The sequence below is a fragment of the Promicromonospora sp. NPDC023805 genome, from assembly GCF_040639635.1.
In the GTDB taxonomy this organism is placed as follows: domain Bacteria; phylum Actinomycetota; class Actinomycetes; order Actinomycetales; family Cellulomonadaceae; genus Promicromonospora.
In genome coordinates this window covers 1-115,109 of record NZ_JBFAAH010000011.1, presented here as the reverse complement: position 1 = coordinate 115,109, position 115,109 = coordinate 1, and the positions used below count along the sequence as shown (strand labels likewise).

The following is a 115,109-nucleotide window of genomic DNA, read 5'->3' as shown; positions in this document are numbered from 1 at the left end:
TAGGAGTTCGGCTGCGTGGGCGTACAGCTTCATGCCGATGCCTAGGCCGACGTACGTTTTGACATCCACGAGGTCACCGCAGTCCGTGAAGCCGCAGCGGCACGGCTCGCCTGAGAAAGCTGCCTCCCGTGTATGTCGCATGGAGCCCCCGAGGCCGTCGAATCGTCGGCAGAGGACGGCTGGGAAGTCGACTGTTCCCCCGGGGAAGCCTCGGGACACCACGGAGACAGTGGCTGCCCTGCCCTCGTTGACAACGGCAGCCACTGCCCAGGGCTCAGACCGCGACTGGAGCAAATACCGGTAGCAGCCGCTCGCACCACGACCGAGAAACGGCTCGGAAGCACAGGTGCGGCCTGGGTACTGTCCAGGGCGTGCTCATCGCTGAGGCTGTTATCGAACTGACCGACCACGCTGGGTTCGCCGGCTGGCCGTCGACCCGAGCTGCGGGGTTCGGGCACTTGCCGCTGCACGCGGGCTTGACCGCCGAGGAGATCGGGTCAGTGGTGTGGTCTTTCCTAGAGGCGAATCACGTGTTCGACGATCCAGATGCGGATGGTGCGACTGTCCTCGGCGGGGTTCGGATCACTGACACGAAGTCGGGCGCTGTACTGGTGCCTGGGTGCTGCAGCGACCTGTCGGGCCGATTCGACCTCTTCGAGTCCGTAGCCGATGGCACGAGCGACCCGTGGTTGGGGCACAGTCCCTCGCCTGACGTGCGGATCAGCGGGAACAAGGTCCGCTTCGTCATCGACGCCGAACGAACCGAGGAGGTCGCGTTCGAGGCGACGCTCGACGAGTTCCGGACCGCGCTCGACTCGATCGAAGGCGATCTGCTGGGTTTCATCGCCACGCTCGAGCAGTGGGCTCCGGTCCATGTGCCGGCCCAGGCCGACGACGTCGTCGCCCGCTTTCGGCATGGGATCGGGACGCTGGACCTGGCCGACAGGCGCCGAGGGGACGCCTGACGTGCGCCCGACGTTGATCCTGCTGTCCGACGCCGCGACGAAGGCGGTGATCCTCAAACGTCTCACGGCGGCAGGCGAGTACCGGCAGGAGCCAGTCTTTGATCACCTGACCGCGGACGGCGCGTCCTTCGGCGTCGATCCGACCGACGCGGTCCTCGACGAGTACACCGCCGACGTGCTCGAGCGGGCATTGCCAGGTGTCTGGGCGCACGCGGTCATGATTGAGTACGGCGTGCGCGAAGAGGTTAGACCGCTCGTGCTGGCGGTGACCGACGGCCTCGACGGAGTCCTCGACACCAACCACGGACCGTACCTGCGGTTCGGTGACCTGCCCGCATCAGGATGGCTGGCGCGACTCGGGCAGCCTGGACGCGATGACATCACCGGGGATCCGCTCGCGGTCTTCGACGAGCCGCCCGAGGAGCCTGGCGACCCGGTGATCTGGCCCCGCTGGACTGGTTACGGCGAGTCAGACGAGGCAACTGAGCGCAGTCGCCGTGCTGTTCTGGACGAGTTGAGGCGCGAGCTGCTGCCGACGCACCCGCTGTTCGGCAGGATCGCAGGGATCGATGCCTTCCACGCGGCGTCCGACGACGTTCTGGCTCGCCTTGACGACGGCACGCTCGTCGTCGTGCACCCCACATGGAGCGGTAGGCCAGAACCCTACGAGCACTGCCCGTCGTTCGTAGTCCTGGGCGCGCATTCCGATGCCGCACGGCGTTTGCGCAAGTACGAAGGATGGACGAGGTGACGCGGAAGCCTGCCAGGAGTCCAAGTCGTCCGTGATGGATTCATCGGTGAGTCTCGCAGTAGGTGATGTGAAGCCTGGTGGGCGGATTGCGGCGGTCGTTTTCCCAGGTTCGTCCGATGTCGATCTCTGCGCAGCAGTGAGCATCGGGCGTTCGGGCAATGTGTGAGGGGCAGTCCTCGGCAAGCTCCTGCACCTGATTGGAAGCCAGCTCGAACGCGGGCTGACTCCCGATCACGAACAGCGTGTCTGCGGCCGTCTCCCACAGCAGATGGTCGCGGAACCCGTGGTGCCATCGGCGTTCATGATCTGACCGGGTGACCTCCGGGAATGGCTGCGCAGGCAGCCGCACCGTGTGCGGAGTCCATGAGGTGGCGCGGCCTCGAAGTTCTTTCCACTGCTTCACCGGGAACTGCATCCTGTGGTGCATCAGTACGAGATCGGAGGGCTGCCCTTCGATCCAAGACCCGCACTCGCCAGTGGCTTGGCGCAGTGGGAGGTGGATCAGGCTGTTCGGGGAGCGAGCGGCGAGCCACCATGCGCACGCGATCTCGAACGCGGAAGCTTTGTTTACGACAAGTTGTGCGGCTCCGCGCCCGGCGCCGTCGTACAGCGGAGCGTGAGCCTTCGGAGAGGCCGGCCGAAGCACACGGTACGACTGGCCGCCCAGTGTGACCGTGCTGACGAGGGTGCGCCATCTCTGTTCCGCGAGTTTCATGCCTCGCCTCGCAGCCCGGCCGCGAACGCGACGCGACTGTTGCGCCACGTCTCGGGCCACACCTGCGGTAGCAGGGTGATGAGTTGATCTCGCTGTGCCTCGGTGGGCTGGGCGAACTGTGGAATGGTCATGTTGCGGCCGAGCGCGGCGAGAACGGGGTCGTGGTCGAGCAGGATCTCCAGGTCCGCGATCGTCTGGTCCCAGCCGCTGCGGTTTCGCTTGAGCCACCACGCCCGACGTCGGAGTTCCGGGTCTGGAGACGACGTCAGCGGGAGCAGGTCGGCGTCCGACCACGCAGCAGGTATCTCAAGGAGAACCTCGGACGCGAGCCGCGCGACACGGTTGGTGCCGGTTCGCAGGGTCTCGAACAACAGCGGGGCGTCGGCAGGGGCCACGCAGCTGGTGAGGAGGCGGAGACCGGCCTTTTTCAGCGGCGGCTCGGTGCTGCGGACCAGGTCGAGCGTTGCCTCGTGCTCCACTGTGCCGCCGGCCTCGACCAGGCCACGGTAGGCACGGGCGCGCACCGCCACGGGTCCCGTGCCCTGGGCGACATCCTGATACACCGAAAGCGCGTCGCGGCCCTGTTCCTCGTAGCGCTGTCGTGCCCACAGCCGGACCAGGACGCCAGGATCGACCAGCAGCCGCTCCACGTCTGCGGGATCGAGCAGGTCAGCGGTCAGCCGGACGAGGCCGAGTACACGGCTCTCGGCCGATCTGTCGCTCAGGAGGGCTGAGGCCACGACGTCGGGGACAGCCCGGTCGGCGATGGCATGCGCCAGGAGGCTCTGGACGATGCGGTCGTGCTCTCGCGGTAGCGCGGCGACGGCGTCGCTGACGCTCAGCAGCTCGTTGGTCAGGCTGTGCCGGAAGGCCATTCGCCGGACCGCAGGTGTCGTCGAGCCGCGCAAGCGCGACCACAGCGCGGCTTCTCCGTGAACCCCAGCGAGCGCGTGCAGGTACAGGGGCAGGACTTCGGAGCCTCGCGTGCGTCCCTCGATGAGGTGCAGGACGGGCACGATCTGGTCCGCTTGGGTCAGCGCCGTCCTGCGAAGCACACCTGTGGTGGCTGCGTGTCGGACGGGCAAGACATGATCAGTGAGGCGGACGGCGAGCATGCGGTCGGCCAACGGGGCATCGGTCCGCGTGAGGATGCCAACGGCGGCTTCTCGGACTCGACCGTTGCCGTGCATGCTCGCGAGGGCTGCGCCAAGGTGGCCGGACGCGCTGAGTGTTCCGCCCTCCCAAAAGCTGTCCGTTCCCAGCGCGTCGCGGTGCCGCCAGAACCGCGCCGTACGGTCGATCCGAAGCAGCTCACGCGCCGACGCGAGCAGCAACCAGTCCTCGATCTCCGCAAGCGGACCCGGTGCACGTGAGAGCACAGCAGCGGCGCCGTCTGAGAGACGGTCGGCGATTTCGGCGGTGGCCAGCACGCCGCACATGATGTCAGCCGCCATAAGCGGGGACGAACGAATAACGACGCACCGAGGAGCATCGCGGGACGTGACGGGTGTGGCTACGGCTGGCTCGTGCGGTCCAAATAGTGCAGCGGACCACTGTCGACTCCGTCTGGAAAGAGATACAACCGATCGGCGGAATCGATCGACAACTGAATGTTCGCGTACGGGTAGGAATCACTGCCTTCGTCGACCCAGAGCATGATCGCGGACGTCTCGAGGTCCACCAGGTCCCACGTACCGGCAATGTTCGGCGTCTCGGCGCTGCCTGTCCCTTTGTCGTTGTCGAGTACACCCACCGGGATTCCTGACAACTCGTAGTTACCGCCATCGTGCAGAGTGAGCAGGCCGCCGTCGGAGTCCGTGAACGTGCCTGCGAAGTCCTGTGTCCGGTAGTTCGGGCTGGAGCATGCGGCGAGTACGGCTACGACGATCAGTGCCATGGGTAGTGATCGGCTTGCCAACATGAGCGTCAGCGTACGGCCAGCTCATAGGCACAGACGGTTCGGGAGACCTTTGGCGTTGAAGAGCCGCCAGGTAGGTGGCATCGCTGCGCTGCTAGGGATGCTCCCGGGAACCATGACGCTTGCGCCCTGTCACCGACCGCTGCGTCGGTGTCAGACGTACTGCTTCGATCAGGCCTTCTACGCTCATACTCAGTTCCTGGTCCCGAAGCGGAACCCGTGCCCGCTCCTGGATAGTCGGCCGGCCTTTTATCAGGCACGGAGCGCGCGGATATCGTCAGCTGTCATGCTTGGCCGGAGAGTGACGATGTCGTCGGCCCAGTTCATGACGACGATGGTGTCGTCGGGGATCGGCACGGTACGTGTGAGCAGTGCGAGGAACTCGGCGGCGAGACCGTCGTCACCCTCTACGTCGATCGCCTTGGCGCTCGTATGGAACTCCACGGTGGCAACCTGTTGCCCGTCGCTGATCGTGACCTGCGTGCTCATGAGTTGGGCGAGGTCCGCCAACTCCGGGCCGTCGACTGCGACGACGTCGGAGGAGGGCCACCGGCGCACGATCGCCGCGGCGACCTCGTCAGGGTCGAACCGCGCTTGTCCCTCGGCCACTGCTATCAGCAGGTCTGCCATGTTTCTCCGATCACTCCGGGACGATCCGCACGTAACCCCGGATACCGAGAACCTTCATCCGGGCCTCGATGAATTCCGCGGCCTTCGTGCTGTTGGTTGTCAGTTCGACGACGCCGTCGCCGTCCATCACCTTGTCCGCAGCATGCTGCAGCTTGGTCAGAGTCTTGTCCATCTTGCTGATCGCTGCTTCACGCAGCCCTTCCTTCGGAAGGGAGTCGGGGATGTAGAAGCTGCTCGACTCGTTGCCGATGTGTTTAGAGTCGCCGACGGCCCCGTACTGCGCGGTGAAGCCGTCCGGCTCCGAGCGAACGGTCTTGCCCTCGGCGTTCGTGCCGATGGGCACCACTCGTTCGTTCTCGCCGTAGACCTTGACCTGGTAGTCCTTGGCCGCGCCTGATCCCTTCACGGAGGTGGAAGCGTACGAGTCATAGCGGGCGGTGGCCATAGCTTCCTCCGTCTGCGACAGCGCCGGCTTCGTGGTGCCGTCGGCGAGCGGAACGGGTTCGCGTCGCAGGAAGTGGGCCATGTCGATCGCACCGGTCTCGTCGGCGAGGCCCTCGCGTGTGAACATCTCGCGGCGCGTGGTCCACCAGATGACGGGGTCGGCGATCAGGTCGTCTGCTGTGTTGCGCAGGATTCGTCCCGTCGCGGCACCGGCGAAATTGCCGGGCGCGAACGTCAGGGCGACGCCGAGGGTGTCGGCAGCGAGCTGGGCTGGAGTGGCGGTGGCGAAGTAGTCGCGGGTGGCCTGCCGCGGGTCGCGGATGAAGGTCGCGATGCCTGCTGACTTGTCCAGACCCCAGGTCAGGACGCCGGAGATGCCCAGGGCCAGTCCGAGGGACCCGCCGGAGAGCACGATCAGTGCGGCGATGCCGGCACCGATCGCGAGCTGGGCAAGCAGCGGCTGGTCATGCCACCAGTCGCCGAGCGCGTCGAGTACGCTGCCAGCCACTGGTCAGGGCTCGGCCCGGAGTCTGGACTGGCGTCGGGCGGCAGGCTGGGGAACTCGAAGTCCGGGTCCAGGGACGGGAAGTCGTCTGGGTCGAACGTGGGCAGGTCGCTCGGCAGTGCTGTCGATAGATCGCTCGGCGCAACGGTTGGGAGGCCGGTGGGCACCTGCGTGGGCAGATCGGGCAGAGCCGTCGGCAACCCGGACGGAAATCCGCTGGGCAGGTCGGTGGGTACGTCGGCCGGGTTCAGCCCCGGCAGCTGGTACTGGTCGTTGGTCGATGTGCCGATCTCACGCGCCGTGGCCGGCGCGGCAGCGAAGACCAGCCAGCCGAGTCCGGCCAGAACGGCGAGAGCAGCCAGGCGCCGCACCCACGGGTGAATGCGCGCTGAGGCGTGCTCGTAGGCCAGCTCGCGCAGGACACGCTGGCCGGAGACCAGCGACGAGCCCCGTGCGGCGGCGACCTGTCGAGGCTCGGCGGGCTCACCGCTGTCCGGCGGACGTCGCGCGTGCCCGGCGAGAGCTTGCGCGAGGTCGCGTCCGACGACCCAGAGCAGGCTGGTGATCGCACCAGCGACGGTGGTCACCACGGCAGGGGCGCCGAGGGCAGGGCGCGTGACCCAGGTGGGTGCGGGGTGCCCGGTGAGGTTGGCGGCAGGGCGGGCTGCGAGCCGGGCTGCGTCGGCCAGGAGACACACCAGCACCAGGAGCAGGAACACCGGAATGCGCCCGTGCCCGTGGCCAAGGAGCGACCAGGGAACGCGCAGCCACCAGGGGATGGTCGTGGAGTCCGGATCGAGCCAGGCGGGCGTGTCGCCGTCGCCGGGCAGTGCGCTGAACAGGTCCAGGCCGGCGTTGTACATCGCGTGGTCGGCGATCGTGGACCACAGCACCACCAGCGACATTGCGGCCAGGACGAGCCCGGTCAGGCGACGTCGTGCCTGCCAGGCTGCGACCGCGAGCCCGACCACTCCGGTGACCAGAGCGGTCATGATCGCGTGTCCGCCGAACTCGGCGATCGTGGTGGGGGCAAGCAGGGCGCCATCCGCGCTCATCGGGGTCGGGACCGGCGCGAGGCCGAACTGTACGTACCCCGGCGGCAGGACGGCGTCGGGCGTCAGACCGAGCAGGGAACCGAAGCCCACGTTGCCGGTCGCCAGGGCGGTGCGTCGTACCGACTCCTCGACGGCGAGGAATGCCGTACCGGATGCCAAGCCCAGCAGGAGCCAGTCGACGGTCGCGAAGCGGGCGGCCCGTCGGGGCGCGAGCAGGACCAGGATCACGACGGGGACGAGCTTGCCGGCCTCTTCGACGATGCCGGCGATGGCGACCTGGGCACCGGTCTCCGTGACGGCGAAGAGATCGAACCGTGCGACCTGGCCCGCCATGATCGTGGTGATCAGGCCGATGCCGATCGACCACGGAACGCACAGCGCGAAGAAGCCCAAGTACCCGGACCAGGTCAGCGTCTTGGTTCGTGCGAGGGCGAACCACGCGACCACGACCCACAGACAGCCGAGGTAGGCGCGCATCCCCAGACGCAGCTCGGGCAGGAACAGCCACAGCCCGAGCAACCACAGCAGCGACCCGGCCAGCACGACTGTCCTGGCCACCCTCCACACCCGTGCGGCACGCGGGTGTGCGCTGGACCAGCGGGAACGCCATACGGCCAGGTGCTGCCACCATTCGCGGGGCGCGGGACCGGTGCTCGTGAACGGCGCAGAGGCCGGCGCACGCGCGAGTGGTGTCGTGGTCATCTTCGCCCCCTGCCCGATAATCCGGGCAAACCGTACGGCGGGTGCAGGCGTGGAGGCAAGGAAGCCGCCAGGCGCTGAGACCTGTGGCCAGCGGCAGCCGCGAAGTGGCGACCCAGACGGCATGTCCGTGTGCTGTAAGCCACCGGATCGGGTGGCTCCTCCAAGGGATGCTGAAACCAGATTGATGAGGCTGATACGCCTCAGCGCCGCCTCGTTCAGGGTGCGGGTAGGTTGCTCGACGGCAGCAAGCCGTTCGCGCCGAGGGAGGTGATCTCGATGCCATCGATTCCGCGCGACGTGGGGCGTCTACTCGATCGGTCGAAAGAGGGTTCCATCACTCCGGCCGAGATGGAGGCCGTGGTTGCCGCGATCGAGAGCAGCGACGGTAAGGACCGGCTATATACGCTGATCCACATCATCGCGCGCACCCGGCCGCAAGGCGCCGAGGCTTTGCTCCTGCGGCACCTCGAGTATCGGGAGGACCCGCAGGTCGCGGCACTGGCACTGACGACGCTCGGGGTTCAGTGGAGCCGTTTCGATCAGGTACGAGGCTTCGCCATTGCGGCCCTGGACGGACTGACCTGGGATGCGTTCTCCGACGTGCAAGACGCTGCGATCGGTGTGGCAGGTGAGGCCCTGCGAGCCCGTCCCGACTGTGAGCTGCTGGAGCGCCTGCTGGCGCTGGCGATGAACTCCGACAAGTGGACGGCTGGTCATCGTTATGGTGCGCTTGCTCGGGCACTCGGTGCTTCGCAACAGGAGTTGTCTGGGGTCTCGCCAACGGCGAGCGAGTGGACGCGCGAAGCCACCGCGCGCCGCGCATGGGCGAGGCTCGATCGGGAATGCTCCTGAACGAGACGTCACGGTCTGACCACCATCGCCCGCTCGGGACGAGCCGCGTACGAGCGAGCGATGACCCCGACAGGTACGAGCGACCAGCTCTCTCGCCGCGGTGCTGATGGTCAGGAGCGATCGAGCGGGGACAGTTCGCGGTGTTCGCGCCAGTGGTTGTCGAGCCACTCGACCTGCTTGGTTCGGAGTTGGGTCGCGAGCGGTTGGTCGTGAAGTCCGGCGTACTGGGGATATTCGGCCAGTTCAGAAGCGACGTCGATCCGGAACTTGTTGGGATCTACCGCGAGCAGACCGTCGTCGAAGAGCCGGTGGATGTCCCTGCGTAGCATCAACCCACCGTGCTCGAAGTGCTCTCCGAGCTGGGCGTACCTGTACAGATGTCCTGCTTCAAGAACGCGCGGGGGAGCGGCGCCGGTAAAGGCGCAGTTGCTTCCCTGGCTGGCGAGGATGTGTTCCCGGAACTTCCGCTGTCCCCGGCGGACACGAACGACCGAGTGCTTAAAGCCGTGGACGAGTTCGATGTGCGGCTCGGTCGTCGTCGGCCACGACAGGTCTGGGACGCGCGCGATCATTCGGTCGAGGGCTCGGTGGGCGTTCTTGTTCGCCAGAGCCTGTTGGAAGGCGGGCCAGTCGATCTCCCGGACGGAGTTGAAGCTGCCGCTCTTGAGGATGAGCGGCCGGATCTCGCTCTCGTCGAGGAGCCCGTCCAGCGCCGTCCACGCAGCGTCGTAGCGAGCCGCGTACATCGTCACGTCGACCTTCTCGAGGTGCGGCGCGTCGAACTCCGACCTGCATGTGGTGTTCGAGCACCGGAACCGTGGCTTGGCCTTCGACGGCGGATTCGGGCGGGTCTTTCCGCACTCGGGGCACCGCTGCATCGTCTTCGTGCCAGGAGCTTCCTCGATCTGCTCGATCACCGAGATCCCGAGGAGCCTTTCACCGTCCCACAGCGCGATCGGGTCACCCACCTGCAGGCGCTTGTGGTTCTGGACCTTGCTGTCGTACAAATACTCGATGCCGAGCTGGTCGTCATAGAGCGACCCGCCGTCGGTGGTCATCAGCAACCAGGCGCGTCGGGGGCCAGGAGCGTCCATGCGCACAGCTTTGCACGAGCGGACTCGTTGTGGCCGTCAGGTGGGTTCGGGGATCGGGGAATCACCCGGGACCGCTGCACCTGCTGGTGTGCGGCGCGTACAACCAGGTCAGGGGCCCATACCTATTCGTCGTCGCGGGGCCGCTATCGTGCGGGCGTGACTGTTGCCCGCCCGCTGTTGTTCCTCGACGTCGACGGGGCCCTGCTGCCTTTCGGCGGGCCCGGGATGCTGCCTCAGCCTCGCGACGGCAAGCCGGAGAACCCGGACGCGCCGCGCCCGGAGTTCGACTTCATCGATCCAGCCCTCGGCCCGCTCCTGCTGGGCCTGGGTTGCGACCTGGTGTGGGCGACGGCGTGGATGGGTGACGCGAACGAGGTGATCGCACCGCGGGTCGGGCTTCCGGAGCTTCCGGTCGCGGACCTGCCGCCCTATGGCGAGTGGGACCCGAACACTCTGGGGTGGAAGACGCGCGCCCTGGTCCGGGTTGCGGCGGGCCGACCGTTCGTGTGGGTCGATGACGTCATCACGGAGGTGGACCGCTGGTTTGTCGAGCTGGAGCATCCGGGGCCCGCGCTGCTGTTCCAGGTCGAACCGTCTGTGGGGCTGACCGCCGATGGCGTCGCTGAGATCGCGACATGGCTGCTAGGTCTGTAGTCGTGACGGGCCGCGTTACGTCGCCGACCGGCCGAAAGATCCGCTGCTCCAGGGGCCGCCGCCGCGGCCAGCTACCTTCAGCGTGAGCTGGGGTTGGCGAGCCTGTTCAGCCGCTTTCCGAAGAGAGTCGAGACTGATGACGAGGACTTCGACCCGTGGCCGAAGCACCCGGACTTCGCCGCACATCTTCGGGACCCGCTCCACGACGATGCAGCCGACGACTTTGCGCCGTTCGGCAACGACGAGGGCTGGGCCCTGTGGCACGTGACCCTCAGTCCGAAGTGTCGGTCTAGCGCAAGTGACGCTGCGGCGGGTCGTCGCGTTCAGGCAGACCTGCAGCGATGCTGGACTGGCGGATGCCGATCAGGTGGGTGATCGCGGCAGTCCTGATTACAGGTACTAGGCGAAGATCTGTTCGCGGTGCCAGCTCAGATACTTGTCCGCAGGCGCGACCTCTGGCAGCGAGAGATCAATCCGCTGACGTAAGCCGTCACCGGTGAAGTGGAGTGCGGTCGCTAGGTTCCTATCGATCGCGGAAAGAAGACGCTGCGAGACGCGGACTGTCAGGTGATCAGAAGCAGTGTCCAGGGTCATCAGGCCAGTGTCGAAGGCGGCGTCATGGGTGGGGCATGCCGCAATCCCGTTTGCAACATCGAGGCGCTCCCGGCCGTTGGAGTCGCGCCAGGGCTTGATGTGCCCGGCCCGGAGGAGGCTAGGTCGTCGTCCGTCGCCGAGCGTGAACCCGCAGAATGCGCACGCGTCGCCGAAGTTACGAAGTACCTCACTGGCGAACGCGCTCTGCCCGATGCGAAGCATCTGCATCAGTGCTCGCTCGGTCGCGCTGTCAGTGTCGAGGGCTTCTAGTCGGCGTTGGCCGATTTCCTGTTCGACAGCAGTCTGAAGGTCAAGTTCGTCGACCTCGTCCTGTCCGAGCAGGACCATAAAGCCACCGTGCTCCAGGCCAAGAAAGTCGGGCAGGCGGTCGGTGCCGATGCCGACGTTTCGGGCTGCCGCGAGCACGACTCGGTAGGTGCTGGCCACTAGCTTGGCGTCGGATGCGAGGCGCCGACCGAGATCGATATCGCTGGTGGCGCCGCGGTTGCGGCCGGGGACGCCGGACAAGTTCTCAACCTTGGATGCGACACCGTTTGGCTTGCGTCGGAACAGCCGCGCGAGCTCGGGCACAGGGAAGGGGAACTTGCGACCGTCCCCGCCACCCGACCTAACGTTCGCTACGACGCGCACCGCGCCCGCGAGGAGCGTCTCAACCGGTGTGTGGTTGATTCGCCCGCGATTCTCCGTGGGCTCTTGGCGGGACTGGATCTCTAGCCACTGCTGCTCGGCCTGCGCGATAGTGATGTCGAGGTGGTCAGAAAGGCTCATAGGCACCCGCGATGATTTGCCTCGGTGGTAGATGGGGAGTTGCTCGCCTGGGGCCAGCCGCGGATCGTCGCGGATGGTTGTGCCGCCTTCCGGAGCATGGCGACGGCGACGAAAGAGCTCCGGAGTGCTGCGGACAGTCTGGACCGCCACGGGCGGGATCGTCGAGCATTTCGGAAAGATCTCCGGCTCCTGGTGGTGGCTCAACTGCGGTGACGTGCTGACCCCCGATGCGGCCGGATTGCCAGTGGATCAGACGCAATGAAGGCGGGCCCCGACCCCAGCCAGGACCCGCCTCCACCCGCCCTACCCCAGAATCAGGGCTTGATCGTAGGAACGAAGTTGTTCAGCAGGAACTTGCCCTTCTTCCCCGGCGGCAGCTCACCCATGAACCGAGTAACCACACCAGTCCGCTCCGACTCGACCCACAGCTGGAAGTCGATCGTCTTGACCGAAGAGTCGGCCCAGTGCTCGCTCTGCGCGGCCACGAGCACGGCCTCCGTTGCGCCCTCGACCTCGACGTACGAGGCGTAGTAGCCGAGCTTGTCCAGCTCGTCCGGGTCCGGCATCTCCTGGTCCACGAAGGGCGACTGGACGAGGATCCGCCAGTGCTGGTCGGACCCGTCGGAGATGGGCTTGAGGGAGCTCCACTCGTGGCCCTTGCCGCCGTCGCCCACGATCTTCTCGCCGGTCCACGGGGCCGGGACCTTGTAGCGGACGCCGTTGGTCTTGGCCTTCTGCCACTTGTCGGTCGCGCCCGGGGTGGGCTCACCGAGCTTGACCTCGGTCCCGACGGGAGGGCAGTCGGCGGCGGCCATGCAGGCCACCGACGTGGTGCCGGCGGTGGCGGTCGTCGTCGTGCCCGCCGTGAGGCCGACGACGAGGCCGGCCAGCAGAACCATCGAACCTATCTTTGCCTGTGTGTTTCGCATGACTCCTAAGACGCTTCGGCCGACCGGATGGTTGTGCCTGTTCTGAAAGTCGTGCGACGTACCGGCAGGTGGGACGCCCTTTCTGGCTGTTTCACAGGCCTCGGCGCCGATAGGGTCCCAGCATGACCGGTCCCCGGCGCTACCGTGACGTCCGCTCGGCCACGCTCACGGCTGCACCCGAGGTCGTGTGGCGCGCCGTCCTCGATCAGGTAGAGGTGCTCGGGATGCCGTCCTGGTACGTGCGCCTGATCGGTTGCCGCGACAGGCAGGCCGCAGGCCCGCGACCACTCGCGGCGGGTTCGGTGGTCCCGGGATTCAACGTGACGACGGCGGATCCGCCCGCCGAGCTCGTGCTCGACGGCGTCCACCGGTTCTCGGTCTACACGCTCACCTTCCGCGTCGTCCCGACGGATTCGGGCACGCGCCTGGAAGCACACAGCGACGCGACCTTCCCGGGCGTCCTCGGCGCGATCTACCGGCTGCTGGTGATCGACTCGCGCATCCACAAGCTCGCGACCCGGAGCATCGTGACGCGCATCCGTCGACGGGTAGAGCCCACACGGCCCTGACGGGAGCCGGCCGTAAAGTTGCTTCTCGACAAACGGGGGAGAGCGCCATGACCGGAGACCCGAACGCCGACCAGAGCCCGCGCTCGCCGTCCGACGAGGAACGGTTCGCCGCCCTGCGAGCGCACTCGCCACGCGCCGCACTGATGGACCGCCTGGATCTTCTCGAGGGCGGGATTCCCGGCGTTGCCGCCTACCAGGCCGCGCTACGCCTCCTGCCGAACGGTGCCCGGTCCTCGGGAATGAGGCCTCCGGCTGGAGCGCGCTGGAACAGGGCCGAAGGCGCGTGGGAGGTCGACCACGCGGTCGCGATGCGACTCTGGGAGCCACCGGGCGACGCCGGGCTGCCTCCTCGGGAGATGGTGGACGCGTTCCTCGCGGGCTACGTCGAGCGCACCGGGGACGACGAGGAACGCCGGCTGGTCGAGCAACTCTATGCCGAGGCGGAGCAGCGGTTGTCGGAACTGGGCGGCGCACGGGAGGTCTTTCCCGCGAACACCCAGGCCGAGGCGGATGCCGTCGCCGAACGGTACGGCTACGGCAAGCTCGTCCAGACGATCACTCTCGACGCCCCGTCCGGCTCGTACGTTTTTGCGTTCACGCTCGTGGTGGTATTCGCCCTTCTCGGCACCGTGCTCCTGTTCCAGTGGGGCGACGACACGTCCGCCCGGGTGGGCGGGATCGGGCTGTACCTGGCGGCGGCCGCGACCATCGTCCTGGGCTTCGTGCCCCTGCCCCGGGGCCGGCCGCGACGGCCGGCTCCTCAGCTGTTCGTGTTCCGGGGCGGCATCGTCTTCGGCGACGACGGGCTGCTGGACCCCTACGCCTGGCCGGACCTGGAGCTGCGCCAGAAGGTCGTCACCGCCACCGTCGGCTCGGATCAGCACGAGGTCCGCAGCAAGGTGCTCTGGATCAGTCCGCGCGGCCGGAGCAAGGAGTTCGTCGTCCCCTCGCTGCACCACAGGACCGTCACCGACCTGGCCAGGGCGGGCGGCGCGACGATCAGCTAGACCACGCCGAGCCACGGCGTCGGCCCGCTTCACCAAAACGGGTGGGTCGGCCAGTCGCTGTGCGCAAGGATGACGGGCGTGGACCCACGAGCTGACGCCGCCGCCCTGGTCGCAGACCGCTACCCGGACGCGCGCTGGGCGCTCCTGGCCGGCAGCGTGCTCGACCCGGGGTCCCGGACGGCGGGTTCGGACCTCGACATCGTGGTGTGCGTGCCCGACGACGCCGTCGGGCATCGCGACGCCACGCGGTGGCGGGGCTGGCCGGCCGAGCTGTTCGTGAACACCGAGGCCGGGCACCGCTGGTTCGTCGCGCAGGAGACAGCGCGGCGGAAGCCGACGCTGGCCCGGATGATCGCCACGGGTGTGCCGGTGGTGGGGGAGGCCCACCTCGCCGGGCTGAAGGCCGAGTGCCAGACACTGCTGGAGGCGGGCCCGGGACCGGCGTCGGACACCGCGCTGGAAGATGCCAGGTACGGCGTGACCGACCTGCTGGACGACCTCGCGTACGCACGCGACGGCGGCGAGGCGGACGTGGTGCGGTCGGTGCTGTGGGAGCGGGTCGGGCACCTGGCGCTCGCGGCGGCCGGGAGGTGGGACGGCGGCGGCAAGTGGCTGCTGCGCGAGCTCCGCGCCTGGGATCTCGGGTACGCCGCCCGCTGGGTGGCCGCCCGGCACGACGACCAGACGATGGTCGCCGTGGCTCACGCGACGCTCGACGCGGCGGGCGGGCCGTTGTTCGAGGGGTACCTGCGGCAGGCGCCCGTCGTCGACGAGATCGCCGCGACCTCGACCCCACCGTCGGCGGTGGTGCGGCGTGCGGCACGCGCGATCCTGCTGGACGAGGAGGGCCGGCTCGTGGTGATCAGGCGGACGGTCCGGGGGCGCGCCCCGTACTGGGTCACTCCTGGCGGAGGAGTCGAGCCGGAGGATGCCTCGGTGGAGGACGCGCTGCACCGCGAGCTGTTCGAGGAGCTCGGCGCGACGGCGCGCATCGTCCGGCAGGTGTTCCTGACGTCCCAGCCCAAGGACACCGGGATCAGCGTGCAGCACTACTTCCTCGCGCGGGTCGTCTCGATGGACCTGGCACTGCGGTCCGGTCCCGAGTTCCAGGAACCGGTACGCGGCACCTACGACGTCGAGCACGTCGACCTGCGCGACAACGCGGCGCTGGCCGGCATCGACCTGGTGCCCGCCGCGCTGAAGGCCTTCGTCCGGACCAACCGCGACGCGTTGCTCGCCGACGCCGGGGCCTCCTGAGCCGACGCTCGAGCACGTTCAACCCAAGCCCAGCCGGCTCTGGGTGAACTTGTCGACTTCACCCAGGTTTCTCCTACAATAGCCTCACACGGACGATAGGTCGTGTATACGATCTTGCTCGGCCATCGACAACGATGCGGTAGCCCCGAGGCCGCCTCATTGTTCCCCGGGACTACCCATGTCACGAGGGGATAGGTGGACTGCGGATGGACTCGCACGAGCATCTGAAGACTGTCGTCGAACTCCTGCGCCGACGCGCGCAGGAGGAGCCCAACCGGGTGGGGTACCGGTTCTTGACACCCGTCCGGGGCGCCGAGCCCGAGGACGTCGCAATGACCTACGGCGAGCTCGATGCTCGGGCACGAGCGGTCGCCGTCACACTCTCCGAGTCCGCGGATCCGGGGGACCGCGTGCTCCTGATGACCTCGCCGGGACTGGACTACGTCGCCTACTTCTACGGCTGTCTGTACGCCGGCCTCGTCGCGGTGCCGGCCTACCCGCCGACAGGTACGCGCCACGCGCACCGGATCGAGTTGATCGCCGCGGACTCGCAGGCGCGCATCCTCGTCACGGACGCCGACCTCCCCGACGGGACCGTCGGGGTGATGCCGGGCGTCACCGTGCTCGACGTCGGCACGGCTCCGGTCGACGGCAGGGAGCGCGGCTGGCGCCCGCCCGCGATCGCCCCGGACGACGTGGCGTTCCTGCAGTACACGTCGGGGTCGACGTCGGCCCCCAAGGGCGTGATGGTGACCCACGCGAACCTGCTGGCGAACTCCGAGACCGCCTGCGCGACGTTCGACATCGGCGCCGAGAGCGTGTGCGTCACTTGGGTCCCGCCGTACCACGACATGGGCCTCATCGGCGGGATCGTCTTCCCGCTCTACGGCCGCATGGAGTCGGTGCTCATGGCTCCCACGTCGTTCATCAGGGACCCCGCGGTGTGGCTCCAGGCCATCTCCCGGTACCGGGCCACGCACGGCTCCGGGCCCAGCTTCGCCTACGACCTGTGCGTGCACCGGGTGTCCGACGAGGTCCGCGCCCAGCTCGACCTGTCGTCCTGGACCCACGCGCTCAACGGCGCCGAGCCGGTCCGCGCCGACGTGCTCGACCGGTTCGCCGAGACCTTCGCGAGCGCAGGTTTCCGCAAGGAGTCGTTCCAGCCGTGCTACGGCCTCGCGGAGGGCACGCTCGTCGTCTCGGGCGTCCGGCCGAGCGGCGAGCCGGTGATCCGGGAGGTGTCAGAGCCCGGTCTGGGCGAGGGGCACATGCGGCCTCGATCGGGCGACGAGGCGACGCTCCGGCTCGTCAGCAGCGGCCAGGTCGGGCCCGGCGTCGAGGTGGTCGTGGTCGACGAGGCCACGCGGCTGCCGGTCGCCGTCGGCGGCGTCGGGCAGGTCTGGGTGCGCGGCGCGGCCGTCGCCGCGGGCTACTTCGACGACGTCGAGCGGACCGCGCTGACGTTCGCCAACCACCTCGCCACCGGCGACGGGCCGTACCTGGACACGGGCGACCTCGGCGCGCTCGTCGACGGCGAGCTGTTCGTCACCGGCCGTGCCAGCGACCTGATGATCTTCGCCGGCCGCAACGTCTACCCGCAGGACGTGGAGGCGACGAGCACGGAGAGCCACCCGGCCCTCGCGGCGCTGCGTTCCGCCGCGTTCTCGGTCGAGCACGACGGGCGCGAGGTCCTCGTCGTCGTCCAGGAGGTACCACCCGGACCGCAGAAGGACCCTGCCGCCAGGCAGGAGATCGCCACGACCGTACGCAGGGCCGTGCTGCGCGAGCACCAGATCCCGGTCCACGAGCTCGTCCTGGTGCCCCGCCGGAGCCTTCCGGTCACGTCGAGCGGCAAGATCCGCCGGCGCGACACCAAGGCGTCGTACCTGGCCGGCGAGCTGGGCGCTCCCGAGCCGATCGTCTCGGAGGAGCGCACCCCCGCCGCCGCCGAACCCTCGACCGGCACGCCCGCCGCAGCACCCGAGGAAGCTTTCCCACGGACGCTCCCGCGAACCGCCGGTGAGATCGAGAACCGGATGTGCCGTCTGGTCGCCCAGCACAGCGGGCTGGAGCTCGCCCAGGTCGACGCCGCGGCAGACCTCGCCGACCTCGGCCTGGACAGCGTGGGGGCGGTATCGATCGCCGGAGACCTGTCGGACTGGCTCGGGATCGAGGTTCCGGCCACGTTCGCGTGGGAGCACGGCTCGATCCGCGCCGTCGCCGCGGCACTGGCCGGAGAGTCCCCGCTCCCGGCCACGGCCACCACCCCAGCCCTGGCCACGACCACGCTCGCCGGGACCCCAGTCCTCGGACGCGCGCTGGCACCCGCCGGGACGGTCGACCCACGGACAGAGCCCATCGCCGTCGTCGGCATCGGCTGCCGCTTCCCCGGCGGCGTGCAGGGACCCGAGGCGTTCTGGGACCTGCTCGTCCAGGGGCGGTCCGGCGTCGTCGACGTGCCGGAGGACCGGTGGGACATCGACTCCGTCTACGACCCCGACCCGGGCGCGCCCGGCCGCACCTACTCCCGGCACCTCGGCGCCGTGGACGGGGTGCGCCGGTTCGACGCCGGCCTCTTCGGCATCCCCGACGCCGAGGCGGTCAAGATCGATCCGCAGCACCGCCTGCTGCTCGAGACCGCCTGGGAGTCGCTGGAGGACGCCGGCATCGCGCCCGACTCCCTCCGGGGCAGCCGGACCGGCGTGTTCGTCGGCATGAGCGGATCCGACTACGAGCGGCTGACCCTGCGCTCGGGCGACCCCGCGCAGATCGATGCGTACACGGCCACGGGCAGCGCCGGGAACTTCGGCGCCAACCGGATCTCCTACACCCTCGGGCTCACCGGGCCCAGCCTCGTCGTCGACACCGCCTGCTCGTCGTCGCTCGTCGCCGTGCACCTCGCGGTGCAGAGCCTGCGGTCCGGCGAGGTCGACGCTGCCCTGGTCGGCGGGGTCAACCTCGTGCTCACCCCCGACTCGACGGTGGCGCTCTCCCAGGGCCGGATGCTCTCCCCGGACGGGGCGTGCAAGGCGTTCGACGCCTCCGCCGACGGGTACGTCCGGGGTGACGGGTGTGGTGTCGTCGTGCTGCGCCGCCTGTCCGACGTCGGTCCCGCCGACCGCGTCGTGGGCGTGATCCGCGGCTCCGCCGTGAACCAGGACGGCCGGAGCAACGGGCTCACGGCACCGAGCGGCAACGCCCAGCAGGCAGTGGTCCGGGCGGCCCTCGACGCCGCGCAGGTCGCGCCGGAGGAGGTCGGGTACGTCGAGGCGCACGGGACCGGGACGCCGCTCGGCGACCCGATCGAGGTCCGGGCGCTCGCCGCGGCCCTCGGCACCGCCGAGCGCCCGCGACCCCTGCCCATCGGCTCGGTCAAGACCAACATCGGGCACCTAGAGGCCGCAGCGGGCATCGCGGGCCTGCTCAAGGTGCTGCTCGCCGTCGAACGCGGCACGATCCCCAGGCACCTCAACGTCACGACGCCCAGCCCGCACATCGCGTGGGACGAGCTCGGCGTGACGGTGCCGGGCAACAACGTCCGATGGGCCGACCCGGTCCGCGTGGCGGGCGTCTCGTCGTTCGGCTTCGGCGGGACGAACGCGCACGTCGTGGTCCAGAGCCCGCCGGTGCGGTCCGCGGTGGACGCCCCGGCTGCCGGCCCGGAGCCCGTGGTGGTCAAGCTCAGCGGGGCCGACGAGGCCGCAGTACGCGCGACCGCCGTCCGGCTCGCCGAGCGGGTCTCGGTGTCCCTCACCGACGGGACGTCCGACGCCGACCGGCTGCGCGGCTTCGCGTGGGCCGCGGGGGCGGGACGCGCCGACCTGGCCGTCCGGTCCGCAGTCGTCGCGGAGTCGGGCCCCGAGCTGCTCAGCGGGCTGCTCCGCGTCGCGGTCGGCGACGGCGACCTCGGTCGCGTCGTGGGCACGCCGCCGCGTGTCGCCTTCCTCGCCCCGGGGCACGGCCTGCCCGTCGCGGGATGCCTCGCCGGCATCTACGGCCGCGTCCCTGCGGTCACCGACGTGATCGACGCCCTCGGCGGGCCGGACGAGCTGCCGCTGTCCGTGCTCGTGACGAACGACCGGTCCGCCACGGAGGCCCTCGCCTCCACCCGCGTCACCCAGCCGGCCCTGTACGCGACCGCCGTCGCACTCGGCGCCTGGTGGCGCTCGGTCGGCGTGGAGCCCTCCATGGTGCTGGGACACAGCGTCGGCGCGTACGCGGCGGCGGCCCTCGCCGGCGTGTTCTCGCCCCTGGACGGCTACCGGCTCGTCACCGAGCGCGGCCGCCTCATGGCCGACGACGCGCCAGAGGGCGCCATGGTGCTGCTGCGCTGCCGCCCGGAGGACCTCGCGGACCTGCCGCCGCTGCGGGCCGGCGCCGTGGAGGTGGCGGTGCTCAACGGCCCGCAGGACACCGTCGTGTCGGGAGACCCCGACGGCATCGCCGAGGTGCTGGACACCATGGCGCGTCGCGGCGTGCGGGGCGTCCGGCTCGGGGTGAACCGCGCGTTCCACTCGCACCACATGGACCCGGTGCTCGACGGCCTGCGCAACGCTTTCGACGGGGTGCGGCTCCAGCCTCCCGCCGTCCCGCTGGTCTCCGACGCGACCGGCGAGCTCGCCGGCCCCGAGGTGGCCACCAGCGACTACTGGGTCCGGCACACGCGCGAGCCCGTGCGGTTCGGCCCGGCGCTCGACGCCGCCCGCGCCGCGGGTGCCCGCGTGGTCCTCGAGCTCGGCCCCGGCGGCCTGCTCCCGCTCCTCGAGCGGAACGCGGTCGACGGACGGGCCCTGCGCGGCCTGGCGTCGGTCTCGACGACGCGGCCGGAGTGGGCGTTGCGCGAGGCGCTCGCGCGGTACTGGCGGGAGGGCGGTCACGTGGACTGGAGCGCGGTGACCCCGCGTCCGGCGCACGTGCCGCAGCTTCCGACGTACCCCTTCCAGGGGCGGACCTACTGGCTGTCCGAGGCACCGGCACCGGCCGCCGTCAGCACGAGCCGGCCGGCGAGCCCGGCCCGGCCCGAGCCGGCCAACTCGTTCGACACCGGGTCTTGGTCTCCCGCGGCGTCGGCCGCGCACCCCATGGTCACGCTCGCGGAGGCGACCGACCCCGCGCTCTTGTTTTCGGCGGCGGGACAGTCGGCGGCGGGACAGCCGACGGCGGGCGAGACTCCCCTCACGAGCCCGGCCGAGGTGCTCGAGCTCCTCCGGGAGCGGCTCGCCCCGGCCCTCGGCCTCGACCGGCCCGACGAGCTCGATCCCGACGCGTCCCTCTTCGACCTCGGCCTGACGTCCTTCATGGTCGTCGAGCTGCGCGGCGAGCTGGAGCGACGGCTCGGGCGCGAGATCCCGGCCACCGTCGTCTTCGACCACCCGACCATCCGGCGGCTCGCCGACCACCTGTCCAGCGGGCTCCCGGACGGGCCGCCCGGCGACGATCTCGACCACGACCTCGACGCGTTCGCGACCCGCCGCGTCGCCGACCGCGCGATCGGCGGTGAGCGCAGATGATCCGCTCCCGCACACGCCGTCGGCTCACCTTCGTCTACAGCGGCTACGGGTCGCAGTGGCCGGGCATGGGCCGGACGCTCCTGGCCGAGCCGGGCGTATGGCCCACGCTGCACCGGTGCGAGGAAGCCGTACGCGAGCTCACCGGGTGGTCGCTGCTGGAGCACCTGAGCACCGACGCGCCACCGCCCGAGGTGGGCGACGCCGTCGCCGCCCAGACGGCGATCTTCACCGTCCAGGCCTGCCTCACCGACCTCTGGCGACGCCGCGGCGTCGTCCCCGACGAGGTCGTCGGCTACTCGCTCGGGGAGGTCGCGGCGGCGCACGCCGTCGGTGCGCTGAGCGTCGAGCAGGCGCTCACCATCGTCGTCCGCCGTGCCGAGGCGGTCCAGCGGTTCGACGGCACCGGAACCATGGCCGCCGTCGGCCTCGACCTGCGCACCGTCGACCGGATCCTGGACGCGCACGGCGGAGACGTCCACGTCGCCGCCGTGAACGCGCCCTCTGTCATCGTGGTCGCCGGGAGCGACGAGGCGGTCGACGCACTCAGCGGCGACGTCAGCGCAGCGGGCGGCTGGTGGCTCCCCCTCCGCGTCCAGCACGCGCTGCACTCGCCGCGGGCCGCGGCCATGCGGCGCCCGATCGTCGAGGCGCTCGCCGACGTCCCACCACCGCGGGGCGACGGACACATCGTGTCGAGCGCGGTCGGCGGGCGGGTGCCCGTCGCCGCGCTGGACGCCTCGTTCTGGGCCGACACGGTCATCCGGCCGGTCCGGTTCCGCGACGCGATCCGGACGGCGTCGGGCCGGAGGCACGACGTCCTGGTCGAGCTCGGGCCACAGGCCACGCTGTCGATGGTGGCCGAGCAGTCGCTCGAGGGATACGCCACGCGGGTCACCAGCCTCGTGTCGATGCGCCGCGGGACCAGCCTGAACGCCTCCCTCCTGCGCGTGTCGGACAAGCTGCGCGGGCTGGGTTACGGCGTGCTGCCGGACACTCCGGGCTACGGCGTCCTGCCGGACGCCCTGGGCGTCCGGGACGTCGTACCGCCGCGTCCGCGGCGCGAGTCCGAGCTCGTCGCGCCCGTCAGCCCGACGACGGAAGCGGCGGGATCATGAGCCTCAGCTACGCCGCGACCGTCGCACGAGAGCACGTGCACCGCAGGGCCGTCGCCGAGGTGTTCGTCACCGACACGTCCGGCACCAGTGAGTCCGGTACCAGTGAGTCCGGTACAGACGGGACCTACCGGGTGGCGGCCCAGCTCCCGCGCGGCCACCTCATGCAGGAGGGTCCGGTCCTCGACTTCTCCCTCCTCGTCGAGACCGTCCGGCAGGCGGCCGTCAGTGTCTCGCACCGTCACCTCGGGATCCCGCTGGGTCTCGCGTTCCTCTTCCGCGACCTGGACGTGGACGTCGACGACCCCGGCGCCCTGCGGGTCGGGGACCGGCCGGCACACCTGGAGGTCGGCACGACCCTCGAGGCGCAGCGGACGATCGGCGGCCGGGTCACCGGCATCCGGTTCTCCGGGCGGGTCTCGGTGGACGGCCGCCTGGCGCTCACGGGGCAGGGGTCGCTCATGGTCATGACCCCAGCGGAGTGGAAGAGCCTGCGTGAGCTCGGCCGTCGCGACACCGTGAGCGCCATCGGGCCACTCCTGCAGTCGGCACAGTCGCGGTCCGCGCAGCCACCGTCGCCCGCTCGTGCCCGGACCGTCGGGCGGCGGGACCCGCGCAACGTGGTGGTGAGCCGGCCGGTCCTGGTCGGCGAGCGGCGGGCGCAGTCGTGGCTCCACGTCGACACCCGGCATCCCTACCTGTTCGACCATCCCCTCGACCACGCACCGGGCAACCTCCTGCTCGAGGCCGCGCGCCAGTCGGCCGCGGCGGCCGTGTCGCTGTCCCACGGCCTGCAACCGTCCGACCTCGTCGTCCTCGCGTGCACTGGTTCGTTCGACGCCTTCGTCGAGCTGGACCTTCCCACGCAGGTCGTCACGGAGGTCGCCGAGCTGACCACGCGTGGCGCCGTCGTCGCGTGCTCGACCCGCACCTCGATCCTGCACGCCGGCAGGGTCGCAGCCCAGATCGACCTCACGATGGGAGTCACACCATGACCAGCGACCAGATCAGCGACCAGATCAGCGACCAGATCAGCGGCCGGACAAGCGGACAGAGGATCACCACGCTCGTGTTCGACTACGGCGGCGTGCTGACGAACCCGCTCGAGGAGACGTTCTACCTCTTCTGCAAGGCGGTGGGCATCTCGCCGCTGCAGCTGCGGGAGGCCATGGTCTCCTCCGCCCGCGAGCATCGGGCGGAGCCGATGGCCGAGCTCGAGGTGGCCGCCATCACCGAGGACGACATGATCAAGCGGCTCGCCGCCTACCTGCCAGAGGGCACGCTCGACCGCCTCGAGGGCAAGCCGTTCGGCGAGTGGTGGTTCAAGGGGCGGCGCACGGAGACCGCGGTGGTCGCGGCCATCGCCGGCTTCCGCGAGCGGGGGTACACCACGGCGCTGCTCACCAACAACGTGCGCGAGTGGGAGCCGCGCTGGCGCGCGCAGGTCGACACCGACGCCCTGTTCGACGTCGTCGTCGACTCCAGCCGTGAGCGCGTGCGCAAGCCGGCCCCGGAGATCTACCGCCGCCTCCTGGAGCGGCTCGGCAAGCCGGCGTCGGAGTGCCTGATGGTCGACGACCTGGAGGAGAACTGCGCGGCCGCCCGTGACCTCGGGTTCAGCGCGGTGCTGTGGACGAGCGCGGACGCCTCCCTGCCGGAGATCGAGGCGGTGCTCGTCGCGGGCGCCGCTCCGGCTCCGGTGACCGAGGGCGCGTCGTGAGCTCGCCGGAGGTGGTAGTCGTCGGCGCGGGGCCCGCGGGCCTCGTCGCGGCCTGCACGCTCGCGCTGCAGGGCGTGCCCGTGCGGGTGTACGACGCGCGGCAGGGACCCGACGGCCAGCCCCGCGCCCTCGTGCTGTGGGCCGGCTGCCTCGAGGTGCTCGACCGTCTAGGCGTCGGGGACGACGTCCTGGAGCACGGCCTGGTCCTGCAGCGGGCGCGCTACTCCTCCGTGACGCGCCCGCTGTTCACCGTCGGGTTCGGAGCGCTGGCAGGGACCCGCTTCACACGCCCCGTCTGCCTGCCGCAGCCCGTCGTGGTCGAGCTGCTCCTGGCCCGGGCGGCGACCCTGGGTGTGGACGTGCGGTGGAACCACCGGGTCACCGAGGTCAAGCTCGACGACGATCGCGCGGTGGTCCAGGTCGTCGACACGGCGGGGACGCCGACGGAGGTGACCGCCCGCTGGGTGGTCGGTGCCGACGGGTCGCGCAGCGTGGTCCGGGAGGCCGCCGGGGTCGAGATGGAGGGCCGGACGTTCACCCGGGAGTTCCTCCTGGTCGACGGCCGGGTCGTCAGCCCGGACCTGCCGGTCGACGAGGCGCGCTACGACCTCGGGCCGCACGGGGTGCTCGTCGTGGTGCCGCTGCCGGACGGGACGCACCGGGTCTTCGCGGACCGGGAGATCCCGCCGGAGGGCACGCCCGACACGGTCTTCGACGATGCGCTGGCGGCGCTGCGGCTGCGTCAGCCGTCGGCGACGATCAGCGACGTGCGCTGGGCGAGCCGGTTCCGGGTGCACTCGCGGGTCGCCCGCGGGTTCCGGCGCGGGCCGGTCCTGCTGGCGGGCGACGCGGCGCACGGCCACTCGCCGGCCGGTGGGCAGGGGCTCAACACCGCGGTCCAGGACGGCTTCGACCTCGCCTGGCGGATCGCCGCCGTCTCCGGGGGAGCGGACTCCGCCGTGGTCGACGGGTACGAGGCCGAGCGCCGGCCGGCCGCGCAGCGCGCGGTCCAGCAGGCCGACGCCCAGACCAAGCTGTGGCTCGTGGCGAACCCGGTGCGCCGCAGGCTGCGGGACGCGCTCCTGCGGACCCTCGGCAGCAGGGCGCGGTTCCAGCAGGCGGCAGTCGGCCGGCTCGCGCAGCTCGACCTCGGGCTGCGGAACAGCCCCGCACTGGTCGAGGGGCAGGTACCCGAGGGGACCGGCCTCCCGGCCGTGGGGCGCTGGAGCGGTCTGCCCGTGCCGCCGCGCGACGAGCTCGGCTGCGCCGTTCGGCACCGCCTGGTCGTCTCGGGCCTGACGGCGCAGCAGCGTGCCGCGCTGACCGGCGAGGCGCCCTCCGGCGTGCTCGTCGTCGACCCGCCCACCGCGGGTACGGCGGGCGCAGCCGGCACAGCCGGCGCAGCGGGCGCGACGGGACGGCCGTCGGTCGTCTGGGTGCGGCCGGACGGCGTCGTCGGCGGAGCGACGGACTGGGACGGGCGGGGCCAGATCCTCCGCCTGCTCGGCCGGCGACCGGCGGCGGGCCAGGAGGCGCGGCCGGTCCGGTCCGGTAGCGAGGTGGCGAAGGGCTGACGTGCCATCGGCCAGTCCGATGGCACGTCAGCCCGTCGGTCCGCGGGTGGGCGACTCAGCCCGCCCGCGGCACCGGTGCCAGACCCAGGAGGACGCCGACGGCCTCGAACAGGACCCGACGCTGGTCCGCGCTCAGCACGCCGAGGAACTCTTCCTCGGCTTCGACGACCGCGGCCTGGGCCTTCGTGAGTGCTGCCTTCCCCTTCGGAGTCACCACGACTATGTGGCGACGACGGTCGACAGGGCTTCGCTCACGTCGGGCGAAGCTCTGTCGCTCGAGCTCGTCGATGAGGTCGACCATCACGTTCGGGTCGATCCCCAGGGCCGTGCTCAGCTCGCGCTGAGACAGGGTCGCGTCGACCGAGAGCGTGGAGAGCACGTTGAAATGCCTCGGCTTGATCCCTGTCGGCGCCAGTACCTGCTCGGCTGTCTCCATGGCCATCTCGCCCACCTTGATCAGGCGGTATCCGATGGTCTGTGACAGCGGCGTTCGTTCTGAGATTCCCACTGCCAGCTCCTTTCTGATGGCGTCGATGACCGCAGCCGTGAACATTGCGGAAATCCATACGCCAGACCTATGATCGACTCATTCTACTGTAGGCGCCACGGAGGCCTTCAATGTTCAACCATATCGCTGCGCTAGCAACGCGGCGCCCACGCCTGCTCCTCGCCGTGGCGGGGGTCCTCATCGCCCTGTGCGGAGTCCTCGGCAGCGGCGTGGAGAGCCGGCTCGGCGCGGGCGGCGTGACCGACCCCTCCGCTGAGTCGTCGCTGGTCGCGGCCGCCGTCGAGGACCATGCCCCGCAGGCCGCTCCCGACGTCGTGCTGCTGGTCACCGCGCCGGAGGACGTGGCGTCGCCAGGCGTCGCCGCGCCCGGTCTCCGCCTGACCGAGCGGCTGGCCGAGACGCCGGGCGTCGAGGGCGTCTCGTCGTACTGGCGCACGCCGGTCAGTGCGCTGCGTTCCGAGGACGGCCGGCACGCGATAGTCGCGGCCCGCGTGGCAGGCGACGAGCAGGCGGTGAACGAAGCGGTGGCAGCCATCCAGGACCAGTTCGCCGGCGAGCGGGACGGCCTGGACGTGGCGGTCATCGGTCCGGGCGCCGTCTACGCGGAGCTCCAGGCGACGATCCGCGAGGACCTCGCCCGTGCCGAGCTGATCGTGCTGCCCATCACCCTCGTCATCCTGCTCGTCGTCTTCGGCGGCTTCCTCGCCGCGGGACTGCCGCTCGCTGTCGGGCTCGCCTCCGTCATGGGTACCAACGCGATCCTGATGGGCCTGACGCTGTTCACCGACGTCTCGGTCTTCTCGATCAACCTGACGACGGCCCTGGGCCTCGGCCTCGCCATCGACTACGCGCTGCTCGTGGTCCGGCGCTTCCGCGAGGAGCTGGTCGCCACCGACGACGTCGCGACGGCGGTGCACAACACCGTCGGCTCGGCCGGCCGGACCGTGCTGTACTCCGCGATCACCGTCGCGGCAGCGCTGTCGTCGCTCCTCATCTTCCCGCTCTACTTCCTCCGGTCGTTCGCCTACGCGGGCGTCGCGGTAGTGGCGCTGTCGGCGCTCGCCGCGCTGCTCGTGCTTCCCGCGGTGCTCACGCTCCTCGGTGACCGGCTCCGGCCCGGCCGCAGCTGGCTGTCGCGCCGCCGGAGGGCCACGGCACCGCCGACGACGCCCGCGACACCGCCGCCCGCGCCTGCGGCCGGCGGGGCGTCCGGCGGGCTGACCGTCGGCGCCTGGGCGTCGTGGACCCGTGGCGTCATGCGGCACCGATGGGTGGTCGCCCTCACCGTCGGCGCAGGCCTCCTGATCCTGGCCCTGCCGTTCCGGGGCGTCGCCTTCGGCGAGGCCGACTTCCGGCAGCTCGCCGAGGACTCGCCGGTACGCGCGGCGCAGCAGCTCCTGCGGGACGAGTTCACCTCCGGCGGCGAGTCCATGGCCACCCTGATGCTCCCGGCGGGCAGCGACACCGACGACATCGACGCGGTGCGTGACGCCGTCCTGCGCATCGACGGGATCGACGACGTCGAACCGGTGCCCGGCACCGGCGCCTCCGTCTCGACGGTCGTCGGCGACCTCGTGGTACCCGCCCCTGGCGACTACCCGGTCCTGCTCACCGTGACCGCGGACGCCGACATCCCGCTGGCCAGCGCCCGCGCCCAGGAGATGGCGCGCGAGATCCGGGCCCTCCCGGAGGCCGAGAACTTCTCCGTCGGCGGACAGCCCGCCACGCTCGTCGACAGCCAGGACTCGATCGGGAGCCTCCTGCCCATCGCGCTCGCCATCGCCATCGGCTCGGCGCTCATCATCGTCTTCCTCCTGACCGGCAGCGTCGTCCTGCCCCTGCAGGCGGTCCTCGCCAACGGGCTCAGCCTCACCGCGATGCTCGGCGCGATCGTGTGGGTGTTCCAGGACGGCAACCTCGCCGGCCTGCTCGGGTTCACCCCCACCGGTTATATCGACACGACAGTCCCGGTGCTCATGGCGTGCGTCGCGTTCGGACTCTCCATGGACTACGGCGTCTTCCTCCTCGCCCGGACCGTGGAGGAACACCGGCGCACGGGCGACCTCCAGGAGGCGGTCGCCACCGCCATGCAGCGCACCGGAGGCGTCATCACGGCCGCGGCGCTCATCCTCGCCACCGTGCTCATCGCCATCGGCTCCTCCCGGATCGCCAACACGCAGATGCTCGGCTTCGGTGTGGCGCTCGCGGTCCTCGTGGACGCCACCATCGTGCGCACCACCCTCGTCCCGGCCTTCATGGCACTCACCGGGCGGTGGACGTGGTGGGCGCCCGGCCCGCTGCGCCGGCTGCACGCCCGCATCGGGTGGCACGAGGAGGGACCCGCTCCCGTCGTGGCGCCCGCGACGGCGGCCGGCACCAGGCACGAGACCCCGTCGGACCGGGTACCGGTCCTCGCCACCACCGCGGAGGAAAGATGACCGACCCCGTTCTCGTCACCGGCGCCACCGGTCTCCTCGGCTCGTCGGTGGTGCGCCGGCTCGTCGAGCACGACCGGCCCGTCACCGTGCTCGCCCGGGACGCCGAGCGCGCCGCCCGGCTCCTGCCGCCCGAGGTACGGGTGGTGGTCGGCGACACCCTCGACCCGGACGTGTGGGACAAGGTCCTGCCCGACGTCGGCTCGGTGGTGCACGCCGCCGCGTACTTCCGGGAGTACTACCTGCCGGGCGCCGACCCGCAGCTCCTGTACGAGACCAACGTGGCGGCGCTGGGGCGCCTCCTGGCCGCGGCCGAGCGGCACGACATCCACACCGTCGTGCACGTGAGCTCCACCGCGGCGCTCGCCAGGGGCGACGTGTCCGCACCCGCCGACGAGCAGTCGCCCCCGCCCGCCGACGCCGTGAACGGGTATGCGGCGAGCAAGGTCGCGGCCGAGGCCGTCGTCCAGGCGCACGTGGCGCGCGGACGCCGCCCGTCGGTCCCGCTGGTCCTGCCCGGCTGGATGTGGGGCCCTGGCGACAGCGGCCCGACGTCGTCGGGCCGGCTCTTCCTGTCGATCGCCCGGGGTGAGGTGCCCGTCCTGCCCGACGTCGGCAACAGCATGGTCGACGCACGCGATGTCGCCGAGGTCTGCGTTCGCGTGCTCGACACGGGGGTCAGCGGACGGCGGTACGTCGCCGCCGGCAGGTGGGAACGTCTGCGCGACCTCGCCGCGGTGATCGCCGGCGAGACAGGGAGCCGTGCCCCGCGTGCCCTGCCGGGTGGGCTCACGCTCGCCCTGGCGAGCGGCCTCGGCGCCGTCAACCGGCTGACGGGCCGCGAGGACGTCACGAACAGGGCCGGGGCCGAGGTCCTCGTCCAGGGCGACAAGGCGCGCGTCAGCTCCGACCGCGTGCGGCGGGAGCTGGGCGTCGAGTTCCGGCCGGCGGCGGACACCCTCCGTGACGAGGCCGCCTGGTACCGGGCGGAGGGGCTCCTGTGAGCCGACCGAACCGCACCCGCACGACCCGCACCCGCACGACGATGCCGGCGGACCCGCCGGCAGACCGTACCCGAGAGGTGAAGGAACCAGCACTGATGAGCACACCACATCGCGGTAGAACCCTGGCGGTCGCCGTGCTCGGCGTCGCCGTCGTCGGCGCCGCCCTCGTCGGCCCGGCGGCGGCCGGCGCGCAGGTCGGAAAGCACGCGCCTGCCACCCCCGTGGCCGAGGTCGCGCTCCCCGCGGAGCCGTCGACCGCGGCGGACGAGCCCGAGCTGGACGTGCCCCCGGGCGTGGTCGACGAGGCGGTCTCCTTCTCTGTCGTCAACCGCAACACGTCAGCGCTCGCGTGCCCGTCCGACGGCAAGACCTACACGGTCCGCGGCCACCTCACCGGGCCGGCGACCATGCTCGGCAGCGGCGGGGCGGTGACGGTGTACGAGCACGGCATCGCCTCGGGGGAGTGGTACTGGCGGGTGCCCGTCGAGGGCTTCCACCACTCGTACGAGATGGCCGAACGAGGCCATGCGTCGCTCACCATCGACCGGCTCGGCTACGACTCGAGCGACCGGCCCGACGGGCGGCACATGTGCGTCGGCTCGCAGGCGGACATGCTGCACCAGGTCATCGAGGCGCTGCGGTCCGGCGAGTACGAGTGGGAGGGTGAGACGCCCTCGCCGGCGTTCACCCGCGTGACGACCCTCGGGCACTCCAACGGCGGGCAGGTCGCCCAGCTCGAGGCGATCTCGTACGGCGACGTGGACGGCGTCGTCGTCTCCGGCTGGGCCGACGGCGGGCTGACCGACGAGGCGACCGCCCGGTTCCAGGCGGCGCTCGGCTCGTGCATGTCCGGCGGGACGCCGTCCGAGGAGCCGGACGACCCGTCCGGCTACGCCCTGTACGACCTGGGCCGGCGCGAGTTCGTCGAGGGCAACTTCGCGGACACCGACCCGGAGGTCGTCGAGTACAGCGCGGGAAAGCAGAACAGGCACCCGTGCGGCGACATGGTCTCCCAGCTCTCTGGCGTGATGGTCGACGCGGAGCGGCTGCGCGAGATCGACGTGCCGGTCCTGTTCCTGTACGGGGAGTACGACGCGCGCGTCCAGCTCGGCGGCGTGCACAAGACCCTGTTCGTCGGCGCACCGTCGACGACCCTGGTCGAGGTGCCTGACGCCGGCCACTACTTCGACCTTGCCCGCCAGCACGAGGTGGCCCTTGACGGGCTGGCCTCCTGGCTCGATGGAGAGGGACTCTGATGAAAAGGGCACAGATGGAACCGGCACACACGGAACCGGTACGGACGGAACGGAACGACAGGCTCGGCAGGCTCGGCGAGGCCGTCACCCGGCGACCCAAGCGGGTCCTGCTCATCGGCGCCCTGGTCCTCGTGGTCGCGGGGGTCCTCGCCGCGGGCACGCTCCCGCAGCTCCAGCTCGCCCGCTTCGAGACCCCCGGGTCGCCCGCGGTGCTTGCCCAGGAGGAGCTCGCGGGCCTCGGTAGCGGCCCGCCCAACGTCACAGTGCTGGTCACGGCACGCGACGGCGACGTCGACCAGGCCGACGTCGCCGCGGCGGCCGGCGAGGTCGAGGCGGCGCTCGACGCCGAGCCGGGCATCGAGGACGTCTTCTCCTACTGGTCGTCCGACGACTGGGAGGTGCTCCGCAGCGGCGACGGGAGCCAGGCGCTGATCGTCGCGCGCGCCGCGGGCGAGGCAACCGAGGCGCGCGCCCTCGTTGGCGAGCTGTCCGCGGAGTGGTCCGGTGACCGCGGACCGGTCACCGTCGCGTTCGGCGGGCAGGAGGAGGTGTTCCGCCAGGTCTCGGACGAGGCACGACGGGGCTTCGGCCTCGCCGAGGCGATAGTGCTGCCCGGTGTGTTCCTGCTGCTGGTCCTCGTGTTCCGCCGGGTCGTCCCGGCGGCGCTGATCCTGGCCCTTGGCGTCGTCACGATCATCGGGTCGATGGGTGCGCTGCGGATAGTCGCCGCGCTGACGGACGTCTCGACGTTCGCGGCGAACCTCGTGCTCGTCATGGCGATAGCCCTGGGCGTCGACTACGGGCTGTTCATCATCGCCCGGCATGCGGAGGGACGAGCGGCGGGCCTCTCGCCCGCGCGGGCCGCGGCCGAGGCGGTGCGGGGCGCCGGCATGACGGTGCTCGTGAGCGGTGCGGCGGTGTCCGCCTCGCTGCTCGGCCTCCTGCTCCTCCCGTTCCCGTTCCTGCGGTCGTTCGCGTATGCCGGTGTGGCCGTCGTGCTGGTGGCGAGCCTGGGCGCCGTCGTCGTGCTGCCTGCAGTGCTGGCCCTGCTGGGGGAGCGGCTCGACCTGTCGCGCGCCGCCCTGCCGACCACACCGACCGGCTGGTTCGAGCGCGTGGCGCGGCGGACCATGCGGCGCCCCGTCGTCTATGTGGCGCTCGCCGGCGTTTTTGTCCTCGCCCTGGGCGCGCCCCTGCTCGGGCTGCGGGTCGGCCCGCCGGACGACCGGATCCTGCCCGCCGAGACGACCAGCCGCCAGGTCCAGGACGCCATCCGGGCCGACTTCGACAGCGAGGTGGCCGACAGCCTCTTCGCCCTCCCGAGCTCGGGCGGGGCCTGGACGGCGGAGCAGTCGGCCAGCCTTGCCCAGGCGTTCTCGACGGTAGACGGCGTCGCAGAGGTTCACGGTGGCGGCGAGCGGTACGTCGACGGCGCGTCGGTCGGCCCGTCGCCCGAGACGTTCGCGGCGCCGGTAGTCATCGTCCCGACGGCGGAGCGCCTGGATACCGACCCGTACGGGCTGGTCACCGACGTGCGCACCACCGCTGACACCTGGAACGCCGACAACGGGAACGCCGACAACGGGAACGCGGGTGCCGGCCAGGGCGCCCGGGCCGTCGTCGGCGGGTATCCCGCCGTGCTCGACGACTACCGCTCGGCGCTCGTCGAGCGGCTGCCGTGGGTGTTCCTCTTCGTCCTGGTGGTGAGCACGCTCGTGCTCATGGTGTCGGTGCGCAGTATCGTGCTGCCGCTCAAGGCGGCGGTGCTCAACCTGCTGAGCCTGTCGGTCCTCGGCGGGGTGCTCGTCTGGGTCTTCCAGGACGGAAACCTGAGCAACCTGCTCGGGTTCACCGCTACCGGAACCCTCGACCTGTCGATCCCGATCCTCATGTTCTGCGTGACGTTCGGGCTCTCCATGGACTACGAGGTGCTGCTGCTCTCACGGATCCTCCAGGAGCACGACTCCGGCCGCCGGCTCGAGGACGCCGTCGCGCGCGGCCTGCAGCTGTCGGCCCCGCTGGTCACGACGGCCGCGGGCATCCTCGCCCTGTCGTTCCTCGTGTACCTGTCGTCGGGGGTCGTCTACCTCAAGATGGTGGGCCTCGGTATGGCGCTCGTGGTGCTCGTCGACGCGACGCTCGTGCGGCTCGTGCTGCTCCCGGCGAGCGTGAAGCTCCTCGGCAAGGCGAACTGGTGGGCGCCCCGCTGGCTGCGGGCGCCCGAGGGACGCCAGGGTGCGCGCCCGCAGGTGGCACCCGCACCAGTGCGGGAGGAGACGACCGTCTAGTGCTGGTGCTCGTGGCTGCGGCCGGGGACCACCCGAGTGGCCCCCGGCCGTGTCCACTGCGGTACCGCCCGGCGAGTCTTTCCCCAAGTGGCGTTCCCGTCGGCGTCCGTCGCCCAGTACCAGCAGGAGGTCTGGCCCTCGGGCCAGCCCTCCGGCATGTCCTCCCAGGCCTCGCCACGGCCGTAGGGCGTCAGGTCGAGCAGCCCGAAGATCCCGGAGGCCGGCTCGTTGCCACGGCCGGTCGTCCGGTAGGTGAGGAATACGCGGTCGCCGTCGCGCAGGAAGCAGACGATGTGGCCCATGTCGACGCCGACCGGTGCATCGATGCCCCGCACCGAGTACCAGGGCTCGGTGTAGCCCATGAACTCCAGGTAGGGCGCGACCTCGTTCCACGGCCCCTCGGTCAGCATCGCGAACGACACCCCGCGCGCCGCGAGGTACGGGGCGGACTGCTGGATGTGCCACGTGTTGATCGTGCAGCCGGGGCACTGGCGCTCGAACGGCTCGCCGTCGTGCCACATGTGCTGGTAGACGACGAGCTCGTCGCGGCCCTGGAACAGGTCGATCAGCGGCACGGGCCCGTCGGCTCCCGTGACCTGCGTGGCCGCGTCGATCTCGACCATCGGCAGCCGGCGTCGGGCGGCGGCGAGGGCATCACCGGCACGGGTGTGCTCCTTCTCCCGGGCCAGGAGCTCGTCACGCGCCGACTGCCAGCGCTCCCAGTCGACGACGGGCGGGCGAGCGGGCCGGTCGGTCGTCGTGGATGTCTCGGTCACGGTGTCCTCCAACGTGTCGGGTACGGCGCGGCCGTAGCGCCCCGTACCTACCGACGACCAACCGGGCCCTTACTCATCGGCAACAGCCTCATCGGCGCTGCATGCTCAGCGCGGCCGCGTCATCCCACGGCGGTCCCTTCGAGCTCGACCAGCTGCCCCGGAATCGCCAGCCGGATCACCCCGAGCATCGTGGTCGACGGCGACACCTGGGCGGCGCCCAGGCGTGACGCCAGCACCCCGTAGTGCTGGAAGAGCAGGTCGACGTCGGTGGTGTAGACGTTGAGCCGGACGAGGTTCGCCAGGGACATCCCGGCCTCGCCGAGCACGGCTTCGAGGTTGGCGAGGCTCAGCGCGAGCTGTGCCGCCAGGTTCCCGTCGTGCTCGGGCCTGCCGTCGGCGCTCATCGCCGTCTGCCCCGAGCAGTACAGGGTCCGGGTGTGCCCGGAGACCAGCTCGCCCTGGTTGAACCCCATCGCCACCGACCACGTCACCGGGTTGACCGCAGTTCGTTCCATCGCCACATCAGCTCCATTCGATCTCTCTCTGATTCCTGGGGGAGTACGCACGTCCCTCGGCCCGGCAACCGCTGGTCGGTAGCCGCCGATCTGGGACGCCGGACACGAGCCTCTCCACAAATCACGACACCCTGTGTCAGGTATTCCGTAGGATCTTCGGATGCGCGCGGATCGTCTGGTCTCCCTGGTGCTGCTGCTGCGCCAACGCGGCCGGCTGTCCGCGGAGACTCTGGCCCGCGAGCTCGAGGTCTCTACCCGCACCGTGCTGCGAGACATCGAGGCGCTCTCGGCGGCAGGCGTCCCTGTCTACGCCGAACGCGGCCGCCACGGCGGGTTCGCCCTGCTGCCCGGGTTCCGGACCGAGCTCACCGGGCTGAACCACGACGAGGCCCTTGCCCTGCTGACCGCCGGCTCGGGCAGGGGCGAGCAGGTGTTCGGTCTCGCCTCGGCGCTCGCGTCTGCCATGCGCAAGGTCGTCGACGCACTGCCCGAGAGCCACCGGGCCACCACGAGCGACGCGGCCCAGCGGTTCCTCGTCGACCCGGAGACGGACCTCCTCTCCCGCAGGGCGCCCGCCGACGAGGTGCCCGGCACCGCGATGGTCGAGGTCCGGCGGGCGGTGCTGGCCGGACACAAGCTGCGCATCCACTACGCACCGGCGGACCGTCCGGCGAGCTGGCGCACCGTGGACCCGATCGGCCTGGTCACCGTGCGCGACAAGGGCTACCTGCTGGCCACGACGTCCGGCGCGGACCGCACCTACCGGCTGTCGCGGATCATCGCCGCCGAGGAGCTCGCGGAACCCGCCGAGCGACCGGACCAGGTAGACCTGGACCGGATCTGGCAGGAACGCAGCACCCGGTTCCGTAGCGGCGGGGACCAGGTCGCCGTGGTCGTCCGGATGGATCCGGCCCGGCGCGAGGAGCTCGTGGGCACGGCGCTCGCCGTCCTCATGGAAGCGGTGGACGACGACGGCCGGCTCCGGCTGGAGGTGACGTTCCAGGACCTCCGCCACGCCGTGTGGGCGCTCTGGCAGCTCGGCACGGACGCGGAGGCGCTGGCCCCGCCGTCGTTGCGCGCCGCCCTCCGGGACCGCGCCGCCGCGCTGGCCGCCCGCTACGCGGCGCCGTCCGCATCCCCGGTCGAAGGCCCGACCGAAGGCGCGACCTGAGCATCCGCCGGGCGCTGCCCTCAGCGGGCCGCGACCGCCTCGGCAACAGCCTCGGCGGCCGTCGCGAGCAGCGTGTACCCGCGCTCGTGCGCGATGGTGCCGGCGCGCTCGGCCGCGAGCCGTGCCTGCTCGTCGTCGCCCCTCAGGCGGAGGGAGCGGGCGAGCCCGAGCTGGGCTCTGGCCTCGGAGTAGGTGTAGGAGTGCTCCACGGCGATGTCGGCACTGGTCCGCAGGTGGTCGATCGAACCAGAGATGTCGCCGCAGTTCCGGAGCGCGTCCCCGAGCGTGCAGGCGGTCATGACGCGCGCACGGTTGTCGTTCACCCGGAGCGCGAGCTCGTAGGCCTGCCTGGCCAGGCTCAGCGCCTGCGCGTGGTCCTCGTGGTCGGTCGCGAGCAGGCTCAGCTCGTCGAGCGTCGAGAGCTCACCCCGCACGTCGCCACGGCGGCGGTAGCCCTGCAGCGCGACGTCGAGGTGCCGGGCCGCCTCGTCCAGGTCTCCGCGCCGGCGCAGCGCGCTCGCGAGGTTGCCGCGGTTGGCGAGGGCTGAGGCCTCCCTGCCCGCGGCCTCGTTGATCGCCAGGGCCGCCCCGAGGTGCTCGGCGGCCTTGTCGGGAGACCCCCTGTCGAGCTGCACCATGCCCGAGCCGTTCAGCGACGCGGCGCGCACGTGCCCCTCCGGATCGTCCGCGGTCAGCTCGAAGGCCTTGCTGAACCAGGTGTCGGCCTCAGCCGGCATACCGAACTCGAAGTACTGCCAGCCGACGTTGTGGGCGAGGTAGGCCGCCGCGGCACCCCAGGCGCAGCGTTCGGCCATTCCCTGGGCCTCGAGCATGACGTCGAGCGCCTCGGCGTCGCGGCCGGTCGCGCCCAGGGCCTGTCCCCGGCCGAGCAGGGCGGCGACCCGGACCCGTAGGTCGGGCGATCCGGCAGCGGCGCGCCACCCGGCCTCCGCCACCCGGATCCAGCCGTCGAGGTGGCGCCGGATGAGGAAATAACCCCGCAGCTGGTCGGACACCGTCCAGGCGAAGGACGCCCGGTGGACGTCCTCCGCCGCCTGCTCGACCAGGCGGATCAGGGTGCCGGACTCCATGTCGAGCCAGTCGAGGGCCTGTGGCTCGTTGTCGAACCACCGCTCGCGTTCGGGGTGGCCGCCGAGCCGGACCAGCTGCGGGTACACCCACTCCATCGCCGCGGTGACCCGCTCCGCGTACCACTCCATGAGGCGGTCCAGTGCTTCCTCCGCCTCGTTCCGCTCGTCACCGGCGCCGACCAGCCTGCGGGAGTACAGCCGGAGCAGGTCGTGGAAACGAAAGCGGTCGGGCGAGTACTGCAGGAGCACGTTCGCGTCGAGCAGCTCGTCGAGCAGACGTTCAGCGGCGGCCAGGTCGATGCCGAGGAGCGCGGCGGTCGCCGGGACCCCGAAGTCCTCGCCGGGGTGCACGGAGGCGAGCCGGAAGGCCCGCCGCGCGGCGTCGTCCAGCCGGTCGTAGCTGAGCTGGAAGCTCACGAGCACGCTCGACGTCCCGTCGTCGAGCTGGGCGAGTCGCCCGTTCTCGTCGCGCAGACGGTGCGCCAGGTCGCTGACGGCCCACGACGGCCTGCTGGCGAGCCGCCCCGCCGCGATGCGCAGCGCGAGCGGGAGGTGCCCGCAGGCCTCGCCGAGCTCGCTCGCGGCAGAGCCGTCGACGCCGGTCCGGTCCCTGCCCGTCACGAAAGCGATGAGGTCCACCGACTCAGTGGGCGACAGCGCACCGAGCCCGATCACCGCGGCGGCGTCCAGGCCCCGGATCAGGTGGCGGCTGGTCACCAGGACATCGCTCCGGCCGGTCCCAGGAATCAGGTGGCGCACCTGGTCCGCGTCCCGCGCGTTGTCGAGGACCACGAGCATCTGGCGGTCGGCCAGCTCGCTGCGGAAGTGGGACGCCGCTTCGTCGAGGTCGCGGCCCACCTGGTGCCCCGGAACGCCCAGCGTGCGGAGAAAACGGTCGAGCACCGTCATCGGCTCGACCGTCGTGCCGGACGAACCGCCGAGGTCGGCGTAGAGCTGGCCGTCCGGGTAGTGCGCCCGGAGCCGGGTCGACGCCGCGTGCGCGAACGCCGTCTTGCCGATGCCTGCCGGGCCGTGCACCAGGACGAGCCGGGACGAGGAGTCGTGTGCCTCCAGGTCCGGCCGGGCGAGGCTCGCGGCGATGCGGGCGAACTCGTCCGTCCGCCCGACGAACCCGGACGGCGCAGCGGGGACCTGCTGGATCACCGGGCGCACACGCGCCTCGGACAGGTGCCACCCCTGACGCAGGACACCGAGGTGCGTCTCGCGGAGCTCCTGCCCGGGGTCGAGGCCGAGCTGGTCGGCTAGGTCGGCCCTGATCCGTTCGTAGGCAGCCAACGCTTCGGCCTGTCGGCCGCTCGCGGCGAGCGTGATCATGAGCTCGGCGTGCAGCGGCTCGTTCAGCTCCAGTCGCGTGGCGAGCAGGCGGAGCGGCCCGAGCGCGCGTTCCGGACGCCCGACGTTGCGCGCGACCGCCGCGAACTGGCACAGGACGGTTACGTACTCGTCCGTGATCGCGGCCGCCGACGGCGTCTCGCGCAGCTCGTCGAGACCCGGCTCGCCCCGCCACAGACCGACGGCCTCCAGGAGGAGGGCGAAGGCCGCCTCGGGCGCGACGCTCTCGGCCTGCCGGGCGAGCGTCTGGAACTGCAGCAGGTCGAGCTGGTCGGGCGTGACCTCGAGCCGGTACCCGGTGTGCGTCGCGACGATCAGCTGTGTGCCGGAGGGACCCAGCAGACGGCGGAGGCGGGTGATGTGCGTGCGGAGGAGCTTGGTCGCCTCGTCGGGTGGCTCCTGCTTCCAGAGCAGGTCCACCAGCTCGTCCCTGCCGACGGGCTGGCCGGTGCTGATGGCCAGCCGGGCCAGCAGCAGATGCTGCATGGTGGACCCGAGGGCCGTGCGGGTGTCGCCGTGCCACAGCTCCACCGGTCCGAGGACCTTGATCCGGACCGGCTCGCCCACCACGGAGCTCCGGTTCGGCCGTTGCTCGGATGCGGTGTCGGCGAGCATCGCCCGGAGGGCCGCCAGCGCCGTCGGGCCGAGGTCGAGGGCCGTGGCCATCGCCTGGACGGAGCTCTGCCGGGGATGGCCGCTCCTGCCCTGCTCGATGTCCCGTACCGCACCCACACTGAGCTCGGCCCGGTCGGCAAGGTCCCGCTGGGTCAGCCCGATCCGGCGTCGGTAGGTGCTGAGCAGCTCACCGATCGACGTCGCCGTAGGGTCCTCGGAGCTGCCTGCCACATCTTGCTCACGATTGACCACCACAAAAGCGATCGTAGGTCAGGATCTGGTGCATTCTGGGGCCCACCCCGGTTTTCACCCACGGTTGGGCGCGCCTGACACCGGGCCGACAGGATGCCTGTCGGCCCGGCCAGGGGCGTGTGTCGGTCTGCGGCTAGCTCACGCCGGTGACGCGGTAGACGGCCGCGACGTCGGAAGTCAGCGACTGTGCGCGAACCCCCGCGGCGCGGTCCGGCGAGGAGGTGTCGTAGACATGACCCGGCGACCAGTAGAAGGCCACATGGTCGATGTGGTTGTCGTTCTCCCAGTCGTAGAAGATCAGGTCGCCCTGCTGGACGTCCGCGGCACTGACCTTGAGCGCATCCACCTTCGTCTGCCGCCCGTCGGTCGCCAGCGCCTCCAGCCAGGTCGTCTGTGATCGGGTATCGCGCGGTGTGGTCCCGAACCCTGAGAGCCCGGAGTAGGACCGCCGCACGAGGCAGGAGCGGTCGAGGAGGACGTACGGTTCACATCCCCCGAGCCGGTAGGCCGTGCCTTTCTGCAGCTGCGCCACCCGGAGCGCGTTCTGGCCCCAGTTCCAGATCTGCCTGCTGGCCGTGCACTTGTCGCCGGACTCGGGGTCCAGACCGTTCTTGAGCGTCACGGCCAGGTCGAGCACGTGGCCCACCTGGGAGGGGTTCCAGGAGCCGAAGCCGCCGGAATTGCTCGTGTCGGCCAGCGGCATGACCAGCCACCCGCTGCCGTCGAACTCGTAGGGCTGGGCCTGGCTCGTGTTGTGGGCGGTGAGCTGGATCTTCGGAGTGAGGCCGTCCGAGGTGCTGGTGTCGTTGATCGTGTAGCTCACCGAGACGGCCCCGGAGTCCCACCAGCGCACTGACACGTACGCCTCCGCGCCACCGCACTCCAGGTGCACGCCGCGGATGCTCGGGTCCGACGACGAGGCCTCCGCCTGGGCGGCGGGCGCGAGGGCGGACTGGGCGCCGAGCGAGCCGGCGAGCGAAGCGGCGGCCAGTGTGAGTGCTGCGAGTACCCGGCCGATTCTCTTGAGCTGCATCATGCACTTCTTCGTTGGGGGATGCGCCCAAGGTAGGAATCCGGACACTCCGGGGAATTCCCGTACTCCGCCCGTACTTCGTCCGTATCGGGTCCGTGCCCGCCGGTGACTCACCGGCAGGCGCACCGGACGCCCGGTCAGGTCACGCGCCCTGCCCCGCGGTAAGCGCCTCGGTCAGCACCGCCCGCACGTCGCGGGGCGTGCGGCCGAGGACCTGGCGGACGCCGTCGGCTGAGGAGGTCACCGTTCGGTCAATACCGCGCCCAGTTTGTGGCGGCCGTCACATGCCCGGAGGTACTGTCGCGAATCAGTACACGGATCAACCTCTGCCGGATCAACGATGATCGGAGACGGACATGAATCCCGCTGGACCCCGAAAGGTGGCCGCGCGCATCGCTGCGCTGGCCGGCCTCGGTCTCATCCTGGCCGCTTGTTCCTCGGGCGGCGGCGGCGACCCCGCCGCCTACCCCGAGGACGACATCGAGGTGATCGTGCCGTTCTCCGCCGGCGGCCCCACCGACACCGTGACGCGCATGGTCGCCGAGCCCATGTCGGAGGACCTGGGCGTGCAGCTGGTCGTCCAGAACATCGACGGGGCGGGCGGCACCGTCGGGGCGGGTCAGGCCGCCACGGCCGACCCGGACGGCTACACGGTGCTCATGCACCACATCGGCATGTCCACGGCGCCCGCGCTCTACGAAGACCTCGCCTACGACCCGGTGGCCGACTTCAAGCCGGTGGGCCTCGTCACCGAGGTGCCCATGACGATCATCGCGCGCTCCGACTTCGAGCCGGAGACGTTCGAGGAGTTCGTGACCTACGTCCAGGAGAACGCCGACACGGTGACGATGGCGCACGCCGGCGAGGGTTCGGCGTCCAACCTGTGCGGCCTGCTCCTGACGGACGCCCTCGGCGTCGAGGTGACGGCGGTGCCCTACGACGGCACGGGTCCCGCGATGACCGAGCTCGTCGGCGGCCAGGTCGACTTCATGTGCGACCAGACCACGAACACGACCGGCCAGATCACGGCGGGCGAGGTCAAGGCGTACGCGGTGACGACGCCGGAGCGCATCGAGGCGCTCCCGGACCTGCCCACGACCGCGGAGGGCGGCCAGCCCGACATCGAGGTCAGCGTGTGGCACGGCCTGTACGTCCCGGCCGAGACGCCCGACGAGGTCGTCACCAAGCTCACCGAGTCGCTCCAGGTGGCGCTGGCCGACCAGACGGTGATCGACCAGATGGCGGACCTCGGCACGGCGCCCGTGAGCGAGGACCAGGCAACCCCGGAGGCGCACGCGGCGCTGCTCGAGGAGCAGATCGCTACCTGGGGCGAGATCATCGGCGCCGGACAGGGAGGCTGACATCGGCGCGCTGCGGCCCCGCTCGACGGGCGACCTCGTCTCGGGGCTGATCTTCGTCGGGCTCGGTGCGGCCTTCGCGATCGGGGCGCTCGGGTACGAGCTCGGCTCCCTCCTCGAGATGGGGCCGGGGTACGTGCCGCTCGCCCTCGGCCTGGTGCTCGCCGCGCTCGGCGCCGTCATCGTCGCCAAGGCGTACGTCGCCCCCGACCTGGCGCCGGATCGCGCGGTGTCGGACGGCGAGGCGTCCACCACCTCGCCGTCCGACCGCGTGATACCCGACGCGGACCTCCCGGACCCCCGGCCGCTCGCCGGGATCCAGTGGCGCCCGACGGCGGCGATCTTCGCCGCCGTGGGATTCTTCGCGCTCACCGTCGACGGCCTCGGCCTGCTGCCCGCGACCTTCGGCACCGGCCTGCTCGCGGCCATGGCGCGGCCCGGCACCAGACCGCTGCGGGCCCTGGCCGTCGCCGTCGGCCTGGCGCTGGCGAGCTGGCTCATCTTCGTGGTCCTCCTGCAGCTGCGCCTCGCGCTGTTCGGCGACTGGCTCGGCGGGTAGGAGGCCCCGATGGACCTGCTGGACAACCTCGCGCTCGGGTTCTCCGAGGCGCTGCAGTGGCAGAACGTCCTGTTCTGCCTGCTCGGCGTCGCGCTCGGCACCGCCGTCGGCGTGCTGCCCGGCATCGGGCCGACGGCGACCATCGCCCTGCTGCTCCCGATCACGTTCGGGTTCGACGACCCGACGTCGGCCCTCATCATGCTCGCGGGCATCTACTACGGCGCCCAGTACGGCGGGTCGACGACGGCGATCCTGCTCAACCTGCCGGGCGAGTCGTCGGCCGCGGTGACGGCGATCGACGGGCACGAGATGGCGCGCGCCGGGCGGGCCGGCGTGGCGCTCGCCGTGGCTGCGATCGGGTCGTTCGTGGCCGGGACCGTCGCGACGGTGGTGCTCGCCGTCGCCGCCCCCGTGCTGGCCCGTGCCGCACTGTCGTTCGGCTCCGCCGAGTACTTCTCGCTGGTGGTCCTTGGCCTCATCGCGTCGATCGCGCTGGCGAGCGGGTCCACGCTCAAGGCGCTCGCGATGATCGTGTTCGGCATCCTGCTCGGCACGCTGGGACAGGACATGTACACCGGCACGCCGCGGTTCACGTTCGGCGTGCGCGAGCTGTACCAGGGCCTGAACTTCGTCGCGGTCGCCGTCGGCGTGTTCGGCATCGCGGAGATCCTGCGCAACCTGCACGACCCGAGGACCAGGACCCGCGTGGTGAGCCGCGTGGCGAACCTGTGGCCCAGCCGGACGGAGCTGCGGCAGATCGTCGGCCCGGTGCTCCGCGCGACCGGCCTCGGCTCCCTGCTCGGCGTGCTGCCGGGCGGCGGCCACATCCTCGCCTCGTACGCCTCCTACGCCGTGGAGAAGCGGGTCTCGCGGAACCCGGGCGAGTTCGGGCACGGGGCGATCGCGGGCGTGGCCGGGCCGGAGTCGGCGAACAACGCGGCGGCGCAGACGTCGTTCATCCCGCTGCTGACGCTCGGCCTGCCCGCCAACCCCGTCATGGCACTCATGGCCGGGGCGTTCATCATCCAGGGCATCACGCCAGGCCCCGACGTGATGACCGAGCAGCCCGCCCTCGTCTGGGGCCTCATCGCGTCGATGTGGATCGGCAACGTGCTGCTGGTGCTGCTCAACCTGCCGCTCGTCGGGCTGTGGGTGCGCATGCTCTCCGTGCCGTACTCGGTGCTGTTCCCCGCCATCGTGGTGTTCGCCTGCATCGGGACCTACTCGCTGAGCCAGAACCCGTACGACGTGCTCGCGGTCGCCGTCTTCGGCGTGCTCGGCTTCGTGCTGATCCGGTCCGGGTGCGAGCCGGCGCCCCTGCTGCTCGGGTTCGTGCTCGGACCCCTGCTGGAGGACAACCTGCGCCGGGCGCTGCTGCTCTCCCGCGGCGACCCCACCGTCTTCGTCACGCGACCCATCTCGGGGGTCCTGCTGGCGCTCGCGGTGGTCGCGCTGGTGGTCACGGTGCTGCCGATGATCCGACGCAAGCGGGATGTGGTCTTCGCCGAGGACGAGTAGGTCAGACGGTGAGGACGCCCCGGGTCAGGGCCGTCAGGGCGCCCGCAACGGCCACCGTCAGCGCGATCGCCGATGCGATCCGGGTGGGGATCCGGCGGGCCAGGAGGGCCCCGAGCCCCACGCCCGCGAGCACGCCGGCCAGCAGCAGCGGCCAGACCCACCACGCCGGGAGGTGGCCGGGCGGGATCGCGCCGAAGGCCAGCTTGGTGGCCACCGACATGGTGTTCATGACGACGAGCAGCGGCTGCAGGGTCGCGGCGAACGACTTGTGGTCCCAGCGGGTGGCCAGCGCGTAGGCGGTCCACGCGGGTGCGGCGACGCCCGACGTCGTGTTCATGAAGCCCGCCGCCAGGCCGGTCGCGACGGCCACGGACCGGCCCTTGATCCGCACCCGCCGGCGGAGGACCGCCGACGCCGCCAGCGCGAGCAGCACCGACCCACCGACGATGACGTCGAGCCACGCGGCGTCGGCCTCGCGCACGGTGAGCGCGCCGAGCACCGAACCGACGAGCATCAGCGGCAGGATCGTCACGACGCGTCGCCACTCGACCCGGTCGCGCAGCGCCCGCAGGATGAGCAGCGCCGTCACGATGGCAGCGACGTTGCTGACCAGGACGCCCACCGAGGCCCCGAGGAGCACGGTGAGCACCGGGGCGGCCACCATGCCGAGGCCCATCCCGGCGACCCGCTGCAGACCGGCCCCCAGTACGACGGCCACGCAGGCTGCGATCAGGGCCGTCGTCTCCACGCGGCCACGTTATCCCGCCGTTCGACGGCGGGATAACGTGGTTGCGTCAGGCGCTCACGTTGGTGTCGTACTCGACGTCCCGCGTCTCGCGCGTCATGAGCAGGGCGACCAGCGTGACCACCGCCATCGCGGACAGGTAGACGCCCACCAGGACGGGGGAGCCGTCGGCCTGGGCCCACAGCCACACCGCGATGAACGGGGCAACCGCCGCGCCGAGCACCGACGACAGGTTGTACGCGACGCCAGAGCCCGTGTACCGGACGTTGGACGGGAACAGCTCGGGCAGGACTGCCGCCATCGGGCCGAAGGTGAGGCCCATGAGCGTGAAGCCCAGGATCAGCAGCGTCTGCACGCCGACGTCGCCCGCCGCGAACAGCGGCACGAACGTCCCGCCGAACAGGATGATCGCCACGGTCACCCAGATCAGGTGCTTGCGGCGGCCGAACCGCTCGGCCAGCGGACCGGACACCAGCGTGAAGACGCCGAAGAACACGACACCGATGATCAGCATCCAGAGGAAGTCGATCTTCTCGTAGCCGAGGCCGGTCGGGGAACCGTCGGTCGGCGCCGTCGGGGCGACGCCGTAGTTCAGCGTGAACGTCGTCATCAGGTAGAACAGCACGTAGGTGGCCAGCATGATGAACGTGCCGGACACGATCTGCTTCCAGGACGTGCGGAACACGCGGGCCACGGGCACCTTGGTGACGGCCTCGGCCTCCAGCACCTTGCGGAACGCCGGCGTCTCCAGCAGCGAGAGCCGCACCCACAGGCCGACGATCACCAGGATCGCGGACGCGAGGAACGGGATGCGCCAGCCCCAGTCGGCGAACTGCTCGGGCGTGAGCGAGGTCGACAGCGCGATGAACACCGTGTTGGCCAGGATGAAGCCGATGGGTGCGCCCAGCTGCGGGAACGTGCCGTAGATGGCGCGCTTGCCCTGCGGGGCGTTCTCCGTGGCGAGCAGCGCGGCACCGCTCCACTCACCGCCGAGGCCGAGGCCCTGGCAGAACCGGAGCACCACGAGCACGGCAGGGGCCGCGAAGGCCCAGCCAGGCGTCGACGCCGCAGGGATGAGGCCGATCAGGATCGTCGCGATACCCATCGTGAGCAGCGAGGCCACGAGGGTCGTCTTGCGGCCTATCCGGTCACCGAAGTGGCCGAACACCACCGAGCCGAGCGGCCGCGCGACGAACGCGACGCCGAACACGGCGAAGGACGACAGGAGCTGCGTCGTCGGGTCCGCGGCGTTCGGGAAGAACAGCGCCGGGAACACCAGCGACGCCGCGGTCGCGTAGATGTAGAAGTCGTAGAACTCGATGGAGGTGCCGATGAGGGACGCGACGACGACGCGGCCTCTGGGGTTGCCGGCCGGAGGCTCGCCCTGCCCGCCGGAGGCGGTCCCGGCGGTCGAAGATGCGGAGGTGCTCATGCCTGGGACATTAGGAGGAGGTCCGCGATCCGGGAAGGGCGTCTCACTGTGTGGATGCCCCCTTGACGTAGGCTGCCGACCGCGACCTCGCGCGCGTGCGTGCACCTGGCGTGTCGTGATGCGGCAGCGTGCGTCGCGAGTGAAGGTGTAGTGAACGGTGAATACTCCCGACCGTGCCCGTGTTGGCACGACCGGCGGTGGGGGACAAGGATCAGGACCGACCGGACGCCCTCAGCCACTGAGAGTCCGACCCCACCATCGGAAATCCATCATCGGTACAACGAGATGACGACGAGGATATGAACGATCTGCTGTATGTGAACGGCGGCACCCCGTTGAACGGGACCATCACCGTTCGAGGCGCAAAGAACTTCGTGTCGAAGTCCATGGTGGCTTCCCTGCTGGGGGAGACCCCCAGCGTGCTGCGGAACGTGCCGCAGATCCGTGACGTCAAGGTCGTCTCGGGGCTCCTGGACCTGCACGGTGTGAACGTCAAGTACGACACCGACGCGGGCATCCTCGACCTCGACCCGTCCAACGTGGAGTCGGCGCACGTGGCCGACATCGACGCCCACGCGGGTTCCAGCCGCATCCCGATCCTGTTCTGCGGGCCGCTGCTGCACCGGCTCGGCGAGGCATTCATCCCTGACCTGGGCGGCTGCCGCATCGGCGACCGCCCGATCGACTACCACCTCGACATCCTGCGCCAGTTCGGCGCCGTCGTCGACAAGCGACCCAACGGCATCCACCTGCGGGCGCCGCGGCGCCTCCAGGGCACCAAGATCTCCCTGCCGTACCCGTCCGTTGGCGCCACCGAGCAGACGCTGCTCACCGCCGTCCGCGCCGACGGCATCACCGAGCTCTCGGGCGCCGCGATCGAGCCGGAGATCATGGATCTCATCGCGGTGCTGCAGAAGATGGGCGCCATCATCTCGGTCGACACCGACCGCGTGATCCGCATCGAGGGCGTCGACCGCCTCGAGGGCTACAGCCACACCGCCCTGAACGACCGGATCGAGACCGCTTCCTGGGCCGCGGCGGCCCTCGCCACGGGCGGCGACATCACCGTCAAGGGCGCCACCCAGCCCGAGATGATGACGTTCCTCAACACGTTCCGGAAGGTCGGCGGCCGGTTCGAGGTGCAGGACGACGGCATCCGCTTCTGGCACGCCGGCGGCGACCTGAAGTCCATCGTGCTCGAGACCGACGTGCACCCCGGCTTCATGACCGACTGGCAGCAGCCGCTCGTCGTCGCGCTCACGCAGGCCACCGGCCTGTCGATCGTGCACGAGACCGTCTACGAGAACCGCTTCGGCTTCACGGACGCGCTGCGCAAGATGGGCGCGACCATCCAGGTCTACAAGGAGTGCCTGGGCGGGCGCGACTGCCGGTTCGGCCAGCGCAACTTCCACCACTCCGCCGTCATCTCCGGGCCGACGCCGCTCTCCGCGGCCGACATCGTGGTGCCTGACCTGCGCGGCGGGTTCAGCCACCTCATCGCGGCCCTGGCCGCCAAGGGACAGTCCACGGTGCGCGGCATCGGTCTGATCGACCGCGGCTACGAGAACTTCCAGGACAAGCTGCTCGCCCTCGGCGCCGACGTCACCCGCGGCTGACCAGCTTGGCGTGAGAGGTCTGTCGCTCTACTTCGACAGACCTCTCACGGCCACTCGGCGCGGCAGGGCCGAGTATCCTTTCCGACCGTGTCCATCCCACGCCCTGAGTCACGCATGTACCGCTTCATCGCGTTCATCGTGCGGAACCTCATGTTCTCGTTGTGCAAGTACGAGTGGAAGGGTGGGGAGAACTTCCCGGCCAAGGGCGGATTCATCGCCGCGGCCAACCACGTCACCGAGCTCGACGCACTGACGCTGGCGCACTACCTCTTCGACATGGGCCGCGAGCCGCGCATCCTGGCCAAGCGCGGCCTGTTCGACTCGCCCCTGACGGGCTGGGCCCTGCGGGGTACCAACATGATCCCGGTGGACCGGGAGTCGGCCAAGGCCACCGAGTCCCTCAAGGACGCGGCGGACCAGCTCGGCGACGGCGCCTGCGTGGCGATCCTCCCCGAGGGGACGCTGACGCGGGACCCCGAGTACTGGCCCATGGAGGGCAAGACCGGCGTGGCCCGGATCGCCCTGACGACCCGCCTGCCGGTGCTCCCGGTGGCGCAGTGGGGCGTCACGGCGATCATGCCGCGGTACGGCATGCTGCGCTGGCCGTGGCCGCGCAAGAAGGTGACCATCCAGACCGGCCCGCCCGTCGACCTGAGCGACCTGTACGACCGTCCGCAGGACACCGCGACGCTGCGCGAGGCCACCAGCCGCATCATGGACGCCATCACCGCCGAGCTGGAGCAGGTCCGCGGCGAGGTGGCGCCCAAGCCGAGGTTCGACCTGCGCAAGCACCCCGACTACGAGGCCAAGATGACTACCTACCCCCCGGTGGAGCGCCCGTGAGCGCCGCCCCGCCCGTCAGCCTGCCCCACCCGACAAAGGTCGCCGTGCTCGGCGCCGGCTCGATGGGCACCACCTTCGCCATGGTCCTGGCCGACGCCGGGTGCGACGTCACCCTGTGGGGTCGCGACGCCGTGGTGCTGGACGCCGTGGACCAGACGCACCGCAACGAGAAGTACCTGCCGGGCGTGCAGCTGCCCGCGATGCACGGCACGACCGACCCGGCAGTCGCCCTCAAGGGCGCGTCGATAGTCGTGGTCTCGGTGCCGTCCCAGGTCGCCCGCGCCACCCTGTCGTCGATGAAGGACCTGGTCGAGCCGGACGCCGTCGTCGTCTCCCTGATGAAGGGTGTCGAGCTCGGCACGGACAGGCGCATGAGCCAGGTCATGGCCGAGGTGCTCGACCTGCCCGACGAGCGGGTCGCCGTCGTCTCCGGGCCCAACCTGGCGCCCGAGATCGCCGAGCGCCAGCCGACGGCGACCGTGGTCGCCTCGCGCAGCGAGGCCACCGCCCAGCTCGTGGCGGACGCCTGCTCGACCAGGTACTTCCGTCCCTACACGAACACCGACGTGGTCGGCGTGGAGCTGTGCGGCGCGGTGAAGAACATCATCGCGCTCGCGGCCGGGATGGCCCAGGGCCAGGGCCTCGGCTGGAACACGCTGGCGACGCTCATCACGCGCGGCCTCGTGGAGATCACACGCCTCGGCCTCGCGCTGGGGGCCGAGCCCGCCACGTTCTCCGGGCTGGCCGGCATGGGTGACCTGACGGCGACTTGCGCTTCACCACTGTCGCGTAACCACCGGCTCGGCAAGCACATCGGCGAGGGGCTCACGCTCGCCGAGGCGATCAAGGTGACCGGCGGCACGGCCGAGGGCGTGAAGTCGTCGGAGTCGGTGCTGGAGCTGGCCCGGGCGCACGACGTCGAGATGCCGATCACCGCGGGCGTCGTCGAGGTGCTGGCCGGCAAGCTGCCGCTGGCCGACCTGGCGGCCACGCTGCTGGCGCGGCCCAAGAAGTCGGAGGTCGCGGGCTGACGGCGTCCGGTGTCCGTGTCAGAAGCTCAGGTCACTCCGGTGACCTGAGCTTCTGACACGTCGCAGGGCGGACGGTCAGTGCTGGACGTCGACCACCACGCGCGTCGGGTTCTCCAGGAGGAACACCCGGAACGGCCGCTTGCCCTCGTCGATCCCGAGGAACGCCGTCGTATACCCCTCGAACCAGTAGCGGTACACGATCTCGTTCACCGACTCCGTGTCGTCTGGCTCTATGCGGTCGCCCGGGAACTCCTCGACGCCGCTGTCCATCGGGTTCGCCGTGCCGGAGAGCGACACCCGCAGGATCGCTTCGCCGTCGACCTGGACGGCGTGCCCGGAGCCGTCGTCGGTCGCCTCGTCCACGTACTCCACACGCCAGCCGGGCAGGCCGCTGCCCGTGCCGTCGAGGTCGAAGACCACGCGGTCGTAGCGGTCGTGCTCGGCGACGCGGACGTTCGTGACGGACAGGAAGGTCTCGCCCTCGCCCGTCGGCTCGGCGGTGTCCGGCTTGGTGTTCGCCGCGAAGGGCGGGCCCGCGGCCGTCTCGGTGGCGGTGACGGCCGGCTCGGGTGCGTCGTCGCCCGTCCCCGGATCCTCGGTGGCCTTGGTGTCCGACGGCGTCGGCTCGGCCGGCTCCGAGACGACCGGCGCGGGGGTGGGATCGCCGGGCAGCCCGTCGTTGGCGTGCTCGTCGCCGCCTAGGGTGCAGCCGGCCAGGAGCAGCGCGCCGAACAGCACGCCGGCCTGCATGAACGCGGTGGCTCTCCGTCGTGTCCCCATGGAGCGAGGCTAGTGCGATCCGGGGCCGCACGGGCAGGTGAGACCGCCGACGGCGCCGAACCGCAACCTACGCGGTCAGGCCGCCCCGTGGAACGTCCGGCGGTAGGCCGTCGGCGTCACGCCGAGGGTCGCCTGCATGTGCGCTCGTAAGGACTGCGCGGTGCCGAAACCGCACCGGCGCGCGACCTGCTCGACCGGTAGGTCGGTGGACTCCAGCAGCGTCCGTGCGTGCTCGACCCGCTGCCGGAGGAGCCACTGCCCGGGGCTCTCGCCGGTCTCCTCGCGGAACCGGCGGGTGAACGTCCGCACCGACATCGCGGCGTGCCGGGCCATGGCGGCCAGCGTCACGGGCTCGGCCAGCCGCTCGGCCGCCCAGGCGCGGGTCGCGGCGGTGCCGGGCCCGTCGGCGTCGGGCATGGGCCGGGCGATGTACTGCGCCTGGCCACCGTCCCGGTGTGGTGGCACCACCGTGCGGCGGGCGACGTCGAGCGCGACGGCGGCGCCGTGGTCGCGCCGCACGACGTGCAGGCACAGGTCGATCCCGGACGCGACGCCCGCCGCGGTGAGCACGTCGCCGTCGTCCGTGTACAGCACGCCGGGATCCATCTTGACCTGGGGAAACAGGTTCTGGAAGTGCTCGGCCGAGCTCCAGTGCGTGGTGGCGGGGCGGCCGTCGAGGATCCCGGCGGCGGCGAGCGCGAACGCGCCGATGCAGATCGACATGAGCCGGGTGCCCGGCCGGATGCGCCGGAAGGCGTCCTCGAGCTCGGGCGTGAGGCGGCCCTCGTCGTACACCGGCCCGAACTCGTACGACGCGGGGACGACCACGGTGTCCGCCGTCTCCAGCGCCTCGGGGCCGTGTGCCACCTGCACCACCACGTCCGAGTCGGACTGCACCGGGCCGGGCGCGCCTGCCGTGCAGGTCACCACCTCGTAGAGGGGCCTGTGCTCGCCGTCGCGCGCGATGCCGAAGATCCGGTGCGCGATCCCGAGCTCGAACGGGATGAACCCGTCGACGATCAGCACGGCGACCCGGTGCGGGGCGGTCATGGCCCGATCCTATTGGATGGTGACCTTCCGGTCACTGTCCCGGGTCGCCTCGCCCCAGCAGACTGAGGCCCGTGACCCAGACCAGCACGCCAGTGCCCGACGCCGATGGCGCGTCGGCCCCGCCGTCGGCTCCCCGCCCTCGGGCGGCCCGGATCCATCCCGCCTGGTGGGTCGCCGCGGTCAGCTTCGTGACCGTCATGAGCGCCGCCGCGTTCACTGCCGCACCCGGCCTGTTCGTGGAGCCGCTGAACGCGGAGCTCGGCTGGTCGCGGGCGACCATCGGCTTCGGCGTCGGCCTGCAGGTCATCCTGTACGGGCTGACGGCGCCGTTCGCCGCGGCGCTCATGGACCGGTTCGGCATGCGTCCGGTGGTCACGGCAGCGCTGGTCGTCATCACCGTGGGCGCGCTGTCGACCGTGTGGATGTCGGAGCCGTGGCAGTTCATCCTCGGCTGGGGGCTCCTGGTCGGGGTGGGCAGCGGCAGCATGGCGCTCGCGTTCACCGCTACCGTGACCGGGCGCTGGTTCGTGGCCCGGCGCGGCCTGGTCAGCGGCGTGCTGACGGCGGCGACGGCGTCGGGCCAGCTGGTGTTCCTGCCGCTGCTCGCGTGGATCGTCGAGAACCAGGGCTGGCGCCCGGCGTCGGTCACGGTGGCCATCGCCGCGCTCGTGGCGATCCCGCTCGTGCTGTTCCTGCTGCGCGACCACCCGGCAGACCTGGGCCTCGCGCCCTACGGCGGCGAGTACGTGCCGAAGCCCGCGCCCGCCCGTGGGTCCGCGAAGCGCGCGGTCACCGCACTGTTCGACGCCGCCCGCACCGGCCCGTTCTGGCTGCTCGCCGGCGCGTTCGCGATCTGCGGTGCGACGACGAACGGGCTGGTCCGGACGCACTTCATCCCCGGCGCGCACGATCACGGCATGCCGATCACTGTCGCCGCGAGCCTGCTCGCGGTCATCGGGGTCGTCGACGTGATCGGCACCATCGGGTCGGGCTGGCTGACCGACCGCTACTCGCCGCGTGTCCTGCTGGGCGTCTACTACACGCTGCGCGGCATCGCGCTGCTCTTCCTGCCGTCGCTCATGGCGCCCTCCGTGGAGCTGCCGATGGTGTTCTTCATCGTGTTCTACGGGCTGGACTGGGTGGCTACCGTGCCGCCCACCCTCGCCCTGTGTCGCGAGTTCTACGGCGAGGACGCACCCATCGTGTTCGGCTGGGTGCTCGCCTCGCACCAGATCGGCGCCGGCGTCGTGGCGTTCGCGGGCGGCCTGGTGCGCGACCTGACCGGCTCGTACGACGCCGTCTGGTACGGCGCGGGCGTCCTGTGCGCGGGCGCGGCGCTCATGTCCCTGGTGATCCGGAGCCGGCGAGCGGACGCGACGTCCGTCTGACGGCCGTCGGGGTGCGGACGGGTCCACGCCCCGGGACCGGCCCGTCGTATTCTCGCCGCCATGAGCACCACCCCTGAGCACCCCGAGCAGTCCGCGTTCGCGCCCGCAACGATCGTCGTCTCCGCCGGGCGTCCCGCCCGGGTCCAGGGCGGGCACATCAACTCGTCCGTCCCGATGAACTCCACGTACGTCTCGCGCGGCGTGGTCACGCCCGACGAGCTGTCGTACGCGCGCGGCGACAACGACGCCTGGCACCCGTTCGAGGAGGCGCTGGCGGCCCTCGAGTGCGGCGGGGGAGAGGCGGGCGAGGCGCTCGTGTTCTCGTCCGGGATGGCGGCGGTCGCCGCCGTCTTCGCCCTGGTGCCCGACGGCGGCACGCTCGTGCTGCCGAGGCACGCCTACCAGGCAGGCATGGTGCTCGCGCGCCAGGTCTCGGAGCGGCACGGCGTGACCCTGCGGTACGTCGACATCGCCGACACCGACGCCGTGGTGGCGGCCCTCGACGGCGCCGACCTGCTGCTCGTGGAGTCGCCCACCAACCCGATGCTGGAGGTCGCCGACCTGCCCGCCGTGCTCGGCGCGGCGCGCGCCGCGGGCGTCCGCTCGGTGGTCGACAACACCTTCGCGACGCCGCTGGGCCAGCGCCCGCTGGAGCACGGCGCCGACGTGGTGCTGCACTCGGTGACGAAGTACCTCGCGGGCCACTCCGACGTCGTGCTGGGCGCGCTCGTGACGCGCGACGCGGAGCTCGCCGCGACCCTGCGCGAGCACCGCACGCTGCACGGCGCGATCGCCGGACCGTTCGAGGTGTGGCTGGCGCTGCGCGGCCTGCGCACGCTGGCGCTGCGTTTCGAGCGCGCCCAGGCGAGCGCGGCCGAGCTGGCCCGGCGTCTCGCGGAGCACCCAGAGGTCGCCGAGGTGCGGCACCCCTCGCTGTCCGGCGATCCGGGGCACGAGCGGGCCAAGGCCCAGATGAACGGGTTCGGCGCGATCATCGGCGTCCGCCCGAAGGCACGGGCGGGGGCAGCGGACCCGGTCGGCCGGGCCGACGCCGTCGTCGACGCCGTGCGCCTCTGGCTCCCCGCGACGTCGCTCGGCGGGGTGGAGTCCATGCTGGAACGCCGCCGCCGCTGGGGTACCGAGGCCGAGACGGTGCCAGAGGACCTGCTGCGCCTGTCGGTGGGCATCGAGGACGTGGAAGACCTCTGGTCGGACCTGGACCGGGCCCTCCGGGCGTGATCGAACAGAAGTCCGCCGGACGTTTCTGGGCGACCTGGGCCGCAGCTACTCCAGAGGGCCCAGGAGGGACTGCGCCACCGTGGCGTGGGCGGAGTCGTCGCTGGACGGGTGGAAGATCCCCGCGAGCACGTCGCGGTAGAGGCGGCCCAGCTCGGACCCGTTGAAGTAGGTGGAGCCGCCGGACACCCGGACGGCCTGGTCGACGACCTCGCGCGCCGTCTCGGTGACGCGCACCTTCAGCCCGGCGGTCGCCCGGAACCAGCCGGCGCCCCGGTCCAGCGTGCTGTCCGACGCCGAGGCGTCGAGGTCGCGGGTGATCCCGTCGATCTGGAGCCAGACGCTGTCCTGTGCCAGGGCCATGTCGGCGATACGACGGCGGACGTCGGGGTCCTGGGTGTACTTCTTGCCCGTCTTCATCGACGTGCGACGACCGGCGGCCTCGACGGCGAGCTCCAGCGCCCGGTCCGCGATCCCCGCGTAGACGGAGGAGAGCAGCACCTCGAACGACGTGAAGATGCCCAGGACGTACGGGTCGAGCGACGGACCGGGTGGCAGCAGCCGCAGCACCCGCTCTGCGGGCGCGTGCGCGCCGTCGAGCAGCGTGGACCGCGACTGGGAGGCGCGCATGCCTATCGTGTCCCAGTCGTCGAGGATCTCGAACCCGCCGCCGTCGCGCGTGACGAAGGCGTGCACGAGCCGCGGCTCGGCGCGCCGCCCGTTCTTCGACGAGTCGAGCCCCAGCACGCCAAGCCGCGTCCAGGCGGGGGAGTTCGACGTGAAGATCTTGCGGCCGTGGAACGAGTAGCCCCCGGCGCCGTCCGGCCGCGCCTCCGTGCGCGAGCCGAGCAGCACCAGGTCGTTGCCCGGCTCGGAGTAGCCGAAGCCGAAGACCTCTCCCGACGCCGCCTCCGCCAGCAGCCAGTCCAGCGACGAGTCGCCGCGGTCGTGCAGGTAACGACCCACACCCACCCACACGTGATGCATGTTCACGGCCAGCGCCGTCGCGGGCGCGTGCGCGGACAGCCTGGCCTGTTCACGAGCCGTCTCGCGGAGCGTCCGGCCCGCGCCGCCGAGCGCTGTGGGGACCATCGCGCCGAGGTAGCCGGCGGCCTGCAGGTCGGCCAGATCCTCGGCGAAGAAGGCGTTGTCTCGGTCGTAGTCGGCGGCGCGCTCGCGCAGGGTGGCAAGCAGCTCGTCGGACAGGAGAGGGGTCACGTCCTGAGGCTAACGTCGTAGGGCGAATTATGGGCTGGAAACGGGCATCAGATATCACCCGCCCGAAGCTGCGCGGTGCCCCGGCGAAGCTAGGCCGGCTCGCCCTGGAGGCGGAGGGCGCGGACCGCCGTGTACAGCTCGGCGGCGGCCCGGGGGTCGTTGATGTCGCGGCCCGTCAGGTCGGCGACCCGCGCGAGCCGGTTCAGCACCGTGTTGCGGTGGCAGTGCAGCGCCGCCGCGGCCCTGGTACCTGACCCGCCGTGCTCGAACCAGGCCTCGACGGTGGCGAGCAACAGCTCCTCGTCCCGGGGGTCGCGGTCCCTGAGCCCGCTGAGCACCGTGGTCGCGAGCTCGGCGGCGCGTTCGCCGTCGGCCACGAGCAGGGCGTCCAGCGGACGGTCGCCGTAGCGGGCGAGCCCGACCCGGCCCAGGGGCAGGGACCGCACTGCCGTGCGGGCCTCGACGAGCGCGGCGGGCGCGTCGGCCAGGCGCGTGAACGGCCGGCTCGCGCCCGTCCGGGTGTGTGCGGCGAGGCCCGTCAGGGCGTTGTACGTGTTCTCGGAGGTGTGCGCGGCCACGAGTGTCAGCCGGGCGCCCTCGTGCGTGAGCCAGCGGACGGTCGGCCCAGGTGGTTCCGCGACGCCGCGGTCCGGTGCGGGGGCCGCGGGGACCGCGGGCATACCGGGTGCCGTGACGGCGACGACGAGCATCACGTCGGCGGGCAGGCCGAGCGCGCGCCGGGCGGTCTCGAGGTCGTGCACCGCGCCGGTGAGGACGCCGCGCAGGAGCTCGGTGCGGGCCATGTTCTCGCTCAGGCCCGCGCTGGACTCGAGGTGGGTCCGCACCGCCACGTTGGACGAGCGGTCGATGGCGAACCAGACGCGCGACGAGGCGCGGAGCAGCGCTGTGGTGTCGGTCCGGGAGCGCAGCCGACGGGCGAGCTCCTCCCAGATGCGCAGGCCGGCCAGGCGGTAGGCGTGCTGCAGCAGGTCCAGCGGCATGCCTTCGGCGGCGGTGACGCGGCCGGTCTCCCGCGCCGGTCCGAGCGACGACGGCTCGCCGGCGAGCGCGGCGAGGATCTCCGCCAGGTTGGCCCGGACCAGGGGCTGGACGAGGGCGGCCGGGAGGTGAGTGTCGGGATGGACGGGCTCGGCATGCAGGATCTCGTCGGCGACCTGCTCGCTCAGCAGGTCGAGCGCATCACGCAGGTCGTGACGCCCGCTGACGGCCCCGCTGACGGCGATGTCCGACATACCAGGCAGCCTAACGGCGGCGGCCGCGCTGTGCACTGAAGGTCGAGATGTAAAGCTCGGGGGTCTCGCCCGGGGTCGTCAGCACCCATAGGCTATTGCAGGGCGGGTCAGTGAGTGCGGGCCCCGGTCGGATGCGGTGCGGTCGAAGGAGACAGCTGATGAGCGTGACGGACACGCGAGCCACCACGGAGCGCGAGCTCGACAAGGCGGTCGAGGAGCTCAAGGCCGGTGCCGAACGGTGGGCGCGGCTGCCGGTCGCGGACCGAGGGGCGCTGTTCCGGAGGGTGCACGCGTCGATCGCCGGCGTCGCCGAGGAGTGGGTGAGGACCGCCGCCGAGGCCAAGCACATCCCGGCGTCCGCCCCCTACACGGGCGAGGAATGGATGACCGGCCCGTACGGCGCGCTGGAGAGCGCCGCCACCTACGCGCAGTCCTACGAGGCGCTCGCGGCGGGCGGGTCGCCGCTCGACGGGCTCGCCGTCGGGACCGCGCCGGGTGGCCGCGTGGCGGTGCGGGTGCTGCCGCGCACCGTCAAGGAGTGGGTGCTGTTCAACGGTTTCGAGGCAGAGGTGTGGATGCCGCCGGGCGTGCCGGAGCGGCAGGTGCGCTCCGATGCGGGCCTGCGGGCCGGCGCGGTCGGCGAGTACGGCGGCGTCGGGCTGGTGCTCGGCGCCGGCAACGTCTCGTCCATCGCACCGCTCGACGCGTTCTACGAGCTCGTCGCGCACAACCGGGCCTCGCTCGTGAAGCTCAACCCGACGTTCGCCGGCCTGCTCGAGGTGTACCGCACGGCCCTCGCGCCCCTGATCGAGGCCGGCGTGGTCCGGATCGTCAACGGCGACGCCGCCGTCGGCGCCTACCTCACGCGGCACGGCGGCATCGACAAGGTGCACATCACCGGCTCCGCCGTCACGCACGACGCCATCGTGTGGGGCACCGGCGAGGAGGCCGAGCGGCGTCGGGCGGCGGCCGACCCGAGGCTCACGGTGCCGATCACGAGCGAGCTGGGCGGCGTAGCGCCCGTCATCGTGGTCCCCGGCCGGTGGAGCGCCGCCGACCTGCGGTTCCAGGCCGAGCACGTGGCGACCATGCGCCTGCACAACGCAGGCCACAACTGCGTGGCGGGCCAGGTGGTCGTGCTGTCGGCGGACTGGCCGCAGAAGGATGCGTTCCTCGCCGAGCTGCGGCGCGCCCTGGCGACGACGCCGGCGCGCGGCACCTGGTACCCGGGCGCGGACGCCAAGGTCGCGCGGGCGGCCGACGCGCATCCCGACGCCGAGCAGGTGGCCGGCAGCCTCCTGATGGAGATCGCCGCGGACGACCCGGCGTGCGCCGACGAGTACTTCGCGCCGGTGCTCGCATGGACGCAGCTTCCCGGGCAGGGCACGCAGTTCCTGCGGGCCGCCGTCGGCTTCGCCAACGACTCCCTGTACGGGACGCTGGGCGCCAACGTGCTGGTGCGGCCACAGGACCGCAGGGCGGCAGGCGCCGTGTTCGACGCCGCGATCGCCGACCTGCGCTACGGCAACATAGCGATCAACGCGTGGACCGGCATGGGCTTCCTCCTGTCCGGCGCCACGTGGGGCGCGTTCCCCGGGCACACGGTGGCCGACGTCGGCTCCGGCATCGACGTCGTGCACAACGGGCACCTGCTGGCCGGGCCCGAGCGCAGCGTCGTGACGGGGCCCTTCCGCGCGTTCCCGCGCAGCGTGCTGCACGGCGAGCTCTCGCTCTTCCCGAAGCCGCCGTGGTTCGGCAGCTCCCGGAGCGTGACGGACACGGGCCGGGCGCTCACCCGCTACGCGGCGGCGCCGTCGTGGAAGCGGCTGGTGCCGGTGCTGCTCGCGGCCTTCCGTTCCTGACGGCAGAATGCTCTTGCACGGGGCCAACGGCGGTCCGGTGCCACAGAAGAAGGAGACCGACGATGGTTGTCCGGAGCATGCTGCCCGACGTGGTGATCCCGTCCGTCAGCGTCCACGAGTACCTGTTCGGTGATCTCACCGGGGACGAGCTGGACCGCGTGGCGGTGGTCGACGGCGTCAGCGGTGCTCAGACGTCGTTCCGTTCCCTGCTCGCGCAGATCGACGCCGTGGCGGGTGCCGTCGCGGCGCGAGGCTTCGGCGTGGGCGACGTCGTCGCGCTGCACGCCCCGAACATCCCCGCCTACGTGCCGGTGTTCCACGGCCTGCTGCGCGCGGGCGTGACCGTGACCACCATCAACGCCCTGTCGCCGAGCCCGGACATCACCAAGCAGCTCCTGGACTCGGGCGCCCGGCTCGTGATCACCGTCTCGGCGCTGCTCCTGGCGGCCGAGACGGGCGCGAAGGGTGCGGGCCTCGCGCACGAGCAGCTAGTGGTGCTCGACGGCGACTCCGCGGTGGCTCCCGAGTACACCTCCCTGGCCGACCTGCTTGCCGATCCGCACCCGGCCCCCGAGGTCTCGTTCGACCCGGCGACGCACCTCGCGGTGCTGCCGTACTCGTCGGGTACGACGGGCCACCCCAAGGGCGTCATGCTGACGCACACGAACCTCGTGGCGAACGTGGCGCAGTGCTTCGCGATCGGTGTCGAGCGCGACGACGTCGTGCCGTGCGTCCTGCCGTTCTTCCACATCTACGGTATGACCGTGCTGCTCAACGTCGCGCTGCGCACCCGGGCGCGGCTCGTCACGCTGCCCCGGTTCGACCTGGCGCAGTACCTCGGGGTGATCCAGGACCACCGGGCGACGTTCCTGTTCGTGGCGCCGCCGATCGCGCTCGCCCTGGCCAAGCACCCGCTCGTGGACTCGTACGACGTCTCCACCGTGCGGGCAGTGCTGTCCGGTGCCGCGCCGTTCGACGAGAAGCTCGCGGCAGCGGTGGTGGCCCGGCTCGGCTCCGGTGTACGGGTGCTCCAGGGCTACGGCATGACGGAGATGTCGCCGGTCTCGCACGTCATCCCGTTCGGCCGCAGCGAGATCTCGGCCGGGTCGGTGGGGCTGCTGGTGGCCAACATGGAGGCGAAGATCGTCGACCCGGCGACGGGCGCCGAGATCGAGCAGCCGGCCGAGGGCGTCTCCGGGCCGGGCGAGCTGCTGTGCCGCGGGCCGAACGTGATGGCCGGCTACCTCGGCAACCCGCGGGCGACGGAGGACACCCTTGAGCCCGACGGGTTCCTGCACACCGGCGACATCGTCACCGTCGACGCCGACGGCGTGTTCCAGGTGGTAGACCGGCTCAAGGAGCTCATCAAGTACAAGGGCTACCAGGTGCCGCCCGCCGAGCTGGAGGCGCTGCTGCTGTCCCACCCCGGCATCGCCGACGCCGCGGTGATCGGTGTGCCCTCCGATGAAGCGGGCGAGATCCCCAAGGCGTTCGTCGTGACCGCGCCAGGGGCGACCCTTACCGAGGGCGAGGTCATCGCGTTCGTCGCCGAGCAGGTGGCCCCGTACAAGAAGGTGCGGGCCGTGGAGTTCATCGAGGCGGTGCCGAAGTCGGCGTCCGGGAAGATCCTCCGCAAGGATCTGCGGGCGACCCCGTAGGCCCCCGTGGACTCCACGAACCCCGTGCCGGCGCCGAGGGCCGCCCGCAAGACGCGTGTCGTCCTCCTGTTCGGGGGACGCTCCGGCGAGCACGGGATCTCCGTCGCCACCGCCGGTGGTGTGCTGGGCGCCATCGACCGCTCGAAGTACGAGGTGGTGCCCGTCGGCATCACCACGAACGGGCAGTGGGTCATCGCCGCCGACGAGCCCGGGCGCTGGGCGATCGCCGACGGCAAGGTGCCAGAGGTCCCGGCGTCCGCCGCCGAGGTGGTGCTCCCGCTGACCTCCGGTGACGCAGTGCTGCGGGTTCTCGAGCCGGGCCAGGTGCCGTCGGCCCTCGCCGACATCGACGTGGTGTTCCCGCTGCTGCACGGCCCGTACGGCGAGGACGGCACCGTCCAGGGCCTGCTCGAGTTCGCCGACACGCGGTACGTCGGCTCCGGTGTGCTCGCGTCCGCCCTCGGCATGGACAAGCACTTCATGAAGCTGGTGTTCGCGGGGCACGGCCTGCCCATCGGCCCGTACGCGGTGATCAGGCCGGGCGACTGGCCGGACCACCGCGACGTCGTCCGCCAGACCGTCGAGACCCTGGGGCTGCCGCTGTTCGTCAAGCCCGCCCGGTCCGGGTCGTCGCTCGGCATCTCCAGGGTGGTCTCGCTGGACGAGCTGGACGCCGCCGTCGAGGAGGCGCGCGAGCACGACCCCAAGGTGATGGTCGAGGCGGGTATCGGCGGCCGGGAGATCGAGTGCGCGGTGCTCGGCGGCCGGGGCGGGGAGCGCCCGCGCGCGTCCCTGCCCGGCGAGATCGTCGTCACCGACGAGACCAGGCACGGCTTCTACGACTACGAGGCCAAGTACTTCGACGAGGCGGCCGTGGAGCTCAGCTGCCCCGCCGACCTGCCGGACCATGTCGTCAAGGAGATCCAGGAGATCGCCGTGCGGACGTTCGAGGCGATCGGCGCCGAGGGCCTGGCGCGCGTGGACATGTTCCTGACGCCCGAGGACGGGGTGCTGGTGAACGAGATCAACACCATGCCGGGCTTCACGCCGTACTCGATGTATCCGCGCATGTGGGCGGCCTCGGGCATGAGCTATCCGGAGCTGATCGACGAGCTCGTCCAGCTCGCGCTCGAGCGGTCCACCGGCCTGCGCTGATCGCCTGTACTCTGCCTCTCGCGACTGGTCGTCACCTCGTCGGCGGGTCGGAGACGGTGCCTGAGGAGGCAAGATGTGGGGCGAGCCCCGCTACAGCTACGCCGCGCGTGACGTGCGGGTCGCGAACGGGGCGCTCACCATCGGGCTCACCACCTTCGCCCTGAGCAACGTCATGCGGGTGGAGGTGGTCGGTGTGGCGAGCCCTAAGCCCATCGGTGCCTGGGCGAACCAGGTGGCCTACCCCTTCTTCATCGTCGCGGTGATCGTCCTGCTGCTCCGCCTGGTGGGGGCCGACGGCGTCCCATGGGAGGCCGCGCTCGCCATGGCCTGTGCGGGCCTGGCCTGGCCGGTCGCTCGCGTGTGGCAGCGGACCCGGTTCTGGAAGCCGCTGTGGAGGTACCCCGTCTTCGCCCTGCAGATGGTCACCGCCACCCAGCACGTGCACCGCATCTGCGCGCACGACATGCGGCACCTCGCGGCGCTCGCCGAGCTGGTGGGCGCGGCGATGAAGGATCCGAAGATCTCCTATCACGGGACCGTCCAGCTGATCACGAACGCGGACGCGCTGCACACGATGGAGGCCGGCCGGGACTCGATGGTGCGCTGACCCGTGCTCGCGCGCTGGGCCGGTGCTCAGCGCACGGTCGGGTGCGGCTCCAGGCCCATCTGGACCAGCAGCGCGGAGACGAGGTCCTCGTGGAGCGCCACGTGGTCGCCGAACGCGAACTCCTGGTGGCCGTAGACCGCCATGCACTGCAGCCCGTAGACCTGGCGCCAGCTCGTGACCATGAGGTGGGCGACGCCGAGCGGCAGGTCGTGGCCGCCCACCGCGTCGCGGTAGCGGCTCACCTGCTCGGCGAGCTCCGGGCCGAGCTCGTCGTGGGCCGGGCGCGGGATGCCCGCCGCCGCCAGCTCGCGGAAGAGCGGCACGTAGTGGCCGCCGACCATCTCGGCCATGCGGCGCTGGAGGGCGTGGCTGTCGGTGAGCTCCGCGCGGATGCCGGAGCCGATGACGAGGTCGAACTCCGCGGGGTTGCGCACCGCCCAGTCGAGCGAGGTCCGGGTCGAGGCGACCAGGGCGGCGGCGATGTCGCCAGGCTCCTGCCGGGCCACCGCTACGGCGAGCAGCTCCAGCACCTCCTCGACGATGAGCACGCAGAGCTGCGCGATGACGTCCTGCCGGTTCTCGAAGTGCCGGTACAACGCCGGCGGCGTGACGCCCACCTCCTTCGCGACGGCGGCCATCGTGAGCTTGCTCAGCCCGTGCTGTCCGGCGAGCTGGTGGCGTGCGGCGGCGAGGACCTCACGCCGCAGCTCGTCGCGCAGGCGCTCGCGGCGCGACTGCGCCGGTACTACTGATACAACCGGGCTCACTGACACTCCTTCGTGGCAGGTACCTGTGTCACGGCATCGGCGAGGTCGGCAATAAACGATGTCGAGTGGTTCTCGGTGACCGCGGGCGGCACGATCACCTCGGCCGCGGGCTCACGGCCGTAGGTGACGAACGACCAGGTGCCGGCGTCGTCGGTGGTGACTATCCAGTCGACGGCGGTCCCGTCTCCCGAGTCGACGTGCTGGCAGTCCGCGGCGGGTCCGACCTGGGCCACGCCGCAGCGCATGGTGACCGCGGCGCCCGGTTCGCCCCATGCCGCGGTGGCCTGGGCGTTGGTGGACAGCTTCGGCAGGTCCGGCCCGAGCTCGTCCGGGACGGCGAGCATGACCTCGGCGCACTTCGGGTCGGCGGCGTTCGGCGCGACCTCCACGCCGATCGTTCGAGCACAGCCTCCGAGCGCCACGACGGCGAGAACGGCGGCGGTCGTTGCGAACACGAATCGGGCGGGAAGCACGGAGATACGTTACCCGTACCGGATAGTGCCCGTCCCCGATGCCCGTTGCTGCCGGTGTGCGGCTCGCGCACCAGCCGGTATGCGGCATCCGGCCCCTGCGGGGCTTTAGGGTCTACCGGTGACCCGCGTCCGTGACCTCTCCGAGGAGCAGATCCTCGAACGCATAGTGCCCCTGCTGCCCCGGGGGAGTGCGACGCTGCTCGGCCCCGGAGACGACGCCGCCGTGCTCGCCGCACCCGACGGCCGGTTCGTCGTCTCGACCGACGTGCTGGTCGAGGACCGCCACTTCCGCGCCCGCTGGTCCACCGGGTACGACGTCGGACGGCGGGCCGCCGCGCAGAACCTCGCCGACATCGCCGCGATGGGTGCGCGACCGACCGGGCTGGTCACGTCCCTCGTCGTGCCGGGTGACACCGAGCTGGACTGGGTGACGGGCTTCGCCAGGGGGCTGGCGGACGGCTGCGCGTCGACGGGTGCGGGCGCCGTCGGCGGGGACCTGTCCGGTGGCCCGTGCCTGGTCGTGAGCATCACCGTGCACGGTGACCTGGAGGGACGTTCGCCGGTGCTGCGGTCGGGCGCCCGGCCGGGCGACGTCGTCGCGCACGCCGGGGTGCGCGGCTGGTCGGCCGCCGGGCTGGCGCTCCTGGAGACGGACCTGGTCCGCGTGCCGCTGTCCGCGGCCCCGCTGGAGGTCACCGACGGCGTGCTCCTCGAGGACGAGTGGGAACGGCTCGTCGCCGCGTACCTACGGCCGGACCCGCCCCTGGCGGCGGGTGTCCTGGCAGGTCAGGCGGGCGCCACCTCGATGCTCGACCTGTCCGACGGTCTGCTGCGTGACGCCGGACGGGTGGCGCGCGCGAGCGGTGTGCGGATCGACCTCGATGCCGGGGCGTTCGCGAAGGACCGGGAAGCGCTGCGATCCGCGGCGCGTGCGGTGGCCGCGGCGACAGGCCTCGGCGACCCCGGCTGGGGGCCGGGGAACGCCGACATCGACGGCCTGGTCGGCAAGTGGATCTGGGCGGGCGGAGAGGACCACGGGCTGCTCGCCACGTTTCCCGCCGGCACCCGGCTGCCGGCGGGCTGGACCGCCGTCGGCCAGGTGCGCGCCGTCGGAGAGGCGCAGGACGGCGAGGAGGCTGGACCGGTCGTCACGATCGGTGGCGAGACGCTCGACGTCGGTCAGGGCTGGGACCACTTTCGCTCCTGACCTCTGGCGAGGTAGACCTCTGGCGAGGTAGTCACGCAGGTGACTACCTCGCCAGAGGTCTACCTCGGTGGGGTCAGCGCTTGCGGAAGCGGAGCTGCGTGAGCGGCTGGCCGCCTATGTCGTCGATGCGCTCGGTCCCGTCGGGCTGGAACCCGTGCCGCCGGTAGAAGTGCTGCGCGCGTTCGTTGCCCTCGAGGATCCAGAGCGACACGACGGTGCCGGGGGTGAGTCCGTCGAGCACCGTACGCATCAGGTCACGGGCTACACCGGTACCCCAGGCGCGCGGATGCAGGTAGATGGCGTAGATCTCGCGGTCGCCCGGTTCGGCGTCCTCGTCGCGGGACGGACCGACGCTCGTGAAACCTACGGTGCCGCTCTCGTCCTCCGCGACGAGCACTGTGACGTCGCGCGCGGCGACTGCCGCGTTCCACCGCCCGGCGCGCTCGCCCACGTCGAGCGAGGACAGGTACGAGTCGGACAGGATCTCTGAGTAAGCACCACGCCAGGAGGCGATGTCGACACGAGCGATGGCTTCGGCGTCGGTCGTCGTTGCTGGGCGGATGGTCACATCTTCCGGTGCCATCATGACCTCACCTTTTCACCCTGTGGGTGCGAGGCGCAACCACTTCTTCGGGTCCGATTGAAGGCTACGGGAACGCCGAAGACGCCCGCCAGGTGCAAACCCGACAGGCGTCTTCGTCAAACGTCTTCGTCCAAGCATGACGGGCCGCGTCAGCGACCCGGCTGCGGCAGCGTCAGGCCGAAACCTTGCGCGTGACCTTGCCGGCCTTGAGGCAGGAGGTGCACACGTTGACGCGCTTGGGAGTCCCGCTCACGATCGCGCGGACGCGCTGGATGTTCGGGTTCCAGCGGCGCTTGGTGCGGATGTGAGAGTGCGAAACAGAGTGCCCAAAGCCCGGGCCCTTGCCGCAGACGTCGCAGTTGGCAGCCACGGTGTCTCCTGAATGTCGTGCACGCCTGTGCAGAAACGCAGCACGACGTGATGGGTGGTCAAAAAGGGGGAGCCCGGACGCTTCAGAGCGATCAACGCTTCGTAGCGGACCAGGCAACTTTCACAGAGTACCCGATCCCGGGCCGGGCCCTCAAACCGTAGCCACCGCGGGGTGCGTCACACCGTCGGTGGCGGGTCCGAGCAGAGTACGAGCAGAGCACGAGCCGGGTATCGGGCCTGTGGACGGCCGGACGCGAGCGGTCCGGCCGCTGGGTACGGTGGGATCCGTCCGGGCGGGCGTCCGGTCCGTTGTTCAGCCACATGGTTCAGCCATATGTGTTCAGCCGTATGCAGGAGGGCAGAGCGTGACCGACGTCGACAGCAGCAGCCGGCCGGCCGATTCTGGTCCGGGTTCGTTCCCGGACGGCGTCCGTCTCGAGGACCCGGGACTGGTGCGCGTCTGGACCCGTGGTGCGACGGCCGCACTGCGGCGTGAGCGTGCCGCGATCGACCGGGTGAACGTCTTCCCTGTCGCCGACGCCGACACCGGCACCAACCTGTACCTGACCCTCCGCGAGGGGGACCGGGCGGTCGCGGCGGCGCCCGCGGAGGCGACCGGCGCGGAGCTGCTGACGGCGCTCGCCAGGGCAGCCCTGCTGGGTGCGCGCGGCAACTCGGGCGTGATCCTCAGCGAGTGGCTGCGCGGCCTGGCGGTGGCGGCGCGGCGTGGCGGTGGAGCGGCGGACCTGCTCACCCGGGCGGCGACGTCCGCCAGGTCCGCGGTGGCGCAGCCCGCCGAGGGCACGATCCTCACGGCGGCCGATGCCGCGGCGGCTGCCGCGCGCGCTGCCGAGGGCTCTGTCGACGGGGATGCCGGACCGCTGGCGGTCGTGTCCGCCGCCGCGGCCGCCGCGCGCTCCGCTGCTCGCGCCAGCCGGGACGAGCTCCACCAGCTCCGTACGGCGGGTGTGCTCGACGCCGGAGCCCTCGGCCTGGTTCTCGTGCTCGACGCGCTGGTCGTCGCCACTGCCGGGGCCGCTGCTGAGGCTACTGCTGGAGCCATGAGCGGAGTCGCCGCCGGAGTGTCAGAGGCGGACGGCAGCATGGACTCCGTGAACCTGGACCAGCTGCTCGAACCCGCCCCGTCGCCCATGAGCGGCACGCCGGCGGTCGGCCCGGCGGCGCCAGATGCCGTGCCGCACGGCGCCGAGGCCGGCGCGGGCGCCCTCGAGCTCATGTTCGTGCTCACCGGGCCGGTTGCGGCTACGGCCGACACCGTGGCGGCCGGGCTGCGCACCGCACTGGGCGAGGTGGGCGACTCGGTGGTCGTGGTCGGCGGCGACGCGGGCACCGGAACCGGCGTCTGGCAGGCACACGTCCACACCGACCACCTCGACCGGGCGCTCGCCATCGCTGCGGAGGTGTCACGCACGGGCTCCCTGGCCCAGGTGCACGTGCGGCACCTCGAAGCAGTGGCGCAGCACGAGTGGGGCGTCGTCGCGGCGACGTCGGCCCCTGCGCTCGCCGGGGCGCTCGCGCACGCGGGCGCCGTCGTACTGCTCACGGGCGGGCTCGGCAGCACCGTCGAGGCACTGACGGCCGACGACGTCGGCCGTGTCGCCGCATCGACCGGAGCCCGGCGCGTGCTGCTCCTCGGGGTGCCGGACGGGCCAGCTGATGTGCAGAAGTATCTTGACGTCGACGAGGTCATCGCCGTGCCGACACCCACCGACGTGCACGCCGTCGTGGCGCTGGCCGCACTCGGGACGCTCCTGCCGATCGGCCTGCCCGACGAGCTCGACGTCGACGTACGCGGGACGGTGGACGAGGCGCTCGCGGGGCTGACCGTGACGTCAGTGCGCAGCGATGCCGCCGTCGAGGCCCTGCGCGCCGCGGCGGGACCGGCGACCATCGTGGTGACGGCGCTGCTCGACGCGCAGGTCCCGGACGGTCTGCCCGACCTGCTCGCCGCAGCGCTCACGGAGCGCGCGCCGGAGGCGGAGCTCGTCGTCCTGGCGACGGGCCGCCCGGGCGACGGCGTATGCCTGGGCATGGAGGAGGAGCACGCATGACCGAGCGGGCGGACGAGCGCCTGGAACGGGCCTTCGACAAGCGGACGGCGACCGCCCTGGGCAAGCTCAAGCTGCAGACCGTCGGCGACCTGCTGGGCCACTACCCGCGCCGGTACGCCGACCCGGGCGCGCTCTCGGACATCGCGGCGCTCGAGGTGGGCGAGCACGTGACCATCCTGGCCCGCGTGGAGCAGGCGACCGTGCGACCCATGCGCAACCGCACGGGCGCGCTCATGGAGGTAGTGGTGACGGACGGGAAGAGCCGGCTGTCGCTCACGTTCTTCGGCAAGCACCGCGGCTCGCTCTTCAACCACGAGAAGCGGCTGGTCCCGGGAGCAAAGGGCCTGTTCACCGGAACCGTCGGCCTGTACAGGGGGTCGCGGCAGCTCAGCCACCCGGACTTCACGCTGATGGGGGAGGAGTCCGACCTCGACAGCGACGAGGCGCTCCTGGAGCACGCGACCAAGCCCATCCCGATCTATCCGGCGGCGGCCGGTATCCCGAGCTGGAAGATCCAGGGCGCCCTGCGCGTAGTGCTCGACACACTGACCGACGCCGACGTGCCCGACCCGGTGCCCTCCGACGTACGAGAGAGCCGGGGCCTGCCAGAGCGAGGCGGTGCGCTGCGCAGCCTGCACCGGCCGGCGACGCTCGAGGAGGCCTACCGCGCCCAGCACCGGATGCGGTTCGAGGAGGCGTTCGTGCTCCAGACGGCGCTCGCGCAGCGCCGGGCCCGGACCGCCGCCGAGGACGCCACCGCCCGGCCGCCGCTACCCGCGGGGAAGCCCGGCCTCCTCGCGGACTTCGACGCCTCGCTGCCCTTCGTGCTCACCGACGGCCAGCGCGAGGTGGGCGACGAGATAGCCGCCGAGCTCGCCAGCCCGCGCCCGATGCACCGGCTGCTCCAGGGTGAGGTCGGCAGCGGCAAGACGGTGGTCGCGCTGCGCGCCATGCTGCAGGTGGTCGACGCCGGCGGCCAGGCCGCGCTGCTCGCACCCACCGAGGTGCTCGCCTCGCAGCACGCCAGGACCCTGCGCGCCCTGCTCGGCCCGATGGCCGAGGGCGGCACCCTCTTCGGCGCGGAGCGCACCGGCACGAGCACCCGGGTGGCCCTGCTCACCGGCTCGCTCGGCGCGAAGGCCCGCAAGGCGGCGCTGCTCCAGGCCGCGAGCGGCGAGGCAGGCATAGTGGTGGGCACGCACGCGCTCCTGTCGGAACAGGTGCAGTTCGCCGACCTCGGCCTCGTCGTCGTGGACGAGCAGCACCGCTTCGGCGTCGAGCAACGGGATGCGCTGCGCGCCAAGGGGCGGGTGTCCCCGCACCTCCTGGTCATGACCGCCACGCCCATCCCGCGCACCGTGGCGATGACGGTCTTCGGCGACCTGGAGACGTCGTCCCTCACCGAGGTGCCCGCCGGGCGAGCGGGCATCACCACCGTCGCAGTCCCGGCCGGCAACACCCGCTGGACGGACCGCACCTGGGCCCGCGTCCGCGAGGAGGTCGACGCCGGACGCCGCGCCTACGTCGTCTGCGCGCGGATCCACCCGGACGAGGAGACCAGCACGACCGCCAAGGACTTCGACGACGTGCCCGATTTCCTCGACCTCTCCGGAGCCGAGGCCGAGGGCGGCTCTGACCGACCGTCGCTGCGCGCCGTGCTCGAGGTCGTCGAGGAGCTGCGCTCGCGGCCCGAGCTGGCGGGCATCGAGATCGGCACCCTGCACGGACAGCTACCGCCCGACCAGAAGGAGGCGGCGATGGCCCGGTTCGCCTCCGGGGAGGCTCCGGTCCTGGTCGCCACCACCGTGATCGAGGTGGGCGTAGACGTCCCCGAGGCCACGGCGATGGTGATCTTCGACGCCGACCGGTTCGGCATCTCGCAGCTGCACCAGCTGCGGGGGCGCGTGGGGCGAGGCACCGACCCGGGCCTGTGCCTCCTGGTGTCCGACGCGGAGCCCGGCACCCCAGCCTTCGCCCGCCTGGAGGCGATGACCCAGACCACCGACGGTTTCAAGCTCGCGAACCTCGACCTGGAGCTGCGCAGCGAGGGCGACGTGCTCGGCGCGGCGCAGTCCGGCCGGACCAGCTCCCTGCGCCTGCTGCGCGTGGTCAAGGACGCCGGCCTCATCGAGGAGGCGCGCGCCGCGGCCGTCGACGTCGTACGGGCGTCCCCCGACCTGACGGAGTTCCCCGAGCTCGCGAAGGCGATCCGCGCGCAGCTCGACGAGGACCAGGAGGAGTTCCTCGAACGGGCCTGAACGGCCCCAGGTGAGCCCTGGCCAGGTTTCAGCAGGGTGAAATAACTCGGGGGTGAAAGGAATGACCTACTCCTTACGCCCGAAACGCACAGCCGATAGAGTCCCCGCCGATGACGGACGCAAAGCATGCGATCCATACCGGCCCGCCGGGAAAGAGCGCGTGGCAGCGCGGGAGGCTGCTGGCGCTCGGTTCCCTGGTGGCCGCAGTGCTGCTCGTCGCCCACGATGTCGTGCCGAACCGCTGGGGGAACCTGGGCAGTCTCGTCCAGTCGTTCCTGCCCTGGCTCGGGCTCGCGGTCCCGCTCGGGATCCTCGCCGCGCTGCTGCGGCGGTCGGCGCTCGCGATCCTTGCCGTCCTGCTCCCGCTCGCCGCCTGGATCTGGGTCTTCCTGCCACAGGTGCGTCCGGTGGACCCGGTGCCCGGCGACCTGACGGTGGTGCAGCACAACGCCAGCGACACCAACTCCGACGTTGCGGGTACCGCGGAGGTGCTCCTGGCCGCCGAGCCGGACATCGTGACACTGACCGAGGTGTCCGACACCGTGGCAGAGGAGTACACCCAGGCGTTTGGCGAGACGCTGCCGCACCACGAGACGCAGGGCACCGTCGGTGTCTGGTCCAGGTTCCCGCTCGATGGCGCCACCGCCGTCGACATCCGGCCCGAGGGCATCGACGCCTCCTGGGACCGGTGCGTGCGCGTGGTGATCCAGCGGGAGGGCGGCCCGGTCGCTCTGTTCGTCGCGCACCTGCCCTCGGTCCGCCTCGGGAGCGGCGGGTTCGAGACGGAGCTGCGCAACGCGAGTGCGTCCGAGCTGGCGGACGCCGTCAACGCCGAGGAGAACGAGACGGTGATCGTCGCGGGAGACCTGAACGCGGTGCTGGCGGACGGTGCGATAGCGCCCCTGACGAACCTGGTCACCGCCCCGACGACCGGCTTCCCGTTCACCTATCCCGAGGCCTTCCCGGTCGCCCAGATCGACCACGTGCTAGCGCGCGGAGCCACGGTCACTGAGGTCCGCACCCTGGCCCGGACGGCCAGCGACCACCTCCCGCTGGTCGCGCACATCGACACCCCCTGGTCCTGACCCCATCGTTGAGTGCTGGATATTCGCCCTCTTGTCGGCCGTTTCGGGGCGAAAATCCAGCACTCAACGAGCAGTGGGGCGGGTTAGGCTCGCCGGGTGACCAGGATCGTGGCCGGAGTGCTCGGCGGACGCACCATTGCCGTGCCGGGTAAAGGCACCCGGCCCACGAGCGACCGCGTCCGCGAGGCGATCTTCTCCCGGCTGGAGCATCTCGGTGTGCTCGACGGCGCCCGCGTGCTCGACCTCTACACCGGCTCGGGTGCGCTCGGGCTGGAGGCGGCCAGCCGCGGCGCCGCATCGGTCACCCTGGTCGACAGTGCGCGGCCGGCGGCCGACGTCGCGCGCAGGAACGTGGCCGGGCTGGGCCTGACCACGGTGCGTGTCGTCACGGAGACCGCCGAGCGATTCGCGGCGTCGCTGGCGGGTGCAGGGCCGCGCCCCGCTGCTCCCGGCACGACGGCGGCCCTGGACCTGGTCTTCCTCGACCCGCCCTACGACCTCGACCCGGACGCGCTCGCCACCGTGCTGACGCACCTGGCGGCCCCGGGTGTCCTGGCCGACGGCGCGGTGCTCGTCGTCGAGCGCTCGATCCGCACGCCCGAGCCGGCCTGGCCCGACGGCCTCGCCGCGTTCGCACGCAAGGACTACGGCGACACGGCGGTCTACTACGTGGAGCCCTCGGACACCGAGCCCTCGGACACCGAGCCATCGGACGCAGGGCCGTCGGGCGCAGGGCCGTCGGATAGCGTGGACGCGTGACCACTGTCGTCTGCCCCGGGTCGTTCGACCCCATCACCCTCGGCCACCTGGACATCGTGCGCCGCGCCGCCACGATGTTCGACGACGTGGTGGTCGGCATCGCGAAGAATCCCGGCAAGTCAGGCCTGCTCGACCTGGAGACGCGCGCCGAGCTCGTGCGGGCGGCGGTGCGCAGCGGCGCTCAGACGGAACCCGCGATGTCGCGGGTACGGGTCGACGTCGTGCCGGGGCTGCTGGTGGACTTCTGCCGGGAGATCGGCGCGGTCGCCGTCGTGAAGGGGCTGCGCGGGGGCGGCGACTTCGACGCGGAGCAGCCGATGGCGCTCATGAACCGGCACCTGTCGGGCGTCGAGACGATCTTCCTGCCGGGTGACCAGCGGTACGCGCACGTCGCGTCGTCGCTGGTGAAGGACATAGTGCGGCACGGGGGACCGGTCGACGACCTGGTGCCGGCGGGCGTCGTCGCGGCGCTGCGGACGGCGCTGGGTCAGTAGCCGGGCCGTCCGGCGGAGCAGCCCGTGAGGGCTGTCACCCCGCACGAGCGCGCGTGAGCCCTGTTCCATGTCGTAGGATTGGTTTTTGGCCCGTGGCGTGATGGCTTGCGCCGGGTCCACCCCCCTTCACCGTCCTCTCGGACACTGCCTTCACGGAGTCTGTTATTTCCCGCGTACCGAAGTCGCCGCTCGTGCTCGAAACGCACGAGCTGTCTCGGCGTGCCGGATCCATGCTTACGCACAGCGCGACCGTGCAGGCGCCGTCGGATCTCGGTACCGTCGTGATCGGTATTCCGGAAGGCTCCGACCTCGAGCTGGATCTTCGACTCGAGTCCGTGATGGAAGGCGTGCTGGTCTCCGGCACGGTCCGCGGCACGGCAAAGGGCGAGTGCAGCCGCTGCCTCGACGACATCACCCGTGATCTCGCGGTCTATGTCACCGAGCTGTTCGCCTACCCCGAGAAGGCCGCAGCGTCGGCCAAGGCGGGGGACGTCGACGTGGAGGACGAAGAGTCGGTCCTGGACGACGACGACAACGCCGACCTGGAGCCTGCGCTTCGGGATTCGGTAGTGACTGCACTACCATTTCAACCGCTGTGCCGGGAGGACTGCCCGGGACTGTGCTCCGAGTGTGGAGCGCGCCTGGCTGACGACCCCGGTCATCAACATGACGTAGTCGACCCTCGTTGGTCGGCGCTTCAGAGCATGCTCGAATCTACGAGCGTGTCGGACGAGACGAAAGAGAGCTAGCCGTGGCTGTTCCGAAGCGCAAGATGTCGCGCAGCAACACCCGTGCGCGTCGCTCGCAGTGGAAGACCACCGCAGCGACCCTCACGACCTGCCCGCAGTGCCAGGGCAACAAGCTGCCGCACACGGCGTGCCCGACGTGCGGCACCTACAAGGGCCGCACGTACCGCGACGCCCTGAAGACCGTTCACGCGGGCTGACGTGGCCAAGGGCGGGACGTCACCGGCGAGGCCGGAACCTACCGCGCTGCTCGAGAAGCTCGGGGTCCATCTGGACCCCGAGCTTCTTGTGCTGGCACTGACGCATCGGTCGTTCGCGCACGAGGCCGGCGGCATCCCCACGAACGAGCGCCTGGAGTTCCTCGGCGACACGGTGCTGGGGCTCGTGGTCACGGAGGCGCTGTTCCGGCGTCATCCCGACCTGTCGGAGGGCGACCTCGCGCGCATGCGTGCGGCGACGGTGTCGCAGCGCGCGCTCGCCGCGATCGCGCGCACCCTTGGGCTGGGCAAGTACGTGCTGCTGGGCAAGGGCGAGATCCGCACGCGCGGTTTCGAGAAGGACTCGATCCTCTCCGACACCGTCGAGGCGCTGATCGGTGCGACCTACCTGTCGCACGGCCTGGAGACGTCGCGGGCGCTGGTGCACCGGCTCGTGGACTCGACGCTCGACGTCGCAGCCGGCCTGGGCGCAGGGCTCGACTGGAAGACCTCGCTGCAGGAGGCCTCGGCGGAGCGTGGGCTGGGTGCGCCCGACTACGTCGCCACGTTCGAGGGGCCGGAGCACGCGCGGGTCTTCCACTCGACGGTAGTGATCGACGGCGTCACCTACGGCTCCGGCTCGGGCAGTGCGAAGAAGCACGCCGAGCAGGGCGCGGCCGAGGAGACGTACCGGGCCCTGCTGGAGAAGTTCCCGCTGCCCAAGCCAGGGGACGACGGCGAGGCGGCCGTCGGCCAGACCTCCGGGAGCAAGGCGCCGGTCGCCGGTGCCTGAGCTCCCCGAGGTCGAGACCGTCCGCGACGGTGTCGACAGGCTCGTCGTCGGCGCGGTCGTGCGTGACGTCGAGGTGTTCCGCGAGTACAGCGTCCGTCGGCACGACGGCGGGCCGGAGTCGTTCCGCGACCAGCTCGTCGGACGGCGGCTGAGCGCCGCCGTCCGCCGCGGCAAGTTCCTCTGGCTCCCCCTGGAAGAGCCGACCCCGGCCCCGTTGGTCGAGCCGAGTCCGCTGGTCGAGCCCGTCGAGACGCACCCGGCCGCAGCGCTCCTTGCACACCTCGGCATGTCGGGACAGCTGCTGGTCCGGGGCGCCGTGGCGGGCGACGATCCAGGGCACGCGTCGAGCGTGGTGCTGGGTCTGGAGCAGTCCGGCGCGGAGGCGGGTCCCGGGCCGAGCCCGGCGATGGGCACGGCAGCGGACGACTGGCGCCATCCTCACCTCCGGGTTCGCCTCCACCTGACCGGCGCCCCGTCCGGAGCGCGCTACCTGGACTTCGTGGACCAGCGCACGTTCGGTCACCTGAGCGTGCAGGACCTGGTGCCCGGCGACGGCGAGGCGCCCGGCGACGGCGAACCGGCGTCGGGCATCCCTGCCGGGTACGGCTCGGACCTGCCCCTCCTGCCGCAGCCGGTCGCGCACATCGCCCGTGACCTGCTCGACCCGAACCTGGACCTGGACGGCCTGGTGCGCCGGGTGCGCCGCCGTCGGACCCAGGTCAAGCGCGCGCTGCTGGACCAGACGGTCGTGTCCGGTGTGGGCAACATCTACGCCGACGAGGCGCTGTGGCGCGCGCAGGTCCACTGGGCCCGGCCGACCGACAAGCTCAGGGCCGCGGACGTGCGCCGGGTGCTGGACTCGGCGGCCGAGGTGATGCGCGAGGCGCTGGCCCAGGGCGGCACCAGCTTCGACGAGCTGTACGTCAACGTGAACGGGGAGTCGGGGTACTTCGACCGCTCGCTCGCGGTGTACGGGCAGGAGAACGAGGCGTGCCGACGTTGCGGCGCGCTGGTGCGCCGGGACGCGTTCATGAACCGCTCCTCGTTCAGCTGCCCGATCTGCCAACCGGCCCCCCGGAAGGCCCTCCGTTGAGTGCTGGCTATTTGCGGCCTGAGCGCACCACAGGCCACAAATAGCCAGCACTCAACGGGTCAGCGGGGGACCTTGTTGCGGATCGATTCCGGGTCTTCGCGCCAGGAGGTCAGCTGGGCGGCCAGGAACTCGGCCGCTCGGCGCGGCCTGCCTCCTGCCACGTGCGGCGTGAGGATCAGGTTCGGGACGTCCCAGAGCGGGGAGTCCTCCGGCAGGGGCTCCGTCTCCATGACGTCGAGCGCCGCTCCCGCGAGCCGCCCGGACCGCAGCGCGTCGGCGAGCGCTCCCTCGTCGACCGTCGCGCCTCGGCCGACGTTCACGAACCGGGCCGACGGCGGCAGCAGGCCCAGCAGGCGGGCGTCGAGGATGTGCCGCGTGGCGGGGATCGCGGGCAGCAGCGAGATGAGCAGGTCGGTCTCGGCCAGCAGGGCGTCCAGGCCGTCAGGCCCCACCACTGGATACCCGGACCGTTCTCCCGCACGCGAGGCGACGCCGGTGACCCGCGCACCGAGCGCGGTCAGCAGCGGGGCCAGCCGCAGGGCGATCGACCCGAAACCCCAGATCGTCACGCGGGCGCCGTCGAGCGTGTACTCGCGGCCGGTGACCGGGTCCGCCTGGGCGAACGCGATCTCCTTGGCCCAGTGGTGCTCCCGCTGTGCGGCGATGGAGACGTCGATGCGGCGCACCGTCGCCAGGACCAGCGCCAGGGTGTGTTCGGTGACCGTGTCGTCGTGCAGGGACTGGCCGGAGGAGATGACGACGTCGGGCCCGAACCCGGCGCGCAGCGCGACGTCGGGCCCCGCGGAGAGGGTCTGCACCCAGCGCAGCCGGGGGAGCCGGCGGGCGGCGTCGGCGAGGATCTTGGGCGGGCTGGACCAGGTGACCAGCATCTCGGCGTCGGTGTGCTCCTCGGGGACCGGCTCGTTCATCGCATAGGCGACGACGGTGTTGGTACCGCCGGGTGCGAAGGAGGCTCCGCCGTCGGGCAGCAGGGCCGGGAAGTCGAGGTCGAAGGGCACGTCCGGTACGAGGATCTTCACGCCCGGGACGTTACCGGACATGATCCCGAACGAGACCCCGGACGAGAACGAGGTGTGTCGCGCCAGGGGGCTGGCGCGACACACCTCGTGGTCCGGAGTGGTGGTCCGGCGTGGTGGTAGGCGTCAGCCCGTCACCCGGATGAACACCGGGTTGTTCTGCCACATGTCGCCGTACTGCACGGGAGTGCCCTGCTGCTGGGCCTCGACGACCATGCCGTTGCCCGCGTAGAGGGCGACGTGGCCCGGCGTCCAGACGATGTCGCCCGGCTGCGCCGCGGCGGCGGAGACCTGGTACCCGATGGTCGAGATCGCGCTCGAGCTGTGGGGGATCGAGATACCGAGCTGGCCGTAGACGTACTGGATGAGCCCTGAGCAGTCGAAGCCGCTGGGGGAGGCTCCGCCCCACACGTAGGGCACACCGACGTACTCGAGTGCGAGGTTGACGGCCTGCTGGCCCAGACCGGACGCGTCGGCGACCGTCTCGGCGACGGCAACTGCCTCCGCCTCGGCGGCTGCCTCGGCCTCCGCGGCCGCTTCGGCTGCCTCAGCCTCGGCCTTTGCCTGCGCCTCGGCCTCAGCCTTGGCACGCGCCTCTGCCTCGGCCTTCGCCTTGGCCTCGGCGATGCCCGCCTTGGTCTCGGCGTACGGGGTCACGGACACGCGTCCGCGCTCGGCGTAGAAGTCGGCGTCCTGGGTGACCTTGACCTTGGTCACCAGGTTCTCGGCCAGACCCGCGCGGGTCGTGCTGTCGACCGTGTTGCTGATGGTGTTGCTGATGGTGTTGCTGACCGGCGTCGCGTTCGCGAGCGTGGCCTGCGTGTGCGTCTCGGCGGGGGCGGTGTGGGCGGTCTGGGTGAATACCGACGCCAGCATGCCGGACGTGACGACCGCGATGGCACCCGTCCGGGCAGCATTCTCGGCGGCGGTCTGGGTCAGTGCGGTGAAGGGGGTGAGCGCGGGGCCGTCGGCGCGGTGCCTGCCCCGGTTGCTGGGACGGTTTGCCTGGTCGTCCGCCCAGTCGTGGGTGCGGTCGGTGAGTACGGTCACCAGTGATCTCCTCGGACGCCTACGAAGTGAGCTGTCGGGTTCGGGTGGGGAGAGCGATTCACCCGGCCTCACAAGGAGGCTTCACCCCAAGGACACTCGCGTGCCCGCTTACTTGGTTCCCCCGCCCCTGTCACGTTCTAGCTGCCAAGATCCGGTGACAGGGTTCGGCGTCCGGGCCTGGACCTCCCCGTTGCTGGAGAGGCGAGATCGACCGTACCTGCCCCTCGCGCAAATGTCACGATTAGGTCACATAGCGACCTGTGATGGAACCTCCTTGGCAATCTGTGCCCCATGCCACTATGGCGTCCATGACCGATTCGATGCGTTCCCGGTACGACGTCGTGGTCGTGGGCGGGGGTCACAACGGCCTCACCGCGGCGGCCTACGCGGCCCGTGGCGGCCGGTCCGTCCTCGTCCTCGAACGTGCGGACCACGTGGGCGGCGCCGCCGTCTCGGCCCGCCCCTTCGCCGGGGTGGACGCGCGGCTCTCGCGCTACTCCTACCTCGTCTCGCTCCTGCCCCGCCGGGTGATCGACGAGCTCGGCCTGCCCATCACGCTGAAGCGCCGCCGCTGGTCCTCGTACACGCCGGTGGCCGACGGCGGCCTCCTCGTCGACAGCCAGGACGACGTCGCCACGCGCGCCTCGTTCAAGCGGCTCACCGGTTCGGACGCCGACTTCGAGGCATGGGGCCGCTTCTACGCCATGACCGCCGAGGTGGCCCGCCGGCTCGCGCCGACGCTCACCGAACCCCTGCTCCCGCGGTCGGCGGTCCGGGACCTCGTGGTCGACGGGGTGGGCGAGGAGGCCTGGCGCGCGCTCTTCGAGGAGCCCCTCGGGGAGGTGCTGCGCCGCACCTTCGCCGACGACGTGGTCCGCGGGGTAGCGGCCACCGACGGCCTGATCGGCACGTTCGCCGACGTCGACGAGCCGTCCCTGCGGCAGAACCGCTGCTTCCTCTACCACGTCATCGGCAACGGGACCGGCGACTGGGACGTGCCGGTGGGCGGTATGGGTGCCGTCTCGGGCGCCCTGCGCGACGCCGCAGTGGCGGCCGGCGCGACGATAGTCACCTCGGCGACGGTCACCGCCGTCGATCCCGGGGCCTCCGGCGGTTCCGGCGCGGAGGTCGCCTGGACCGACGCCGACGGGCGCGCCCGAGGCGTCACGGCCGGGCACGTGCTCGCGGCATGCGCCCCGGCCGAGCTGGACCGGCTGCTGGGCGGGGACCCCTCGGCGACTGCCGACCACCCCGAGGGTGCCCAGCTCAAGGTGAACATGCTGCTCACCCGCCTGCCCAGGCTGCGGGACGACGTCGACCCCGTCGCGGCGTTCAGCGGGACCCTGCACGTCAACGAGTCCCTGACCCAGCTCCAGGCGGCGCACGCCCAGGCCGCCGCCGGGCGCATCCCCGACCTGCCGCCCAGCGAGATCTACTGCCACACGCTCACCGACCGGACGATCCTCGGGCCGGAGCTCGCCGGGACGGACGCGCAGACCATCACGCTGTTCGGGCTGCACATGCCGGCGCGGCTCTTCCGCGCCGAACCCGACGCCGCCCGCGACCAGGCGCTCCGGGCCACGCTCGCGTCCCTCGACTCCGTGCTTGCCGAGCCGATAGTGGACGTCCTCGCGCTCGACGCCGACGGTGCCCCCTGCCTCGAGGTGCGCACCCCCGTCGACCTGGAGCGCGACGTCGGGCTGCCGGGCGGGCACATCTTCCACCGCGACCTCAGCTGGCCGTTCGCCGAGCCGGACGCCGGCGACGAGTCCGGCCGCTGGGGTGTCGCGACCGAGCATCCCCGGGTTCTCCTGGCGGCCGCCGGTGCCCGCCGCGGCGGTGGCGTGAGCGGTATCCCGGGCCGGGCGGCGGCCATGGCGGTACTCGGGAGCGACGTCGGCTGACGGCCTACGACACCGGGCCACGACCTAGGATCGAGCGGTGCATATCCGACGCGCCGTCCCCATCGACGCCCCTGTCATTGCTCCGCTCCTCGGCCAGCTCGGCTACCCCACCACCGCGGAGGCCGTCGCCGCCAGATTCGCTCGTCTCGCGGGCAGCGAGAACGACGTGGCCTGGCTGGCGGTCGACCCGGACGAAGCCGATGCGGAAGCTGTGATCGGGTTCGGCGCAGGCCACCTCTTCTGGCCCTATGAGCTCGACGCGCCGCTGGCCGAGCTGACCGCCCTCGTCGTCGCCGAGTCGAACCGCGGCACCGGGGCGGGCCGCGCCCTCGTCGCGACCTTCGAGGAATGGGCGACGGCCGAAGGCGCCGTCCGGGCCACCGTCTCCTCGGCCTTTCGCCGGACGGGCGCGCACGCCTTCTACGAGCGCCTGGGCTACGAGCAGCTGGCGAAGAAGTTCGACAAACACCTCTGACGCTCCGCCCGATCGACCATGCAGTTGCTGCCAGGAGGGGCGCCGGTCTGGCAGCGACTGCATGGTCAACCCTCCTGGGCTGTTGACCAGGCGTAGGCGGGGTCGGTCGTGAGGAGGTGGTCGTGGCTGCCGCGGGCCATGACGGTCGCCGGGGCAGCGCCCGCGATCGTGGGGGGCGTGCGGCTCCCGAGCAGCACGACCTCGTCGGCGGCCGCGAGCGGCGTCAGCCGGTGGGTCGCCAGCAGGACCGCCCGCCCGGTCTCGCGCGCGTGGTCGGCGAGGGTGCGGACCAGGGCGTCCGCGGTCTGGCCGTCGAGGTGCTCGGCGGGCTCGTCCACGAGCAGCACCCGGGCGGGCGCAAGAAGCGCCCGCGCGATCAGGAGCCGACGGCGCTCGCCGCCCGAGACCGCCGCCGCGTCCGTGCCGACCAGGGTGTCCAGCCCTTCGGGAAGCGCGGCGAGCCAGCCGCCCAGCCCGACGGCGACGAGCGCGCCGACTGCTTCGGCCTCCGTCACGTCGCCGCGCGCGACCCGCAGGTTCTCCAGCACGCTGGTGTCGAAGACGTGCCCGTCCTCGGCGACGAACAGCCTGTCAGCGGAGACGTTCCGCAGGACGCCGGATGCCCGGCGACCCGGAGCGCCGTCCTCCTCGCGGGCCGCGGGCCGCGTACCCAGCGTCCCCGTCAGGGGCGGGATCAGGCCGGCCGCAGTCATCAGCAGCGTCGTCTTGCCGACGCCGGACGGTCCCGCCAGCGCCACCACCGACCCCGGGCGCAGCGTGAGGGACACCTGCTCGACGACGGCATGCGGCCGGCCGTCGCCGTCGGGCCAGCCGGCGGTCACGCCGTCGAGCACGAGCAGCGCGCCGCCGTCCGCCTCGTCGGATCCCGCCCCGGTGCCGACCCCGATGCCGGACGCCGAGATCACCGGGGCGACCGCCTCGTCCGGCGAGGGCAGCAGCTCCAGCAGCCGTCGCGCGGCCTCCCGCGACCGGTGCAGCTGGATCGCCGCCGCCGGGAGTCCGGCGGTCGCCTCGAACACGGCGAGCGGCGTCAGCACGATCACTGCCAGCGCCTCCACCGACAGCGAGCCCGACAGCGTCGCCGGGATGCCCAGCGCGATCGAGGCGAGCACCGCGAGACCCTGCGCCAGCGCCCCCAGGGCCGCGGCCACCCCGGACGTGCGGGCGCCGTCGTCCGCGACGGCGGACAGGCGGGCGTCGGCGGCGTCCAGGTCGGCCAGCCGCGCGTCAAAGCGCCCGGAGACGCGCAGCGGCGCCGACTCCTCGAGGATCTCCAGGGACAACGCGGTCACCTCGCCCCGGGCAGCGGCGCCCCGCGCCTCCGTCCGTGCGGCGGACCGGGCCGCGAGCCACGGCGTCACCACCCCGGCCAGCACCAGGCACAACGCCAGCGCAACCCCCGCCGCGGGCAGCAGCACACCCAGCAGGATCACCGAGCCGAGCGACGTCACCACCGCGACACCCGCCGGCACCATCGAGCGGACCACCACGTCGCCGACGTCGTCCACGTCCTGACCGATCCGTGCGAGGAGCTCGCCCCGCCGGACCGTCACCGGACGGTCGTCGGCGGCGAGCCTGTCGTACAGGTTCGCGCGGAGCGCCGCCATGCCACGCAGCGCGACGTCGTGCGACGCGAGGCGCTCGCAGTAGCGCAGGACGCCGCGCCCGATCCCGAACGCCCGCACCGAGACGACCGCCACCGAGAGGGTGAGCACCGGGGGCATCTGCGAGGCCCTGGCGACGAGCCAGGCGGCGACCGCCGCGAGCCCGATCGCACAGGCCAGGGCCAGGACGCCGAGGCCGATCGCCGACGCGACCTTGGCCGGCCGGACCTCCAGCAGCGGCAGCACGCGGCGCAGCGGATCGGCGGTGCCCGTGGTCAGGCGCGGTGCCGGAGCGGTCGGTGTCGGGGCGATCCGTGCCGGAGCGCCCTGCGTCGGGATGTTCATCGTGCCTCCGGGTCTGCCGCCGAGCGGACGTCGATCACCTGGTCGGCGAGCCCGAGCAGCGAGCTCCGGTGCGCGACGACGAGCACGGTCCGCCCCGCGTCGCGCCACGCACGTACGGTCTCCAGCACCGCCTGCTCGCCGCGCGCGTCGAGGTGCGCGGTCGGCTCGTCGAGGATCACGAGCGGCTTGGTCGCGGCGTCGTCGAGCAGGGCCGACGTGAGCGCCACGCGCTGACGCTGGCCCACCGACAGGCCCACGCCGCCGAGCCCGACCCGCGTGTCCCAGCCGTCCGGGAGCGAGTCGACGACGACGCCGAGCCCGGTCAGCCGCGCCGCCTCGGCAAGTGCCGCGTCATCTGCCACCGGCTTGCCGTCCAGCACGACCTCCCGCAACCGCCCTGGCGGCAGCGAGGGGCGCTGCGGAACCCAGGTCAGCGACCTCCACCAGCCCTCCAGCCCGCCTGCCGGAAGATCGGCAAGACCCCGGAATACACCCGTGGGGTCGACCAGTCCGACCCGCCCGTCATCCGGCGCCAGCAACCCGAGAGCCACGAGCACAGCGGTCGACTTGCCCACCCCGCTCGGCCCCCGCAGCGCGACGACCCGCCCGCCCTCGGCGGCACCGGATCCGAGCGGCACCCGAGCCGACAACCCGGACGGCGCGACGACCCCGCGCCCAGCGGCCCGCACGGACACCCCGTCAAGCACGAGCTCCCACCCCGCGACCCCGGCCCCGCCGTCCGAACCTGACCCGCTGTCCGCACCCTCCGACCGGACGGGACCAGAAGAAGGTCCAAGAAGCGCGAACGCCCGAGAAGCCGCGGCCACGCCGTCGACCGACGCATGGAACTCCGCCCCGACCCGCCGCAGCGGCAGGTACACCTCGGGCGCCAGCACGAGCACGGCGAGCGCCGGCTGCAGCTCCATGGCGCCCTCGACGAGCCGCAGCCCCACGCCGACGGCGATGATCGCCACCGACAGGGTGGTGAGCAGCTCCAGCACCATCGAGGAGAGGAACGCGATCCGCAGCGTGCCCATGGTCGCCCTGCGGGACGCGTCGCCGAGCGCGCGCACCCGCTCACCCGGCCCGAAGGACCGCCCGAAGGCGCGGAGCGTCGGCAGCCCGGCGACGAGGTCGAGCACCTGGGTGCCGAGCCGTTCGACGGTCGCGAGCCGCCGCTCCGACGCTCCAGCGGTCAGCCGCCCGACGAGCACCATGAACACGGGCACGAGCGGCAGCGTGACGACGAGGATCACCGCCGACACCCAGTCCAGGCCCAGCACGACGGCCACGAGGGCCGGCGTGAGCAGCGCCGTCAGCACCAGCTGCGGTACGTACCGCACGAGGTACGGCTCGAGCGCGTCGAGCCCGCGGGTCGCCAGGGTCGCGACCTCCGCCTCCGGGCTCGCGCCGTTCCCGCTGCCCGACGCCGGAGCGCCGGACCCGACCGCCGTCGTCCCGCCGACCGCCGTCCCGACCGCCCGCGGGCCGCGCAGCGCCCAGGCCTCGACCACGGCGTGCCGCAGCTCGGCGATGGTCCGGGCGGCGGCGCGCAGCGCGTACCGCTCCTGCGCCCACGCGACGGCGGCCCGCCCGGCGATCACGAGCGCCAGCCCCGCGAAGGACCGCGCCATCGCCGGCCCGGACGTGCCGTCCCCGAGCACCACCGGTGCCAGCAGGTCCGCGATGAGCAGGGCCTGCGCGACGATCAGCCCGGCCGCGGCCACGCCGAGCCCGACCGTGAGCACCACGTACCAGCGTGCCGTGCGGACCTGCCGCAGCAGCTGGGGGTCGATCGGTTTCATGCGTTCGTGCTCCATCTGTTCAGAACGCCGAGTCCTTGATCTTCTTCCAGGTGAGGCCGGCCGGTGCGGGGATGTGGTCCACGGTCAGCCGACGCCTGAACACCCAGTACGTCCATCCCTGGTAGAGGATCACCAGCGGTGTCAGCACCACTGCCACCCACGTCAGGATGGTCAGCGTGTACGGGGTGGACGCCGCCTCGGCGATGCTGAGCGCGCTGCCGCCGTCCAGACCCGGCAGCACGTCGGGGAACATGGACCCGAAGATCAGGACCACCGCGGCGATGATCGTCACGGCGGAGAGCCCGAACGCGTAGCCCTCGCGCCCCGCACGGTTCGTCCGCAGGACGCCGATCAGGGCCAGCCCACCCACGATCACTACCGCCCAGGTCCAGGCGGGCGCGAACGCGATCTGCGTCCAGCCTGCCCAGACCCCGGCGACGGCCAGGGCGACCACCGTCAGCACCCCGGCGAACCGGCGGGCCCGCGCCCGGATCGCGCCGTCGGTCTTGAGCGCCACGAACACCGTGCCGTGCAGCAGGAACAGCACGAGCGTCGTGAGGCCGCCGAGCAGCGCGAACGGGTTGAACAGGGCAGAGAGCCCGCCCACGTACTGGTGCGCGTCGTCGAGCTGGAGCCCGCGGACCAGGTTCGCGAACAGCACGCCCCACAGGATCGCCGGGGTCCAGGAACCCACCTGGATCGCGATGTCGCAGCGGCGCGCCCAGACGGCGTCGGAGATCTTGCCGCGGTACTCGAAGGCGACACCGCGCACGATGAGCGCCACCAGGATGGCGAGCAGCGGCAGGTAGAAGCCCGAGAGCAGGGTGGCGTACCACTCGGGGAACGCCGCGAAGGTGGCGCCCACGGCGGTGATCAGCCACACCTCGTTGCCGTCCCAGACCGGGCCGATGCTGTTCACCAGCACCCGTCGCTCCTTCTCCCGGTGCGCGGCGTCGCCGCGGGGCAGCAGCGACATCAGCATGCCGACGCCGAAGTCGAAGCCCTCGAGCACGAAGTACCCGGTCCACAGAATTGCGATGATGACGAACCACACGATGGCGAGGTCCACGGTCACGTCCTTGTCTCTCTGGCAGTCAGGTCAGGTCAGGTCAGTAGGCGAAGGAGAGCGGACGGTCGGTCTCGTCGCCGGCAGCTTCGGGCGACTCGTCGCGCACCGTCGAGGGCACTCCCTCGATCGCGTACCGGTGGATGAGCCGGTACCAGATCACGCCCAGCACGCCGTAGAGCACCGTGAACACGACCATCGAGGTGATGATCATGCCGGGGCTGACCACCGTGGAGACGCCCTGCATCGTGAGCAGCCGGATCTGGTCGATGCCGGTGGGATTGGGGGCGACCACCCAGGGCTGGCGCCCCACCTCCGTGAAGATCCAGCCGAACGACGAGGCGAGGAACGGCGTGGGGATCGCCGCTATGGCGATGCGGGCGAACCAGGGGTTGTCACTGACGCGGCCGCCACGGGTGAACCACAGGGCGGCCAGCGCGAGCAGCGCCGATCCGGCGGCGAACCCGATCATGAGCCGGAAGCTCCAGTAGCTGGCGGCGAGGTTGGGCGTGTAGGAGATGGGGTTCCCGGCCTCGTCCGTTGCGCCGTACCGCTCGGCGTACTGCTCCTGCACGTCGTTGACGCCGGGCAGGTAGCTGTCCTCGCCCGAGAACTTGCCGGTGCCGAGGTAGCTCGACAGGCCGGGCACCTCCAGGATGTGTCGCACGCCCTCGCACGAGTTCGACAGGTCACCGATGGTGAGGATCGAGAAGGGGGCCGCTTCCTCGCCCTCGCACAGCGCCTCGGCCGAGGCCATCTTGCCGGGCTGCTGCTCGAACATCAGCTTGCCCTGGGCGTCGCCCGTCAGAGCGACGCCGGCGCCGGAGACCAGCATGACGACCGTGCCGAGGATGACCGCGGGCCGGTAGACGTTCCGGGCGAGCTCGACGGACTCGGGCCGCTTGGTCCGGACCAGGCGCACCATCCACCAGGCGGCGATCCCGGCCACGAACGTCCCGGCCGTCAGGAAGGCGGCGGCCACCGCGTGGGGGAAGGCCGCCCAGAGCGTGTTGTTGCCGAGGATGGCCCAGATCGACTCCATCTCGGCGCGACCGGTCTCGGGGTTGTACCGCGCCCCCACGGGGTGCTGCATCCACGAGTTGGCGGCCAGGATGAAGAAGGCCGACAGGTTGACCGCGACGGCGACCGCCCAGATGCAGGCGAGGTGCACGCGCTTGTTCAGCCGGTCCCAGCCGAAGATCCACAGACCGAGGAACGTGGACTCGATGAAGAACGCGGCGAGGGCCTCCATGGCGAGCGGCGCCCCGAAGACGTCGCCGACGAACCGGGAGTACTCGCTCCAGTTCATCCCGAACTGGAACTCCTGCACGATGCCGGTGACGACGCCGAGCGCGAAGTTGATCAGGAGGAGCTTGCCGAAGAACTTCGTCAGCCGTAGCCAGCGCTCGTTCCCCGTACGTAACCAGGCCGTCTGCATCACGGCCACCAGGGGTGCGAGGCCGATCGTGAGCGGCACGAAGATGAAGTGATAGACGGTGGTGATGCCGAACTGCCAGCGTGCCAGGTCGAGAGCTTCCACTCCGGGCTCCTGTGGTGTCTCCGAACGGCTCAGTCCCTTGGACGCGAGGCCTGATGTGCCAGGTCGGGGCGCTGCTGGGGAGCGGATCCGTTGCTTGTGAATGTCTTCACAAGGCACATTACATGGAGTTCGGCCTCGTTCTGCTCGTCCGGCACGCGACCTGCGTCACGCCTTGGGCTCGGGCAGGGCGTGGGTGATCTCCTGTGCGATACTTGACGAACCCGCGTAGGCCCACATCCCTGCGCGGCCTGCAGAGTCCAACACTGCCCGCGATCCGCACGCGGTGCCGCTGTCACGACAGAAAACGTGGCCGCAGGCGTCCGCGAAGATCGCAGGAACAGGGCCGCAGACCGAGACTTCCGCCCGGGTGGGTCGCTTCGCCGCGATGCACAGCCGGACGACCGACCGCCTGGCGGTCCGCGTGGTGTGGGGCGGGCGCCGGCTACAGGAGCACCTCACGTGACGCCTTCCAGCACCACTGGTTCGACCATCGGGTCACAGGATGATCACGACGCATCTGAGGCGAACGCCCAGGTCACCACTGGTGGGGAGGCTCCGGCAGGTACGACGCCGGCCAAGCGCCCGCGTCGCCGTGTCACCAGGTCCGTCGTCTCGACGGCGAGCGTCGAGCCCATCGTCGTCGGTTCGTCCGGCCCCGCGGAGACCCCTGCCGAGTCCCAGCCGGTGACCACCGGTGGTACCGCCGTCGTGTCGACCTCCGCGACCGCTGAGCCCGCCATCAAGCGCCCGCGCCGTCGCGCCACGCGGGGCGTCTCGTCCCCTACGGCTCCCGCTGTAGCCGAGCCGACGGCGGCCGAGCCGGCCGCCGAGGCAGTCGTCGAGCCCGCCGTGGTGAGCGAGCCGGTCCCGAGTGAGACAGATGTCACTGTCGAGCCCGTGCCGGCAGCCGAGCCCGAGACCGTCGAGCCGGAGGCTGCCGTCGAGGAGCCTGCCGAGGCACCCGCCGAGGAGGCGGCGCCGATCGACATCGTGCTGCCAGAGCCCGCGGCGACGCCCGTCGACGCCCCGGTGCGCGGGATCGCGAGCCTTGACGACATCATCCTGCCCGGAAGCCCGACGGCGGAGGCCGAGAAGTCGGCTCCGAAGCGTCGTACCCGGAAGAAGGCGGAGCCCGTCGCAGAGGTTCCGGCCGAGCCGGCCGCCGAGGCAGTCGAGGCCGCCCCCAAGCGTGCCCGGTCGCGTCGCAAGCCCGTCACCGCCGAGCCCGTCACCACGGAGCCCGTCGTGGAGCCCCCCGTGGCCCCGGTCGCCGAGGCGCCGGTCGAGATCCCGGCCGCCGAGGTGACGCCCGAGCCTCCGACGTCCGAGGTCGAGCCCGAGGTGCAGGCCGCAGAGGCGCCGAGGACCCGTGGCCGCCGCAGCAGCCGCCGTCCGGCAGCGGAGCCCGCCGTGGCCCCCGCGGCCGAGACACCTGCTCCTGAGGCGCCTGCCGCCGAGGCACCCACGCAGCCCTCGGTCTCGCCCGCCGCGACGACGTCGGGCACGCGAGCTCCGCGGCTCGCCACCACCGCGCTGCTCTTCCAGGCGCCCGACGAGTCCGCCGCTCGCCGCTCGCGGCGTGCGCAGGCACCCGCCGGGCCGCCGCGTCCGCAGGACCTGACGCCGACGTTCGCCCGCCCGGTCACTCGCCCTGTCGAGCCGGCCGTCGAGGCGCCCGTGCGTGCGGCAGAGCCTGCTGTCGAGCTGCCCGCGGAGCCGCGCTCCGAGCGGGTGTCCGAGGCCAGGACGGAGCCCCAGGCGGCAGCCGAGGCCCCGGCCGAGCCCAGGGCGCGCCGGTCCGGTTCGCGCCGGGCCGTGCGTCGTACCGGCGGACCCAGCATCGAGCCGGCCGTGCGGCCGGAGACGCAGGAGTCGGCCCCGAGCACGCAGGCCGATGCCGTCGAGCCTGCCGCGGACGCGTCCGTCGCGGCGCCCGTCCGTGAGACGAGCGCTGCCGTGCCGTACTTCGTCGCGGCCGAGCTGAGCGAGGACGACGCCGCCGCCGTGGACGAGGTCGGCGCGATCGAGGACGAGCTGGCCGCCGAGGGCGTCCAGCTCGAGGAGCTCGCCCCGGCGGACTTCGAGGAGTACGACGACGAGGAGGTGCGCCCGTCGCGCCGCCGTCGGCGTCGGGGTGGACGCGGCCGTCGTGGCGGCCGCGCGAACCGCCTGGACGACGAGGACGACTCGGCGGACGAGGAGCAGGACGACGACTCCGAGGAGGACGCGCAGGCGCCCGACGAGGACGACGACGAGCAGGACTCCGCCGAGGACGCGGCCGACGGTGAGGGTGACGCCGAGGGCGAGGGCGGCAGCCGTCGTCGTCGCCGGCGCCGCCGGGGTACGCGGGGCGAGCGCGCCGAGGCGGCCGTCGTCCGCTCGACGCGCACCGGCACCGGCACCGACGAGGTCACCGCGCTCAAGGGGTCCACGCGCCTCGAGGCGAAGCGCCAGCGTCGCCGCGAGGGCCGGGACCACGGGCGCCGTCGCCAGATCATCACCGAGGCCGAGTTCCTGGCCCGCCGCGAGTCGGTGCAGCGGTCGATGATCGTGCGCGAGAAGGACGGCCGCACCCAGATCGCGGTGCTGGAGGACGGCGTGCTCGTCGAGCACTACGTCTCCCAGCAGTCGCAGGCGTCGATGGCCGGCAACGTGTACCTGGGCCGCGTCCAGAACGTGCTGCCCTCCATGGAGGCCGCGTTCGTCGACGTCGGCAAGGGCCGCAACGCCGTGCTGTACGCGGGTGAGGTCAACTGGGACGCCGCGGGCCTCGAGGGGCAGCCGCGCCGGATCGAGCAGGCGCTGAAGTCGGGCGACTCGGTCCTGGTGCAGGTCACCAAGGACCCGATCGGCCACAAGGGTGCCCGGCTCACCAGCCAGGTCACGCTCGCGGGCCGGTACCTGGTGTTCGTGCCGGGTGGCGGCATGACCGGCATCAGCCGCAAGCTCCCCGACACCGAGCGTTCGCGCCTCAAGAAGATCCTCCGCGAGGTGGTTCCGGAGGGTGCGGGCGTGATCGTGCGCACCGCCGCCGAGGGGGCGAGCGAGGACGAGCTGCGCGCCGACGTCGAGCGCCTCCAGGGCCAGTGGGACGCGATCCAGGAGAAGTCGAAGAAGGCCAACGCCCCGGCTCTGCTCCAGGGTGAGCCGGACATGGCCATCCGCGTCGTCCGTGACATCTTCAACGACGACTTCTCGTCGCTGGTGGTGCAGGGCGAGGGCGCGTGGGACGAGATCGCGCACTACGTCGAGGAGCTGGCTCCGGACCTGCGCGAGCGCGTGTCCAAGTGGGTCGAGAACACCGACGTGTTCCACGTGCACCGGGTGGACGAGCAGCTCGCGAAGGGTATGGACCGCAAGGTCTGGCTGCCCTCGGGCGGCTCGCTGGTCATCGACCGCACCGAGGCGATGACGGTCGTGGACGTCAACACCGGCAAGTTCACCGGTGCCGGCGGCACGCTCGAGGAGACCGTGACGCGGAACAACCTCGAGGCGGCCGAGGAGATCGTGCGGCAGCTTCGCCTGCGCGACATCGGCGGCATCATCGTCATCGACTTCATCGACATGGTGCTCGAGTCCAACCGGGACCTGGTGCTGCGCCGTCTGGTCGAGTGCCTCGGCCGGGACCGCACCAAGCACCAGGTGGCGGAGGTGACCTCGCTCGGCCTGGTCCAGATGACGCGCAAGCGGGTGGGCCAGGGCCTCGTCGAGGCGTTCTCCGAGACCTGCGAGCACTGCAAGGGCCGCGGGTTCATCGTGCACGAGGAGCCCATCGAGAAGTCGGGCAACGGCACGGGTTCGGGCGGGGCGCCCGCGTCGTCCGACGAGGGCCCGCGCGCCGCACGCGCGCGCCGCAAGCGCGGCAAGGAGGGCAAGGTGGCTCCCGTGCTGGAGACCACGCCCGTCGTGAGCCTGCCCGAGGAGCGGTCGGAGGCCCGCGAGGCCGTCAAGGCCACGCTCGCCACCATCGCCGCGGCCGCGCAGCATGCGCACGAGACGAAGGAACCCTCGGACGACGGTCCCGCCACACTGGACGAGATCCAGCTGCCGACCGCCGGTGCGTCCGGCACGGCGTCCGCGAGCTCCGGCTCGGCGGCTTCTCCTGACTCACCCGACCCTGACTCGCCCGACTCCGCGGGATCGCCGGCGGACGCAGCGCGGTCGGCGAGCGATGCGCCGGAGGGGGGCTCCGACGCTGGGCAGTCGGAACAGCCCAAAGGAGCTGGCGACGAGGTCGCCTGAGCAGAAGAAGGGTTTCTGGGCGAGGCTGCTCGGCCTCTGACCTGATCCGGACGAGGGTCGCCACCGCGAGGTGGCGGCCCTCGTTTTTTGTGCCCGGACACTCCCGCCCAGATCTCCCTTGCGGAACCACCACGTTCTGTGGTTCATTAGTCGAGTAATGAACCAGGGAAGCAGTGAACCGCACGAGACTCGGAGATCCACGATGACGACTACCGCCGTACGGCCGACCGCTACCCGACTGGGGTACGTCGACAACCTGCGGGTGCTGCTGACCATGCTGGTCCTGGCGCACCACAGCGCCCTGACCTACGGCGCGCTCCCGCTCTGGTACTGGACCGAGCCGAGCACCAGCCCGTCCGGCATCGCGCTGATGCTGCTGGTGATCGTGAACCAGCTCTATTTCATGGGTTTCTTCTTCCTGCTCTCCGGCCTGTTCGCCCCCGGGTCCGTCGACCGCAAGGGGCCCGGCGCCTTCGCCCGGGACCGGTTGCTCCGGCTCGGCGTCCCGCTGGTGGCCTTCTGGCTGGTGGCCCGGCCGGTGCTGTCCTTGCAGAGCTGGCCGGCCCGCCGCGCGGAGGGGGAGTCGTTCCTGCAGTTCTGGTTCACCGTCGGTGACGTCGGCCCGCTGTGGTTCGCTGAGGTGCTCCTGGTGCTGTCGCTCGCATACGCCGCCTTCCGCGCGCTGCGCGCCCGCTCGGCACGGTCGGGCATGGCGGACGCCGGTTCGCCGACGACTGTCGACGCCGAACCTCGTCCGGTCCGCTTCCGGGCGATCGCGGGGCTCGTCGCGATACTGACCGCCGTCACGTTCCTCTGGCGCCTCGCGGTCCCGTCCGGCACCTACTGGGAGCTCGCTGGCCTGCCCTCCCCGGCGTACCTGCCGCAGTACGTGATCCTCTTCGTGGTCGGCCTGCTCGCGGTGCGCCGCGGCTGGCTCACCGCCCTCACCGTGCGGCAGGGGCGCGTGGCGCTGGCCGTGGCCCTCGTCAGCCTGGGGCTGGCGCTCGGTGGCACCGCCCTCGCGACGACGCCAGGCGCCGGGCTGCTCGCGCAGCTGGGTGCGGGTCTCGCGGAGAACGTCTTCGCCGTCAGCACGATAGTGGCCCTCCTGGTCCTGTTCCGGGAGCGGTTCTCGGGCCAGCCCGCCTGGGCCCGCTGGGCGGCCCAGAACTCCTTCGCGGTGTACGTCATCCACCCGCTCGTGCTGGTCGGCGTCGCGATGCTCTTCGCGCCGCTGGCCGCCCCGGCCGGCGTGAAGTTCCTCATCCTGCTCGGCCTCTCGGTACCGCTGTGCTGGGGCTTCGCCCACCTGCTGCGGCGGATCCCGGGCGTCTCCAGGGTGCTGTGATGTGGAGGCTGGGCCAGCGGGGACTTCGGTCCCTTGCACCGGCCCATCCTTGACTTCGGTCACTTGCCATGAGATCGGTCAATCAACCGACCGATCTCATGGCAAGCGACCGAAGTCACGAGGCCTGGCTTGCAACCGACCGAACTCGGCGGACAGGCGATCCGGCAGGTCCAGCTGCGCCTCGTAAAAGTCTTCCGCCCGGTGCGGAGGTCCGGGGAGGATCGGGCGCGTGCCACCCGAGATCTACTCCCGAGGCGTGACCGCCACCGGATTGGCAGTCGCCCTTCGCGGCTGGACGGCTCCCGCCTAAACGCTTTCCGCGCCTGGTTGCGGCCAGAGCACGACTGGCATCGCTGGGACGGTCCCTACTACCCGGTCCTGGCCAGCGCCGAGGCCGACACGTTCGTCACGTCGCTCGGACGAGACAATGGGCTGGCCTGGTCGCCGTCGCCGTCGCCGTCGTCACGGCCGGACGTTGAGCACAGCAGTAGCTGCCAGGATCGGGGGCAGCCGCACAGCAGCCGCTGTGCTCAACGTCCGGGTACGCCGCCGTCGGGCAGCCAAGCACTCCCGCCTCGCCGGCTGGTGGTCGACGTCGGCGGCGAGCTCGTCGGGACCGTGGCGTGGTACTGGGAGTCACGCGAGACCGAATGGGCACGCATGGGCGTCACCGTGTACGACCCGGCCGTGCGGGGCCGGGGGATCGGGCGCACCGCGCTCGCGCTGTGGACGACCTTCCTGTTCGCGAGCACACCATGGGTGCGGCTGGACTTCGCGACATGGTCGGGCAACGAGGCGATGCTCGGGGTCGGGAAGGCGCTGGGCTTCGTGGAGGAGGCGCGGTTCCGCCAGGCCAGGGTGGTCGACGGTGTGCGCCACGACTCGGTGGTCATGGGTGTGCTCCGCGGCGAGTGGCAGGAGCTCCCGGGGCGTCAGTCGGCCGCCGACAGCCGCTCGTAGAACTCGGCGATCGTCCGGGAGAAGAGCTCCGGCTCCTGCCGGTTCCACGGGTGGCCGACCCGCGGGACGATCCGCAGCTCGGCGTTCGGGATCGTCGCGGCGAGCTCCCGCGCCGGCGCGAGGTTGGCGATGTCGCGGCTGCCGCACAGGACGAGGGTCGGCGCCTGGATGCTCGCCAGCCCCTCGCGGAAGTTCACGTCCGCGACCACCCGGAGGGCCCCGAGCCACTGCGCCTTGGTCATGACCATGCGCTCAGCGGCGCTCTCCGGCAGCATCTGGACGATCGTCCGCTGGATCGCCATGAGCGCGGCAGGCGGGCGGACCTGGCTGCCCGAGAGCACGAGGGAGGCGACCCGCTCGGGAAAGTCGAGCACGAGCTGGGTTGCCGTCATCGCGCCGAGCGACAGGCCGCAGACGTGCGCCCGGTCGATCCCGTGCTCGTCGAGCAGGTCCCGCAGCGCGCGTGCCGCCCCCGCGAACGTGAAAGCGCCGGGCGTCGCCGCACGGTCGAGCCCGGGGATGTCCGGGGCCAGGCCCGTGAACCCGGCGGGCAGGGCGCGCAGCTGCGCCTCCCACGGATCGATGCCGGCGCCCAGCCCCGGCAGGAACAGTACGGTCTCGACGTCGGTGGCCATGCTCGTCAACGTAGCGGAGTGGTTGACTGGCGACCATGGAAGACGGCCTGGGCGCTGGGCGCCTCGAAGTGATCGCCGGCCCCATGTTCGCGGGCAAGTCCGAGGAGCTGCTGCGCCGGGTGCGGCGCGCCCGGATCGCCCGGCGCGGTGTGCTGGTGGTGAGTCACTCGCTCGACGCCCGCAGGGGGCTGGGCAGAGTGACCTCGCACTCGGGTCAGGGCGTGCCCTCGCACACGGTGTCGGACGCCGCGGAGATCCTCGCCCTGCTCGACGGCGCGACCGGTGCGGGGGCCGATGCCGGGACGGAGACCGAGCTCGTCGCGATCGACGAGGCGCAGTTCTTCGGCGCGGACCTCGTGCCCGTGGCCTCGGAGCTGGCCCGCCGCGGGCTCGTGGTGGTGGTCGCGGGGCTGTCCGTCACGTTCGACGGCCGGCCCTTCTCGCCCCTGCCCGAGCTGATGGCGCTCGCCGAGTCGGTGGAGAAGCTCACCGCCGTCTGCTCGGTGTGCGGCGCGGACGCGGCCTTCCACGTCCGGGTGCCCGGTGCGCCACCGGTACCCGCCACCGACAGCGACACGGACGACACGGGCGGCGCGCTCGTCCCGGTCGCCGCGCACGTCGGCGGCTCGGAGTCGTACGAGGCGCGCTGCCGTCGGCACGCTGACGAGCACGCCGAAGGGCGCGAGTGACCGGTGGACGCTGACGTCCTACCGGCCGCTCGCGCCCTTGGGCGCGGCAAGATCTGCTGCTGCCCCGAAGGTCAGACCTTGCGGAGCGAGTGGTACTCCGGGCAGTCGAACGGGTCGCGTGCCGCGAGCCCCACCCGGTTCAGGTAGTTGACGACGAGCAGGTACGAGTGCGCCAGGGTCGTCTCCGTGTAGGGGATGCCGAGGTTGGCGCAGTGCTCCCGGACGATCTCGGCGGTCTTGATGAGGTGCGGCCGCGGCATGCTCGGGAACAGGTGGTGCTCGGTCTGGAAGTTGAGCCCGCCCATGAGGATGTTCATGAAGCGGCCGCCCCGGATGTTGCGCGAGGTGAGCACCTGCTTCGAGAGGAAGTCGAGCTTGCTGTCGGCGGGGATGATCGCCATGCCCTTGTGGTTCGGGGCGAACGACGCACCCATGTAGACGCCGAAGACGGCCAGCTGGACACCCAGGAACGCGAAGGCCATACCGAGCGGCAGCACCAGGAACAGGATCGCGACGTACACGCTGAGGCGTACGGCGATGGTGACGAGCTCGCCCACGCGGGACCGAAGCGTCTCCGGCGGTCCCTGGAACAGCGACTGGATCGAGATGACGTGCAGGTTCAGGCCCTCAAGGGTCAGGAGGGGGAAGAACAGCCAGCCCTGGTAGCGGTTGATCCACCGCTTGAGCCCGCGGTGCTGGCGGACACCTTCCTCGGTGAAGGCGATCGTGTCGTTCGCGATGTCCGGGTCCTTGCCGACCCGGTTCGGGTTCGCGTGGTGCCGGGTGTGCTTGTTCATCCACCACGAGTAGCTGATGCCGACCACGGTATTGGCGAGGAAGCGGCCCAGCTGGTCGTTCCGGCGACCGGACTCGAGGACCTGGCGGTGCGACGCCTCGTGTGCGACGAAGGCGAACTGCGTCAGCACCAGGCCGAGCGCTCCTGCCATGAGGAGCTGGAACCAGGAGTCACCCAGCAGGACGAAGCCCGTGATGATCCCGCCGAGCGCGACGGTGAGCGCGGCGAGGGTCCAGGCGTAGTAGCGGTGCGCCCGGTTGAGCAGTCCGGCGTCGCGCACGGTGCGTGCCAGCGACGAGTAGGTGCTGGTCACCGGCTGCGCATTGGGGTCGCGCGGTTTCGTCGGGCGGAAACCGTCACGGACGAGGGGGGCAGCTTGGGCCATGTGGTCCTCACATGCTCGGTGTCGACTTCTCAGTCGGGGAATCGGACGATTTCGTCCATCGCGCAGATACCCAGGAGCCTACGGGACCGTAGGTTACGGTCGCGAGGGGCAGATGTGGACGCCTCGCGAAGGCCTTTAGACGATCTATTGACCTACGCTTGTCGATTCCATTCCGAATTGGCATTGAAAATCCGCTTTGCACGGATTTTCGCTCACGGCTCGGGATCCTGGATGAGTGGCACGAACCGGTACCCGCCGTGGTCGGTCGCACGGGTGCGTCCGTCGGGCAGCCGCTCGATGAGCAGCAGCGTGGTCCGGATGGGGATGACCATGCGGCCGCCGTACCCGATCTGGTCCACCAGGGCCCGCGGCAGCGCGGGCGCCGAGGCAGAGACGAGGATCCGGTCCCAGCCGTTGGGCCGGGGATGTCCGAGCATGCCGGGCGTGGCCTGCTCGATGCTCGCCCAGCTCATCTCCGTGCGTCCCACGTTGGCCGCGCCCCACTCGGCGAGCCGGCTGTCGCGCTCCACGCCGAGCACCGAGCCCTGGGGCCCGGCGAGATAGGCCAGCAGTGCGGTGGTCCAGCCGGAGCCCGAGCCGACGTCGAGCACGCGCGCGCCGAGCGGTACGCGCAGCAGGCGGAGCATGGCGGCGACCGTCGCGGGCTGCGAGGAGGTCTGCCCACGCCCGATGGGCAGCGGCCGGTCCTCGTGCGCGAGCGGCCGCTGGGAGCGCGGCAGGAACTCCCGGCGGGGGACCGCGCGCATGGCGCGTTCGATGTCGTCGTGCACTGCTACCGGTTCAGAGGCCATCGGGATCACCCGATCCCAGGGTAGGCACAGGCCGATCAAGGTCGCCAGGTGCCCGCCGGGGAGGTCGGGTGACCGGTTTGTGGCGGAGGGGCCGCGGCAGAGCGTGGCCAAGGCCACCCGCCCGTCGGTTTGAACCCGTCGAGGGCGTCGCGTAACCTAGTGCTTCGGTGTGCTGTCTGCGCACCCGTCCTGCGTGCCCATGGCGCATCGCACTCGACCGCTGCGGCGGAGCGAGTCACAGCAAAGCCGGTGGATTCCGTCGTGCGCGCACGCCAAGACTAGAGAGATGAGTTGAACGTGGTGTACGCGATCGTCAAGGCTGGTGGCCGTCAGGAGAAGGTGTCCGTCGGGAGCATCGTCGTCATGGACCGTGTCCAGGCGAAGCCCGGTGAGACCCTCGAGCTCCCGGCCCTCCTGCTCGTGGACGGGGAGAAGGTGACCACCGACGCGAAGAAGCTGGCGAAGGTCAAGGTCACCGCCGAGGTCGTTCGGGACGAGAAGGGTCCGAAGATCGTGATCCTCAAGTTCAAGAACAAGACCGGCTACCGCAAGCGTCAGGGTCACCGTCAGTCGCTGACCCGGCTCAAGGTCACCGGCATCAAGTGACTTCCGCTGCGGGCCTAGCGGCCCGCGCGTGATCCAGATACTTCTTCTTCTACTTCGTCCCGAAAGACAGGTCCTGAGATGGCACACAAGAAGGGCGCGAGTTCCTCGCGCAACGGTCGTGACTCCAACGCCCAGCGCCTCGGCGTGAAGCGCTTCGGCGGCCAGGTCGTGAAGGCCGGCGAGATCATCGTCCGCCAGCGCGGCACCCACTTCCACCCCGGCATCAACGTGGGCCGCGGCAAGGACGACACGCTGTTCGCCCTCACCCCCGGCGCCGTTCAGTTCGGTGCGCGTCGTGGCCGCAAGGTCATCGACATCGTGACAGTCGACGCCTGAGCCGGAGGTGAAGCGCAGGGTGAGGGCCGAGGAACGAGGCACTCGCCCGTAGCGCAACCGCAGGGTCAGGCGTCATGAATGACGCCTGAGTACCGGCTTCCGCGTAAGGGGGCGCACTGGTGACGGTGTGCCCCCTTCGCTTTTTTCTTGAGCGGCCCGTGCAGGGCTGCTCTGCCTGAGCAGTTTTTGAGAGGATCGAGACATGGCCAGCTTCGTAGACCGGGTGGTGCTTCATGCCGCCGGGGGAAACGGCGGGAACGGCTGCGCCTCGATCCGTCGCGAGAAGTTCAAGCCCCTCGCAGGGCCCGACGGCGGTAACGGTGGCGACGGCGGCACGGTGAAGCTGGTCGTCGACGCGAGCACCACCACCCTGCTCGAGTACCACCACTCGCCGCACCGTCGGGCGACGTCGGGTACCCAGGGGATGGGCGGCGACAAGGACGGCAGCAAGGGCGGCGACCTGATCCTGAAGGTGCCTGACGGCACGGTCGTGAAGGACCTGGACGGCAACGTCCTGGCCGACCTCGTGGGCGACGGCGCCGAGTACGTCGTCGCAGCGGGCGGCAAGGGCGGCCTGGGCAACCGGGCGCTGTCGTCGCACACGCGCAAGGCCCCCGGCTTCGCGCTGCTCGGCGAGGAGGGTGACGCCGCCGAGATCGAGCTCGAGGTCAAGACGATCGCCGACGTCGCGCTCGTGGGCTTCCCCAGCGCCGGCAAGTCGTCCCTGATCGCCGCGATCTCCGCCGCCCGGCCCAAGATCGCCGACTACCCGTTCACCACCCTGGTGCCGAACCTCGGCGTGGTGCAGGCCGGCCAGTCGCGGTTCACCGTCGCGGACGTCCCGGGCCTGATCCCGGGTGCGAGCGAGGGCAAGGGCCTCGGCCTGGAGTTCCTGCGGCACATCGAGCGCACGGCGATGATCGTGCACGTGCTCGACTGCGCCACCCTTGAGCCCGGTCGTGACCCGATCAGCGACCTCGACGTGATCGAGGAGGAGCTCGCCAAGTACGCCGGGGACATCGGCCTCGAGGGCGGCCGGGTGCCGCTCAACGAGCGCCCCCGGCTCATCGTGCTCAACAAGATCGACGTGCCGGAGGCCCGCGAGCTCGCGGAGTTCGTGAAGTCGGACCTCGAGGAGCGCGGGCTGCGCGTCTTCGAGATCTCGACCGCCAGCCACGAGGGCCTGCGCGAGCTGAAGTTCGCGCTGGCCGAGACCGTGGAGAAGGCCCGCGCCGCGGCGCCGCCGCCCGCGCCTGCCCCGGTCGTGCTGCGGCCGCGCGCCGTCGACGAGGCCAGGTTCACCGTGCGCCGCCTCGGTGGCGATGAGACCGGCTACTGGTTCGAGGTACGCGGGACCAAGCCGGAGCGCTGGGTCAAGCAGACCGACTTCAACAACGACGAGGCCGTTGGCTTCCTCGCGGACCGGCTCGCCAAGATCGGCGTCGAGGACGGGCTGTTCAAGGCAGGCGCCGTCGCCGGTGACGAGGTGCGTATCGGCGACCCGAAGAACGCCGTCGTCTTCGACTGGGAGCCCACGCTGCAGACCGGCCCCGAGCTGCTCGGCGGACGCGGCACCGACCTGCGCCTCGAGCAGAACGACCGGCCGACGCGTGGCGACAAGCGCCGGGAGTTCAACGAGCGGATGGACGCCAAGACCGAGGCCCGGCGCGAGCTGTGGACCGAACGCGAGGCCGGCCACTGGACGGACCCGGACGCCGAGTAACCACTCCGCCGAGGTAGTCATGGCTACCTCGGCGGGGCGGGCGTGACCGGTGCGTGAAATGACCGCGCGTCGCGGGCGGTAATCCGGCGAGGATGGGGGAGTGAGCTCCATCGAACCTTCGGCCAGCCCCCAGGACGCCCCGAGCGCCCGGTCCGTGATCGCCGGCGCCCGCCGCGTGGTGGTGAAGATCGGCTCGTCGTCCCTGACGGGCCCGGACGGGCACCTCGACGTCGGGGCGCTGCGCGGGGTCGTCGAGGTGCTGGCCGCCCGGCAGGCCGCCGGCACCCAGATAGTGCTGGTGACCTCCGGCGCGGTCTCGGCGGGCATCGGCCCGCTGGGTCTCGGCTCGCGGCCGCGCGACCTCGCCACCATGCAGGCGGCGGCGTCGGTGGGCCAGGGCCAGCTCGCCGGCCGGTACCAGGAGGAGTTCGCGGCGTTCGGGATCCAGATCGGCCAGATCCTGCTCACCGCCGAGGACACCGTCCGCCGCGCCCGCTACCGGAACGCGCAGCGGGCCCTCGAGCGCCTGCTCGTGCTCGGCGTCGTGCCGGTCATCAACGAGAACGACGCGGTCACCACCGACGAGCTGAAGTTCGGCGACAACGACCGCCTGGCCGCACTCGTGTCGCACCTCGTGCGGGCCGACGCGCTGCTGCTGCTGACCGACGTCGACGGGCTGCACGACGCGCCGCCGTCGCGCCCCGGTGCCCGGCGCATCCCGCAGGTCGACGACCTCGCCGAGATCGCTGGCGTCGAGGTGACCGCGCGCGGCAGCTCCGTCGGCACGGGCGGCATGGTCACCAAGCTGGAGTCGGTGCGGATCGCCACCGGTGCGGGCGTCCCCACCGTCCTGACGCTCGCGAGCAACGCGGCGGCAGCCCTCGCCGGGGACGACGTCGGCACCTTCTTCTCCGCCACTGGACGCCGCACGTCGGCGCGCCGGCTGTGGATAGCGCATGCGGCACGCACGGAGGGCCGCCTCCACCTGGACGCCGGCGCCGCGCGAGCCGTTCTCGGCGGCCGCGCCTCGCTCCTGCCCGCCGGGATCACGAAGGCGGAGGGCCAGTTCGACGCGGGTGACCCGGTGGAGCTCGTCGGGCCGGACGGCACGGTGGTCGCGCGCGGGCTCGTCGCCTTCGACGCGAGCGACCTCCCCGCGCTCCTTGGGCGCTCCACGTACACGCTCCGCGAGGAGCTGGGGGAGGGGTACGACCGCGTGGTCGTGCACCGGGACGACCTGGTGCTCGACCGGCCGACGGGCCAGCAGGCGCTTCCGTCCTCGTGAGCGTCCGCACCGCGGATTCGCCCTCCGTGATCGGCCCCGTCCGACGTACTCTCGACGCATGACGACAGTGAGCCAGGACGAGGCGACGCGTACCGGAGGCGACACTCCCGGGGCGGCCACGCCGCCGCCGTCGGGCGCCGCGGAGGTGGACGTCACCGCCGCGGTGCGCGACGTCGCCCGGCGCGCGAAGGTCGCGTCGCGCACCCTCGCCACGGCGAACCGCATGACGAAGGACGCCGCGCTCGGTGCGATCGCGGGTGCCCTGGTGACCGCCGCGGACCGGATAGTCGCCGCGAACGCCGAGGACCTGGAGCGAGGACGCGCGAACGGGATGTCCGACGGGCTCCTGGACCGGCTCGCGCTGACCCCGGAGCGGATCGCGCAGATCGCCGACGCGCTGCGCGACGTCTCGGGCCTGCCCGACCCGGTCGGCGAGGTGGTGCGTGGGCAGACCCTGCCGAACGGCCTGCGCCTGCGCCAGATCCGCGTCCCGATGGGTGTGGTCGGCATGATCTACGAGGCCCGTCCCAACGTCACGGTCGACGCCGCGGGCCTGGCGCTGAAGTCCGGCAACGCGGTGATCCTCCGCGGGGGGAGCGCCGCGGCGGCGTCGAACGAGGTGATCGTCGCGGTGATGCGGGACGCCCTCGTCGCGCAGGGCCTGCCGGCCGACCTGGTCCAGACCATCGACGCGCACGGCCGGGCCGGCGGCGTGGCGCTCATGCGCGCCCGCGGCCTCGTGGACGTGCTGATCCCCCGGGGCGGCGCCGACCTCATCCAGACGGTGGTCCGCGAGTCCCTCGTGCCCGTGATCGAGACCGGCGTCGGCAACGTGCACGTCTACGTGGACGCGACCGCCGACGTCGCCATGGCCGTTGCGATCGTGATGAACGCCAAGACCCAGCGGGTAGGCGTCTGCAACGCCGCGGAGACGCTGCTCGTGCACGAGGACGCCGCGGCCGGCTTCCTCCCGGCGGCGCTCACCGCGCTGTCCGACGCCGGTGTGGTGCTGCACGGTGACCCGGCGGCCATGACCTTTGCCCCGGCCGGTGCCGACATGGTTCCCGCGACTGACGAGGACTGGGCGACCGAGTACCTCGCGCTGGAGCTCGGCGTCCGGGTGGTGCCGTCCCTCGACGAGGCGATCGAGCACATCCGCACCTGGTCCTCCGGGCACACCGAGGCGATCGTGACGCGCGACATCGCGGCGGCCGACCGGTTCGTCGCGGAGGTCGACTCCGCTGCGGTGATGGTGAACGCGTCCACCCGGTTCACCGACGGCGGCGAGCTCGGCCTGGGTGCCGAGATCGGCATCTCCACGCAGAAGCTGCATGCTCGTGGTCCCATGGGACTGACCGAGCTCACCACGACGAAGTGGGTGGTGACGGGCGACGGGCACGTCAAACCGTGACGGCCCGTCAGCGTCCGGAGATTTCCCCAGGATCTCCTTGCGGCCCAGTGCCACGATGTACAGGCCGCAATTCGTCCGTGAGAGACTAAAGCCCACCTGAGCACGTCCGACCGGGAGGAACCCCCGTGCTGCACAACGCTGTCCTGGCCGCCGAGGCCGCTACGGAGCACGCCAACGAGCCGATCGCACCGATCGTCCTCGGCCTGATCGCCTTCGGCTCCCTCGTGGCCGCGCTGGTCGTCACGTACGCGTTCCGCAACGTCGGCAACCGACACTGATTCGCCTGACGGGAGCCTGACGACCAGATGAGTGCACCCACGGTATGAGTGCCCCTACTGGGAGCAGGCCGCGCATCGGGGTGATGGGCGGTACGTTCGATCCCATCCACCACGGCCACCTCGTGGCCGCCAGCGAGGCGGTCGCCCACCTGGGGCTGGACGAAGTCGTCTTTGTCCCCACGGGCCGACCAGGATTCAAGCAGCAGCAGCGGGTCACCCAGGCCGAGCACCGTTATCTCATGACGGTGATCGCGACGGCGTCGAACCCCCGCTTCACGGTGAGCCGCGTCGACATCGACCGAGCGGGCCTCACCTACACGGTGGACACCCTCCGGGATCTGCGTCAGCAGCGGCCGGAGGCGGACCTCTATTTCATCTCTGGTGCGGACGCCATCCAGCAGATTCTTCGGTGGAAGGATTCCGAGAAGCTGTGGGACATGGCACACTTCGTCGCTGTCACACGGCCAGGGCACAAGCTCTCCGTTGACGGGCTTCCTCGGGACGGCGTGACGACGCTCGAGGTGCCTGCGCTAGCTATCTCCTCTACCGACTGCCGTCGTCGGGCCGAGGAGGGGTTGCCGGTCTGGTATCTGGTGCCTGACGGCGTGGTCCAGTACATCGCCAAGCACGGACTGTATCGAGGTCTTCACGATGAGTGACAACAATGGTCGTCCCATGACGCGCCGCGAGATTCGCGAGCGTGAGGCTGCCGCTGCGGCTGCAGCCGCAGGTGGTACCGGTGGCAGCGCCTATCCGCCCCAGGGCGGGCAGCAGCAGCCTCCGCACCGTGGCGCGCCCGCGCCCGCGCCCGAGGGTGGCTGGGCGCCGCAGAACCCGCCGGTCGCCCGGCCGCCGCAGGCGACAGGTGGCTCGCGCGGTGTGGACGCGACCGGTCGCCTGACACCCGTGCAGCAGCCTGGTGGCAACCCGCCGCCGTACGGCGCCGGTGCGCCCGGGCAGGGCCGGCCGGGTGCCGCGCCGTCCGGTCCCGGTGGCTTTGCTCCCGGTCGTGGCCAGCAGGTCTCGGGCCCCGGTGGGCCCGGCCAGCAGGGTCCTGGCGGACAAGGCCCAGGCGGACAGGGCCCGCAGGGCGGGCCGCCCAGCCCGTTCGGCGCCCGCCCGTCCGCCGCGCCCGTGCCGCCCGCCCCGCAGCAGGGTCGCTCGGGCAGGTTCGGCGGGCAGAGCGCCCCGCAGGGCCCCGGTCCCGGCATGCCCCCGGCTGCCGGTAGGCCCGGCGACCCCGGCCAGACGGCGCAGTGGGGTCCCCCTCCTTCCGGGCCCACCCAGTCGCCGTCGGGCCCGCCGTCACCGTTCGGGACGCGACCCGGAGCGCCTGCGGGCCTCGGTCAGCAGCGTCCCGGGAGTCTTGCCCCGCCGGCCGGAGGCCCGACCAGCGGCCCGATGGCGGCCGGCGCGCCCGCGCTGCCCTGGGAGTCGGCTGCCCCGGCGGCCCCGCAGTCGCTGCCGCCGGGCGGCGCGCCCCAGGCCCCCGGTTCCCCGTTCCCCGGGCGTCCCGGTGCGGGTGGCCCGGGCTCCGGCCCGGTGGGTGGTCCTGGACAGCAGTTCCCTGGCGCACCCGGTGGCCAGTTCGCTGCCGGCCCCGCCGCTCCGTCCCGTTCTTCCCGCCGTGAGGTGGAGGAGGAGTGGGACGAGGAGGAGGACGAGGGTCCGCAGTACACCTGGCTGCACTACATCATCCTGGTGGTCGTGGCGTTCGTGCTGGGCCTCCTGATCTGGAACCTGGTGCTCAAGGGCGACAGCAGTATCGATGCGGATCAGGCGGCCGCCATGCTGGGCAGTCTGTCGGGCAGGTTGCCCGGCTTCAACGGAGGAGATGCGGCATGACCGCTACGGAGCGGGCCACAGAGCTCGCGATCATCGCTGCGCGAGCCGCGAGCAGTGTCAAGGCGCAGGAGATCATCGCGCTCGACGTGAGCGAGCAGCTGGTGCTCACCGACGTGTTCCTCATCGCGTCCGGTGCGAGCGAGCGTCAGGTCTCGGCGATCGTCGACGCGGTCGAGGAGCAGCTCTTCAAGGAGGGCGTCAAGCCGATCCGGCGGGAGGGCAAGGCCCAGGCGCGCTGGGTGCTCATCGACTTCGGTGACGTCGTCGTGCACGTGCAGCACGCCGAGGACCGCACGTACTACGCGCTCGAGCGGCTGTGGAAGGACTGCCCGGCGATCGACCTCCCGGAGGACGCCCAGGGCGGCGGCGACACCGGCGAGTACAGCGACCCCGACGACGGCGCCATCTACCTGGCGGGGGACTCGCGCCGGTGACAGCTGGGACGGTAGTGCTGCTGCGCCATGCGCGCACCGCGTACAACGCGGGACTGCGGCTGCAGGGTCAGATCGACATCCCGCTCGACGAGGTCGGGCGGTGGCAGGCGGAGCAGGGCGCCACGGCCCTCGCGGCGTCGCACAAGGCTTCCCTCGTGGTCGCCAGTGACCTGGGGCGGGCCCGGGACACGGCAGCCGCCTACGCGCGGCACGTGGGCCAGGAGGTCGTGACCGACGCCGGGCTGCGCGAGCGCTCGTTCGGCATCTGGGAGGGCATGACCGACGCCGAGATCGCTGAGCGCTGGCCGGACGAGCACGCGGTCTGGCGGAGCGGCGGCGAGCCGCCGGTCGAGGGGGTCGAGCCGAAGGACGTGGTCGCCCGCCGGATGGAAGAGGCGGTGCTGCGGCACGCCGCGGCGCTGAGCGCGGGGGACACCCTGGTGGTGGTCTCGCACGGTTCGGCGATCACCCAGGCGATCACCCGCCTGCTGGGCCTCGACCCGGCTACGTGGCGTGGGCTGCACGGCCTGCACAACGTGCACTGGTCGCACCTGCACGCGTCCGCCCCGGGCGCGGCACCGGCATGGCGGCTGGTCGCGCACAACGTGGGCGCCGGATACCCGCTCGACACCTGGCAGTCAGGGCCGGAGGCCCGGCAGTAGCTGCTTGAGTTCTTCGGCGGGTTGCCGGCGTGATCGAGCGCACGCGGGTTTTGATTTGGTCCTTGGCGTCGGTCTGCATAGACTAACGACGCTCGCCCGGCCGGATGGCTGGGGGAGACCAATTCGGGGCTGTGGCGCAGCTGGTAGCGCACCTGCATGGCATGCAGGGGGTCGGGGGTTCGAGTCCCCCCAGCTCCACCGATACGAGAGCCCGGCCATCGGCCGGGCTCTCGTTCGTTGTCGCGCCGGGGGGTTACCGCCAGGTAGATCCCGGCTCGCGGTCCAGCCGGACCAGGGTCTCTGCGCGTTCGCGCTGGCCGGCGTCGTCCAGCGCGAGGCCCGACGCCTTCGAGGCCCCGCAGAAGACGTCCGACCCCGGCAGGTTGCCGCTGAGCAGGAACCGCGTGGTGGTGTTCAGCGCGCACGGGTTGTCGTCGTAGACGTAGACCCCGTGGCCGCCGCTGTCGACGCTGACCAGCCGGGCCCGGTCGCCGAACGCCTCGCGCGTGATCTCGCCGCCGCGGTGCGGCGTCGCCGGGTCCCGCAGGTTCTGCAGCACGAGGACGTTCTCCGGCCCCTCGTCGGCGAACTCCACCGGCGGGTCGACCGGGTCGTTGTGCCAGTACGCGCACGGCGTGATGTTCGCCCCCGCCGCACCGAACAGCGGGTACCGCTCACGGTCGACGGCGACGGCGCGCCGGTAGGTGCCGACGCCCTCGGCCCAGTCGGTGTCGTTGCAGGTGACGGCGAGGAAAGCCGCCCAGGTGTTGTCGTAGGGCGATGGGGTCGCCGTCGTACCGGCCGGCCGCTGGACGGCGTCCGTCGCGCGTGGCCCGCCCGCGGCGGGCGCCAGCTTCTCCGCGTACCGGCCGGCGGACGCCGCGTCGGCGTCGGCCAGCGACTGCCAGAGCTGCGCGACCATCGGGAAGCTGCTGTCGGCGTAGGCCGCGACGAACATGTAGAACCGGAAGGTGCCGCCGTCGATCCCTCCGACGGGCCGGCGCTCGAGGCGGTCCGCCTGGGCGACGAAGTTCTTCCGCACCTGGCCGGGTGTCCGGCCGAGCCCGTAGCTGTCGTGCCGCTCTGCCGCCCAGGCAGCGAAGTCGGGGAAGCGGTCCTCCATGCCGAGCCCGAACCTGCGCAGGCTGCCCCGGTCGAGCGACGTCGCGCCGAGGTTGCTGTCCACCACTATCCGGCCGCCCCGCTCGGGGAACAGCGAGGCGTAGGCGGCGCCCAGCGCGCTGCCGTACGACGCGCCGTAGAAGCTGAGCTTCTCCTCGCCGAGCGCCTCCCGGATCAGGTCCATGTCGCGCGCGGTGTTGGCCGTCGTCATGTGCTGCATACGGCCCTCTGGATCGTTGGCCGCGCACTGGTCGGCGATCTCCCGCGCGAACCTGGCCTGCTCGGTCACTCCCGCCGCGTCCTCGGCGTATCGCGGGACGTTGCCCGGGTAGTTCTGCTCGACCGTGAAGCCGCAGCTCACCGGCGCCGAGTGGCCCACGCCGCGCGGGTCCATGCCGATCAGGTCGTAGGCGCCCAGGACCGTCGACGGCATGCCCAGCGCGCTCATGTCGGCCGGCTGGGAGAGCCCCGAGCCACCAGGCCCGCCAGGGTTCAGGAGCAGCACGCCCTGGCGGTCGGCGGGCTTGGTGCTCGCCAGCCGGGAGATCATGATCTCGATGGCCGTACCGTCGGGCCTGTCGTGGTCCAGCGGTACGGGCACCGTCGCGCACTCCAGCTGCGCCCGCGCGGCGTCAGGCATGTCCGCCGGACAGGCTCCCCAGTCCGGTCCGCTCGTCCGCTCCTCGACACCGGCGGCCGGCGCGGCCAGCAGCGATCCGGCGAGCCCAGCCGTCGCCGCCAGGGCCAGCCCGGCCCTGATCATCCGTCGTGCATACATCTCGCACCCCTCGTCCGGTCGCTCTTGCTCGGCACGTGCGAGACCCACTCCAGACCGTGTTCCAGGAACAGGGTCAAGTGCTGTGACCGGGGTCACTGCGCCGACGGCGGGTGTGTCGACGATCACCGTCCCGCCGGTGTCGCCGTCATTGACCTCAACCAGGGTTGAGGTTCTAGCGTCGGACGTATCGACATCTTGCGATGAGAGGACCGGAAATGCCTGTCTACACCCTGCCTGACCTGCCCTACGACTACGCGGCGCTCGAGCCGCACATCAGCGGGCGGATCATGGAGCTGCACCACGACAAGCACCACGCCGCGTACGTGGCGGGCGCCAACGCCGCGCTCGACGCGCTGGCCGGCGCCCGGGAGAGCGGCGACCTCGCCGCGGTGAACCTGCACGAGAAGAACCTGGCGTTCAACCTGGGCGGGCACACCAACCACACGGTGTTCTGGCACAACCTCTCACCCGAGGGCGGCGGCGAGCCGGACGGCGAGCTCGGGGCGGCCATCACCGACCAGTTCGGCAGCTTCGCGGCGTTCAAGGCCCACTTCGCGGCAGTGGCGACGGGTATCCAGGGCTCCGGCTGGGCGGTGCTCGGCTGGGACAGCATCGGCGGGCGGCTGCTGGTGTTCCAGCTGTTCGACCAGCAGGCGAACGTGCCGCTGGGCGTCACGCCCCTGCTGATGCTCGACATGTGGGAGCACGCCTTCTATCTGGACTACCTCAACGTCAAGGCCGAGTACGTCAAGGCGTTCTGGAACCTGGCGAACTGGTCCGACGTCGCCGGCCGGCTCGACCGAGCGCGCGCCACGACGGGAAGCCTCATCACCGCGGCGTGACCGGGCGCGACGGTGAAGGGTCGCCCTGGTGGGCGGCGTCGGGCAGCGACGGCTCGCTTTGGCTCCAGCAGCCGAATCGGTCTAGACTGACGGCGCTCGCCCACCTGGGCGAACACCCTTTCGGGGCTGTGGCGCAGCTGGTAGCGCACCTGCATGGCATGCAGGGGGTCGGGGGTTCGAGTCCCCCCAGCTCCACCGAGACATCAGGTCAGAGGCCATTCCGGAATCCTGTAACAGGGAGGAAGGGATGGCCTCTCGCTATGAGTTCACCGGCTCAGGATCGAATCTCGGATCAGTCGGACACGTTCCGGACATTTGAAATGTCCCCAAGATGGCCTCCGAACGCGGTTACGGCGTCCCCCTTACCGGGGCGAGATTGGTCATACCGACGCAGACCCCCCGGCGCCGGGCGCTCCAGAACCCGCCCCTACGGGAGAAGACCGTGACCGAGAAAGCCAGCACGGCGTCACCGACGACGCCGCTCGCCTCTACAGCGCGCCTGGTGGCGCTCGATATCGACGGCACGCTCGCACTGGACGGGCACATCCCGGACGCGACGGTGACAGCAGTCCAGGCGACGGTCGCGTCCGGCCATCACGTGGTGATCACGACGGGCAGGTCGCTGGTCGGGGTGGCGTCGATCGTCAAGCGGCTCGGGCTGCGTCAAGGCCGCGTGATCTGCTCCAACGGTGCAGTGACCGCGCGGATCAGCGAGCACCGTCTGATCGTCGAGGACGCGGTGCGGTTCGACGCCGGCCGCGTACTGCAGCGGGCCCGCGACGCGGTCCCGGACGCGCTGCTCGCGACCGAGGTCCTGGGCAAGGGCTACGAGGTCAGCGCCCTGTTCCCGGACGGGCTGCTCAACGGCCGGCAGCACGTCGTGGGGCGGGCACCTGACCTGTGGGCCGCGCCCACCACGCGCGCCGTCGTGCATGCGACCGACGTCGCCCGGCTGGGGCCGGAGCTGGGCTGGTTCGACGTGACCGTCACGCTGGGCTCGACCACCGAGCCCGGTGACTGGCTCGACCTGACGGCGCCGAGCCTCTCGAAGGCGACCGCCCTGGAACGTGTTCGTCGTCGCCTACGAATTGCCCCGGAGCACACGATCGCGGTCGGTGACGGCCACAACGACCTGCCGATGTTCGAGTGGGCGGCTCGCGCGGTGGCGATGGGGAACGCGCCGGCCGAGGTCCGGTGCGCGGCCGGTGAGGTGTGCGGGAGCATCACCGAGCACGGCGTGGTGGATGTGCTGCGCTCGATCGCAGGTGTGCGATAGGCCTCGCCGTCAGGGCAGCACCGGTCCGACCGAGACCATCAGGCAGAGCGCCAGGACGGCCACGAGCGAGAACCGGAACATCTGTCGCGCCCAGCGGTCGTCGTCGTCCGCCCGGAGCCCGGTGATGCCGAGCCAGGTCCAGTAGGCGCCGACCGCGCCCATCACCACGGTGTAGACGATCCCGACATAGCCGAACACGGGCAGGAGCAGGGTCGAGACGACGAACGCCACCGTGTAGGCAAGGATCTGGATCTTCGTGTTCCGGATGCTCCGGACCACCGAGATGACCGGGACGCCCGCCCTGGCGTACTCCTCGTGCCGGTAGATCGCTATCGAGTAGAACTCGGGCATCTGCCAGAGGAAGACGGCGAGGAAGACGAGCACCGCGCCGACGTCGACCACACCGGAGACCGCCACGTACCCGGCGAGGATCGGTGCGGCTCCCGAGACGCTGCCGACCAGCGTGCCGTGGATCGAGAGGCGCTTCGAGAGCATCCCGTAGAGCACGACGTAGACGACGAACCCGCCGAGCCCGACGGCGACCACCAGCCAGTTCGTCCAGGCGACGAGCATCGCCATGCCGACGACGCCGAGCACCACGCTGAAGACGACGGCAGGCCGCGCCCCGATGCTGCCGGTGACCGTCGCCCGCTTCCTGGTGCGGTCCATGACGCCGTCGATGTCGCGGTCGAGCACGTTGTTGAGCACGCACGCCGACGCGATCACCAGCGTCGTGCCGACGACGAGGGCGGCGAACAGCCAGAGGTCCACCTGCCCACGGCTCGCGAGCAGGAAGCCCGCGGCCGCCGTCAGCACGTTGCCGTAGAGCACCCCGGGCTTCGTCAGGGAGTAGTAGCGCGTGAGCGTGTCACGAAAGGTCGTGCCGTCAGCCCGGGCCGCGAGTGCTCCGTCGGTCCCGTCGACGCCGGTGAGGGTCGGGGGCTGCTTGATCGCGGTCATCCGGCGTGTGTCCGGACCGCTACACGGGAGAACCCGCCGATCGAGCTGAGGGGTGTTCTCGGATCCACCGGCTCAGCCTACGTGAGCGGGCGCCGCCGGATGGTTCACTGGTGCTCTGCAAGCCTCTGCAAGCCCCTCTGAGATGGAAAGGGCGCGGCTCACCGGCGAGCCCAGGTGCCGTATGACGGACAAGGCCGACCTCAAGAAGGACCTCGACGCCTACCGGGCGAAGGTGGGTCAGTTCCGCCTGCTCGACGTCCCCGACCTGCAGTACCTCATGATCGACGGGCACGGGGACCCGAACACCTCGCCCGCCTTCGCCGAGGCGGTCGAGGCGCTCTACCCGGTGGCGTACGCGCTCAAGTTCGCGGCCAAGCGCAACCTCGGGCGCGACTTCGTCGTCATGCCGCTGGAGGGGCAGTGGTGGGCCGAGGACATGAGCTCCTTCACCGCCGAGCGGGACAAGGCGCGCTGGGACTGGACCCTGATGATCATGCAGCCCGACTGGATAGTCGAGGACATGTTCACCGCCGCCGTCGCGCAGGCCGGGACGAAGGGGCCTCCGGCCCGGCTCGAGGACCTCCGCCTGGAGCCGCTGTCCGAGGGGCGGTGCGTGCAGACGCTGCACGTCGGCACCTTCGACGACGAGGCGGACGTGCTCGCTCGGATGCACGACGAGTTCGTCCCGGGCAACGGGCTCCGCATGGTGGGCAAGCACCATGAGATCTACCTCAGCGACGTGCGCAAGGTCGCACCCGAGAAGCGGCGGACGATCCTCCGGCAGCCGGTCGCGCCGTCCGGTCCAGGGCTGGCGCAGGACCCTGGCTGAGCCCTCGGACGAGAGCGCCACGCGGCCACGGGGCGGCGCGTTCCGGCTGCTCCGCCACAACCGTGACTTCCGGGTGCTGTGGACGGCCCGTGCCGTGTCGGTCCTCGGCGACTCCCTCGGTCTGGTGGCGCTGCTGGTTCACCTCCAGGCCGAGGCCGGCGCCGCCATCGCGGTAGCGCTGCTCCTGCTGGCCGGAGACTGCGTGCCGGGCCTGTTCGGCCCGGTGGCCGGCCTCATCAGCGACCGGTTCGGGCTCCGCAGGGTGATGATCGCCTGCGAGGTGGTCCAAGGGCTCCTGGTGCTCGCGACAGCCGTGGCGCTGCCGCCGCTCCCGATCCTGCTGATCCTGGTCGCCGCCCGGGGGATCGGCGCCACCACCTTCATCGCGGCCTCGCGCAGCGCCGTGCCACGCATGGTCGACGACGACGACCTCGAGGCCGCCAACTCCGCACTCGGTGTCGGCACCTACGGGCTCGAAGCCCTCGGCCCGCTGATCGCGGCGGCGCTGTTCACGTCGAGCGGGATCCGCGGCGTCCTGCTCGTCGACGTCGCGACCTTCGCCGTCTCCGCGGTCGTGCTGGCGCGGCTTCCCCTGCTCGGCTACCTGCTGCTCGGCCGCGTGGGCGGACGCTGGCCGGCCCTGGGACTGCTGCTCGTCGGGTTCGTGGTGAGCAGCGCGGGCAACCTGGTCACCGGTCTGGCCGGCTCGATAGCCGCCGCCATGGTGCTCCAGACCCTGCGCGGCGCGGGCATCGCGGCGCTCGACGTCGGCGTCAACACCCACCTGCAGCGCATAGTCCCGCCTGCCGTCCTCGGCCAGGCGTTCGGCACGCTCTACGGCGCCATCGGCCTGGCCGCAGGGCTCTCCTACGCGCTGGGCGGTCTGCTGCTCGCCGCGACCGATGCCCGCATCACCTTTGTCGTGGCGGGTGCGGGCGGCCTGCTGGTCAGCGCTGCAGCGGCCGTGGCGCTCCGCCGTGCTGCTCGGCGCACGTGTCGGTAGTGCCGACCGAGATACCTCGACCGTGGACCCGGGTCGAACTACTGTGGACAAAACGTTCAGACCGGCCCGTTCGCCTCGCATCTTTTCGGAGGAGTCGTCGTGCGACGCACCTCGCTCGCCACCAGCGCTCTGAACGTCCTGCTGCGCCCGGCGACCGCCGGGATGCGGGCACCTGACCGAACGTTCGACGCGCTGGTGCTCAAGGCGGAGCGGAAGACGAGGGCGGACGCGGCGGCGGTCCCGGAGTTCGTCGATGATCTCCGACTTCTCCTGCGCTCCTTCGCCGCGTGTCCCGGCCTGAGCCCGATGGGCTGGCAGAGCGTCGTCTCCGACGTCGGCGTCCGCCTGGAGAACCGGCTCCGGATCGACCGCCTGATCCATCAGTTTCCCGAGATCGAGGACGAGCCGATAGAGGACCCTGTGGTCATCGTCGGGCTGCCCAGGACCGCGACGACGCTGGCGCACAACATCATCGCCGGTTCGGAAGGGCATCGCGGTCCGGCCCTGTGGGAGCTGCTGTTCACCGATATCGACCGGGGCGAAGGGGCTCGGCGGGCCCACATCGAGGACACCCGGAAGATGGCGCGCGCCTTCATGCGGCTCGCCCCGGCGTTCCGGGTGATCCACCCGCTCGACGCCGAGAAGCCCGACGAGTGCAACTACCTGCTGCCCCACGGGAGCTCCCACCTGGCGCGGGCGGACATGCCCGACTACGACCGCTGGCAGCGCAGCAGGCACTACCTGCCGGACTACGGCTACCTCAAGCAGGCGGTCCAGGTGCTGCAGCACGGCCGCCCGCGCAGCCGGTGGGTGCTCAAGTCGCCCATGCACCTCGCGCACCTGCCCGAGCTCCTCGCGGTGTTCCCGGGCACGACCATCGTCTGGACGCACCGGGACCCGGTCGCGGCGGTCGGGTCGGTGTGCTCGATGGTGGAGACCACCCAGGCGCTGCACGTCCGCCGTCCCGACCCGCACGCCATCGGGCGGACGTGGCTGGACCTGCAGGCCTCGGCCGTCGAGCAGGCGCGTCGGGCACGTGCCGAGGCCCCGGCGACGTCGTTCGTCGACGTTCCCTACGCCTGGCTCGCCACCGAACCGCACGCGCGCATGCCGGAGCTCTACGACCGGATCGGCGCGACGTGGACGGACCGTGACGCGGCAAACCTGGACGCCGTCCTCGCGCGCACGCGTCCGGGGCGCTCGCACGAGTACGAGCTGTCCCGGTACGGGCTGACGCCGGCGGACGTCGGGGCCGCGTTCGGCGACTACTCGGACCGGTACTGCGCGGCCTGATCGGCGCATCGCGCCAAGCCTGCGCCGCAGGTCGGTCGGGACCGTCGTCATGTCCACCCTGGGTACGACGACGATCCTCCCTGGGTCCGATGTCGGGGAACGGTGCCGGTCGTTAGATTCTTGTCATGACCACGGTTGACCACGCCCCACCTCGTCCCGCAACGCTCTCCCGCCCGGCCGTGCGCCTCACGATCGCCGTGCTCCTGAGCTTCCTGCTGGGCGGCCTGACGTCCTACGCGCAGGGGTTCCTGCCGGACGAGCTCACCTCCTTCGCGAACTCGGCCAGCGGCTGGACCGTGCTCACGGCGGCGCTCGTGTACTGGTCCCGGGCGCGCACAGGACCCGCGGCGGTGCTGGGGGCCGTGAGCTTCGTGCTCCTCGTCCTCGGGTACATGGTCGCGTCGCAGGTGCGCGGACTCGTGTACGACCCGCTGCTCTTCTCCGCCGTGGGAGTGGTGGTCGGCCCGTTCGTGGGTGTCGCGGCATCGTGGCTGCGGGCCACCGGCGTCCGCGCAGCCCTTGGCGCGGCGCTGCTGGCGGGCATCGCAGTGGGGGAGAGCATCTACGGGCTCACCGTTGTCGCGGATACGACGAGCCCCGTCTACTGGACGCTGATCGGCGTCGCAGGGCTCGTGCTCGTGGCCGGCCTGCTCGTACGCCGCATCCGGGGCGCACTACCGGTGGCGCTCGCGGTCGGCGGCACTGCTGCCGTCGCGGTGGCGTTCTACGTCGCCTACACAAGTCTCGGCTAGGCCGGGACCATCCGGTCGAGGAGCCGGTCGAGGAGCTCGACGACCCGCGCCTCGGCGCCGTCGTCGACCAGGAGCGTCTGGACCAGGCCGCTCGTACCGGCCACGATCAGCTCGGCGTCGAGCTCGGCGGCTCGCTCGGCCGACGGCGTCGCGTCCTCACGCACCCGGTGCAGCTGCTCCGCGATCGCCCGGACGAGGAAGCGCGGCGCGCCCAGCGTGTCCTCCGCGGCGACGTCGGGTTCGGTGAGCGCCGCGGCGTGGAACGAGTTCAGGACCACCGTGTCCCGCCGCCGGTCGGCGTCCGCCGGCAGCAGCTCGGTGAGGATCGCCCGGATCACCTCGTGCGGGCGGGGATCGGCACCGAGAGTGCTCAGCCGACTGGTGAACCGCGTGCCGGCGTCGGCCACCACCGCGTGGTGGGTGGCGAGCAGGAACTGCCGCTTGGTGCCGAAGTAGTACTGCACGAGCCGCACCGAGATGCCTGCCTCCGCGGCGACGGACTGGAAGGTGGCCGCCCCGAGGCCGTCGCGGGCGATGACGCGGCGCGCGGCGTCCGTGATCTGCGTCCGCCGCTGATCGTGGTCGGCCAGCTTCGGCATGTGGTCCCGCTCTCTCGTGTGGCCACCAACCGGCGGCTCTCTTCATGGTATGTGCCAACCAGCATAGGTGATATGTTCATACCACCAAGACGAGGAGGGTCCGATGGCCAAGGTCGGAAGGTTCAAGAGCGACGCGGCACGCGAGACCTATCTGCGCGCGTACGAAGCGATGGCGGAGCTCTGGCCCGTCCCCGCGGTCCTCGCGGACGTCCCGACCCCGTTCGGGTCGACGCACGTCCGGCGGTCGGGCTCCGGTGACGGGACGCCGCTCGTGCTGCTCGCGGGCGTGCTCGGCAGCAGCCTGCACTGGCACCAGGTGGTCGAAGGGCTGGCCCAGGACCGCGCCGTCCATGCGCTGGACACCATCGGGGCGGCCGGTCGCAGCGTGCAGACCGCACCGCTGGCCGGCGACGCCGACTACGGGGTCTGGTTCGCCGCGGTGCTGGACGGGCTCGGTCTCAACCGTGCCCACGTCGTGGGCGAGTCGTCCGGCGCCTGGCACGCGACCCTCGTGGGCCTGCACGCGGCGGACCGGGTGGCGAGTGTGTCACTGATCGAGCCGAACGGGGTGATCGCGAGGACGCCCTGGCGTGCCCTGCTGAAGATGATCCGGTTCGGCGGCGACACCACCGACGAGGGCTGGCGCAGGATGGGCGAGTGGCTGACGCCGGGCGTCACCATGACTGACGCCGAGCGGGCCACCGCGAAGGCCGCCCAGGGGTACCGGATCGCGGCCGGCTGGGCGCGTCCGCTCAAGGATGCCGAGCTGGAGTCGTTCGCCCCGCCGCTCCTGACGGTCTACGGCGGTGCGTCGGTGCTCTCGGAACCGCTCACCGCCCAGCGGCGTCTCGCCGAACGTCTGCCGACCGCCGAGGTCGAGATCTACCCCGGGAGCGGGCACGGCGTGCGCGGACAGGTTCCCGACCTCGTCACGGCCCGGGTCGTCGAGTTCGTGGCGCGGCACGACGTCGGCTGACGTCCGGGCGGGCTGCGCCTACGGACGCTGTTTGAGAATCGTTCTCATTTCTGGTTCACTCTCTCCCAGTACCGAGAATGATTGTCATTCTAGAAGGAAGGAGCGGGTGGTCCCGACCGGACCGCCCCACCAAGATGAAAAGACACACCACTCGTACAGCCGCAGGCCTGGGGGCCGCGCTGTCCCTGCTCCTGCTGAGCGCCTGCGCGGCCGACGGCGGAGCCACGGGTTCCGCCTCGGAGTCCCCTTCCGCCGGGGCCGAGGAGCACGAGGCGACCGACGCCACCGAGGTGCAGTCGCGCACGCCGCGCGTCGCCGTCACGTATGACGGCGGTGTGCTGGTGCTCGACGCGATGAGCCTCGAACCCGTCGGCGACCTCGAGCTGGAGGGCTTCAACCGACTCAACCCCGCCGGCGACGAGCGCCACCTGCTCGTCTCGACCGGCGGCAAGTTCCAGGCGCTCGACCTGGGCACCTGGGCCGAGGCGCACGGCGACCACTCCCACTACTGGACCGCGGAGCCCACGCTCACCGACGTCGCCTACGACGCCGTCGAGCCCGGTCACGTAGTGGTCCACGAAGGCCGCACCGCGCTGTTCGACGACGGCACGGGCGAGGTCCGCGTGATCGACTCGGAGCACATCGCCGACGCCGACACGGCAGTACACGAGTACACGACGCCGTCGCCCCATCACGGCGTGGCGGTCGAGCTGACCGACGACACGCTGGTCGTCTCCGAGGGCACCGAGGAGGCGCGCACCGGCATCCGGGTGCTCGACGGCGACGGCAAGGAGATCGCGGCCTCCGACGAGTGCCCTGGCGTGCACGGCGAGTCCGTTGCGGCCGACGAGGCCGTCGTGATCGGCTGCCAGGACGGCGCAGTGGTCTACAAGGACGGCAAGATCACCAAGGTCGACTCCCCGGACAGCTACGGCCGCATCGGTAACCAGGCGGGCACCGAGGCGTCGCCGTTCGTGCTGGGCGACTACAAGACGGACAAGGACGCCGAGCTGGAGCGGCCGACGCGGGTGTCGATCATCGACACCCGCAGCGGCAAGCACGAGCTGGTCGAGCTGCCGTCGTCCTACACCTTCCGCTCGCTCGCGCGGGGTGACGACGGCGAGGCCCTCGTGCTCGGCACCGACGGCCAGATCCACGTGATCGACCCCGAGTCGGCGAAGGTGACCAAGTCGATCCCCGTGATCGACGAGTGGGAGGAGCCGATCGAGTGGCAGGACCCGCGTCCGGCGATCCTCGCCCTGGACGGCTCCGTGTACGTCACCGACCCGGCGACCGACTCGATCCACGCGGTCGACGTCGAGACCGGCGAGGTGTGGAAGTCGGCGGACCTCGGCGTGACGCCGAACGAGCTGAGCGGCGTGCTGGGCACGGAGGCGCACAAGCACTGACGCAAGACGGTGGTGGGGGGGGGGGGGGGGGGGCGCCCCCCCCCCCCCCCCCCCGACGAAGACGCGGGAGGCGGGCGGGGTACGCTCGGCCGGCCGCTGCACCCCACCCGCCTCCACGACCCGCCCCC

Annotated in this window: 100 protein-coding genes, 2 tRNA genes and 1 riboswitch; of the genes, 66 read left to right on the top strand and 36 right to left on the bottom strand. The window is 71.5% G+C overall.

The features are described 5' to 3' along the window. Positions 1–371 precede the first annotated feature (371 nt). Entirely contained in the window at positions 372–965 is a 594-nt protein-coding gene (locus AB0F70_RS13185) for a hypothetical protein (RefSeq protein ID WP_357448564.1), read from the top strand. A 1-nt stretch (position 966) separates the two neighbouring features. Beyond that, the gene (locus tag AB0F70_RS13180) at positions 967–1,716 is read left to right on the top strand and encodes a hypothetical protein (RefSeq protein WP_357448562.1); all 750 of its coding nucleotides are present in this window, start codon (positions 967–969) and stop codon (positions 1,714–1,716) included. Between the two features lie 40 nt (positions 1,717–1,756). On the opposite strand, the gene AB0F70_RS13175 is transcribed toward AB0F70_RS13180, so the two are convergent. Continuing rightward, a complete protein-coding gene (locus AB0F70_RS13175; protein ID WP_357448560.1) occupies positions 1,757–2,431 on the bottom strand; it encodes a hypothetical protein in 675 nt (224 codons plus the stop codon). After that, the gene (locus AB0F70_RS13170) at positions 2,428–3,306 is read right to left on the bottom strand and encodes a hypothetical protein (RefSeq protein ID WP_357448558.1); all 879 of its coding nucleotides are present in this window, start codon (positions 3,304–3,306) and stop codon (positions 2,428–2,430) included. Before AB0F70_RS13170 ends, AB0F70_RS13175 begins: the two co-directional genes overlap by 4 nt. A 57-nt stretch (positions 3,307–3,363) precedes the next feature. Between AB0F70_RS13170 and AB0F70_RS13165 the strand changes: the two genes are divergently transcribed. Then, the gene (locus AB0F70_RS13165; protein ID WP_357448556.1) at positions 3,364–3,804 is read left to right on the top strand and encodes a hypothetical protein; all 441 of its coding nucleotides are present in this window, start codon (positions 3,364–3,366) and stop codon (positions 3,802–3,804) included. 140 nt (positions 3,805–3,944) lie between these two features. On the opposite strand, the gene AB0F70_RS13160 is transcribed toward AB0F70_RS13165, so the two are convergent. The 4 genes from AB0F70_RS13160 to AB0F70_RS13145 form a co-directional block, all read right to left on the bottom strand. Further along, positions 3,945–4,328 (bottom strand): hypothetical protein, encoded by a 384-nt coding sequence (locus AB0F70_RS13160; RefSeq protein WP_357448554.1) that lies wholly within the window; start codon positions 4,326–4,328, stop codon positions 3,945–3,947. 273 nt (positions 4,329–4,601) lie between these two features. Then, a complete protein-coding gene (locus AB0F70_RS13155) occupies positions 4,602–4,979 on the bottom strand; it encodes a hypothetical protein (protein ID WP_357448552.1) in 378 nt (125 codons plus the stop codon). Between the two features lie 10 nt (positions 4,980–4,989). Further along, complete coding sequence (locus AB0F70_RS13150) at positions 4,990–5,931, bottom strand: restriction endonuclease fold toxin-2 domain-containing protein (protein ID WP_357448550.1); 942 nt, start codon at positions 5,929–5,931, stop codon at positions 4,990–4,992. Further along, entirely contained in the window at positions 5,838–7,685 is a 1,848-nt protein-coding gene (locus tag AB0F70_RS13145) for a hypothetical protein (RefSeq protein WP_357448548.1), read from the bottom strand. The genes AB0F70_RS13150 and AB0F70_RS13145 overlap by 94 nt, the downstream gene beginning before the upstream one ends. A 231-nt stretch (positions 7,686–7,916) precedes the next feature. Here AB0F70_RS13145 and AB0F70_RS13140 point away from each other — a divergent pair, with 231 nt between their 5' ends. Continuing rightward, positions 7,917–8,537, top strand: a complete 621-nt coding sequence (locus AB0F70_RS13140) for a hypothetical protein (RefSeq protein ID WP_357448546.1) — start codon at positions 7,917–7,919, stop codon at positions 8,535–8,537. 110 nt (positions 8,538–8,647) lie between these two features. Here AB0F70_RS13140 and AB0F70_RS13135 read toward each other — a convergent pair whose 3' ends face one another. Then, positions 8,648–9,595, bottom strand: a complete 948-nt coding sequence (locus AB0F70_RS13135) for an HNH endonuclease (protein WP_357448544.1) — start codon at positions 9,593–9,595, stop codon at positions 8,648–8,650. Positions 9,596–9,787: 192 nt separating this feature from the next. Between AB0F70_RS13135 and AB0F70_RS13130 the strand changes: the two genes are divergently transcribed. After that, positions 9,788–10,285: an HAD domain-containing protein gene (locus AB0F70_RS13130; protein WP_357448542.1), complete on the top strand. Its 498-nt coding sequence runs from the start codon at positions 9,788–9,790 to the stop codon at positions 10,283–10,285. A gap of 399 nt (positions 10,286–10,684) precedes the next feature. Here the strand turns inward: AB0F70_RS13130 and AB0F70_RS13125 are convergent, their stop codons facing one another. Beyond that, positions 10,685–11,818, bottom strand: a complete 1,134-nt coding sequence (locus tag AB0F70_RS13125) for an HNH endonuclease (RefSeq protein WP_357448540.1) — start codon at positions 11,816–11,818, stop codon at positions 10,685–10,687. Positions 11,819–11,982: 164 nt separating this feature from the next. Further along, entirely contained in the window at positions 11,983–12,567 is a 585-nt protein-coding gene (locus tag AB0F70_RS13120) for a hypothetical protein (RefSeq protein ID WP_357448538.1), read from the bottom strand. A 152-nt stretch (positions 12,568–12,719) separates the two neighbouring features. On the opposite strand from AB0F70_RS13120, the gene AB0F70_RS13115 reads away from it, so the two are divergent. The 8 genes from AB0F70_RS13115 (at position 12,720) to AB0F70_RS13080 (ending at position 25,346) form a co-directional block, all read left to right on the top strand. Next, positions 12,720–13,166 (top strand): SRPBCC family protein, encoded by a 447-nt coding sequence (locus AB0F70_RS13115; protein WP_357448536.1) that lies wholly within the window; start codon positions 12,720–12,722, stop codon positions 13,164–13,166. Positions 13,167–13,213: 47 nt separating this feature from the next. After that, positions 13,214–14,173, top strand: a complete 960-nt coding sequence (locus AB0F70_RS13110; protein WP_357448534.1) for a hypothetical protein — start codon at positions 13,214–13,216, stop codon at positions 14,171–14,173. Between the two features lie 78 nt (positions 14,174–14,251). Next, a complete protein-coding gene (locus tag AB0F70_RS13105) occupies positions 14,252–15,430 on the top strand; it encodes an NUDIX domain-containing protein (protein ID WP_357448532.1) in 1,179 nt (392 codons plus the stop codon). A gap of 206 nt (positions 15,431–15,636) precedes the next feature. Further along, positions 15,637–20,940 carry a beta-ketoacyl synthase N-terminal-like domain-containing protein gene (locus AB0F70_RS13100; protein WP_357448530.1) on the top strand — a complete coding sequence of 1,768 codons (5,304 nt, stop codon included), beginning with the start codon at positions 15,637–15,639 and terminating at the stop codon, positions 20,938–20,940. Then, positions 20,937–22,055: an acyltransferase domain-containing protein gene (locus AB0F70_RS13095; protein WP_357448528.1), complete on the top strand. Its 1,119-nt coding sequence runs from the start codon at positions 20,937–20,939 to the stop codon at positions 22,053–22,055. Before AB0F70_RS13100 ends, AB0F70_RS13095 begins: the two co-directional genes overlap by 4 nt. Next, entirely contained in the window at positions 22,052–23,047 is a 996-nt protein-coding gene (locus tag AB0F70_RS13090) for a ScbA/BarX family gamma-butyrolactone biosynthesis protein (RefSeq protein WP_357448526.1), read from the top strand. Before AB0F70_RS13095 ends, AB0F70_RS13090 begins: the two co-directional genes overlap by 4 nt. Then, complete coding sequence (locus tag AB0F70_RS13085; protein ID WP_357448524.1) at positions 23,044–23,772, top strand: HAD family phosphatase; 729 nt, start codon at positions 23,044–23,046, stop codon at positions 23,770–23,772. The genes AB0F70_RS13090 and AB0F70_RS13085 overlap by 4 nt, the downstream gene beginning before the upstream one ends. Then, positions 23,769–25,346 (top strand): FAD-dependent monooxygenase, encoded by a 1,578-nt coding sequence (locus tag AB0F70_RS13080; RefSeq protein WP_357448522.1) that lies wholly within the window; start codon positions 23,769–23,771, stop codon positions 25,344–25,346. The genes AB0F70_RS13085 and AB0F70_RS13080 overlap by 4 nt, the downstream gene beginning before the upstream one ends. Positions 25,347–25,401: 55 nt before the next feature. On the opposite strand, the gene AB0F70_RS13075 is transcribed toward AB0F70_RS13080, so the two are convergent. After that, on the bottom strand, positions 25,402–25,899 hold the full coding sequence (locus AB0F70_RS13075) for a MarR family transcriptional regulator (RefSeq protein WP_357448520.1): 498 nt from the start codon (positions 25,897–25,899) through the stop codon (positions 25,402–25,404). A 65-nt stretch (positions 25,900–25,964) separates the two neighbouring features. Here AB0F70_RS13075 and AB0F70_RS13070 point away from each other — a divergent pair, with 65 nt between their 5' ends. The 4 genes from AB0F70_RS13070 to AB0F70_RS13055 all read left to right on the top strand — a co-directional run bounded on the left by AB0F70_RS13070 (position 25,965) and on the right by AB0F70_RS13055 (position 32,837). Then, on the top strand, positions 25,965–28,292 hold the full coding sequence (locus AB0F70_RS13070) for an MMPL family transporter (protein ID WP_357448518.1): 2,328 nt from the start codon (positions 25,965–25,967) through the stop codon (positions 28,290–28,292). Then, on the top strand, positions 28,289–29,293 hold the full coding sequence (locus tag AB0F70_RS13065) for an NAD-dependent epimerase/dehydratase family protein (protein ID WP_357448516.1): 1,005 nt from the start codon (positions 28,289–28,291) through the stop codon (positions 29,291–29,293). The genes AB0F70_RS13070 and AB0F70_RS13065 overlap by 4 nt, the downstream gene beginning before the upstream one ends. 95 nt (positions 29,294–29,388) lie before the next feature. Then, a complete protein-coding gene (locus AB0F70_RS13060; protein ID WP_357448514.1) occupies positions 29,389–30,549 on the top strand; it encodes an alpha/beta hydrolase in 1,161 nt (386 codons plus the stop codon). A gap of 14 nt (positions 30,550–30,563) precedes the next feature. Beyond that, a complete protein-coding gene (locus tag AB0F70_RS13055) occupies positions 30,564–32,837 on the top strand; it encodes an MMPL family transporter (protein WP_357448512.1) in 2,274 nt (757 codons plus the stop codon). On the opposite strand, the gene AB0F70_RS13050 is transcribed toward AB0F70_RS13055, so the two are convergent. Both AB0F70_RS13050 and AB0F70_RS13045 read right to left on the bottom strand, forming a co-directional pair. After that, on the bottom strand, positions 32,834–33,613 hold the full coding sequence (locus tag AB0F70_RS13050) for a DUF899 family protein (protein ID WP_357448510.1): 780 nt from the start codon (positions 33,611–33,613) through the stop codon (positions 32,834–32,836). The two genes, AB0F70_RS13055 and AB0F70_RS13050, sit on opposite strands and share 4 nt — an antisense overlap. 119 nt (positions 33,614–33,732) lie before the next feature. Then, positions 33,733–34,128, bottom strand: coding sequence for a RidA family protein (locus tag AB0F70_RS13045; RefSeq protein WP_357448508.1), 396 nt, complete (start codon positions 34,126–34,128; stop codon positions 33,733–33,735). A gap of 160 nt (positions 34,129–34,288) precedes the next feature. Here AB0F70_RS13045 and AB0F70_RS13040 point away from each other — a divergent pair, with 160 nt between their 5' ends. Then, positions 34,289–35,299 (top strand): WYL domain-containing protein, encoded by a 1,011-nt coding sequence (locus AB0F70_RS13040; RefSeq protein WP_357448506.1) that lies wholly within the window; start codon positions 34,289–34,291, stop codon positions 35,297–35,299. Between the two features lie 20 nt (positions 35,300–35,319). On the opposite strand, the gene AB0F70_RS13035 is transcribed toward AB0F70_RS13040, so the two are convergent. Then, complete coding sequence (locus AB0F70_RS13035; RefSeq protein WP_357448504.1) at positions 35,320–38,613, bottom strand: BTAD domain-containing putative transcriptional regulator; 3,294 nt, start codon at positions 38,611–38,613, stop codon at positions 35,320–35,322. 130 nt (positions 38,614–38,743) lie between these two features. Continuing rightward, positions 38,744–39,643, bottom strand: coding sequence for an NlpC/P60 family protein (locus AB0F70_RS13030; protein ID WP_357448502.1), 900 nt, complete (start codon positions 39,641–39,643; stop codon positions 38,744–38,746). A 356-nt stretch (positions 39,644–39,999) separates the two neighbouring features. On the opposite strand from AB0F70_RS13030, the gene AB0F70_RS13025 reads away from it, so the two are divergent. The 3 genes from AB0F70_RS13025 to AB0F70_RS13015 are packed head-to-tail and all read left to right on the top strand — an operon-like array spanning position 40,000 to position 43,078. Next, complete coding sequence (locus tag AB0F70_RS13025; RefSeq protein ID WP_357448500.1) at positions 40,000–41,004, top strand: tripartite tricarboxylate transporter substrate-binding protein; 1,005 nt, start codon at positions 40,000–40,002, stop codon at positions 41,002–41,004. 1 nt (position 41,005) lies between these two features. Then, positions 41,006–41,560: a tripartite tricarboxylate transporter TctB family protein gene (locus AB0F70_RS13020; RefSeq protein WP_357448665.1), complete on the top strand. Its 555-nt coding sequence runs from the start codon at positions 41,006–41,008 to the stop codon at positions 41,558–41,560. Between the two features lie 9 nt (positions 41,561–41,569). Continuing rightward, a complete protein-coding gene (locus AB0F70_RS13015) occupies positions 41,570–43,078 on the top strand; it encodes a tripartite tricarboxylate transporter permease (protein ID WP_357448498.1) in 1,509 nt (502 codons plus the stop codon). A 1-nt stretch (position 43,079) separates the two neighbouring features. On the opposite strand, the gene AB0F70_RS13010 is transcribed toward AB0F70_RS13015, so the two are convergent. Together AB0F70_RS13010 and AB0F70_RS13005 are read right to left on the bottom strand one after the other, a co-directional pair. Then, on the bottom strand, positions 43,080–43,826 hold the full coding sequence (locus tag AB0F70_RS13010) for a sulfite exporter TauE/SafE family protein (protein ID WP_357448496.1): 747 nt from the start codon (positions 43,824–43,826) through the stop codon (positions 43,080–43,082). Positions 43,827–43,872: 46 nt separating this feature from the next. Beyond that, a complete protein-coding gene (locus AB0F70_RS13005; protein WP_357448494.1) occupies positions 43,873–45,255 on the bottom strand; it encodes an MFS transporter in 1,383 nt (460 codons plus the stop codon). Between the two features lie 299 nt (positions 45,256–45,554). Here AB0F70_RS13005 and murA point away from each other — a divergent pair, with 299 nt between their 5' ends. The 3 genes from murA (at position 45,555) to AB0F70_RS12990 (ending at position 48,745) form a co-directional block, all read left to right on the top strand. Continuing rightward, complete coding sequence (murA, locus tag AB0F70_RS13000; RefSeq protein ID WP_357448492.1) at positions 45,555–46,871, top strand: UDP-N-acetylglucosamine 1-carboxyvinyltransferase; 1,317 nt, start codon at positions 45,555–45,557, stop codon at positions 46,869–46,871. A gap of 87 nt (positions 46,872–46,958) precedes the next feature. Next, positions 46,959–47,714 (top strand): lysophospholipid acyltransferase family protein, encoded by a 756-nt coding sequence (locus AB0F70_RS12995; protein ID WP_357448490.1) that lies wholly within the window; start codon positions 46,959–46,961, stop codon positions 47,712–47,714. Beyond that, positions 47,711–48,745, top strand: a complete 1,035-nt coding sequence (locus tag AB0F70_RS12990) for an NAD(P)H-dependent glycerol-3-phosphate dehydrogenase (RefSeq protein WP_357448488.1) — start codon at positions 47,711–47,713, stop codon at positions 48,743–48,745. Before AB0F70_RS12995 ends, AB0F70_RS12990 begins: the two co-directional genes overlap by 4 nt. Before the next feature lie 75 nt (positions 48,746–48,820). On the opposite strand, the gene AB0F70_RS12985 is transcribed toward AB0F70_RS12990, so the two are convergent. Further along, positions 48,821–49,525, bottom strand: a complete 705-nt coding sequence (locus AB0F70_RS12985; protein ID WP_357448486.1) for a hypothetical protein — start codon at positions 49,523–49,525, stop codon at positions 48,821–48,823. A gap of 75 nt (positions 49,526–49,600) precedes the next feature. Then, positions 49,601–50,575 (bottom strand): helix-turn-helix domain-containing protein, encoded by a 975-nt coding sequence (locus AB0F70_RS12980; RefSeq protein ID WP_357448484.1) that lies wholly within the window; start codon positions 50,573–50,575, stop codon positions 49,601–49,603. A 71-nt stretch (positions 50,576–50,646) separates the two neighbouring features. Between AB0F70_RS12980 and AB0F70_RS12975 the strand changes: the two genes are divergently transcribed. Then, positions 50,647–51,963 (top strand): MFS transporter, encoded by a 1,317-nt coding sequence (locus AB0F70_RS12975; protein WP_357448482.1) that lies wholly within the window; start codon positions 50,647–50,649, stop codon positions 51,961–51,963. A 60-nt stretch (positions 51,964–52,023) separates the two neighbouring features. After that, complete coding sequence (locus AB0F70_RS12970) at positions 52,024–53,202, top strand: PLP-dependent transferase (protein WP_357448480.1); 1,179 nt, start codon at positions 52,024–52,026, stop codon at positions 53,200–53,202. Positions 53,203–53,247: 45 nt separating this feature from the next. Here AB0F70_RS12970 and AB0F70_RS12965 read toward each other — a convergent pair whose 3' ends face one another. Continuing rightward, the gene (locus AB0F70_RS12965; RefSeq protein WP_357448478.1) at positions 53,248–54,417 is read right to left on the bottom strand and encodes an acyl-CoA dehydrogenase family protein; all 1,170 of its coding nucleotides are present in this window, start codon (positions 54,415–54,417) and stop codon (positions 53,248–53,250) included. Positions 54,418–54,506: 89 nt separating this feature from the next. Further along, the gene (locus AB0F70_RS12960; RefSeq protein ID WP_357448476.1) at positions 54,507–55,670 is read right to left on the bottom strand and encodes a helix-turn-helix domain-containing protein; all 1,164 of its coding nucleotides are present in this window, start codon (positions 55,668–55,670) and stop codon (positions 54,507–54,509) included. A 158-nt stretch (positions 55,671–55,828) separates the two neighbouring features. Between AB0F70_RS12960 and AB0F70_RS12955 the strand changes: the two genes are divergently transcribed. The 4 genes from AB0F70_RS12955 to AB0F70_RS12940 all read left to right on the top strand — a co-directional run bounded on the left by AB0F70_RS12955 (position 55,829) and on the right by AB0F70_RS12940 (position 60,952). Further along, on the top strand, positions 55,829–57,532 hold the full coding sequence (locus AB0F70_RS12955; RefSeq protein ID WP_357448474.1) for an aldehyde dehydrogenase family protein: 1,704 nt from the start codon (positions 55,829–55,831) through the stop codon (positions 57,530–57,532). Positions 57,533–57,594: 62 nt separating this feature from the next. Then, entirely contained in the window at positions 57,595–59,190 is a 1,596-nt protein-coding gene (locus AB0F70_RS12950) for an AMP-binding protein (RefSeq protein ID WP_357448472.1), read from the top strand. 6 nt (positions 59,191–59,196) lie between these two features. Further along, a complete protein-coding gene (locus AB0F70_RS12945) occupies positions 59,197–60,345 on the top strand; it encodes a D-alanine--D-alanine ligase family protein (RefSeq protein ID WP_357448470.1) in 1,149 nt (382 codons plus the stop codon). A 73-nt stretch (positions 60,346–60,418) separates the two neighbouring features. Then, positions 60,419–60,952, top strand: a complete 534-nt coding sequence (locus AB0F70_RS12940) for a hypothetical protein (protein WP_357448468.1) — start codon at positions 60,419–60,421, stop codon at positions 60,950–60,952. Positions 60,953–60,978: 26 nt separating this feature from the next. Here the strand turns inward: AB0F70_RS12940 and AB0F70_RS12935 are convergent, their stop codons facing one another. After that, entirely contained in the window at positions 60,979–61,719 is a 741-nt protein-coding gene (locus tag AB0F70_RS12935; protein ID WP_357448466.1) for a helix-turn-helix domain-containing protein, read from the bottom strand. Continuing rightward, the gene (locus AB0F70_RS12930; RefSeq protein WP_357448463.1) at positions 61,716–62,192 is read right to left on the bottom strand and encodes a DUF3515 family protein; all 477 of its coding nucleotides are present in this window, start codon (positions 62,190–62,192) and stop codon (positions 61,716–61,718) included. Before AB0F70_RS12930 ends, AB0F70_RS12935 begins: the two co-directional genes overlap by 4 nt. Positions 62,193–62,310: 118 nt before the next feature. Between AB0F70_RS12930 and AB0F70_RS12925 the strand changes: the two genes are divergently transcribed. Beyond that, on the top strand, positions 62,311–63,399 hold the full coding sequence (locus AB0F70_RS12925; protein ID WP_357448461.1) for a thiamine-phosphate kinase: 1,089 nt from the start codon (positions 62,311–62,313) through the stop codon (positions 63,397–63,399). 73 nt (positions 63,400–63,472) lie between these two features. On the opposite strand, the gene AB0F70_RS12920 is transcribed toward AB0F70_RS12925, so the two are convergent. Together AB0F70_RS12920 and rpmB are read right to left on the bottom strand one after the other, a co-directional pair. Next, a complete protein-coding gene (locus tag AB0F70_RS12920; protein WP_357448459.1) occupies positions 63,473–63,985 on the bottom strand; it encodes an N-acetyltransferase in 513 nt (170 codons plus the stop codon). A 169-nt stretch (positions 63,986–64,154) separates the two neighbouring features. Then, positions 64,155–64,352 carry a 50S ribosomal protein L28 gene (gene rpmB, locus AB0F70_RS12915; protein WP_357448457.1) on the bottom strand — a complete coding sequence of 66 codons (198 nt, stop codon included), beginning with the start codon at positions 64,350–64,352 and terminating at the stop codon, positions 64,155–64,157. 364 nt (positions 64,353–64,716) lie between these two features. On the opposite strand from rpmB, the gene AB0F70_RS12910 reads away from it, so the two are divergent. The 9 genes from AB0F70_RS12910 (at position 64,717) to mutM (ending at position 73,848) form a co-directional block, all read left to right on the top strand. Beyond that, the gene (locus tag AB0F70_RS12910; protein ID WP_357448455.1) at positions 64,717–66,423 is read left to right on the top strand and encodes a DAK2 domain-containing protein; all 1,707 of its coding nucleotides are present in this window, start codon (positions 64,717–64,719) and stop codon (positions 66,421–66,423) included. Then, positions 66,420–68,681: an ATP-dependent DNA helicase RecG gene (locus AB0F70_RS12905; RefSeq protein ID WP_357448453.1), complete on the top strand. Its 2,262-nt coding sequence runs from the start codon at positions 66,420–66,422 to the stop codon at positions 68,679–68,681. Before AB0F70_RS12910 ends, AB0F70_RS12905 begins: the two co-directional genes overlap by 4 nt. 110 nt (positions 68,682–68,791) lie before the next feature. Continuing rightward, the gene (locus AB0F70_RS12900; protein ID WP_357448451.1) at positions 68,792–69,766 is read left to right on the top strand and encodes an endonuclease/exonuclease/phosphatase family protein; all 975 of its coding nucleotides are present in this window, start codon (positions 68,792–68,794) and stop codon (positions 69,764–69,766) included. 96 nt (positions 69,767–69,862) lie between these two features. After that, positions 69,863–70,525, top strand: a complete 663-nt coding sequence (gene rsmD / locus AB0F70_RS12895) for a 16S rRNA (guanine(966)-N(2))-methyltransferase RsmD (protein WP_357448449.1) — start codon at positions 69,863–69,865, stop codon at positions 70,523–70,525. After that, positions 70,522–71,019, top strand: a complete 498-nt coding sequence (gene coaD, locus AB0F70_RS12890; protein WP_357448447.1) for a pantetheine-phosphate adenylyltransferase — start codon at positions 70,522–70,524, stop codon at positions 71,017–71,019. Before rsmD ends, coaD begins: the two co-directional genes overlap by 4 nt. A gap of 230 nt (positions 71,020–71,249) precedes the next feature. Continuing rightward, positions 71,250–71,768, top strand: coding sequence for a DUF177 domain-containing protein (locus AB0F70_RS12885; RefSeq protein ID WP_357448445.1), 519 nt, complete (start codon positions 71,250–71,252; stop codon positions 71,766–71,768). A gap of 2 nt (positions 71,769–71,770) precedes the next feature. Next, positions 71,771–71,965, top strand: a complete 195-nt coding sequence (rpmF, locus tag AB0F70_RS12880) for a 50S ribosomal protein L32 (protein ID WP_108495103.1) — start codon at positions 71,771–71,773, stop codon at positions 71,963–71,965. A 1-nt stretch (position 71,966) separates the two neighbouring features. Continuing rightward, positions 71,967–72,755: a ribonuclease III gene (rnc, locus tag AB0F70_RS12875; RefSeq protein WP_357448442.1), complete on the top strand. Its 789-nt coding sequence runs from the start codon at positions 71,967–71,969 to the stop codon at positions 72,753–72,755. Next, positions 72,748–73,848 (top strand): bifunctional DNA-formamidopyrimidine glycosylase/DNA-(apurinic or apyrimidinic site) lyase, encoded by a 1,101-nt coding sequence (gene mutM, locus AB0F70_RS12870; protein ID WP_357448440.1) that lies wholly within the window; start codon positions 72,748–72,750, stop codon positions 73,846–73,848. The genes rnc and mutM overlap by 8 nt, the downstream gene beginning before the upstream one ends. A gap of 59 nt (positions 73,849–73,907) precedes the next feature. Here mutM and AB0F70_RS12865 read toward each other — a convergent pair whose 3' ends face one another. Further along, complete coding sequence (locus AB0F70_RS12865; RefSeq protein WP_357448438.1) at positions 73,908–74,888, bottom strand: NAD(P)-dependent oxidoreductase; 981 nt, start codon at positions 74,886–74,888, stop codon at positions 73,908–73,910. A 123-nt stretch (positions 74,889–75,011) separates the two neighbouring features. After that, a complete protein-coding gene (locus tag AB0F70_RS12860; RefSeq protein WP_357448436.1) occupies positions 75,012–75,935 on the bottom strand; it encodes a C40 family peptidase in 924 nt (307 codons plus the stop codon). Beyond that, positions 75,936–76,115, bottom strand: a riboswitch (cyclic di-AMP (ydaO/yuaA leader). It abuts the gene before it with no gap. A gap of 128 nt (positions 76,116–76,243) precedes the next feature. On the opposite strand from AB0F70_RS12860, the gene AB0F70_RS12855 reads away from it, so the two are divergent. Together AB0F70_RS12855 and AB0F70_RS12850 are read left to right on the top strand one after the other, a co-directional pair. Beyond that, positions 76,244–77,839 (top strand): NAD(P)/FAD-dependent oxidoreductase, encoded by a 1,596-nt coding sequence (locus AB0F70_RS12855; RefSeq protein WP_357448434.1) that lies wholly within the window; start codon positions 76,244–76,246, stop codon positions 77,837–77,839. A 37-nt stretch (positions 77,840–77,876) separates the two neighbouring features. Continuing rightward, entirely contained in the window at positions 77,877–78,314 is a 438-nt protein-coding gene (locus AB0F70_RS12850) for a GNAT family N-acetyltransferase (protein ID WP_357448432.1), read from the top strand. Positions 78,315–78,379: 65 nt separating this feature from the next. Here AB0F70_RS12850 and cydC read toward each other — a convergent pair whose 3' ends face one another. From cydC to AB0F70_RS12830, 4 genes are read right to left on the bottom strand one after another with little or no spacing between them, the layout of a single operon-like run. After that, complete coding sequence (gene cydC, locus AB0F70_RS12845; protein WP_357448430.1) at positions 78,380–80,284, bottom strand: thiol reductant ABC exporter subunit CydC; 1,905 nt, start codon at positions 80,282–80,284, stop codon at positions 78,380–78,382. After that, complete coding sequence (gene cydD / locus AB0F70_RS12840) at positions 80,281–82,089, bottom strand: thiol reductant ABC exporter subunit CydD (protein WP_357448428.1); 1,809 nt, start codon at positions 82,087–82,089, stop codon at positions 80,281–80,283. Before cydD ends, cydC begins: the two co-directional genes overlap by 4 nt. A 19-nt stretch (positions 82,090–82,108) precedes the next feature. Beyond that, positions 82,109–83,158 (bottom strand): cytochrome d ubiquinol oxidase subunit II, encoded by a 1,050-nt coding sequence (gene cydB / locus AB0F70_RS12835; RefSeq protein ID WP_357448426.1) that lies wholly within the window; start codon positions 83,156–83,158, stop codon positions 82,109–82,111. A 40-nt stretch (positions 83,159–83,198) separates the two neighbouring features. Next, the gene (locus AB0F70_RS12830) at positions 83,199–84,695 is read right to left on the bottom strand and encodes a cytochrome ubiquinol oxidase subunit I (protein WP_357448424.1); all 1,497 of its coding nucleotides are present in this window, start codon (positions 84,693–84,695) and stop codon (positions 83,199–83,201) included. A gap of 459 nt (positions 84,696–85,154) precedes the next feature. Between AB0F70_RS12830 and AB0F70_RS12825 the strand changes: the two genes are divergently transcribed. The 3 genes from AB0F70_RS12825 (at position 85,155) to AB0F70_RS12815 (ending at position 91,245) form a co-directional block, all read left to right on the top strand. Then, complete coding sequence (locus AB0F70_RS12825) at positions 85,155–88,937, top strand: Rne/Rng family ribonuclease (protein WP_357448422.1); 3,783 nt, start codon at positions 85,155–85,157, stop codon at positions 88,935–88,937. Between the two features lie 202 nt (positions 88,938–89,139). Beyond that, positions 89,140–90,285 carry an acyltransferase family protein gene (locus AB0F70_RS12820; RefSeq protein WP_357448420.1) on the top strand — a complete coding sequence of 382 codons (1,146 nt, stop codon included), beginning with the start codon at positions 89,140–89,142 and terminating at the stop codon, positions 90,283–90,285. Between the two features lie 201 nt (positions 90,286–90,486). Beyond that, positions 90,487–91,245: a GNAT family protein gene (locus AB0F70_RS12815; RefSeq protein WP_357448663.1), complete on the top strand. Its 759-nt coding sequence runs from the start codon at positions 90,487–90,489 to the stop codon at positions 91,243–91,245. Here the strand turns inward: AB0F70_RS12815 and AB0F70_RS12810 are convergent. Next, positions 91,218–91,880, bottom strand: coding sequence for an alpha/beta fold hydrolase (locus AB0F70_RS12810; protein WP_357448418.1), 663 nt, complete (start codon positions 91,878–91,880; stop codon positions 91,218–91,220). The two genes, AB0F70_RS12815 and AB0F70_RS12810, sit on opposite strands and share 28 nt — an antisense overlap. Before the next feature lie 35 nt (positions 91,881–91,915). On the opposite strand from AB0F70_RS12810, the gene AB0F70_RS12805 reads away from it, so the two are divergent. Then, entirely contained in the window at positions 91,916–92,569 is a 654-nt protein-coding gene (locus AB0F70_RS12805) for a thymidine kinase (protein WP_357448416.1), read from the top strand. Between the two features lie 71 nt (positions 92,570–92,640). Here AB0F70_RS12805 and AB0F70_RS12800 read toward each other — a convergent pair whose 3' ends face one another. Next, positions 92,641–93,678: an acyl-CoA desaturase gene (locus tag AB0F70_RS12800; protein ID WP_357448414.1), complete on the bottom strand. Its 1,038-nt coding sequence runs from the start codon at positions 93,676–93,678 to the stop codon at positions 92,641–92,643. A gap of 284 nt (positions 93,679–93,962) precedes the next feature. Beyond that, positions 93,963–94,562, bottom strand: coding sequence for a protein-L-isoaspartate O-methyltransferase (locus AB0F70_RS12795; protein ID WP_357448412.1), 600 nt, complete (start codon positions 94,560–94,562; stop codon positions 93,963–93,965). Between the two features lie 297 nt (positions 94,563–94,859). Here AB0F70_RS12795 and rplU point away from each other — a divergent pair, with 297 nt between their 5' ends. From rplU to AB0F70_RS12740, 11 genes are all read left to right on the top strand, one after another. Beyond that, the gene (gene rplU, locus AB0F70_RS12790; RefSeq protein WP_357448410.1) at positions 94,860–95,168 is read left to right on the top strand and encodes a 50S ribosomal protein L21; all 309 of its coding nucleotides are present in this window, start codon (positions 94,860–94,862) and stop codon (positions 95,166–95,168) included. A gap of 78 nt (positions 95,169–95,246) precedes the next feature. Beyond that, positions 95,247–95,504 (top strand): 50S ribosomal protein L27, encoded by a 258-nt coding sequence (gene rpmA / locus AB0F70_RS12785; RefSeq protein ID WP_357448409.1) that lies wholly within the window; start codon positions 95,247–95,249, stop codon positions 95,502–95,504. A gap of 202 nt (positions 95,505–95,706) precedes the next feature. Beyond that, positions 95,707–97,227 carry a GTPase ObgE gene (gene obgE, locus AB0F70_RS12780; protein ID WP_357448407.1) on the top strand — a complete coding sequence of 507 codons (1,521 nt, stop codon included), beginning with the start codon at positions 95,707–95,709 and terminating at the stop codon, positions 97,225–97,227. A 109-nt stretch (positions 97,228–97,336) separates the two neighbouring features. Next, positions 97,337–98,512: a glutamate 5-kinase gene (proB, locus tag AB0F70_RS12775; protein ID WP_357448661.1), complete on the top strand. Its 1,176-nt coding sequence runs from the start codon at positions 97,337–97,339 to the stop codon at positions 98,510–98,512. 58 nt (positions 98,513–98,570) lie between these two features. Then, positions 98,571–99,923, top strand: a complete 1,353-nt coding sequence (locus tag AB0F70_RS12770; protein ID WP_357448405.1) for a glutamate-5-semialdehyde dehydrogenase — start codon at positions 98,571–98,573, stop codon at positions 99,921–99,923. A gap of 125 nt (positions 99,924–100,048) precedes the next feature. Then, positions 100,049–100,201: a hypothetical protein gene (locus AB0F70_RS12765; protein ID WP_165827280.1), complete on the top strand. Its 153-nt coding sequence runs from the start codon at positions 100,049–100,051 to the stop codon at positions 100,199–100,201. Positions 100,202–100,245: 44 nt separating this feature from the next. After that, entirely contained in the window at positions 100,246–100,860 is a 615-nt protein-coding gene (gene nadD / locus AB0F70_RS12760; protein ID WP_357448402.1) for a nicotinate-nucleotide adenylyltransferase, read from the top strand. Next, positions 100,853–102,046 carry a hypothetical protein gene (locus AB0F70_RS12755; RefSeq protein ID WP_357448400.1) on the top strand — a complete coding sequence of 398 codons (1,194 nt, stop codon included), beginning with the start codon at positions 100,853–100,855 and terminating at the stop codon, positions 102,044–102,046. The genes nadD and AB0F70_RS12755 overlap by 8 nt, the downstream gene beginning before the upstream one ends. Next, entirely contained in the window at positions 102,043–102,480 is a 438-nt protein-coding gene (rsfS, locus tag AB0F70_RS12750; protein ID WP_357448398.1) for a ribosome silencing factor, read from the top strand. Before AB0F70_RS12755 ends, rsfS begins: the two co-directional genes overlap by 4 nt. Further along, a complete protein-coding gene (locus tag AB0F70_RS12745) occupies positions 102,477–103,142 on the top strand; it encodes a histidine phosphatase family protein (RefSeq protein WP_357448396.1) in 666 nt (221 codons plus the stop codon). The genes rsfS and AB0F70_RS12745 overlap by 4 nt, the downstream gene beginning before the upstream one ends. A gap of 125 nt (positions 103,143–103,267) precedes the next feature. After that, a tRNA-Ala gene (locus AB0F70_RS12740) sits at positions 103,268–103,340 on the top strand. A gap of 55 nt (positions 103,341–103,395) precedes the next feature. Here the strand turns inward: AB0F70_RS12740 and AB0F70_RS12735 are convergent. Continuing rightward, entirely contained in the window at positions 103,396–105,042 is a 1,647-nt protein-coding gene (locus AB0F70_RS12735) for an alpha/beta hydrolase (protein ID WP_357448394.1), read from the bottom strand. Between the two features lie 215 nt (positions 105,043–105,257). On the opposite strand from AB0F70_RS12735, the gene AB0F70_RS12730 reads away from it, so the two are divergent. From AB0F70_RS12730 to AB0F70_RS12720, 3 genes are all read left to right on the top strand, one after another. After that, entirely contained in the window at positions 105,258–105,884 is a 627-nt protein-coding gene (locus tag AB0F70_RS12730; RefSeq protein WP_357448391.1) for a superoxide dismutase, read from the top strand. 122 nt (positions 105,885–106,006) lie between these two features. Then, positions 106,007–106,079: transfer RNA gene (locus tag AB0F70_RS12725), tRNA-Ala, on the top strand. 247 nt (positions 106,080–106,326) lie between these two features. Then, positions 106,327–107,160 carry an HAD family hydrolase gene (locus AB0F70_RS12720; RefSeq protein WP_357448389.1) on the top strand — a complete coding sequence of 278 codons (834 nt, stop codon included), beginning with the start codon at positions 106,327–106,329 and terminating at the stop codon, positions 107,158–107,160. Positions 107,161–107,169: 9 nt separating this feature from the next. Here AB0F70_RS12720 and cyoE read toward each other — a convergent pair whose 3' ends face one another. Next, positions 107,170–108,120 (bottom strand): heme o synthase, encoded by a 951-nt coding sequence (gene cyoE / locus AB0F70_RS12715; protein WP_357448387.1) that lies wholly within the window; start codon positions 108,118–108,120, stop codon positions 107,170–107,172. A gap of 181 nt (positions 108,121–108,301) precedes the next feature. Between cyoE and AB0F70_RS12710 the strand changes: the two genes are divergently transcribed. From AB0F70_RS12710 to AB0F70_RS12695, 4 genes are all read left to right on the top strand, one after another. After that, a complete protein-coding gene (locus AB0F70_RS12710) occupies positions 108,302–108,949 on the top strand; it encodes a GyrI-like domain-containing protein (RefSeq protein WP_357448385.1) in 648 nt (215 codons plus the stop codon). 73 nt (positions 108,950–109,022) lie between these two features. Then, positions 109,023–109,952, top strand: coding sequence for an MFS transporter (locus AB0F70_RS12705; RefSeq protein ID WP_357448383.1), 930 nt, complete (start codon positions 109,023–109,025; stop codon positions 109,950–109,952). Between the two features lie 99 nt (positions 109,953–110,051). Then, entirely contained in the window at positions 110,052–111,245 is a 1,194-nt protein-coding gene (locus tag AB0F70_RS12700; protein WP_357448381.1) for a sulfotransferase, read from the top strand. A gap of 125 nt (positions 111,246–111,370) precedes the next feature. After that, entirely contained in the window at positions 111,371–111,997 is a 627-nt protein-coding gene (locus tag AB0F70_RS12695) for a DUF6518 family protein (RefSeq protein WP_357448379.1), read from the top strand. On the opposite strand, the gene AB0F70_RS12690 is transcribed toward AB0F70_RS12695, so the two are convergent. Beyond that, positions 111,994–112,596 (bottom strand): TetR/AcrR family transcriptional regulator, encoded by a 603-nt coding sequence (locus AB0F70_RS12690; RefSeq protein ID WP_357448377.1) that lies wholly within the window; start codon positions 112,594–112,596, stop codon positions 111,994–111,996. The genes AB0F70_RS12695 and AB0F70_RS12690 overlap by 4 nt on opposite strands. Before the next feature lie 103 nt (positions 112,597–112,699). On the opposite strand from AB0F70_RS12690, the gene AB0F70_RS12685 reads away from it, so the two are divergent. Both AB0F70_RS12685 and aztD read left to right on the top strand, forming a co-directional pair. Then, positions 112,700–113,572, top strand: coding sequence for an alpha/beta fold hydrolase (locus AB0F70_RS12685; protein WP_357448375.1), 873 nt, complete (start codon positions 112,700–112,702; stop codon positions 113,570–113,572). Positions 113,573–113,706: 134 nt separating this feature from the next. Then, positions 113,707–114,981, top strand: a complete 1,275-nt coding sequence (gene aztD / locus AB0F70_RS12680; protein ID WP_357448373.1) for a zinc metallochaperone AztD — start codon at positions 113,707–113,709, stop codon at positions 114,979–114,981. The last annotated feature ends 128 nt before the right edge of the window (positions 114,982–115,109 follow it).

What these genes read in the sequence shown, in the direction of transcription:
- AB0F70_RS13175 (WP_357448560.1), bottom strand. Translation starts at nt 2,431, where the DNA reads ATGAAACTCGCGGAACAGAGATGGCGCACCCTCGTCAGCACGGTCACA.
- AB0F70_RS13170 (WP_357448558.1), bottom strand. Translation starts at nt 3,306, where the DNA reads ATGGCCTTCCGGCACAGCCTGACCAACGAGCTGCTGAGCGTCAGCGAC.
- AB0F70_RS13160 (WP_357448554.1), bottom strand. Translation starts at nt 4,328, where the DNA reads ATGGCACTGATCGTCGTAGCCGTACTCGCCGCATGCTCCAGCCCGAAC.
- AB0F70_RS13155 (WP_357448552.1), bottom strand. Translation starts at nt 4,979, where the DNA reads ATGGCAGACCTGCTGATAGCAGTGGCCGAGGGACAAGCGCGGTTCGAC.
- AB0F70_RS13145 (WP_357448548.1), bottom strand. Translation starts at nt 7,685, where the DNA reads ATGACCACGACACCACTCGCGCGTGCGCCGGCCTCTGCGCCGTTCACG.
- AB0F70_RS13135 (WP_357448544.1), bottom strand. Translation starts at nt 9,595, where the DNA reads ATGACCACCGACGGCGGGTCGCTCTATGACGACCAGCTCGGCATCGAG.
- AB0F70_RS13120 (WP_357448538.1), bottom strand. Translation starts at nt 12,567, where the DNA reads ATGGTTCTGCTGGCCGGCCTCGTCGTCGGCCTCACGGCGGGCACGACG.
- AB0F70_RS13115 (WP_357448536.1), top strand. Translation starts at nt 12,720, where the DNA reads ATGACCGGTCCCCGGCGCTACCGTGACGTCCGCTCGGCCACGCTCACG.
- AB0F70_RS13110 (WP_357448534.1), top strand. Translation starts at nt 13,214, where the DNA reads ATGACCGGAGACCCGAACGCCGACCAGAGCCCGCGCTCGCCGTCCGAC.
- AB0F70_RS13100 (WP_357448530.1), top strand. Translation starts at nt 15,637, where the DNA reads ATGGACTCGCACGAGCATCTGAAGACTGTCGTCGAACTCCTGCGCCGA.
- AB0F70_RS13095 (WP_357448528.1), top strand. Translation starts at nt 20,937, where the DNA reads ATGATCCGCTCCCGCACACGCCGTCGGCTCACCTTCGTCTACAGCGGC.
- AB0F70_RS13090 (WP_357448526.1), top strand. Translation starts at nt 22,052, where the DNA reads ATGAGCCTCAGCTACGCCGCGACCGTCGCACGAGAGCACGTGCACCGC.
- AB0F70_RS13085 (WP_357448524.1), top strand. Translation starts at nt 23,044, where the DNA reads ATGACCAGCGACCAGATCAGCGACCAGATCAGCGACCAGATCAGCGGC.
- AB0F70_RS13075 (WP_357448520.1), bottom strand. Translation starts at nt 25,899, where the DNA reads ATGTTCACGGCTGCGGTCATCGACGCCATCAGAAAGGAGCTGGCAGTG.
- AB0F70_RS13070 (WP_357448518.1), top strand. Translation starts at nt 25,965, where the DNA reads ATGTTCAACCATATCGCTGCGCTAGCAACGCGGCGCCCACGCCTGCTC.
- AB0F70_RS13065 (WP_357448516.1), top strand. Translation starts at nt 28,289, where the DNA reads ATGACCGACCCCGTTCTCGTCACCGGCGCCACCGGTCTCCTCGGCTCG.
- AB0F70_RS13060 (WP_357448514.1), top strand. Translation starts at nt 29,389, where the DNA reads ATGAGCACACCACATCGCGGTAGAACCCTGGCGGTCGCCGTGCTCGGC.
- AB0F70_RS13055 (WP_357448512.1), top strand. Translation starts at nt 30,564, where the DNA reads ATGGAACCGGCACACACGGAACCGGTACGGACGGAACGGAACGACAGG.
- AB0F70_RS13045 (WP_357448508.1), bottom strand. Translation starts at nt 34,128, where the DNA reads ATGGAACGAACTGCGGTCAACCCGGTGACGTGGTCGGTGGCGATGGGG.
- AB0F70_RS13040 (WP_357448506.1), top strand. Translation starts at nt 34,289, where the DNA reads ATGCGCGCGGATCGTCTGGTCTCCCTGGTGCTGCTGCTGCGCCAACGC.
- AB0F70_RS13030 (WP_357448502.1), bottom strand. Translation starts at nt 39,643, where the DNA reads ATGCAGCTCAAGAGAATCGGCCGGGTACTCGCAGCACTCACACTGGCC.
- AB0F70_RS13025 (WP_357448500.1), top strand. Translation starts at nt 40,000, where the DNA reads ATGAATCCCGCTGGACCCCGAAAGGTGGCCGCGCGCATCGCTGCGCTG.
- AB0F70_RS13015 (WP_357448498.1), top strand. Translation starts at nt 41,570, where the DNA reads ATGGACCTGCTGGACAACCTCGCGCTCGGGTTCTCCGAGGCGCTGCAG.
- AB0F70_RS13005 (WP_357448494.1), bottom strand. Translation starts at nt 45,255, where the DNA reads ATGAGCACCTCCGCATCTTCGACCGCCGGGACCGCCTCCGGCGGGCAG.
- murA (WP_357448492.1), top strand. Translation starts at nt 45,555, where the DNA reads ATGAACGATCTGCTGTATGTGAACGGCGGCACCCCGTTGAACGGGACC.
- AB0F70_RS12985 (WP_357448486.1), bottom strand. Translation starts at nt 49,525, where the DNA reads ATGGGGACACGACGGAGAGCCACCGCGTTCATGCAGGCCGGCGTGCTG.
- AB0F70_RS12980 (WP_357448484.1), bottom strand. Translation starts at nt 50,575, where the DNA reads ATGACCGCCCCGCACCGGGTCGCCGTGCTGATCGTCGACGGGTTCATC.
- AB0F70_RS12970 (WP_357448480.1), top strand. Translation starts at nt 52,024, where the DNA reads ATGAGCACCACCCCTGAGCACCCCGAGCAGTCCGCGTTCGCGCCCGCA.
- AB0F70_RS12960 (WP_357448476.1), bottom strand. Translation starts at nt 55,670, where the DNA reads ATGTCGGACATCGCCGTCAGCGGGGCCGTCAGCGGGCGTCACGACCTG.
- AB0F70_RS12955 (WP_357448474.1), top strand. Translation starts at nt 55,829, where the DNA reads ATGAGCGTGACGGACACGCGAGCCACCACGGAGCGCGAGCTCGACAAG.
- AB0F70_RS12950 (WP_357448472.1), top strand. Translation starts at nt 57,595, where the DNA reads ATGGTTGTCCGGAGCATGCTGCCCGACGTGGTGATCCCGTCCGTCAGC.
- AB0F70_RS12940 (WP_357448468.1), top strand. Translation starts at nt 60,419, where the DNA reads ATGTGGGGCGAGCCCCGCTACAGCTACGCCGCGCGTGACGTGCGGGTC.
- AB0F70_RS12920 (WP_357448459.1), bottom strand. Translation starts at nt 63,985, where the DNA reads ATGATGGCACCGGAAGATGTGACCATCCGCCCAGCAACGACGACCGAC.
- AB0F70_RS12905 (WP_357448453.1), top strand. Translation starts at nt 66,420, where the DNA reads ATGACCGAGCGGGCGGACGAGCGCCTGGAACGGGCCTTCGACAAGCGG.
- AB0F70_RS12900 (WP_357448451.1), top strand. Translation starts at nt 68,792, where the DNA reads ATGACGGACGCAAAGCATGCGATCCATACCGGCCCGCCGGGAAAGAGC.
- AB0F70_RS12885 (WP_357448445.1), top strand. Translation starts at nt 71,250, where the DNA reads ATGCTTACGCACAGCGCGACCGTGCAGGCGCCGTCGGATCTCGGTACC.
- AB0F70_RS12855 (WP_357448434.1), top strand. Translation starts at nt 76,244, where the DNA reads ATGACCGATTCGATGCGTTCCCGGTACGACGTCGTGGTCGTGGGCGGG.
- cydC (WP_357448430.1), bottom strand. Translation starts at nt 80,284, where the DNA reads ATGAACATCCCGACGCAGGGCGCTCCGGCACGGATCGCCCCGACACCG.
- cydD (WP_357448428.1), bottom strand. Translation starts at nt 82,089, where the DNA reads ATGAAACCGATCGACCCCCAGCTGCTGCGGCAGGTCCGCACGGCACGC.
- AB0F70_RS12820 (WP_357448420.1), top strand. Translation starts at nt 89,140, where the DNA reads ATGACGACTACCGCCGTACGGCCGACCGCTACCCGACTGGGGTACGTC.
- AB0F70_RS12810 (WP_357448418.1), bottom strand. Translation starts at nt 91,880, where the DNA reads ATGGCCACCGACGTCGAGACCGTACTGTTCCTGCCGGGGCTGGGCGCC.
- AB0F70_RS12805 (WP_357448416.1), top strand. Translation starts at nt 91,916, where the DNA reads ATGGAAGACGGCCTGGGCGCTGGGCGCCTCGAAGTGATCGCCGGCCCC.
- AB0F70_RS12795 (WP_357448412.1), bottom strand. Translation starts at nt 94,562, where the DNA reads ATGGCCTCTGAACCGGTAGCAGTGCACGACGACATCGAACGCGCCATG.
- rpmA (WP_357448409.1), top strand. Translation starts at nt 95,247, where the DNA reads ATGGCACACAAGAAGGGCGCGAGTTCCTCGCGCAACGGTCGTGACTCC.
- obgE (WP_357448407.1), top strand. Translation starts at nt 95,707, where the DNA reads ATGGCCAGCTTCGTAGACCGGGTGGTGCTTCATGCCGCCGGGGGAAAC.
- AB0F70_RS12770 (WP_357448405.1), top strand. Translation starts at nt 98,571, where the DNA reads ATGACGACAGTGAGCCAGGACGAGGCGACGCGTACCGGAGGCGACACT.
- nadD (WP_357448402.1), top strand. Translation starts at nt 100,246, where the DNA reads ATGAGTGCCCCTACTGGGAGCAGGCCGCGCATCGGGGTGATGGGCGGT.
- AB0F70_RS12755 (WP_357448400.1), top strand. Translation starts at nt 100,853, where the DNA reads ATGAGTGACAACAATGGTCGTCCCATGACGCGCCGCGAGATTCGCGAG.
- rsfS (WP_357448398.1), top strand. Translation starts at nt 102,043, where the DNA reads ATGACCGCTACGGAGCGGGCCACAGAGCTCGCGATCATCGCTGCGCGA.
- AB0F70_RS12735 (WP_357448394.1), bottom strand. Translation starts at nt 105,042, where the DNA reads ATGTATGCACGACGGATGATCAGGGCCGGGCTGGCCCTGGCGGCGACG.
- AB0F70_RS12730 (WP_357448391.1), top strand. Translation starts at nt 105,258, where the DNA reads ATGCCTGTCTACACCCTGCCTGACCTGCCCTACGACTACGCGGCGCTC.
- cyoE (WP_357448387.1), bottom strand. Translation starts at nt 108,120, where the DNA reads ATGACCGCGATCAAGCAGCCCCCGACCCTCACCGGCGTCGACGGGACC.
- AB0F70_RS12710 (WP_357448385.1), top strand. Translation starts at nt 108,302, where the DNA reads ATGACGGACAAGGCCGACCTCAAGAAGGACCTCGACGCCTACCGGGCG.
- AB0F70_RS12695 (WP_357448379.1), top strand. Translation starts at nt 111,371, where the DNA reads ATGACCACGGTTGACCACGCCCCACCTCGTCCCGCAACGCTCTCCCGC.
- AB0F70_RS12690 (WP_357448377.1), bottom strand. Translation starts at nt 112,596, where the DNA reads ATGCCGAAGCTGGCCGACCACGATCAGCGGCGGACGCAGATCACGGAC.
- AB0F70_RS12685 (WP_357448375.1), top strand. Translation starts at nt 112,700, where the DNA reads ATGGCCAAGGTCGGAAGGTTCAAGAGCGACGCGGCACGCGAGACCTAT.
- aztD (WP_357448373.1), top strand. Translation starts at nt 113,707, where the DNA reads ATGAAAAGACACACCACTCGTACAGCCGCAGGCCTGGGGGCCGCGCTG.